Annotated in this window: 103 protein-coding genes, 2 tRNA genes and 3 pseudogenes (2 of these 108 running past the window's edge); 48 read left to right on the top strand and 60 right to left on the bottom strand. The window is 69.2% G+C overall.

Translation table 11 applies throughout. From position 1 onward, the window contains the following. The 3 genes in view from AB0G47_RS25765 to rpmG are tightly spaced (at most 5 nt apart) and all read right to left on the bottom strand, a layout consistent with a single transcriptional unit that may run on beyond the window. A protein-coding gene (locus tag AB0G47_RS25765; protein WP_360774288.1) for a GTP-binding protein crosses the window boundary here: on the bottom strand, positions 1 to 1,053 show its 5' portion. Its footprint begins 84 nt before the window's first position; only the first 1,053 of its 1,137 coding nucleotides appear in the window; the start codon lies at positions 1,051 to 1,053; its stop codon lies off the left edge, out of view. Continuing rightward, positions 1,050 to 1,316 (bottom strand): type B 50S ribosomal protein L31, encoded by a 267-nt coding sequence (locus AB0G47_RS25760; RefSeq protein ID WP_360774285.1) that lies wholly within the window; start codon positions 1,314 to 1,316, stop codon positions 1,050 to 1,052. The genes AB0G47_RS25765 and AB0G47_RS25760 overlap by 4 nt, the downstream gene beginning before the upstream one ends. Positions 1,317 to 1,321: 5 nt before the next feature. Further along, positions 1,322 to 1,486, bottom strand: a complete 165-nt coding sequence (rpmG, locus tag AB0G47_RS25755) for a 50S ribosomal protein L33 (RefSeq protein WP_003999141.1) — start codon at positions 1,484 to 1,486, stop codon at positions 1,322 to 1,324. An 83-nt stretch (positions 1,487 to 1,569) separates the two neighbouring features. On the opposite strand from rpmG, the gene rpmB reads away from it, so the two are divergent. From rpmB to AB0G47_RS25740, 3 genes are all read left to right on the top strand, one after another. Then, entirely contained in the window at positions 1,570 to 1,806 is a 237-nt protein-coding gene (gene rpmB, locus AB0G47_RS25750; RefSeq protein ID WP_135330562.1) for a 50S ribosomal protein L28, read from the top strand. Further along, positions 1,806 to 2,111, top strand: coding sequence for a 30S ribosomal protein S14 (gene rpsN, locus AB0G47_RS25745; protein ID WP_360774281.1), 306 nt, complete (start codon positions 1,806 to 1,808; stop codon positions 2,109 to 2,111). The genes rpmB and rpsN overlap by 1 nt, the downstream gene beginning before the upstream one ends. A gap of 76 nt (positions 2,112 to 2,187) precedes the next feature. Beyond that, on the top strand, positions 2,188 to 2,679 hold the full coding sequence (locus AB0G47_RS25740) for a hypothetical protein (RefSeq protein ID WP_360774278.1): 492 nt from the start codon (positions 2,188 to 2,190) through the stop codon (positions 2,677 to 2,679). A gap of 122 nt (positions 2,680 to 2,801) precedes the next feature. On the opposite strand, the gene AB0G47_RS25735 is transcribed toward AB0G47_RS25740, so the two are convergent. Beyond that, positions 2,802 to 4,997, bottom strand: a complete 2,196-nt coding sequence (locus AB0G47_RS25735) for an FUSC family protein (RefSeq protein WP_360774276.1) — start codon at positions 4,995 to 4,997, stop codon at positions 2,802 to 2,804. 742 nt (positions 4,998 to 5,739) lie between these two features. Continuing rightward, positions 5,740 to 6,912, bottom strand: a complete 1,173-nt coding sequence (locus tag AB0G47_RS25730) for a DUF2786 domain-containing protein (protein ID WP_360774273.1) — start codon at positions 6,910 to 6,912, stop codon at positions 5,740 to 5,742. Positions 6,913 to 6,995: 83 nt separating this feature from the next. Here AB0G47_RS25730 and AB0G47_RS25725 point away from each other — a divergent pair, with 83 nt between their 5' ends. Next, positions 6,996 to 7,772, top strand: coding sequence for an ABC transporter ATP-binding protein (locus AB0G47_RS25725; RefSeq protein WP_360774270.1), 777 nt, complete (start codon positions 6,996 to 6,998; stop codon positions 7,770 to 7,772). Continuing rightward, positions 7,769 to 9,925: an ABC transporter permease gene (locus AB0G47_RS25720; protein ID WP_360774267.1), complete on the top strand. Its 2,157-nt coding sequence runs from the start codon at positions 7,769 to 7,771 to the stop codon at positions 9,923 to 9,925. Before AB0G47_RS25725 ends, AB0G47_RS25720 begins: the two co-directional genes overlap by 4 nt. A gap of 525 nt (positions 9,926 to 10,450) precedes the next feature. On the opposite strand, the gene AB0G47_RS25715 is transcribed toward AB0G47_RS25720, so the two are convergent. Continuing rightward, a complete protein-coding gene (locus tag AB0G47_RS25715) occupies positions 10,451 to 11,290 on the bottom strand; it encodes a nitrilase-related carbon-nitrogen hydrolase (RefSeq protein WP_360774264.1) in 840 nt (279 codons plus the stop codon). 239 nt (positions 11,291 to 11,529) lie between these two features. Here AB0G47_RS25715 and AB0G47_RS25710 point away from each other — a divergent pair, with 239 nt between their 5' ends. Continuing rightward, complete coding sequence (locus AB0G47_RS25710) at positions 11,530 to 13,245, top strand: bifunctional 3'-5' exonuclease/DNA polymerase (RefSeq protein WP_360774262.1); 1,716 nt, start codon at positions 11,530 to 11,532, stop codon at positions 13,243 to 13,245. Positions 13,246 to 13,302: 57 nt separating this feature from the next. On the opposite strand, the gene AB0G47_RS25705 is transcribed toward AB0G47_RS25710, so the two are convergent. From AB0G47_RS25705 to AB0G47_RS25695, 3 genes are all read right to left on the bottom strand, one after another. Beyond that, entirely contained in the window at positions 13,303 to 16,341 is a 3,039-nt protein-coding gene (locus tag AB0G47_RS25705) for a BTAD domain-containing putative transcriptional regulator (protein WP_360774259.1), read from the bottom strand. 485 nt (positions 16,342 to 16,826) lie between these two features. Continuing rightward, the gene (locus AB0G47_RS25700; RefSeq protein ID WP_360774534.1) at positions 16,827 to 17,180 is read right to left on the bottom strand and encodes a hypothetical protein; all 354 of its coding nucleotides are present in this window, start codon (positions 17,178 to 17,180) and stop codon (positions 16,827 to 16,829) included. A gap of 152 nt (positions 17,181 to 17,332) precedes the next feature. Beyond that, positions 17,333 to 18,772, bottom strand: a complete 1,440-nt coding sequence (locus AB0G47_RS25695; RefSeq protein ID WP_360774256.1) for a PLP-dependent aminotransferase family protein — start codon at positions 18,770 to 18,772, stop codon at positions 17,333 to 17,335. A gap of 187 nt (positions 18,773 to 18,959) precedes the next feature. On the opposite strand from AB0G47_RS25695, the gene AB0G47_RS25690 reads away from it, so the two are divergent. Together AB0G47_RS25690 and AB0G47_RS25685 are read left to right on the top strand one after the other, a co-directional pair. Further along, complete coding sequence (locus AB0G47_RS25690) at positions 18,960 to 19,805, top strand: alpha/beta fold hydrolase (RefSeq protein ID WP_360774254.1); 846 nt, start codon at positions 18,960 to 18,962, stop codon at positions 19,803 to 19,805. A 76-nt stretch (positions 19,806 to 19,881) separates the two neighbouring features. Next, positions 19,882 to 20,376 (top strand): hypothetical protein, encoded by a 495-nt coding sequence (locus tag AB0G47_RS25685; RefSeq protein WP_360774251.1) that lies wholly within the window; start codon positions 19,882 to 19,884, stop codon positions 20,374 to 20,376. Between the two features lie 6 nt (positions 20,377 to 20,382). Here AB0G47_RS25685 and AB0G47_RS25680 read toward each other — a convergent pair whose 3' ends face one another. Continuing rightward, a complete protein-coding gene (locus AB0G47_RS25680) occupies positions 20,383 to 21,048 on the bottom strand; it encodes a DUF1326 domain-containing protein (protein WP_360774248.1) in 666 nt (221 codons plus the stop codon). A 169-nt stretch (positions 21,049 to 21,217) separates the two neighbouring features. On the opposite strand from AB0G47_RS25680, the gene AB0G47_RS25675 reads away from it, so the two are divergent. Continuing rightward, positions 21,218 to 21,991 (top strand): DUF2182 domain-containing protein, encoded by a 774-nt coding sequence (locus tag AB0G47_RS25675; protein WP_360774245.1) that lies wholly within the window; start codon positions 21,218 to 21,220, stop codon positions 21,989 to 21,991. 7 nt (positions 21,992 to 21,998) lie between these two features. Here AB0G47_RS25675 and AB0G47_RS25670 read toward each other — a convergent pair whose 3' ends face one another. Continuing rightward, positions 21,999 to 22,592 (bottom strand): TetR/AcrR family transcriptional regulator, encoded by a 594-nt coding sequence (locus tag AB0G47_RS25670; RefSeq protein WP_360774242.1) that lies wholly within the window; start codon positions 22,590 to 22,592, stop codon positions 21,999 to 22,001. Positions 22,593 to 22,681: 89 nt separating this feature from the next. Here AB0G47_RS25670 and AB0G47_RS25665 point away from each other — a divergent pair, with 89 nt between their 5' ends. After that, complete coding sequence (locus tag AB0G47_RS25665; protein ID WP_360774239.1) at positions 22,682 to 23,260, top strand: hypothetical protein; 579 nt, start codon at positions 22,682 to 22,684, stop codon at positions 23,258 to 23,260. A 63-nt stretch (positions 23,261 to 23,323) separates the two neighbouring features. Here AB0G47_RS25665 and AB0G47_RS25660 read toward each other — a convergent pair. The 11 genes from AB0G47_RS25660 to bldG all read right to left on the bottom strand — a co-directional run bounded on the left by AB0G47_RS25660 (position 23,324) and on the right by bldG (position 39,620). Beyond that, positions 23,324 to 23,397, bottom strand: a tRNA-Thr gene (locus AB0G47_RS25660). 107 nt (positions 23,398 to 23,504) lie between these two features. Continuing rightward, positions 23,505 to 25,049 (bottom strand): alpha/beta hydrolase, encoded by a 1,545-nt coding sequence (locus AB0G47_RS25655; protein WP_360774236.1) that lies wholly within the window; start codon positions 25,047 to 25,049, stop codon positions 23,505 to 23,507. Between the two features lie 121 nt (positions 25,050 to 25,170). Then, positions 25,171 to 26,376, bottom strand: coding sequence for a DNA polymerase III subunit delta' (locus AB0G47_RS25650; RefSeq protein ID WP_360774233.1), 1,206 nt, complete (start codon positions 26,374 to 26,376; stop codon positions 25,171 to 25,173). 102 nt (positions 26,377 to 26,478) lie between these two features. Further along, complete coding sequence (gene tmk / locus AB0G47_RS25645) at positions 26,479 to 29,490, bottom strand: dTMP kinase (RefSeq protein ID WP_360774230.1); 3,012 nt, start codon at positions 29,488 to 29,490, stop codon at positions 26,479 to 26,481. Positions 29,491 to 29,691: 201 nt separating this feature from the next. After that, positions 29,692 to 32,532, bottom strand: coding sequence for a type I DNA topoisomerase (topA, locus tag AB0G47_RS25640; protein ID WP_360774227.1), 2,841 nt, complete (start codon positions 32,530 to 32,532; stop codon positions 29,692 to 29,694). 315 nt (positions 32,533 to 32,847) lie between these two features. Then, complete coding sequence (locus AB0G47_RS25635) at positions 32,848 to 33,045, bottom strand: hypothetical protein (RefSeq protein WP_135334443.1); 198 nt, start codon at positions 33,043 to 33,045, stop codon at positions 32,848 to 32,850. A gap of 399 nt (positions 33,046 to 33,444) precedes the next feature. Next, positions 33,445 to 34,971, bottom strand: a complete 1,527-nt coding sequence (locus tag AB0G47_RS25630) for a class I SAM-dependent methyltransferase (RefSeq protein WP_360774224.1) — start codon at positions 34,969 to 34,971, stop codon at positions 33,445 to 33,447. Between the two features lie 226 nt (positions 34,972 to 35,197). Then, positions 35,198 to 35,779, bottom strand: coding sequence for a small secreted protein (locus AB0G47_RS25625; RefSeq protein ID WP_360774221.1), 582 nt, complete (start codon positions 35,777 to 35,779; stop codon positions 35,198 to 35,200). 187 nt (positions 35,780 to 35,966) lie between these two features. After that, complete coding sequence (locus AB0G47_RS25620) at positions 35,967 to 38,372, bottom strand: sodium-translocating pyrophosphatase (protein ID WP_360774218.1); 2,406 nt, start codon at positions 38,370 to 38,372, stop codon at positions 35,967 to 35,969. 363 nt (positions 38,373 to 38,735) lie between these two features. Continuing rightward, positions 38,736 to 39,164 (bottom strand): ATP-binding protein, encoded by a 429-nt coding sequence (locus AB0G47_RS25615; protein ID WP_266863894.1) that lies wholly within the window; start codon positions 39,162 to 39,164, stop codon positions 38,736 to 38,738. A gap of 114 nt (positions 39,165 to 39,278) precedes the next feature. After that, on the bottom strand, positions 39,279 to 39,620 hold the full coding sequence (gene bldG / locus AB0G47_RS25610; RefSeq protein WP_003975386.1) for an anti-sigma factor antagonist BldG: 342 nt from the start codon (positions 39,618 to 39,620) through the stop codon (positions 39,279 to 39,281). 80 nt (positions 39,621 to 39,700) lie between these two features. Between bldG and AB0G47_RS25605 the strand changes: the two genes are divergently transcribed. Continuing rightward, positions 39,701 to 42,154: a DEAD/DEAH box helicase gene (locus tag AB0G47_RS25605; protein ID WP_360774215.1), complete on the top strand. Its 2,454-nt coding sequence runs from the start codon at positions 39,701 to 39,703 to the stop codon at positions 42,152 to 42,154. A gap of 120 nt (positions 42,155 to 42,274) precedes the next feature. Here AB0G47_RS25605 and AB0G47_RS25600 read toward each other — a convergent pair. The 7 genes and pseudogenes from AB0G47_RS25600 to ssd all read right to left on the bottom strand — a co-directional run. Next, a pseudogene (locus AB0G47_RS25600) lies at positions 42,275 to 42,568 on the bottom strand (Rv3654c family TadE-like protein); the annotation flags it as partial. Between the two features lie 152 nt (positions 42,569 to 42,720). Next, complete coding sequence (locus AB0G47_RS25595) at positions 42,721 to 43,140, bottom strand: TadE family type IV pilus minor pilin (protein WP_360774212.1); 420 nt, start codon at positions 43,138 to 43,140, stop codon at positions 42,721 to 42,723. Continuing rightward, entirely contained in the window at positions 43,127 to 43,339 is a 213-nt protein-coding gene (locus AB0G47_RS25590; RefSeq protein ID WP_360774531.1) for a DUF4244 domain-containing protein, read from the bottom strand. The genes AB0G47_RS25595 and AB0G47_RS25590 overlap by 14 nt, the downstream gene beginning before the upstream one ends. Positions 43,340 to 43,387: 48 nt before the next feature. Beyond that, the gene (locus AB0G47_RS25585; RefSeq protein ID WP_360774209.1) at positions 43,388 to 44,161 is read right to left on the bottom strand and encodes a type II secretion system F family protein; all 774 of its coding nucleotides are present in this window, start codon (positions 44,159 to 44,161) and stop codon (positions 43,388 to 43,390) included. Continuing rightward, a complete protein-coding gene (locus AB0G47_RS25580; RefSeq protein ID WP_360774529.1) occupies positions 44,158 to 45,030 on the bottom strand; it encodes a type II secretion system F family protein in 873 nt (290 codons plus the stop codon). Before AB0G47_RS25580 ends, AB0G47_RS25585 begins: the two co-directional genes overlap by 4 nt. Before the next feature lie 5 nt (positions 45,031 to 45,035). Beyond that, positions 45,036 to 46,196: a TadA family conjugal transfer-associated ATPase gene (locus AB0G47_RS25575; RefSeq protein WP_360774207.1), complete on the bottom strand. Its 1,161-nt coding sequence runs from the start codon at positions 46,194 to 46,196 to the stop codon at positions 45,036 to 45,038. Further along, positions 46,193 to 47,335, bottom strand: coding sequence for a septum site-determining protein Ssd (gene ssd / locus AB0G47_RS25570; RefSeq protein ID WP_266863906.1), 1,143 nt, complete (start codon positions 47,333 to 47,335; stop codon positions 46,193 to 46,195). The genes AB0G47_RS25575 and ssd overlap by 4 nt, the downstream gene beginning before the upstream one ends. A gap of 520 nt (positions 47,336 to 47,855) precedes the next feature. Here ssd and AB0G47_RS25565 point away from each other — a divergent pair. After that, on the top strand, positions 47,856 to 48,695 hold the full coding sequence (locus tag AB0G47_RS25565; protein WP_360774203.1) for an HAD-IB family hydrolase: 840 nt from the start codon (positions 47,856 to 47,858) through the stop codon (positions 48,693 to 48,695). Between the two features lie 307 nt (positions 48,696 to 49,002). On the opposite strand, the gene AB0G47_RS25560 is transcribed toward AB0G47_RS25565, so the two are convergent. Next, complete coding sequence (locus tag AB0G47_RS25560; protein WP_360774201.1) at positions 49,003 to 49,818, bottom strand: oxidoreductase; 816 nt, start codon at positions 49,816 to 49,818, stop codon at positions 49,003 to 49,005. A gap of 101 nt (positions 49,819 to 49,919) precedes the next feature. On the opposite strand from AB0G47_RS25560, the gene AB0G47_RS25555 reads away from it, so the two are divergent. After that, entirely contained in the window at positions 49,920 to 50,900 is a 981-nt protein-coding gene (locus AB0G47_RS25555) for an ATP-binding protein (RefSeq protein WP_360774198.1), read from the top strand. 41 nt (positions 50,901 to 50,941) lie between these two features. Here AB0G47_RS25555 and AB0G47_RS25550 read toward each other — a convergent pair whose 3' ends face one another. Beyond that, positions 50,942 to 52,222, bottom strand: coding sequence for a hypothetical protein (locus AB0G47_RS25550; RefSeq protein WP_360774195.1), 1,281 nt, complete (start codon positions 52,220 to 52,222; stop codon positions 50,942 to 50,944). A 398-nt stretch (positions 52,223 to 52,620) separates the two neighbouring features. Here AB0G47_RS25550 and AB0G47_RS25545 point away from each other — a divergent pair, with 398 nt between their 5' ends. The 6 genes from AB0G47_RS25545 to AB0G47_RS25520 all read left to right on the top strand — a co-directional run bounded on the left by AB0G47_RS25545 (position 52,621) and on the right by AB0G47_RS25520 (position 60,723). Beyond that, positions 52,621 to 54,975 carry a SulP family inorganic anion transporter gene (locus AB0G47_RS25545; protein WP_360774192.1) on the top strand — a complete coding sequence of 785 codons (2,355 nt, stop codon included), beginning with the start codon at positions 52,621 to 52,623 and terminating at the stop codon, positions 54,973 to 54,975. 49 nt (positions 54,976 to 55,024) lie between these two features. Next, a complete protein-coding gene (gene acs, locus AB0G47_RS25540; protein ID WP_360774189.1) occupies positions 55,025 to 57,028 on the top strand; it encodes an acetate--CoA ligase in 2,004 nt (667 codons plus the stop codon). A 227-nt stretch (positions 57,029 to 57,255) separates the two neighbouring features. Then, complete coding sequence (gene nhaA / locus AB0G47_RS25535; RefSeq protein ID WP_360774187.1) at positions 57,256 to 58,653, top strand: Na+/H+ antiporter NhaA; 1,398 nt, start codon at positions 57,256 to 57,258, stop codon at positions 58,651 to 58,653. Positions 58,654 to 58,773: 120 nt separating this feature from the next. Continuing rightward, positions 58,774 to 59,271 (top strand): phage holin family protein, encoded by a 498-nt coding sequence (locus AB0G47_RS25530; RefSeq protein WP_360774184.1) that lies wholly within the window; start codon positions 58,774 to 58,776, stop codon positions 59,269 to 59,271. Next, positions 59,268 to 60,218 (top strand): alpha/beta hydrolase, encoded by a 951-nt coding sequence (locus AB0G47_RS25525; RefSeq protein ID WP_360774181.1) that lies wholly within the window; start codon positions 59,268 to 59,270, stop codon positions 60,216 to 60,218. The genes AB0G47_RS25530 and AB0G47_RS25525 overlap by 4 nt, the downstream gene beginning before the upstream one ends. A 316-nt stretch (positions 60,219 to 60,534) precedes the next feature. After that, positions 60,535 to 60,723, top strand: coding sequence for a hypothetical protein (locus AB0G47_RS25520; protein WP_135333949.1), 189 nt, complete (start codon positions 60,535 to 60,537; stop codon positions 60,721 to 60,723). A gap of 45 nt (positions 60,724 to 60,768) precedes the next feature. Here AB0G47_RS25520 and AB0G47_RS25515 read toward each other — a convergent pair whose 3' ends face one another. The 3 genes from AB0G47_RS25515 to nth all read right to left on the bottom strand — a co-directional run bounded on the left by AB0G47_RS25515 (position 60,769) and on the right by nth (position 63,788). Continuing rightward, the gene (locus AB0G47_RS25515) at positions 60,769 to 61,971 is read right to left on the bottom strand and encodes a MarP family serine protease (protein ID WP_360774178.1); all 1,203 of its coding nucleotides are present in this window, start codon (positions 61,969 to 61,971) and stop codon (positions 60,769 to 60,771) included. Positions 61,972 to 62,020: 49 nt separating this feature from the next. Next, entirely contained in the window at positions 62,021 to 62,767 is a 747-nt protein-coding gene (locus AB0G47_RS25510; RefSeq protein WP_360774175.1) for a CoA pyrophosphatase, read from the bottom strand. A 106-nt stretch (positions 62,768 to 62,873) separates the two neighbouring features. Next, the gene (nth, locus tag AB0G47_RS25505) at positions 62,874 to 63,788 is read right to left on the bottom strand and encodes an endonuclease III (RefSeq protein ID WP_360774172.1); all 915 of its coding nucleotides are present in this window, start codon (positions 63,786 to 63,788) and stop codon (positions 62,874 to 62,876) included. Between the two features lie 303 nt (positions 63,789 to 64,091). Between nth and AB0G47_RS25500 the strand changes: the two genes are divergently transcribed. Continuing rightward, positions 64,092 to 64,766 (top strand): Crp/Fnr family transcriptional regulator, encoded by a 675-nt coding sequence (locus tag AB0G47_RS25500; protein ID WP_016642758.1) that lies wholly within the window; start codon positions 64,092 to 64,094, stop codon positions 64,764 to 64,766. Positions 64,767 to 64,968: 202 nt separating this feature from the next. Here AB0G47_RS25500 and AB0G47_RS25495 read toward each other — a convergent pair whose 3' ends face one another. The 4 genes from AB0G47_RS25495 to AB0G47_RS25480 form a co-directional block, all read right to left on the bottom strand. Next, the gene (locus AB0G47_RS25495; protein ID WP_360774170.1) at positions 64,969 to 65,799 is read right to left on the bottom strand and encodes an MBL fold metallo-hydrolase; all 831 of its coding nucleotides are present in this window, start codon (positions 65,797 to 65,799) and stop codon (positions 64,969 to 64,971) included. Between the two features lie 67 nt (positions 65,800 to 65,866). Further along, entirely contained in the window at positions 65,867 to 66,733 is an 867-nt protein-coding gene (locus AB0G47_RS25490) for an NUDIX hydrolase (RefSeq protein ID WP_360774167.1), read from the bottom strand. An 86-nt stretch (positions 66,734 to 66,819) separates the two neighbouring features. Continuing rightward, entirely contained in the window at positions 66,820 to 67,290 is a 471-nt protein-coding gene (locus AB0G47_RS25485) for a RidA family protein (RefSeq protein ID WP_360774164.1), read from the bottom strand. After that, a complete protein-coding gene (locus AB0G47_RS25480; protein WP_003975360.1) occupies positions 67,287 to 67,448 on the bottom strand; it encodes a DUF4177 domain-containing protein in 162 nt (53 codons plus the stop codon). The genes AB0G47_RS25485 and AB0G47_RS25480 overlap by 4 nt, the downstream gene beginning before the upstream one ends. Positions 67,449 to 67,530: 82 nt before the next feature. Between AB0G47_RS25480 and AB0G47_RS25475 the strand changes: the two genes are divergently transcribed. Continuing rightward, a complete protein-coding gene (locus AB0G47_RS25475; RefSeq protein ID WP_360774161.1) occupies positions 67,531 to 68,511 on the top strand; it encodes an ArsA-related P-loop ATPase in 981 nt (326 codons plus the stop codon). Next, entirely contained in the window at positions 68,508 to 69,953 is a 1,446-nt protein-coding gene (locus tag AB0G47_RS25470) for an ArsA family ATPase (protein ID WP_360774158.1), read from the top strand. The genes AB0G47_RS25475 and AB0G47_RS25470 overlap by 4 nt, the downstream gene beginning before the upstream one ends. Positions 69,954 to 69,998: 45 nt before the next feature. Here AB0G47_RS25470 and AB0G47_RS25465 read toward each other — a convergent pair whose 3' ends face one another. Beyond that, on the bottom strand, positions 69,999 to 70,343 hold the full coding sequence (locus tag AB0G47_RS25465; RefSeq protein ID WP_167828965.1) for a WhiB family transcriptional regulator: 345 nt from the start codon (positions 70,341 to 70,343) through the stop codon (positions 69,999 to 70,001). Between the two features lie 514 nt (positions 70,344 to 70,857). On the opposite strand from AB0G47_RS25465, the gene AB0G47_RS25460 reads away from it, so the two are divergent. Further along, entirely contained in the window at positions 70,858 to 73,119 is a 2,262-nt protein-coding gene (locus tag AB0G47_RS25460) for a transglycosylase domain-containing protein (protein ID WP_360774155.1), read from the top strand. A 159-nt stretch (positions 73,120 to 73,278) separates the two neighbouring features. Here the strand turns inward: AB0G47_RS25460 and AB0G47_RS25455 are convergent, their stop codons facing one another. Further along, positions 73,279 to 73,743 (bottom strand): GatB/YqeY domain-containing protein, encoded by a 465-nt coding sequence (locus tag AB0G47_RS25455; RefSeq protein ID WP_360774152.1) that lies wholly within the window; start codon positions 73,741 to 73,743, stop codon positions 73,279 to 73,281. Positions 73,744 to 73,765: 22 nt separating this feature from the next. Here AB0G47_RS25455 and AB0G47_RS25450 point away from each other — a divergent pair, with 22 nt between their 5' ends. The 3 genes from AB0G47_RS25450 (at position 73,766) to AB0G47_RS25440 (ending at position 76,813) form a co-directional block, all read left to right on the top strand. Then, entirely contained in the window at positions 73,766 to 75,268 is a 1,503-nt protein-coding gene (locus AB0G47_RS25450; RefSeq protein ID WP_360774149.1) for a recombinase family protein, read from the top strand. A gap of 298 nt (positions 75,269 to 75,566) precedes the next feature. Then, positions 75,567 to 76,100 carry an SLATT domain-containing protein gene (locus tag AB0G47_RS25445; RefSeq protein ID WP_360774146.1) on the top strand — a complete coding sequence of 178 codons (534 nt, stop codon included), beginning with the start codon at positions 75,567 to 75,569 and terminating at the stop codon, positions 76,098 to 76,100. A gap of 368 nt (positions 76,101 to 76,468) precedes the next feature. Then, positions 76,469 to 76,813 carry a hypothetical protein gene (locus tag AB0G47_RS25440; RefSeq protein WP_360774143.1) on the top strand — a complete coding sequence of 115 codons (345 nt, stop codon included), beginning with the start codon at positions 76,469 to 76,471 and terminating at the stop codon, positions 76,811 to 76,813. A 411-nt stretch (positions 76,814 to 77,224) separates the two neighbouring features. Here AB0G47_RS25440 and AB0G47_RS25435 read toward each other — a convergent pair whose 3' ends face one another. The 3 genes from AB0G47_RS25435 to AB0G47_RS25425 form a co-directional block, all read right to left on the bottom strand. Beyond that, positions 77,225 to 78,679, bottom strand: a complete 1,455-nt coding sequence (locus AB0G47_RS25435) for a replication initiator (RefSeq protein ID WP_360774140.1) — start codon at positions 78,677 to 78,679, stop codon at positions 77,225 to 77,227. Positions 78,680 to 78,930: 251 nt separating this feature from the next. After that, positions 78,931 to 79,122: a hypothetical protein gene (locus tag AB0G47_RS25430; protein WP_360774137.1), complete on the bottom strand. Its 192-nt coding sequence runs from the start codon at positions 79,120 to 79,122 to the stop codon at positions 78,931 to 78,933. Continuing rightward, the gene (locus AB0G47_RS25425) at positions 79,119 to 80,444 is read right to left on the bottom strand and encodes an FtsK/SpoIIIE domain-containing protein (RefSeq protein ID WP_360774134.1); all 1,326 of its coding nucleotides are present in this window, start codon (positions 80,442 to 80,444) and stop codon (positions 79,119 to 79,121) included. The genes AB0G47_RS25430 and AB0G47_RS25425 overlap by 4 nt, the downstream gene beginning before the upstream one ends. Positions 80,445 to 80,446: 2 nt before the next feature. On the opposite strand from AB0G47_RS25425, the gene AB0G47_RS25420 reads away from it, so the two are divergent. Further along, positions 80,447 to 80,572: a hypothetical protein gene (locus AB0G47_RS25420; protein WP_360774131.1), complete on the top strand. Its 126-nt coding sequence runs from the start codon at positions 80,447 to 80,449 to the stop codon at positions 80,570 to 80,572. 53 nt (positions 80,573 to 80,625) lie between these two features. Here AB0G47_RS25420 and AB0G47_RS25415 read toward each other — a convergent pair whose 3' ends face one another. Together AB0G47_RS25415 and AB0G47_RS25410 are read right to left on the bottom strand one after the other, a co-directional pair. Continuing rightward, on the bottom strand, positions 80,626 to 80,853 hold the full coding sequence (locus AB0G47_RS25415) for a hypothetical protein (protein ID WP_360774128.1): 228 nt from the start codon (positions 80,851 to 80,853) through the stop codon (positions 80,626 to 80,628). Further along, a complete protein-coding gene (locus AB0G47_RS25410; RefSeq protein WP_360774125.1) occupies positions 80,853 to 81,224 on the bottom strand; it encodes a hypothetical protein in 372 nt (123 codons plus the stop codon). The genes AB0G47_RS25415 and AB0G47_RS25410 overlap by 1 nt, the downstream gene beginning before the upstream one ends. Positions 81,225 to 81,445: 221 nt before the next feature. Between AB0G47_RS25410 and AB0G47_RS25405 the strand changes: the two genes are divergently transcribed. Further along, complete coding sequence (locus AB0G47_RS25405) at positions 81,446 to 82,189, top strand: GntR family transcriptional regulator (protein ID WP_360774122.1); 744 nt, start codon at positions 81,446 to 81,448, stop codon at positions 82,187 to 82,189. Positions 82,190 to 82,636: 447 nt separating this feature from the next. Here the strand turns inward: AB0G47_RS25405 and AB0G47_RS25400 are convergent. Continuing rightward, a protein-coding gene (locus tag AB0G47_RS25400) for an IS5 family transposase (RefSeq protein ID WP_360774119.1) occupies positions 82,637 to 83,574 on the bottom strand; the annotation gives its coding sequence in 2 pieces (ribosomal slippage) (positions 82,637 to 83,169 and positions 83,169 to 83,574; 939 coding nt in all). Between AB0G47_RS25400 and AB0G47_RS25395 the strand changes: the two genes are divergently transcribed. Both AB0G47_RS25395 and AB0G47_RS25390 read left to right on the top strand, forming a co-directional pair. Further along, positions 83,563 to 84,192: a class I SAM-dependent methyltransferase gene (locus AB0G47_RS25395; protein WP_055702157.1), complete on the top strand. Its 630-nt coding sequence runs from the start codon at positions 83,563 to 83,565 to the stop codon at positions 84,190 to 84,192. The two genes, AB0G47_RS25400 and AB0G47_RS25395, sit on opposite strands and share 12 nt — an antisense overlap. A 358-nt stretch (positions 84,193 to 84,550) precedes the next feature. Then, positions 84,551 to 84,724, top strand: a complete 174-nt coding sequence (locus AB0G47_RS25390; RefSeq protein ID WP_360774116.1) for a hypothetical protein — start codon at positions 84,551 to 84,553, stop codon at positions 84,722 to 84,724. Positions 84,725 to 84,791: 67 nt separating this feature from the next. On the opposite strand, the gene AB0G47_RS25385 is transcribed toward AB0G47_RS25390, so the two are convergent. Further along, positions 84,792 to 85,325, bottom strand: coding sequence for a hypothetical protein (locus AB0G47_RS25385; protein ID WP_360774114.1), 534 nt, complete (start codon positions 85,323 to 85,325; stop codon positions 84,792 to 84,794). 23 nt (positions 85,326 to 85,348) lie between these two features. Then, positions 85,349 to 86,257: a hypothetical protein gene (locus AB0G47_RS25380; RefSeq protein ID WP_360774111.1), complete on the bottom strand. Its 909-nt coding sequence runs from the start codon at positions 86,255 to 86,257 to the stop codon at positions 85,349 to 85,351. Between the two features lie 206 nt (positions 86,258 to 86,463). Between AB0G47_RS25380 and AB0G47_RS25375 the strand changes: the two genes are divergently transcribed. Further along, complete coding sequence (locus AB0G47_RS25375; protein WP_360774108.1) at positions 86,464 to 86,820, top strand: hypothetical protein; 357 nt, start codon at positions 86,464 to 86,466, stop codon at positions 86,818 to 86,820. 136 nt (positions 86,821 to 86,956) lie between these two features. Then, a complete protein-coding gene (locus AB0G47_RS25370) occupies positions 86,957 to 87,154 on the top strand; it encodes a hypothetical protein (RefSeq protein ID WP_360774105.1) in 198 nt (65 codons plus the stop codon). A gap of 1,165 nt (positions 87,155 to 88,319) precedes the next feature. Here the strand turns inward: AB0G47_RS25370 and AB0G47_RS25365 are convergent. Together AB0G47_RS25365 and AB0G47_RS25360 are read right to left on the bottom strand one after the other, a co-directional pair. Continuing rightward, positions 88,320 to 88,796 (bottom strand): hypothetical protein, encoded by a 477-nt coding sequence (locus tag AB0G47_RS25365; protein ID WP_360774102.1) that lies wholly within the window; start codon positions 88,794 to 88,796, stop codon positions 88,320 to 88,322. A 439-nt stretch (positions 88,797 to 89,235) separates the two neighbouring features. After that, positions 89,236 to 89,517, bottom strand: a complete 282-nt coding sequence (locus tag AB0G47_RS25360; protein WP_360774100.1) for a hypothetical protein — start codon at positions 89,515 to 89,517, stop codon at positions 89,236 to 89,238. Between the two features lie 238 nt (positions 89,518 to 89,755). Here AB0G47_RS25360 and AB0G47_RS25355 point away from each other — a divergent pair, with 238 nt between their 5' ends. From AB0G47_RS25355 to AB0G47_RS25320, 8 genes are all read left to right on the top strand, one after another. Continuing rightward, positions 89,756 to 89,896, top strand: a complete 141-nt coding sequence (locus tag AB0G47_RS25355) for a hypothetical protein (protein ID WP_360774097.1) — start codon at positions 89,756 to 89,758, stop codon at positions 89,894 to 89,896. A 334-nt stretch (positions 89,897 to 90,230) separates the two neighbouring features. Then, positions 90,231 to 91,529 carry a tetratricopeptide repeat protein gene (locus tag AB0G47_RS25350; protein WP_360774095.1) on the top strand — a complete coding sequence of 433 codons (1,299 nt, stop codon included), beginning with the start codon at positions 90,231 to 90,233 and terminating at the stop codon, positions 91,527 to 91,529. Next, on the top strand, positions 91,526 to 92,041 hold the full coding sequence (locus tag AB0G47_RS25345) for an NUDIX hydrolase (RefSeq protein WP_360774092.1): 516 nt from the start codon (positions 91,526 to 91,528) through the stop codon (positions 92,039 to 92,041). The genes AB0G47_RS25350 and AB0G47_RS25345 overlap by 4 nt, the downstream gene beginning before the upstream one ends. Before the next feature lie 145 nt (positions 92,042 to 92,186). After that, a complete protein-coding gene (locus tag AB0G47_RS25340; protein WP_360774089.1) occupies positions 92,187 to 92,378 on the top strand; it encodes a hypothetical protein in 192 nt (63 codons plus the stop codon). Between the two features lie 180 nt (positions 92,379 to 92,558). Beyond that, on the top strand, positions 92,559 to 93,485 hold the full coding sequence (locus AB0G47_RS25335; RefSeq protein WP_360774086.1) for a metallophosphoesterase: 927 nt from the start codon (positions 92,559 to 92,561) through the stop codon (positions 93,483 to 93,485). 145 nt (positions 93,486 to 93,630) lie between these two features. Beyond that, positions 93,631 to 93,704: transfer RNA gene (locus AB0G47_RS25330), tRNA-Pro, on the top strand. A 509-nt stretch (positions 93,705 to 94,213) separates the two neighbouring features. Next, complete coding sequence (locus AB0G47_RS25325) at positions 94,214 to 94,942, top strand: hypothetical protein (protein WP_360774083.1); 729 nt, start codon at positions 94,214 to 94,216, stop codon at positions 94,940 to 94,942. 85 nt (positions 94,943 to 95,027) lie between these two features. Then, on the top strand, positions 95,028 to 95,231 hold the full coding sequence (locus AB0G47_RS25320; RefSeq protein ID WP_360774080.1) for a hypothetical protein: 204 nt from the start codon (positions 95,028 to 95,030) through the stop codon (positions 95,229 to 95,231). A 407-nt stretch (positions 95,232 to 95,638) separates the two neighbouring features. Here AB0G47_RS25320 and AB0G47_RS25315 read toward each other — a convergent pair. From AB0G47_RS25315 to AB0G47_RS25305, 3 genes and pseudogenes are all read right to left on the bottom strand, one after another. Then, a pseudogene (locus AB0G47_RS25315) lies at positions 95,639 to 96,274 on the bottom strand (LacI family DNA-binding transcriptional regulator); the annotation flags it as partial. A gap of 100 nt (positions 96,275 to 96,374) precedes the next feature. Beyond that, positions 96,375 to 96,608, bottom strand: a pseudogene (locus AB0G47_RS25310) (transposase); the annotation flags it as partial. A 153-nt stretch (positions 96,609 to 96,761) separates the two neighbouring features. Beyond that, complete coding sequence (locus tag AB0G47_RS25305; RefSeq protein WP_360774077.1) at positions 96,762 to 97,946, bottom strand: restriction endonuclease; 1,185 nt, start codon at positions 97,944 to 97,946, stop codon at positions 96,762 to 96,764. Positions 97,947 to 98,567: 621 nt separating this feature from the next. Here AB0G47_RS25305 and AB0G47_RS25300 point away from each other — a divergent pair. Together AB0G47_RS25300 and AB0G47_RS25295 are read left to right on the top strand one after the other, a co-directional pair. Continuing rightward, complete coding sequence (locus AB0G47_RS25300) at positions 98,568 to 99,071, top strand: DUF4365 domain-containing protein (RefSeq protein WP_360774074.1); 504 nt, start codon at positions 98,568 to 98,570, stop codon at positions 99,069 to 99,071. Between the two features lies 1 nt (position 99,072). Then, entirely contained in the window at positions 99,073 to 100,209 is a 1,137-nt protein-coding gene (locus AB0G47_RS25295) for a hypothetical protein (protein WP_360774071.1), read from the top strand. Between the two features lie 68 nt (positions 100,210 to 100,277). Here the strand turns inward: AB0G47_RS25295 and AB0G47_RS25290 are convergent, their stop codons facing one another. The 3 genes from AB0G47_RS25290 to AB0G47_RS25280 all read right to left on the bottom strand — a co-directional run bounded on the left by AB0G47_RS25290 (position 100,278) and on the right by AB0G47_RS25280 (position 102,829). After that, positions 100,278 to 101,783, bottom strand: a complete 1,506-nt coding sequence (locus AB0G47_RS25290; RefSeq protein ID WP_360774068.1) for a LacI family DNA-binding transcriptional regulator — start codon at positions 101,781 to 101,783, stop codon at positions 100,278 to 100,280. A 30-nt stretch (positions 101,784 to 101,813) separates the two neighbouring features. Continuing rightward, positions 101,814 to 102,191 (bottom strand): helix-turn-helix domain-containing protein, encoded by a 378-nt coding sequence (locus tag AB0G47_RS25285; protein WP_360774065.1) that lies wholly within the window; start codon positions 102,189 to 102,191, stop codon positions 101,814 to 101,816. A gap of 125 nt (positions 102,192 to 102,316) precedes the next feature. After that, positions 102,317 to 102,829 carry a helix-turn-helix transcriptional regulator gene (locus AB0G47_RS25280; protein ID WP_360774062.1) on the bottom strand — a complete coding sequence of 171 codons (513 nt, stop codon included), beginning with the start codon at positions 102,827 to 102,829 and terminating at the stop codon, positions 102,317 to 102,319. A gap of 386 nt (positions 102,830 to 103,215) precedes the next feature. Between AB0G47_RS25280 and AB0G47_RS25275 the strand changes: the two genes are divergently transcribed. From AB0G47_RS25275 to AB0G47_RS25255, 5 genes are all read left to right on the top strand, one after another. Then, on the top strand, positions 103,216 to 104,136 hold the full coding sequence (locus AB0G47_RS25275) for a hypothetical protein (RefSeq protein ID WP_360774059.1): 921 nt from the start codon (positions 103,216 to 103,218) through the stop codon (positions 104,134 to 104,136). Beyond that, positions 104,133 to 104,849 carry an ATP-binding protein gene (locus tag AB0G47_RS25270; RefSeq protein WP_360774056.1) on the top strand — a complete coding sequence of 239 codons (717 nt, stop codon included), beginning with the start codon at positions 104,133 to 104,135 and terminating at the stop codon, positions 104,847 to 104,849. The genes AB0G47_RS25275 and AB0G47_RS25270 overlap by 4 nt, the downstream gene beginning before the upstream one ends. Before the next feature lie 406 nt (positions 104,850 to 105,255). After that, complete coding sequence (locus tag AB0G47_RS25265) at positions 105,256 to 106,263, top strand: DUF2637 domain-containing protein (RefSeq protein ID WP_360774054.1); 1,008 nt, start codon at positions 105,256 to 105,258, stop codon at positions 106,261 to 106,263. A 322-nt stretch (positions 106,264 to 106,585) separates the two neighbouring features. Then, positions 106,586 to 106,987, top strand: coding sequence for a plasmid mobilization relaxosome protein MobC (locus AB0G47_RS25260; protein ID WP_360774051.1), 402 nt, complete (start codon positions 106,586 to 106,588; stop codon positions 106,985 to 106,987). A 4-nt stretch (positions 106,988 to 106,991) separates the two neighbouring features. Next, on the top strand, positions 106,992 to 108,689 hold the full coding sequence (locus tag AB0G47_RS25255) for a mobilization protein (protein ID WP_360774048.1): 1,698 nt from the start codon (positions 106,992 to 106,994) through the stop codon (positions 108,687 to 108,689). A gap of 95 nt (positions 108,690 to 108,784) precedes the next feature. Here the strand turns inward: AB0G47_RS25255 and AB0G47_RS25250 are convergent, their stop codons facing one another. The 4 genes from AB0G47_RS25250 to AB0G47_RS25235 form a co-directional block, all read right to left on the bottom strand. Then, the gene (locus tag AB0G47_RS25250; RefSeq protein WP_360774045.1) at positions 108,785 to 109,363 is read right to left on the bottom strand and encodes an HAD domain-containing protein; all 579 of its coding nucleotides are present in this window, start codon (positions 109,361 to 109,363) and stop codon (positions 108,785 to 108,787) included. Positions 109,364 to 109,392: 29 nt separating this feature from the next. Continuing rightward, positions 109,393 to 110,085, bottom strand: coding sequence for a class I SAM-dependent methyltransferase (locus AB0G47_RS25245; protein WP_360774042.1), 693 nt, complete (start codon positions 110,083 to 110,085; stop codon positions 109,393 to 109,395). Next, positions 110,086 to 111,000: an aminoglycoside phosphotransferase family protein gene (locus AB0G47_RS25240; RefSeq protein WP_360774039.1), complete on the bottom strand. Its 915-nt coding sequence runs from the start codon at positions 110,998 to 111,000 to the stop codon at positions 110,086 to 110,088. Between the two features lie 73 nt (positions 111,001 to 111,073). After that, positions 111,074 to 111,823 (bottom strand): hypothetical protein, encoded by a 750-nt coding sequence (locus tag AB0G47_RS25235; protein WP_360774036.1) that lies wholly within the window; start codon positions 111,821 to 111,823, stop codon positions 111,074 to 111,076. Positions 111,824 to 112,056: 233 nt separating this feature from the next. On the opposite strand from AB0G47_RS25235, the gene AB0G47_RS25230 reads away from it, so the two are divergent. Continuing rightward, on the top strand, positions 112,057 to 113,185 hold the 5' portion of the coding sequence (locus tag AB0G47_RS25230) for a tetratricopeptide repeat protein (RefSeq protein WP_360774033.1). The gene runs 236 nt beyond the window's last position; 1,129 of the gene's 1,365 nt are visible here — the first part of the coding sequence; it begins with the start codon at positions 112,057 to 112,059; its stop codon lies off the right edge, out of view.

The raw sequence follows: 113,185 nt of genomic DNA, 5'->3' as shown, positions 1-113,185 counted from the left end.
GCAGGACTCCAGGACCTCTTCGAGCCCCTCGCGGTCCAGGCCCGGCGAGATGAAGACCAGGTGCTGGCAGCAGTCGCCGTGCTCCGGATGCCAGTCGAGCGCGGCCGCCGCGCGCCGCACCGGCGGCACCATCTCCCACGCCGCGTCCGGCAGCGAGGCCAGCCACGGCCCCGCGCTCTCCACGCACAGCGCGCCGCCGGCCGCGTCCCAGCCGAGCAGCGTGTCCGGATGGTCGGCCAGCCAGAACCGGCCGCGGCTGCGCGCCGCCGCGCAGGTCAGATCCTCCAGGGCCTGGTAGAGCCGCTCCGGGTGGAAGGGCCGGTCCCGGTGCCATACGAGCGTTGCGACCCCGTGCTCGTCGGCGTCGGTCGGCAGCAGTGCGCAGGACGGGTGCTGCGCCGCGGCGGCCGCCTCGACGTCGAAACCGGCGAGCGCGGCGCCCGCCAGGTCCCCATGACCGCTGATCGGGACCTGGCGGGCTGTCGGGTGGAGCTGGGCGAGGAGCGCGTGGTCCTCGTCATCGGCCTCGGGAGAGTCCGCGATGGCCAGGACAGGTGCGTACTCGAGCTGGCGGGCCCAGGTGTCGGCGACCGTCCGCTGGTCCGACGCGGCGGCCGCGAGCCCGGCCTCCAGGAGGTCGTCGCCGTTGCCGAGGTAGGGCAGCAGCAGGGCCGGGTCGACTGCCGTGATCACACCGCTCAGCCGCAGGCCCTCGTGCGCCGTGATCACCTCGGCCATCGCCTTGGGCTCGACGGAGTCCCACAGCTCGACGACAGCGAGCCGGGTGAGGCCCGAGTCCGCGAGCCGTTCGAGCTCCGGCACCAGGTCCTCGCGCAGCGCGCAGCACGCACAGTCGTTGACCAGCGGCGCCTCGCCGGTGGAGAGCACGCCGGTGGCGTCGCGCACCGTGCGTACGACCGTGCCGTGCACGGCCGTCTCCAGGTCGTGGTGGAGCGCGACGCTGCCCGGAACGGTGGTGAGGAGCCGGTCGACGGCCTGTTTGCGGGCGTCGGAGTGCAGGCCTCCGACGATCGCGATGTCCATGGAGCTCATCGGCCGCGCTCACCGGGGCGCCGCGCGCCGAAACGGCGTTCGAACCGCTCCACGCGGCCCGCAGTGTCCAGGACCTTGGCCGTGCCCGTGTAGAAGGGGTGGCTCGCGGACGAGACCTCGACGTCGACGACGGGGTACGTGCGGCCGTCCTCCCACTCGATGGTCTTCTCGCTCGTCGCGGTGGACCGGGTGAGGAAGGCGAAGCCGGCGGACTTGTCGCGGAAGACGACCGGGCCGTACGGCGGGTGGATGTCCTTGCGCATGGCGGTCAGCGCTCCTCTCGGAAATCGACGTGGCGCCCGACGACGGGGTCGTACTTGCGCAGGGTCATGCGGTCGGGGTCGTTGCGGCGGTTCTTGCGGGTCACGTACGTGTACCCGGTGCCGGCCGTGGACCGGAGCTTGATGACGGGGCGGAGTTCGTTGCGAGCCATGGCGCTAGTGTATGAAAATGAATGCCGTTTTCAAAACGGTTCCACCGGGGATCCCCTCCCCACGACCCGAGAGGTGCGTCACCATGTCCGCCCACTGCCAGCTGACCGGCGCGAAGCCGGGCTTCGGCAACCAGATCTCCCATTCGCACCGGCGCACGTCGCGCCGGTTCGACGTCAACGTCCAGAGCAAGCGCTACTGGCTGCCGAGCGAGGGCCGTCATGTGCGGCTGCGGCTCAGCGCCAAGGGCATCAAGACCGTCGACGCCATCGGCGTCGAGGCCGCCGTCGCCCGGATCCGTGCCCGTGGGGTGAGGGTCTGATGGCGAAGAAGAGCAAGATCGCGAAGAACGAGAAGCGCCGCGAGATCGTCGCCCGGTACGCCGCGCGCCGCGCCGAGCTGAAGGAGATCATCCGCAGGCCCGGCACCGGCGATGCCGAACGTGCCGCCGCCCAGGCGGAGTTGGCGCGTCAGCCGCGGGACGCGAGCGCCACACGCGTGCGCAATCGGGACAGCGTCGACGGGCGTCCGCGTGGATACGTGGGGAAGTTCGGGCTTTCGCGGGTGAAGTTGCGTGATCAAGCGCACGCCGGATTCCTCCCCGGGGTGCGCAAGTCGTCCTGGTAGCTTGGCGCGCGTTCATCGACCGAGTCGGCCGATCGGCCCGTTGCATCGGCCAGTCGCTAGGGGGAATTCAGTGCGCATGCGTGTCCGGAACGTACGTATCGGTGCCGCGGCGGCGGGTCTTGTCGCCGCCCTTGTCCTGACCGGTTGCAGCAGTGACGGTGACGACGGCGGGAGCAAGGGCAAGGACAAGGGCTCGGCGGGTTCGTCCGCCGGGGCCGGTGGGTCCGACACGCCGGAGGAGGGCTCCGGCGGCTCCGGCGCCAAGGACGGGAGCGTCGAGGGCAGTTGGGTCACCACCGCCGACGGGAGCCCGCTCGCGATGGTGATCGCCGACAAGAAGGCGACGCTGCTCGGTGAGGACGTGCTGTGCAGCGGCACGGCGAGCGCCGACACCATCGAGCTCAAGTGCGCCAAGGGCGACTCGGGCCGCACCAAGGGCACGGTCGAGTCGGTCAACGGCACGTCGATGTCGGTCGCGTGGGAGGGCTCCGGAACGGACCAGTTCACGAAGACCGAGGGCGGGAAGCTGCCGGAGGGGCTGCCGACGGCGGGGCTTCCGCAGTCCTGATTTCCGGTGCTTGTGGGTTCTCCGGTGCTTCTGGGTTCTCAGGTACTTGTGGATTCTCCGGTGCTTCTCGGTTCTCCGGTGCTTGTGGATTCTCCGGTGCATCCTGATTTTTCGTACGGTCGTCAGCGGGCGGCAGGGCCTTCGGGGTCCTGCCGCCCGTTGGTCTTTTCCTGTGCGTCGGAGCCGTCCACCAGCATCGGGGCCGGGCTCGTGTCCAGGGCGTCGGAGACCTCCTCCAGGGTGGTGAGGAGGAGGCCCGCGCCTCTGCGCACGACCCGGTCGGGCACGCCTTCGCCGTCCCACTCCTCCAGGGCGGTGCGGACCGCATCCCACTTCGGTACGCGGCGTTCGCGCACCGCCTTCGCGCCCTGCTCGGTCGACTTGCGCAGGGCCTTGGCCAGGCGGGCCGCCGCGGGGACGGGGGTCGCGCCGCGCTCGGGCAGATGGGCCTCCATCAGCATGGCCACGCGGCCGAGTTGGGCCAGGGCATCCTCCGCGTCGGTGGCCGCGGCTCGGGAGAGGCCCCGGTGGCGTACCGGCTCGATCTTGGCGCGGTCGGACGCCTCGTGCCAGGCGACGCGGGCGTCGCGGGCGGCGAGCAGCGCCTCGCGGACGTCGGGGCAGGACTTGCCCGCGGGGTCGGCGTAGTGGCCGACGACCGCAGCGGCGTAACGGCCGTCCGCGATCAGCCAGTCGGCGAGGCGGGTGCGCAGGCGCGGCGTCTCCCAGGCCGGGTACACGGCGTACGCGATCATCGCGAGGACGCCGCCGAGCAGGGTCAGGATGACGCGCTCCGGCACCGTCTGCGTCCACTGTTCGCCGCCCATGCCGAGCAGGAACACGACGTACGCGGCGACGCAGGCCTGGGCCGCCATCTGGCCCGTACGCATCAGCAGGTACATCATTCCGGCGCAGAGCACGGCGAGGATCGCGGAGAGTCCGGTGTCGGGGTGCGCCACCTGGACCAGGCCGGTGGCCAGGGCGACGCCGACGAGGGTGCCGCCGAAGCGGGCCACGGCGCGTGAGTACGTCTGTGAGAAGTCGGGCCGCATCACCATGACGGAGGCCATGGGGGCCCAGTAGCCGTGGCCGAAGGGGAGCCAGGTGCCCAGGAGATAGCCGGCGGCGGCCACCGCGGTGACGCGGATCGCGTGGCGGGTGACGGGGGATTCGTGGCGGAGGTCGGCCCGCATGGCGCGCAGGGCCGCGGGGATCAGGGCGGGGAGGGTGGGGCGGAGGAGGGGAGTGTGGGGTGGGGTGTGGGGTGTGGTGTGGGGTGGTTGCTGTTCGGGGGGCGCGCGGGTGCCCTCCGGGTCGGTGCGGGGGCCTTCGGGGGGCTTGCCCGCCGTTTCCACCACGTCGTGCAGCAGGGCCGCCAGGCGGGTGGCCGCTCTGCCGGCCGGGCCCGTGAGGATCGCTTCGGCGTCCGGGGTCTTGAGGGTGGCCAGGGCCGCGGGCGGGATGCGCACCGGTTCGCCGTGCCGGATCGCCCGCGCGGCGGCGTCGAGCACCGCTGCCGCCGCGCCGAGGAGTTCGCGTACGCGGTCCCGCTCTGGGCCTTCTTCCGGTACGCCGACGGCCGGGTCGGCCAGAGAGGCGAGCACGGGGCGGATGCGTTCGGCGACGCCGCGGGCGCCGTGGAGTTCGGCGGGGCGGGTGCGGGCCTGGCGCGGGGTGATGGTCGCCGCGGCGCGGGCCGCCATCAGGGGCTCCGGGTCGAAGTCGGCCAGCGGGTCGTGGCGCAGCCTGCGGGCGTAGTCGGCCTCCGCCGCGAGGGCGTCCGCTAGCGCGTCGCGCTGGGCGCCCCATCTGCGTACCGGGAAGAGGATCACCAGCGCGGCCTGGACCGCGCCGCCCACCACCATCATCGCGGCGTGGCCCGCCGCGGCGGCCACGGACGTGGGCAGGGTGACCGTCACCAGCATGATCGCGACGTTGGACGAGGCGATGAGGCCGATGGTGGGGCCCGCGGCCCAGCTGAGGCCCGCCAGGAAGGTCCACAGGGCGAGGAGGGCGAGGAAGAGGAAGGTGTGGGAGCCGGTGAGGTAGCCGAGGAAGGTGGAGACGGCGAGGCTGCTGCCGGAGGCGATGGCGAGTTCCGGGCGGGGGCGCCAGCTGCGCTGGAAGGTGGCGATGGCTGCCTGGTACGCGCCGAAGGCTGAGCTGGCGGCTACGGCCGGGCCGAAGAGGGTGAGGCTGAGCCCGATGACTACGGCGAGGCCGGCTGCGCCGCGGAGCGCGATGAGGGGTTCGAGCCGCTTCCGCTCGACGCTGAGGCCCGAGCGGGCGGTCAATTTCAGCGCTCGGAGCCAGGTCACTCTGTGATGATACGGGGCATATCGGGCGGGGGGTTTGCGGTGGGGGTGTCGTGGGGGCTGGGGGTCGGCGGGGGCGCTCGGGGGGGGCGTCTGCGGTGCGGTTCGTCTTGGGGGCTCGGGGGTCGCCAGCGGTGCGGTGCGTCTTGGCGGCTCGGGGGTCGCCTGCGGTGCGGTGCGTCCTGGGGGCTCGGGGGTCGTCCGCGGTGTGGTTCGTCCTGGGGGCTCGGGGGTCGCCTGCGGTGCGGTGCGTCCTGGGGCGGGGCCGCGCCGGTATGTCCGTACTCGCCATCTCGGTCTGGGCGTTTTGCTGCTGCGGCTGGGGAGTGCTGCTTGCCGTGCTCCGTGCGGACATACCGACACGTCCCCTCGCGTCCGCTGCGCGGTGCCGGTGCGTGGGGGCCGATGTCCGTCCCCTCGCGTCTCGTCGCGCGGTGCGGGTGCGTGGGGGTCTTGGTCCGGCCCCTCGCGTACGCGATCAGGTGCGGGTCCCCCCCCGCCTGCCCACCCTGGTCTCTCTCCTTGCCCGCTCTCAAGCTCAAACTGACTGCCGCCCCAGCCTGCTGCCGGGCAATCGGGCGGGTGGGTGGGAAGGGCTTGTTCGTGCAGGCGAGGCTGCGGGGGATGACGCCCCAGACGCAGACCGGGGTTAAGGGAGGCTGCGGGGCAATCGGGCGGGTGGGTGGGAAGGGCTTGTTCGTGCAGGCGAGGCTGCGGGGGATGACGCCCCAGAGGCAGACCGGGGTTAGGGGAGGCTGCGGGCCGGCGGGGGCAGGTGGGCCCGGTCGGCGGCTGTTGTGCCGGAGTGCCAGCCCTCCGCGTCGGTTGCGCCGCGGACCCGGGTGGTTGTCGTCTCGGGGAACATTCGCTCGGCGGTATCCGTGACGGCCACGTCTCGTGCCGCGAGGACCGGGAGGAGTTCGCCGGCCTCCGGGGACTCGTCCGCGACGTGCTCGGCAGTGGCGGCCAGGCGCGCGCCCAGGCGGTTCGCGTACGCCAGCAGGAATGCCTGCCGGAATGTTTTGGTGCGCTTTCGGCCGCCTGCCCGTTGGCCGGCCTCCGCCTTCGTCATCGCCGTGGTTCCTTGCAGGAGGAGCGATGTGTGGAGGAGTTCCACTACTTCGAGGTCCGGCTCGAAGCCGACGACCGTGGAGAAGCCGTACGCCTCGTTCCAGACCGCCCGGCAGTGGTTCGCCGTGGCCACCGCGTCAAGGAGGATCGCCTTCGCCGTCTCGTACGGCGCGTCCACACCGATGCGGCAGGCGCCGGGAGTGTTCTTGGCGTGGGTGCGGGACGCGAGCAGGGCCTCGTCGATGGTGTGCCTGGCCATCAGTTCCTGCGCCTTGGCCGTGAGCGCCTCCGCCTCCTCGGGGAAATCCGTCCCCTCAGCCTTGGCCAGCAGCGCGCGGATACGGGTGAGGATGCGGGGTTCCTCGTGGCCGGGGGGCGGCGGGGTGTGCAGAGGGGTGCCGGGGGCCGGGCCCACCGGCTCGATCGGGGGGAGGCGGAGGAGGATGCGGTAGAGGGTCAGGGTCGTGGTGGCAATGGAGAAGCGGTCCGTGGGGCGGCGGTGCGATGCCGGGTCGGCTTCCGGGGCCAGCTCGGCGAGTTGCGCTCTCCAGCGGGGCGGGAGGGTGTCTCCGTAGCGGCGGGTCTCGCCCGTGATCAGCTCGGCGGCCAGGCGGGACTGATCGGGGTCGCTGTCGGTCTGTGCGCGTCGCACCATGCGGACGACGTCCGCCGGCTGCCAGCCACGCTCCCACGCCCGCCGTACCAGTTCCTCGCCCCTGCGGCGCAGCTCCGCGTCGGCCTCGGGGGCGGCCGCCAGGAGGGAGGCGCCGGTGTCGAGGCCCGCGTCGCCGTCCGCGTACAGCGCTGCCGCGAACGCCTTGTCGATCACCTCGGTCACCGGATCCATACGCCAAGGGTATGGCTGGCCCTACCCTCACAACGCCCCCCAGTGGTCGTGCCCGGGCCGCCTCCCGGCGGTTGGCTTGGGGCATGACATCAACTGCCGTACGCCTTACGGCGGTCCGCCGCCTCTATCGCGATGTGACCGCGCTCGACGGGGTCGACCTCCAGCTGGCGAACGGGACCTTCACCGCGATCATGGGGCCCTCCGGGTCCGGCAAGTCGACGCTGCTGCAGTGCGCCGCCGGGCTCGACCGGCCGACGTCCGGGGCCGTCGAGGTGGGCGGCACCGAGCTGACCGGGCTGAGCGAGCGGCGCCTGACGCTGTTGCGGCGGGATCGCATCGGCTTCGTCTTCCAGTCCTTCAATCTGCTTCCCTCGCTGACCGCCGCGCAGAACGTGGCCCTTCCGCTGCGGCTCGCGGGGCGCAGGCCTTCGCGTACGGAGATCCTCGACGCGCTCGCCCGTGTCGGGCTCGCCGAGCGCGCCCGGCATCGGCCCGGCGAGTTGTCCGGCGGTCAGCAGCAGCGGGTCGCGCTTGCGCGTGCGCTGGTCACCCGGCCCGCCGTGCTGTTCGGGGACGAGCCGACCGGTGCGCTCGACACGACGACCAGTCGTGAAGTGCTTGTGCTGTTGCGGGGGTTGGTGGACGGGAAAGGGCAGACGGTCGTGATGGTGACCCATGATCCGGTCGCCGCTTCGTACGCGGACCGGGTCGTGTTCCTGGTGGACGGGCGCGTCGCGGATGAGGCGTTCGCTCCGGGGGTGGGGGAGGTGGCTCGGCGGATGGCTGGGCTTGAGGCCCGCGGTGGGGACAGCTTTGGGGTCGAGGGTGGCTCTCGGGCCGGGGCGGTGGCTGGGTCATGATGGTTTTTGCCTTTTTGCGTGCCCGGTGGGTCAGTCTTCTCGGGGCCTTTGTCGCCGTCGCGCTCGGCGTCTCGCTCGTCGCCGCCATGGGGCTCGGGCTCGCGTCCACGCTCAGCGCGCCCGAGCGTGAACCCGTGCGGTTCGCGGGATCGCCCGTGGTCGTCATGGGGCAGGACCTGCTGACCGTGCCGGTCGAGCGAGGCCCGGACATCGGGTACGTATCCAAGCCGCTCGCTCATCCACACCCTGTGGATATCGAACTTCTGCGCGAGCTGCGTCGGCTCGGCCCGGTGCGGACGGACGGGTCGAAGCGGGACGCCGTGGGTGTGGACGCGGCGGCCTCGGATGTGCGGGAGGTGGTCGGGAAGCGGGCCCGTGTTCTCACCGGGGGTGAGCGGCGGCTCGCCGATCCCGGGACGGCTCGGGACGCCGAGGCGCTCGTCGCCGTGAACTCCTTTCTGGGAACGGCCGGCGGGGTGTCCGCGTTCGTTTCCGTCTTCGTCACCGCGTCCACGTTCGCCTTCGTGGTGGCGCTGCGGCGGCGGGAGTTGGGGCTGCTGCGGATGGCCGGGGCCACGCCGGGGCAGGTGCGCAGGACGCTCCTCGGGGAGGCTCTCGCCGTGGGTGTCATGGCCTCCGGAGTGGGTTGTGCGCTGGGGAGTTGGGGTGCGCCGGTGCTCGCCGAGCGGCTGGTGGGGGCGGAGATCGCTCCCGAGTGGTTCGAGCTGGGCGACGCCGTGTGGCCGTACCATCTCGCCTTCTGGGTGGGCGTGTTGGTGGCCTTCTCGGGGGCATGGATCGCCTCCCGGCGGGCCGGGCGCGTGGGGCCCGTCGACGCGTTGCGCGATGCCTCGGTGGACAGCGGGGTCATGCCGTGGAGCCGGCGGATCGTGGGGGCGGCGCTGCTGGCCGCGGGGCTAGGGATGCTGGGCTGGACGCTGTGGAGCGATCCGGCCGCGCTGATGAAGCGGAAGACGTACACCACGCAGCCGATGATCCTCATCACGGCGCTGGCCGCGCTGACTCCCCTTCTCGTACGACCCGTCGTCCGCGCCGTCCCGCTGCCCGGCGCCGTCGGCCTGCTCGTCCGGGAGAACTCCGCCGCGTCGGTGCGCAGGACCGCGGCCGTCGCCGCGCCGGTGCTCGTCACCGTGGCGCTCGCCGGGTCGCTGCTCGGCTCTGCGGAGACGGCGGGGGCGGCGCGGGCCGCGGAGGCGCGGGAGCGTACCGGGGCCGATTTTGTCGTAACTGGCGATGAGTTGAAGCCTGTTGGGCGGGTGGACGGGGCTGTGGTTGCCGCCTCGTCGTCCACCGCGGTGTACGTGCGGGAGGAGGGCAGCGCGCTCATCCGGTCGGATGCGCGGGCGGTCGAGGATCCCGCGGCGTTCGCCTCGGTGTCCCGGCTGCCGGTGGTGGACGGGGACGTGCACGATCTCGACGACCGGTCGATCGTCGTCAACGAGGAGTGGGAGCGGCGGCGGGTCGGGGAGTGGGTCGATGTCTGGCTGGGGGACGGGCGGGCTGCTCGGTTGCGGATCGTGGCGGTGCTTGAGCGGGGGACGGGGGACAACGGGGCTTACGTCACTTCGGCCAATGCGGGGGCCGGAGCGGGGGTCGATCGGGTGGATGTGGGGCTGCGGGCCGGCTCGGGGGTTGGCCGGGGGGAGGTTGGCGCCGTGCTTCGGGATCGGGTCGAGGGCGTGGACGGGGGCGGGGGCGGGGGTGTGGTGCGGTCCGGTGAGCAGTGGCTCGCCGATACGTATCCGGTCACCAAGGCCCAGACGCGGCTCGGGCTGCTGACGCTGCTCGGTATCGCCCTGGTCTACACGGCGATCTCCCTCGCGGGCACGCTGCTGATGGCCACGTCCGTGCGGGGGCCGGAGCTGCGGGCGCTGCGGATGGCGGGGGCCACGGGGCGGCAGGTGCGGATGGTCGTCGCCGGGGAGACGCTGTTGGCCGTGGCGGTGGGAACGGTACTCGGCGTGGCCGTGACGCTGGTCAATCTGGGCGGCTTGAGCGCGGGTCTTGCGCGGTTGTCGGTGCCGGCGGGGGTGGTGGTGCCGTGGGGGGCGGTGGGCGTGTGCGTGGTTGGTTGCGCGGTGGTGGGTGTGGGGGTGGTGCAGGTGTGTGGCCTGGGGCGGCGTGAGGGGTGAGGGTTGTCTTGGGGGCGGGGCGGTGGTGTCTGCGGTGCTGGCCGGTGTGGGGGTGGGGGTGGTGGTCGGGGGTGCCGTTTGCGGGGCGGTTCGTCTTGGGCGCTCGGGGGTCGTCTGCGGTGCGGTCCGTTTGGGGGCGGGGCCGCGGCTCGGGTGCCGTCTGCGGGGCGGTCCGGCTGTGGGGCGGGGCCGCGCCGGTATGTCCGTACTCGCCATCTCGGTCTGAGCGTCTTGCTGCTGCGGCTTGGGAGACATGGGCAACGTGCTCCGTGCGGACATACCGACACGTCCCCTCGCGAGCGTTGCGCGCCAACGGTGCGTGGGGGCCGATGCCCGTGCCTTTGCGTACGTCGCCTACTGCGGGTGAGCGGTGTGTTTCCGCCACCTCCCCCACCCACCCCGGCGAGTCACTTCGCTGCCGTGCTGCTGCCGCCCGTTGCTGTGGGCAGGCGTTCCGCAGGGCGGAACGGGTGGGCACAGCCCTAGCTGCCGGGGACCGATGAAGCCAGGCGGAGGGGCAAGGGATCAGCTGTCGCCGCCCTCGTCGATCAGGCGGCGTACCTCCCGGTCGATCAGGCCGAGCCGCGCCTCCGCCACCAGCGGCACCGCCCGCCGGTGACGGCGGGACTCATGGACGTCGATGTCGACCGTCACCAGCGCCGGCTCCCACTTCGGCGCCTGCGCCACCACCGAGCCCCGCGGGTCCACCACCCGCGAACCACCCCAGAACGACGCCCCGTTCTCGTTCCCCACCCGGTTCACGAAGACCACCCAGCACTGCAGCATGCGCGCCGTATAGGAGAGGAGCGTGTCCCAGTACAGGCCCGTGTCCATCGCCTCGGGGTCGAGGCTGGCCGCGCTGTTCGTGGGGACGATGATCACCTCCGCCCCGTCCTGCACCGCGAGCCACGGCAGCACCGGCTGCCACGCGTCATTGCAGACGAGCGTCGCGGCGCGCCCGTGGCCACCGGGCAGGTCGTACGCGCGCAGGTGCTGGCCGGGGCTCACATGCTTGCGCTCCTCCCACGCCAGGTAGTTGGGGAGGTACAACTTCCGGTGGGTGTGGAGGAGTTGGCCGCTCGCGTAGTACACGGACGTGTTGTACGCCCGCAGGCTGGTGTGTTCGTGGATGCCGAGCATGACGTCGGGGCCGAGCGTCGACAGTTCAAGGAGGCGGGGGTCCTTCGCGTCCAGGGACGTGTCGCGGTGCAGTCCGCCCAAGTGGTAGCCGTGCAGGCTCAGCTCCGGGAAGACGACGAGATCCGCGCCCTGCGCCGCAGCCTGGCCGATCTGGTCCCGCGCCACCGCGAGGTTCTCGTCCACCTCGCCGAGGACACAGTCGGTCTGCGCAAGGGCCACTCTCATGGCTCCGAGCCTCGCAGCGCCGGACGCCCCCCGCATGTCGGGGACGCCCGGCCGTGACGCGGGGCAATCGGGACGCGGGGCAATCGGGCGGGTGGGGGGAAAGGCCTGTTCGGCAAGCCCGCAGCCGCCGGGCAATCGGGCGGGTGGGCGGGAGAGGCCTGTTCGGCCACGCCCCCGCCGCAGGGGGCGACCGCCAAGGCCCCCGGCCAGTGTCAGTGGCGGCTGGCACACTCGGCGGTGTGATCGAAAGGTGGGCCATCGCAGCCACCGAGACCGGCGGCGCCACCCTCGCCCCGCTCGGGGACGACGGCCTGCCCGCGGGCCCCGTCCAGGAGGAGCCCGACCTCGCCGGGGCCGTCCGCGACCGCCCCCACGTGACCCGCTGGGTCTGGCGCTCCACCGCCGAGATCTACCCCCGCCTGCTGGCCGCCGGCACCCGGGCCGACCGTTGCTACGACATCGAGGACGCCGAGCAGCTCCTGCTCGGTCACGAAGGCCGCCTCGGCGAGCCCCGCTCGGCAGCCGCCGCCTGGGCCCGGCTGCGCAACGCCCCCGTGCCCGCCGACCCGCCCCCCAGAGCCGCAGAGCCCGGCGCCCAGGACTCCCTCTTCGACCACTCCCCGGTGACCGCCCTCCCCTTCGAGGCCCTCCTCGAGGTGTACGCGGAACAGCAGCGAAGACACGGGGCCACCGAGCACCCCGGCCGGATGCGGCTGCTCACCGCGGCCGAGTCGGCGGGCATGCTCGTGGCCGCCGAGATGAACGTCGCGGGCCTGCCCTGGCGCGCCGACGTCCACCACGCCCTGCTCACCGAACTCCTCGGCGAGCGGTACGCGGGCGGCGGGCGGAACGCGGGAGCCACCGAGCCGCGCCGCCTTGCCGAGCTCGCCGACGAGGTCTCCGCCGCCTTCGGCCGCCGCGTACGCCCCGATCTGCCCGCCGACGTCATCAAGGCCTTCGCCCAGGCCGGCATCAAGGTCAAGTCCACCCGGCGCTGGGAGCTCGAGGAGATCGAGCACCCCGCCGTGAAGCCCCTCATCCAGTACAAGAAGCTGTACCGCATCTGGGTCGCGCACGGCTGGAGCTGGCTGCAGGACTGGGTGCGCGACGGCCGCTTCCGGCCCGAGTACACACCGGGCGGCACCGTCACCGGCCGCTGGACCACGAACGGCGGCGGCGCCCTGCAGATCCCCAAGGTCATCCGGCGCGCGGTCGTCGCCGACCCCGGCTGGCGGCTCGTCGTCGCCGACGCCGACCAGATGGAGCCGCGGGTCCTCGCCGCGATCTCGCGCGACCGGGGCCTGATGGAGGTCGCGGGCAGCGACGAGGACCTCTACACCCGTCTCTCCGACCGCGCGTTCGCCGGCGACCGCGACCACGCCAAGATCGCCCTCCTCGGCGCCGTCTACGGCCAGACCTCCGGCGACGGCCTGAAGAACCTGGCGGCGCTGCGCCGCAGATTCCCCGCCGCCGTCGCGTACGTCGACGAGGCGGCGAAGGCGGGCGAGGAGGGCAGGCTCGTACGGACCTGGCTGGGCCGGACCAGCCCCCCTGCGGCCGGCGCGGGCGACTTCGACGAGGCGGGCATCCCGCAGGGCGACGTCCCCGAACAGCCCACCCAGGAAGACGAGTTCACCCCCGGCTACGCCTCGACGAACTCCCGCGCCCGCGGCCGCTTCACCCGCAACTTCGTCGTCCAGGGCAGCGCGGCCGACTGGGCGCTCCTGATGCTGGCCGCGCTGCGCCAGGCCATCACCGCTTCCGGACTCCGCGCCGAGCTGGTCTTCTTCCAGCACGACGAGGTGATCGTGCACTGCCCCGAGCAGGAGGCCGCCGCGGTCGTCACGGCGATCCGGGAGGCCGGGGAGCTCGCGGGCCGCATCGCTTTCGGCGAGACACCGGTGCGGTTTCCGTTCACCACGGCCGTGGTGGAGTGCTACGCCGATGCGAAGTAGGTCCCGCACAGGCAAGGCAGCCAAGTCCCCGAAAGGTAGGGCCAAGTCCCATACGCATCAGCCCTGTTGAGGCATCGCCGAGCCTTGCAAGCCCTCCGCAAGCAGGCCCTTCAACTCGCCCACCACCTCGCTGCTGTCCGTGCCGTCGAGCGCCGCGAGCGCCGCCTCCCATTGCGCGTACGCCTCTTCGACGTGCCCATCGGCGTACAGCAGAAGTCCGCGCTGATGGCGGGCGAGCCCCGCCCGGTGGTCGTCGGCCCGTGCCTCCGCGCGGTCCAGGAGGTCGTCGCACTCGCGCGCCGCGTCGCACGTGCGGGACAGCTCGCGCAGGGCCCGCACCATTCCGAGGCGCACCCGGGACTCGTTGTGCCAGTCCTCGGCCTCGTCATGGATGCGCAGGCTCTCCTCGAAGTGCGTGAGCGCAGTGGCCGGTTCGCCCAGGGCCAGATAGGAGTAGCCGATGTCGCAGTGCGCCTCCTGCCGGACACCGTCATGGCCCTCCGCCTCGCCGATTTCCAGGCTGCGCCGGTGGCAGTCGATCGCCGCGCGCGCGTCGGTGTGCTCGTAGATGTTGCCGAGGTTGCTGAGGGCGAACGCCTCGCTCAGCGGGTCGTCCAGGCTCTTGGCCAGCTCCATGCTCTGCCGCAGCGCGTCCGCCGCCTCCTCGTAGCGGCCGAGCGCTTCGAGCAGCAGGCCGCGGTTGATGACGCCCCGGTGGACGCACGAGACATGGCCGAGCTCCCGCCACAGGACCAGCGCCTCGTCGATCCGCTCAAGCGCCGCGCCGCTGCGCCCCGACACGTAGTTGAGGCCCGCGAGGTCGGTGAGGGCCTGCGCCTCGCCGTCGCGGTCGCCGCTGCGCCGGGCCGCGGTCACCGCGAGCCGGGTCAGGAGGTCGGCCTCGGCGAGCCTGCCACGGCGTTTGAGGTACGAGAAGATGCAGCGGACCAGGACGGGGAGGAGGGCGGACGAGCGGCCGTAGCGGTCGGCGACCGCTATGACGTTCGCGAGCTCCGTGTCGCCCCAGGCGAAGGCCTGGTCGGTGGACATCGCCGGCACGGCACCGGCCGCCGCACCTTCTGAGCCATCCCCGAATCCCTTCGAGCCACCCCCGATTCCCTTCGCGCGCCCGGCGGACAGCCGCTCCGCCACGCCCCGCATCCGGTCGTCGCGGTCCAGGCCCTCCGGCATGATCGCAAGGAGGCTCTGCAGCGCCGACTCCGCGTACCAGTGCAGCGCCGACTCCGCCACCTCCTCGGCGGTGACCCCGCACCGGTTCTGGCGCGCCGCCTCCCTCGCGAAGTCGCGTACGAGGTCGTGCGGGGCGTACCGGCCGTACGCCGTCTCGTCGAGCAGCGCGACGTCGACGAGACGGTCGAGAGCGGCCTCGGCGCGCCGTTCCGCCACCCCCAACAGCCGGGCGAGGAGCGGCACTCCGTACGTCGGCAGGTCGAGCGCGCCGATCCGGGCGAGGGCCACCGCGGCGTCCTGATCGGCCTCGCGCTCCGAACCGCACAGCGCGTCCAGGGCGACGGCGAGCGAGCGGCGCACGCTCAGGTCGTCGTGTTCGAGGTGGTGCAGGCGTCCGTCGCTCGCGGTGAGGAGCTCGGCGAGCGCGTCCGGGGTGAGCGCGCGGCGGGCGGCGAGCCGGGCCGCGACGATGCGCAGGGCCAGCGGGAGTCGTCCGGCGAGTTCGACCAGGGGGTGCCCGGCCTCAAGACCCGCGCGCCCGGAGACGGCGCGCAGCAGCGCGGCGCTGTCCCGGCCGGAGAGCGGCTCCAGCGGGAAGCGGCCCGCGCCGTCGAGCGCGGCGAGCGGAGAGCGGCTGGTGACGATGACCGCGCAGCCGGACCCGGCGGGAAGCAGCGGCCGCACCTGCGCGGCGGTCGCCGCGTCGTCCAGGACCATCAGGGTGCGGGTGGGCGCGAGCAGCGAGCGGAGCAACGCCGATGCCGCGTCCGGGTGTTGAGGGCTGCGCTGCGGCTCCACGCCCAGGTCGCGAAGGAGCGCGGCGAGCGCCTGGTCCGGGGTGAGGGGCGTCATACCGGGCGTCGCACCGTGCAGGTTGACGTAGAGCTGCCCGTCCGGGAACCGCTCGCGCAGCCCGTGCGCCACATGCAGGGCGAGCGCGCTCTTGCCGACACCGGCCATGCCGGAGACGACGGCGACGGGGGACGTGCCCTCTTCGTCGCCGCCTCCCGCGAGCAGTCGCGAGAGGGCGTACGTCACATCGGTACGACCCGTGAAGTGCGGTGGGGAAGGCGGGAGTTGAGCGGGGGCGGGTGCCGTGACGGCCGGGGCGTCGGTCTCGGCGGGTTCGGACTCGGCGTCCTCCGGCGCGGTGGATCCCATCGGCTCCTGGAGGACCACCCGGTGTGCCTCGCGCACCGCGGCGCCCGGCTCGACGCCGAGCTCCTCGACCAGCCTGCGCCGCAGCTCCCGGTGCACGGCGAGCGCCTCCGCCTGCCGCCCGGCGCGGTGCAGGACCAGCATCAGCTGCCGGTGGAAGGCCTCCCGCAAGGGGTACTCGGCGACCAGCTCGGCAAGCTCGGGCACGAGCCCGCCACCACTGCCGAGGCCGATCTCCGCGTCGTAGCGCAGTTCGAGGGCGAGGAGCCGCGCCTCTTCGAGCCGGGGCACGAGCGCGTGGCCCGCGGCGTCCGGGGGCAGGCCGTCCAGCGGGGTGCCGCGCCACAGGGCGAGCGCGTCGGCCGCGGCGTCGGCGCAGGCGTCCCAGTCGCGCTCCGCGTGCGCCGCCCGGGCCCGCGAGACCAGCTGCTCGAATACGCGTACGTCGAGCTCGCCCTCGCCAACGCGCAGCCGGTAGCCCGGGGGCACCGCCCGCAGCCGGTCCGGGTCGTCGAGCAGCCGGCGCAGGCGCGTGACGTGGTTCTGCAGCGACGCGTGCGCGGAAGCGGGTGGGTGGCCGCCCCACAGTGCGTCCTTGAGGGCGTCCACGGAGACGACTCTGCCCGGTTCGAGGAGGAGTGCGGCAAGGAGTGCGCGCCCCTTGGCGCTCTGGACGGGCTGCGGCTCACCGTCCGCGTCGTACACGGCGGGTGCGCCAAGGAGCCCGAACCGCAACTCACTCCGCATGCCCACGCCATCTCCCGCCAACCGTTGGCCTCATGTTAGCGATCGGTTGGCGGGCCCTGATGGAATCCATGCATCGGAACCGGCCACGGCGGTGCTCGCGCGGATCGCGCAGCTCGGGGGAGTGACGCCGCCGCGGTCGGGTCCGATCACTTTCTGCGGGGAGCGGTCAACTCCCTTATTTTCCCGGCCACTTGAGGCCCTCTTGCTTCCGTGTTGCATCTAGTGATCTCGATGAGCCCGCCGCCGTCGAGCACGAGCCACAGCCGCCCGACGCCCGCGAGGGGCCGACCCCGCCTCGGATACCGGCACCATTCGCTCACCGATCGATCACCATTCGCTCACGCGTCGGGGCTTCGTCAGTCTGCGCCGGCGACCGGCCCAACACGTAACCGGCGGTACGGGGCGCCGCCCGCTGCACGGTACATCTATCCGTTGCGCGGGGCGAGGGCGGGGCGTCGGATGCGGGGCGCGGACGCCGGGCCCGGCTACCCGCCGTACGGAACGACCACCACCTGGAATTCGTCCTCGTACACGACCTTCCCCGGATCCGACGACCGGAGCATCCGGCACTCGACGCCGTGCGCGTCGAGGATCTCCAGATAGCCCGGCACCCGCTCGATGAGGTGCGTGGCGGTCGACTTGAACCAGGCCACGGCTCCCGGGGTGAACTCGGGGTCGTACACCGTCGGGTCGACCTTCGAGGGGGTCGGGTACGCGGCGTCGTACCAGTCGTTGTTGGCCCGCCGGAAGCGCTCCTGCTCCGGCGTCAGCTTCCCCTCCCGGGCAAGACCGTTGACCAGCACGAACACTCCGGGAAAGTGCCCGCGCTCATGCCGCACCGGCGACTGGAACCGTACGAACTCCGCCGTGCCCTCCGGGCGCGCTGTCTCCGCTGCCCCCGCTGTCTCCGCTGTCCCCGCCGTCTCCGCCGTCTCCGCTGTCCCCGCTGTCCCCGCTGTCTCCGCCGTCCCCGCCGTCTCGTCATCGCACATCAGCGCATCCTCGCATCGACGCCCGCACCCGGCCCCGCCCTGCGAGCAAGTTCGGCCAGTACTCCCAACGCGTCCCCGAGCACGTCCACCGGCGGCGACGCGAGCCCGATCCTGACCGCGCCGGGCGCGGACCGCTCCCCGATCGCGAAGGCAGAGCCGGGCGTCACGGCGACACCCCGCTCGGCCGCGGCGGCGACGAAGGCCTCGGCCCGCCAGTGGGAGGGCAGCTCCCACCAGCAGAAATAGGAACGGGGGTCGACATGGACCCGCCCCGAGCGAGCCCCGGACCCCGCGACCGCGACGGCACCCGCGCCCGCACCGGGGCGCACACCCACCCCGAGCCGCTCCCGCACAACCCGGTGCCGCACCGCCGCGTCGACTCGCTTGGCGGCGACCACCGAGTCCACCGTCCCGTCGCCGCACCACCGCACCGCGGCCTCCAGGTTCACCCCGCCCGCCGTCCAGGCCCCGGAGCGCAGGGTCCGCGCGAGAACGTCCAGATGGGCGGGCGGCGCGGTCAGCATGCCCACGGTGAGTCCGGGGGCGAGCCGCTTGGAGAGGCTGTCGACGAGGACGGTGCGGTCCGGGGCATACGCGGCGAGCGGCGCGGGCGCGTCCTCGGCGAGGAAGGCCCATGTCGTGTCCTCGACCGCGTACAGATCCAACTCCGCCAACACACCCGCCAGTTCGGACCGTCGCTGCGGACCTGCGGTCAGGGACAGCGGATTGTGCAGCGTCGGCTGTACGTACACCGCGCTGAGCGGCGAAGCACCCCGGTGGACAGCGGCCAGCGCGTCCGGCCGCATCCCCTCCTCGTCCACGGCGACCGGCACCAGACTCACCCCGAGCCGCTCGGCAATGGCCTTGACCAGCGGATACGTCAGCTCCTCGACACCGAGACGGCCTCCAGGGCGTACGAGGGACGAGATCGCGGCGGCGATGGCCTGCCGCCCGTTGCCGGCGAAGAGGACATGGGCGGGGTCGGGCCGCCAGCCCGCACGGGCCAGCACATCGGCGGCGGCCGCCCGCGCCTGGGGAGTGCCGTCGGCGGCGGCCGGGCGGGCCGCCTCCAGGAGGACGTCCGGCCGCAGCAGCGGGGCGATGCCGCGGGCCATCAGCTCGGACTGCCCTTGTGTGACGGGGTAGTTGAGCTCCAGGTTCACCGGAGGCGCGTCCGCCCCTCGTGGCCGCTCGGCGAGCGAGGCGGACCCGCCGGGGTGCGGGGGCGCGGCCCTCACGAAGGTGCCACGCCCGACCTCGCCCACCGCGAGCCCCCGCCGCACGAGCTCGCCGTACACGCGGATGGCGGTGGAGTTGGCGATCCGCCGCTGCCGGGCGAAGGCCCGCTGCGTGGGCAACTGATCCCCCGGCCGCAACAAGCCGCGCTCGATCTCCCCGGCCACTTCATCGGCAACGAGCCGATAGTCACTACGCGCCACCGCACATACCCCCAAGAAATCCAGCAGCCGCCGACACAGAGACCCCCAGGTGAACCCCCGGGCAATCGCGCACCCCGCGCACCCCGCGCACCCCGCGCACCTCGCGCACCCCGCGCACCCCACGCACATTGCACCGAGAGCAAAGACCCTATTGCACCGCCGAGTTGCCCCCGCCTAGCCTCCCCCCATGGCAACCGCGCACCTCAACGGCATCACCATCGGCTACGACGACGAAGGCCCCGGCGGTGCAAGCCCCAGCAGTGACCGCCCCGGCGGCAAAAGCCCAGCCGCCGAAGGGCCGCCCCCACCCCTGCTCCTCATCCACGGCCACCCTTTCGACCGCACGATGTGGACCCCCCAGCGCACCGCCTTCTCCGCGACCCACCGCGTCATCACCCCAGACCTGCGCGGCTACGGCGAGACGGACGTCGTCCCCGGCACCACCCCCTTCGCCACCTTCGCCGCCGACATCCTCGCCCTGCTCGACCACCTCGGCGTGACCCGCTGCGCACTCGGCGGTCTCTCCATGGGCGGCCAGATCGCGATGGAGTGCCTCCGCCTGTTCCCCGAGCGGATCAGCGGCCTGCTCCTTGCCGACACCTTCCCGGCCGCCGAGACGGACGAGGGCAAGGCCTGGCGCAACGCCATGGCCAACCGGCTCCTCGCCGAGGGCATGAAGCCGTACGCCGATGAAGTACTGGACAAGATGGCGGCCCCGTACAACCCGCGGGCCGCGGCCCACGTGCACCGCATGATGCTGGCCGCGCCACCGGAGGGCGCGGCGGCGGCCCTGCGGGGCAGGGCCGAACGCCCGGACTACCGCGGCCTGTTGACCGGCGTCACGGTCCCCGCCCTGATCGTCGTCGGCCGTGACGACACGTACACACCGGTGTCCGACGCCGAGGCCATGCACGACGCGATCCCCGGAGCGGAACTGTGCGTGGTGGAGTCGGCGGCCCACCTGCCGAACCTGGAGCAGCCGGAGGTCTTCAACGCGGCGGTGCGCACATGGCTCACCCGCATCAACACCTGACCCCGCCCCCTCCTCCCCCACCCATACGGACTGCCCCGCCTCGCGCCCGCCGCCCGTCGCCCCGAAGGTGGGCGGCATGAAGCGCACCCGTACCGCCTCCGCGCCCCGTACCGCCACCGCGACCCGTGTCGCCGCCGCGGCCTGCACCGCCCTGCTCGCCCTCACGGTCACCGCCTGCTCGGACGAAGACGTCGACAAGGCCAAGGACACCGTCGCGTCGGCCACGGCCAAGGCGGGCGAGGCGGTCGCGTCCGCCACGGAAGCGGCGGCCTCCGAGCTGGAGAAGGTCAAGGACGGCGTCAACGCCAAGGGCGACGTGAAGGCCGCGGACACCACAAAGACCGACGGCGACCGGACCACCGCCGAGATCACCGCCACCAACGGCACGGACAAGAAGGCGGACTACACGATCTCCGTCGACTTCCGCGACAGCGACGGCAACCTCCTCGACACGGTCGTCCTGAGCATCAACGGCGTGGACCCCGGCGGCTCCAAGTCCGGCACGGCCCGCAGCAACCGAAGCCTGTCCGGCACCCCGAAGGCCGAGATCCGCAGGGCGCTGCGCCACTGAACGGGTTCAGTCCGGCCCCGCCCAGTCGAAGGTGATGTGCTTGCTGGACTGCCCCTGGCGGCTCCAGCTGAAGCCGAAGGCGTCGGCACGGTCGGCCGTCGAGCGGCCCCAGGTCGCGACCTGGCCCGGACCGGTCTCCGATCCCGGCAGGTTGGTCGACTGCACGCGCGCGCCCTCGGGCGTCGTCGGTCCGGTGAGCGCCGTCGCACCGGCCTCGACCCGGCCCGGAACGGTGGCCCGCCATTCGCCCAGGTCGTCGTCGACCTGAATGTCGATGGGGGCGAAGTCCATGCCGCGCATCTCGGCGCCGAACATGCTGATCATTTCGGCGGGCCAGCTGCCCGCCTGACCACTGAAGATCATCTGCAATGCCTCGCGCTGCGCGTCGTCGGCCCTCTCGTCGAAGAAGACACCCGCGTACGCGTCGGAGTGTTCGCCCCACACATTGCCGACGAACGAGCCGAGCATCAGTACGTTGAGGCCGTCCAGCGGAACATCGCCGTAGTGCCCCTCACGTACATGCCAGGCCAGGATTCCCTCGCAGTCTCCGTACGTCGGCGGCTCGGCGAACGAGCACGGGCACGGCACATTGCACTTGCAGGTGTCGAACCAGTCCCCGGACGCATGCCACGCCGGAACAGTCGGAGCTGCTGACTCTGCTGCCTCAGTCATATCCGCAGTCATATCCGCCGCCTCCTCGAGGCCCGCACCTCCATTGTCCTCCCTGCCCTCACTTTGCCGCGCGGCCCGCCGCTTTCTGTGCTGACCTGGAACTGTGTTCCATGACCGGGCAGCGCTCTCCGCGCCCCTGAGGCCGGGCAATCTCCTCCCGGCCCGGGAGATGACCATCGCCTGGTCCGTCATGGTGGTGCTCGCACTGCTCGCGTGGCTGCTCACGGCCGCCCAGGCCGGTGACATGGACATGGGTATGGAGCCGGGGACCATGGGCCTCGGGCTGCCCCTGTTCGTGCTGCTGTGGGTGACCATGATGGTCGCGATGATGTTCCCGTCCGTGGCACCGGTGGCCATCACCTGGGTCCGGGCCATCGGCCGTCAGTCCTCCGGCTTCGCCCGCACGGCACGGATCGCCCAGTTCGTGGCCGGGTACCTGATCGCCTGGACAGCGTTCGGTCTCTGTGTGTACGGGATTCTCACCCTGACCGGCGACCTGGTCGACGGCCACCCCGAAGCCGGGCGCTGGATCGGCGCCGGCGCCTTCCTGCTCGCCGGACTCCACCAGTTCAGCCCGCTGAAGAACATGTGCCTGCGCCACTGCCGAAGCCCCATCGGCCAACTCGTGCGCTACGCCGGCTACCGGCCGCGCGCCCGTGACCTGCGCGTCGGCGCCCATCACGGGCTCTACTGCGTCGGCTGCTGCTGGGGACTCATGATCGTCCTCATCCCCCTCGGCACGATGAACATCGCGGCGATGGCGGGCGTGGCGGTCATCATCTTCATCGAGAAACTATGGCGCCTCGGCCCGGTGTTCAGCACCGCGATCGGCGTGCTGTTCCTGGTCCTGGCCGCACTGGCCCCGTTCCAGAGCTGGCTGCTGCCGGGTCTTGAACACCACGGCCCATCGATGGAGCCGATGACGATGACGCTCAGGGGGTGAGCGACGCTCAGGGGCTGAGCGACCGCAGAATCCTCTCCGGCAGGACGCGCGCGGCCTCGTCGAGGTCGACATCGTCGATACCGGACAGCCAGCGGCGCGCGGTCGCGACGACCGGCCCCAGGACCAGCGCCTCGATCAAGGGCACGGCCAGCGGGGCGACCTCGCCCGACTCGATGTGCTGCCGCATCCACGCGGCCATCGGCGAGAGCCTGGCCTCCTGGGCATCGCGGAGCTGCCTGGCCTGCGCCATCCCGAGCCGGTCGGCGTAGGAGGAGTGCAGGAGCCGGGACGCGTCAGGGTGCTCCTGGATGAACGTCAGGTAGACCCGCACGAGGGCGCGGATGCCGGTCCGGGCGGTCCGGGAACGCTCCACGGCCGCGGCGAGCTCACCGAGCAGCCGGCCGATCCACCGCTGCAGCAGGGCGATCATGAGGCCGTCGATGCTGCCGAAGTGGTGATAGAGGCTGCCGAGGCTGACGCCGCTGGCCTTGGTGATGGCGCTGACGGTGACGCCCTGCTCGCCGGAGTCGGCGTACACCTGGAGCGCGGCGTCCAGGAGACGGTCGGCGGTTTCCTCGCCGCGTTGTTGCTTGGGGCTCATGGTGACACCCAGCGTAAGCCACAGAATTTCTAGAACCATTTTCTAGAAATCCACTCCACAAAATCCGTCCGCTGCCCCACACTGATCCGATGCCCGAACCCATACCCCCCACGCCCCGCCCGGCCGCCGCCCCCGGCTCCACCGCCCGAGGCTGCCTGGCCGTGCTCGGCGTCGTCGGCGCGGTACTCCTCGTCATCCTGCTTCTGAACCAGGGCGACGGCGATGACAGCACCGCCGCCCCCGACCCGACGACCAGCTACGGGACCTACGACCCGTCGACCAGCACGCCGACGTACTCCAACGATCCGTACGAGACCGACGATCCATACGACGGCGCGACCGACCCCACAGCCACTGCCACGGACCCCATGGACCCCACGAGCCCCCCGAGCGAGTCCCCGACCCCGTACGACTCAGGCACCTGCCTCAACGGCACACTGCCCAACTCCGAGACCGCGCAGGAGGTCAGCGACATCGACGAGGTGTCCTGCTCCGCGTCCGACGCCCACTACCGGGTGATCGAGAGCATCCCCATGACGTCGGACCTCGGCGCCTGCAACGACAACTCCCAGACGCAGTACGCCTTCTCCTCCCGCTACACCCTCAACGGAACGACGATCAACGAGTACGTGTACTGCCTGGTCGGCATCGGCTCGTACGCCCGCTGAGCAGAGGCCCAGGCAAAAGCAAAAGCCCCAGATCACGGCGAGTGAGTTCTGGGGCTTCCACAGAGCCGCCTTCGGGATTCGAACCCGAGACCTACGCATTACGAGTGCGTTGCTCTGGCCATCTGAGCTAAGGCGGCGCGCTGCCCGCACCTATGGTGCGATCAGCAACGTCGCCAAGTCTACACAGTTTCCGGGGGTGCTCCGTACACCCCCCGCGAGAGCCCCCTGAGGGCCCCCGGCACCGCTATGAGCAGCGCTTTCCGTCCTTCGGGGCGGTGCCCTCCAGGAGGTAGGCGTTGATCGTCGAGTCGATGCAGTCGCTGCCCCGGCCGTACGCCGTGTGGCCGTCGCCCTCATAGGTGAGGAGCCTGCCGGAGGAGAGCTGGTCGGCCAGGGACTCGGCCCAGTGGTACGGGGTGGCCGGGTCGCGGGTCGTGCCGGCCACGACGATCGGGGCGGCGCCCTTCGCCTCGATGCGGTGCGGCTCACCCGCCGCCTTCACCGGCCAGTACGTACAGTTCAGCGAGGCCCAGGCGAGGCCCTTGCCGAAGACCGGGGATGCCTTCTCGAAGTCGGGGAGGGACTTCTTCACGGCTTCGGGGGACTTGAAGGCCGGGGGCAGGTCCAGGCAGTTCACGGCCGCGTTGGCGAACATGAGGTTCGCGTACGTTCCGTCGCCGTCGCGCTCGTAGTAGCTGTCCGAGAGCGAGAGGAGGCCCGCGCCGTCCTTGTCCTTCATCGCCGCGTCCAGCGCCGTGCGCAGCTGGGGCCAGGCCGCCTCGTCGTACATCGCGGCGATCACGCCCGTCGTGGCGAGCGCCTCGCCGAGCTTGCGGCCGTCGGGGTCCCCGGCAGGGATCGGCGCGCCATCCAGGTCGCCGAAGAAGGACTTCAGGCGCTTGCCGGCGTCCTGCGGGTTCTCCGTGCCCAGCGGGCAGTCCGCCAGCCGCACGCAGTCCTTGGCGAACGACTGGAACGCCGTCTCGAAGCCCGCCGTCTGGTCGCGGTTCATCCGCCGGGCCGGCAGCGACGGGTCCATCGCGCCGTCCAGGACGAGGCGGCCGACGCGGTCGGGATAGAGCCCGGCGTACGTCGCCCCCAGGAACGTGCCGTACGACGCGCCCACGTATGTCAGCTTCTCGTCGCCGAGCACCTCCCTCAGGAGGTCCATGTCGCGGGCGGCCTCGACCGTGGAGACGTGCGGGAGCATCTCGGCGGACCGCTTCTCGCAGCCCTCCGCGAACTCCTTGAAGGAGGCGGTGAGTTCGCCCGTCTCGCGTGTGTCGTCGGGAGTGATGTCCGTCTGTGTGTACGCGTCCATCTGCTTGCCGTCGAGGCAGTTGACGGGCTCACTGCGGGCCACGCCGCGCGGGTCGACCGCGACCATGTCGTAGCGGGCGCGGACCTCTTCGGGGTAACCGAGCGCCGCGTACGACTGGAGATAGCCGATCGCCGAGCCGCCGGGACCGCCCGGGTTGACCTGGAGCGAGCCTAGGCGCTTGCCGGGGCCCGTGGCCTTCTTGCGGGAGACGGCCAGTTTGATCTCCTCGCCGCCCGGCTTGTCGTAGTCCAGCGGCGCCTTCATCGTGGAGCACTCGAAGCCCGGGACGCCGCACTCGCGCCACTTCAGCTTCTGCCCGTAGAAGGGTGCGAGCCCTTTCGGAGTCGCGCGGGGCAGCGCGGCCATGGACGCGTCCGCAGTCGAGCTCCCGGCCGAGCAGCCGGAGATCAGCAGTCCGGCGGCCAGAAACACGGCGGCTGGGGTACGGAGTCCTCTGACGATGCGCATCAGGCGAGAGTAACCGTCCGCGATCACTCGGTCGCCCTCCGTGCTCGTATGGGTGACTCGGTCAACCTCCGGGCCGGAATGTCGCGTTCGCCCCTCCGGAGAGAGCCCCTCCGGGGGCCGGTCAGCCCGCGCGCAGCGCCATCGTCATCGCCTCGACCGCAAGGAGCGGGGCGACATTGCGGTCCAGGGCGGTGCGGCAGGCGCTGATCGCCTCGATGCGGCGGAGCGTGGACTCGGGTGAGGTGCCGCGCGCCATGCGCTCCAGCATGTCCTGCACCTCCGTGTTGGCGATGGCCACGCGGGAGCCGAGCTGCAGCGTAAGCACGTCTCTGTAGACACCGGTCAGGTCGATCAGGGCGAGGTCGAGGCTGTCGCGCTGGGTGCGGGTCCTGCGGCGCTTCTGCCTGTCCTCCAGGTCCTTCATCACGCCCGCCGTGCCGCGGGGCATCCGGCCGCCCTTCTCGGCGCCGAGCGCCGCCTTCAGGTCGTCCGTCTCCTTCACGTCGACCTCTTCGGCGACCTGCTTCGCGTCCTCGCCCGCCGTGTCGATCAGCTCCTGCGCGGCCTTGAGGCAGCCGCCGATCTCCTCGACCCGCAGCGGCATCTTGAGCACGGCGGCCCGGCGCTCGCGCGCCCGCGGGTCGGTCGCCAGGCGCCGGGCGCGGCCGATGTGACCCTGCGTGGCACGGGCGGCGGCCGCGGCGACATCCGGCTCGATGCCGTCACGTCGTACGAGCACGTCGGCGACGGCGTCCACAGAGGGCGTACGCAGCGTCAGGTGACGGCAGCGGGAGCGGATCGTGGGCAGCACGTCCTCCAGCGAGGGCGCGCAGAGCAGCCACACCGTGCGGGGCGCGGGCTCCTCGACGGCCTTCAGGAGGACGTTGCCCGCGCCTTCGGTGAGGCGGTCGGCGTCCTCCAGGACGATGACCTGCCAGCGGCCGCCGGCGGGCGAGAGCTGGGCCCGCCGCACGAGGTCGCGGGTCTCCTTCACGCCGATGGACAGCAGGTCCGTACGCACCACTTCCACGTCGGCGTGCGTACCGACCAGGCTCGTATGACATCCGTCGCAGAATCCGCAGCCTGGCACGCCGCCGAGCGCGCGGTCCGGGCTCGTGCACTGGAGGGCCGCGGCGAAGGCTCGGGCGGCGGTGGACCGCCCGGAGCCGGGCGGCCCGGTGAAGAGCCAGGCGTGCGTCATCTTCGACGCCTCGGGGGGCGCGGTGCCCGTGGCCACGGCGGTGACGAGGGCGTCGGCGTCCCGAGCGGCAGCCCCCAGCTGCTCGCTCACCCGCTCCTGGCCCACCAGGTCATCCCATACGGCCATGGGTCACCGCCTCCGCCTTGCACTTTTCGCTGCCGGTTTCATTGTGGGGCAGCCCACTGACAACGCCCGCCGCTCGCGGTGCGGGCACCGGCACCGCAGCGCTCAGCGCCCGTTCCGCCCGCGGTCGTCCTCGTCGTCCCGCGAACCGAGCAGCTCATCCGCCAAGGACGGCAGATCGTCCAGCGGAGTCTCCTCCGCCCAGTCGGAGCGCGGCCGCTGCCGGGGCGCGCCCTGCTCATCGACCTGGGGCAGCTCGCGGGTCCGGTCGTTCCCGCCGGCAGGCGAGGGGCGCTCGTCCCGGAAGTACCCCGGCGGCACCTTGTCCTCCCGGACGGACGGCAGCACGGCCGTCTCGTCCACGGCCCCCGCGGGGGCCGGCGGCTGCGGCAGCACCTCGGTGTCCTCAGCCCCGGAGGGCTGCGGGGTCACGACAGGCGTGGGCACGGTCGTCTCGTTGTCCGGAGCCGGAGCCGGGGCGGGGGTGGGAGCAGGAGCCGCAGCAGCGGAAGCCGCCGCCCGCGCGGAAGCCGCCTCAGCCTGAGCCGCGCCCAGCCTGCGCGCCTCCTCGGCCCGCAGCAGCGCCTCCTCGGCCTTGCGCTGCTTCTCGATCCGCCGCGCCTCGGCCTCGGCCCGAAGCCGCGCCTCTTCCTCCGCCTCCCGGCGGCGGCGCGCCTCCTCGGCCGCGCGCACCTTCTCCTCGGCGAGCAGCCGCGCCTGCTCCTCCTCGGCCCGGCGCTTCGCCTCCTCGGCGCGCTGCCTGGCCTCCTCCGCCTGCCGCTCGGCCTCCAGGCGCTGCGCCTCCTCCAGCTCGCGGCGCGCGCGCTCCTCCTCCTCGGCACGGAGCTTGGCGATCTGCTCCTGGCGCTCGCGCTCGATCCGCTCCTCCTCGGCCTTCCGCGCGGCCTCTTCCTCGGCCTTGCGGCGCGCCTCTTCCTCGGCGGCCCTGCGGGCCTCCTCCTGCGCCTTCACCTCGGCCTCGGAGAGCGGAAGGACGAGGTCGAGCCGGTGCCGGATCACGGTGGTGACGGCCTCCGGCTCCTGCGCCGCGTCGACCACCAGGTAGCGCCCCGGGTCGGCGGCGGCGAGCGTCAGGAAACCGGACCGCACGCGCGCGTGGAACTCGGCGGGCTCCGACTCGAGTCGGTCGGGCGCCTCCGTGAACCGCTCGCGGGCGGCCTCGGGGGACACGTCGAGCAGGCACGTCAGATGCGGTACGAGTCCGCCCGTGGCCCACCGGTTGATCCGGGCGACCTCGGTCGGCGACAGGTCGCGGCCCGCGCCCTGGTAGGCGACGGACGAGTCGATGTACCGGTCGGAGATGACCACGGCGCCACGCTCAAGGGCGGGCCGTACGACGGTGTCGACGTGCTCGGCGCGGTCGGCCGCGTACAGCAGCGCCTCGGCCCGGTGCGAAAGACCGGCCGACGACACGTCCAGGAGGATCGACCGCAGCCGCTTCCCCACCGGGGTGGCCCCCGGCTCGCGCGTCACCACGACCTCGTGGCCCTTGGCCCGGATCCACTCGGCGAGCGCCTCGGCCTGCGTCGACTTGCCCGCGCCGTCGCCGCCCTCCAGGGCGATGAAGAAGCCCGTGCCTGCGGGCGTCTGCAGCGGGTCGTCGCCGCCGCGCAGCGCGTCGCGCAGGTCGTGCCGCAGCGGTACTCCCTGCCGGTCGTCGACCTTGGCGAGCACCAGCGCGGCCACCGGCAGGAGCAGCGCGCCCACCAGCATCAGCGTGAAGGCGGCGCCTCCGTGGTCGAAGACGAACTTGCCGTTGACGAAGCGGTGCGGGCCGATCGCGGCGGCGACCACGGGGGCCACAAGGGCGCCGAGCGCCACGAAGAGACGTACGACCGCCTGGAGATGCTCGGTCGTGCGGGCCCGCCGGTAGTCCTCGACCTCCTGGTCGAGCAGCGCGTGCCCGGTGTTGGCGGCGATGCCCGCGGCCACACCGGTGAGCGCGAGGAGCAGCAGCACGGTCGTCAGGTCGGGCACCAGGCCCGCGGCGAGCAGTGCGACGCCGGTGACGGCGATGGCGAGCGCGAGCAGCCTGCGCCGCGAAAGCGAGGGCAGCACGGAGGGTGCCGTACGGATGCCGACGGCGGTGCCGCCGGTCAGCGCGAGGACGATCAGGCCGTACGTGACGGGCCCGCCCTCCAGGTCCTTGGCATGCAGCACGGCGACGGCCACGGCGGCCGCGATGGCCCCGGCGATCGCGGCGCAGGCGGCGACGAGCAGCGGGATCGCGCCGGTGCGGCCCTTGTCGGTGCCGGCGCCGGTACGCGGCCTGCGGAGCCCTTCGAGGGGGCTACGCGCGCGTGGCGTCTGCGTGGCGGGAAGTTCGAGGAAGTAGACGATCGACAGCGAGGCCGCGAAGAGCCCGGCGGCGACGAACGAGGCGAGCCCCGCCTGGTGCACCTCGAACCACTCGAGACCGGTACCCAGCAGGTTGCCGACCAGCGTGACGGTGACGAGCGCGGCGGCCGCGATGGGCAGCGCCACGAACCCCGTACGCAGCGACAGGCGCCGCAGCGCGTCCATGTGGTCCGGCAGCGGCCGTACCGTCGCGCCCTCCAGCGGCGGCGCGGGCAGCAGCGCGGGCGCCGCGCTTTCGCGGCACACCGTCCAGAAGCGCTCGGCGACGCCGATCACAAAGGCGGTGACGAGCAGCACCGCGAGTGCGTTTTCCGCAGTCCAGTCGATCCACAGCGGCGCGACGATCAGCAGCGCGGCCCGCAGACCGTCCGCCACGACCATCGTCCAGCGCCGGTCCAGCGGCCCGTCGGGCGAGGTGAGCGAGCTGAGCGGTCCGAGCAGCACCGCTCCGAAGAGCAGCGTTGCGAGAATGCGTGCTCCGAAGACAGCGGTTACGGCGAACGCGACCCCTCGGTACCCGCCCCCGAAGGCCGCCTCGGAGATCGCCGCCTGCAGGGCGAGGACCACCAGGACGAGGAGCGCGAGTGCGTCGCCGACACCGCCGACGAGCTGTGCGCTCCACAGCCGCTTCAGCTGCGGTGTGCGCAGCAAGGCGCGGACGGCACGCTCTCGGGAATCTGCGACCAGGGCGTCGTCGGGGGCCGGGTTCCCGGCCGTTGGCTGCTCGGCACGCGTCATCCGTCCAGCCTATCTGGACGCACGGCTTCCCCGAGGCGCCACCCGAACATGCGACCGCTTCTCACCGCCCCCGCTGTGGGAAGGCGTTCCGCACGGCGAGTGGGGTCTCCCCTGCTCGAGCGAAGCCGAGAGCTTGGGGAAGGGTGGGCACAACGCCCCACTGCCGGGCACCGACAAACCAGGCGCCCGGCAAGGGAAACGTCAGTCCTCCGAAGCAGCAGCCTTACTAGAAGCCGCAGCCTTCTTCGCAGCAGCCGTAGCCGTCGTCTTCTTGGCCGCAGTCTTCTTAGCCGCAGTCTTAGAAGCCGTCGTCTTCTTGGCAGCCGTCTTCTTGGCAGCAGCCTTCTTCGCCGGAGCCTTCTTCGCCGCCTTCTTGGCGGTCTTCTTCGCCGGCCCCTTCGCCCGCTTCTCCGCGAGCAGCTCATAGCCCCGCTCAGGAGTGATGTCCTCCACGGAGTCCGCCGCCCGCAGCGTCGCGTTCGTCTCGCCATCAGTGACGTACGCCCCGAAGCGCCCGTCCTTGACGACGACCGGCTTCCCGCTCACCGGGTCCTCGCCGAGCTCCTTCAGCGGCGGCTTGGCCGCGGCCCGCCCCCGCTGCTTGGGCTGCGCGTAGATCGCGAGCGCCTCTTCCAACGTGATGCTGAAGAGCTGCTCCTCGGTCTCGATGGACCGCGAGTCCGTGCCCTTCTTCAGGTACGGCCCGTAGCGCCCGTTCTGCGCGGTGATCTCGACGCCCTCGGCGTCGGCACCCACCACACGCGGCAGGGACATCAGCTTCAGCGCGTCCTCAAGGGTCACCGTGTCGAGCGACATGGACTTGAAGAGCGAGGCCGTCCGCGGCTTCACCGCGTTCTTGCCGGTCTTCGGGGTGCCCTCGGGGAGCACCTCGGTGACGTACGGGCCGTAGCGCCCGTCCTTGGCGACGATCTCGTGACCCGACGTCGGGTCGGTGCCCAGCGCGAAGTCACCGCTCGGCTTGGCGAGCAGCTCCTCGGCGTACTCGACCGTCAGCTCGTCCGGCGGCAGGTCGTCGGGCACGTCGGCGCGCTGGTGGCCCTCCGCGTCCTTCTCGCCCCGCTCGATGTACGGGCCGTAGCGGCCGACCCGCAGCACGATGCCCTCGCCGACGGGGAAGGAGGAGATCTCCCTGGCGTCGATCGCGCCCAGGTCGGTCACCAGCTCCTTGAGCCCGCCGAGGTGGTCGCCGTCGCCGTTGCCGGCGCTGGAGGCGGCCCCCGCGTCGTCACCCTCGCCGAAGTAGAACCGCTTCAGCCACGGCACGGCCTGCGCCTCGCCCCGCGCGATGCGGTCGAGGTCGTCCTCCATGCGTGCGGTGAAGTCGTAGTCGACGAGCCGCCCGAAGTGCTTCTCCAGCAGGTTGACCACGGCGAAGCTCAGGAAGGAGGGCACCAGGGCCGTCCCCTTCTTGAACACGTACCCGCGGTCGAGAATGGTCCCGATGATCGACGCGTACGTCGACGGGCGACCGATCTCGCGCTCTTCCAGCTCCTTGACCAGCGACGCCTCGGTGTAGCGGGCCGGGGGCTTCGTCGCGTGGCCGTCGACCGAGATCTCCTCGGCGGAGAGCGCGTCGCCCTCGCTGACCTGCGGCAGCCTGCGCTCGCGGTCGTCCAGCTCGGCGTTCGGGTCGTCCGCGCCTTCGACGTACGCCTTGAGGAAGCCGTGGAAGGTGATGGTCTTGCCGGACGCGCTGAACTCGGCGTCGCGGCCGTCGGCTGCGGTGCCGCCGATCTTCACCGTGACGGAGTTTCCGGTCGCGTCCTTCATCTGGGAGGCGACGGTCCGCTTCCAGATCAGCTCGTAGAGCCGGAACTGGTCACCGGTCAGGCCGGTCTCGGCGGGCGTGCGGAAACGATCACCCGAGGGACGAATCGCCTCGTGCGCCTCCTGCGCGTTCTTGACCTTCCCGGCGTACGTGCGGGGCTTGTCCGGCAGGTAGTCGGCGCCGTACAGCTGCGTGACCTGGGCGCGAGCGGCGCCGATCGCCGTGTCGGAGAGCGTCGTGGAGTCCGTACGCATGTAGGTGATGAAGCCGTTCTCGTACAGCTTCTGGGCCACCTGCATGGTCGCCTTCGCGCCGAAGCCGAGCTTGCGCGAGGCCTCCTGCTGCATCGTCGTCGTACGGAACGGCGCGTACGGAGAGCGGCGATAGGGCTTGGACTCGACGGAGCGGACCGAGAACCGGGTGTTCTCCAGGGCCGCGGCGAGCGCGCGGGCGTTCGTCTCGTCCAGGTGCAGCGTGTCGGACTTGAGCTGCCCGACCGAGTTGAAGTCGCGGCCCTGCGCGATGCGCTTGCCGTCGACCGTGGTGAGGCGGGCGACCAGCTGCGAGGGGTCGGACGCGTCACCGGTGCGGCCGGTGCCGAAGGTGCCGGTCAGGTCCCAGTACTCGGCGGAGCGGAAGGCGATGCGCTCGCGCTCACGCTCGACGACGAGGCGGGTCGCCACGGACTGGACGCGGCCGGCCGACAGGCGCGGCATGACCTTCTTCCACAGGACCGGCGAGACCTCGTAGCCGTAGAGACGGTCGAGGATGCGGCGGGTCTCCTGGGCGTCGACCATGCGCTTGTTGAGCTCGCGCGGGTTGGCGACGGCCTCGCGGATCGCGTCCTTGGTGATCTCGTGGAAGACCATCCGGTGGACCGGGACCTTGGGCTTCAGGACTTCCTGAAGGTGCCACGCAATAGCTTCGCCCTCGCGGTCCTCATCGGTGGCGAGGAAGAGTTCGTCGGAGTCCTTCAGCAGGTCTTTGAGCTTCTTGACCTGCGCCTTCTTGTCGGAGTTCACGACATAGATCGGCTGGAAGTCATGCTCGACGTCCACGCCGAGGCGGCGCACCTCGCCGGTGTACTTCTCGGGGACCTCCGCGGCGCCGTTGGGGAGGTCGCGGATGTGCCCGACGCTTGCCTCGACTACGTAGCCGGGGCCGAGGTAACCCTTGATCGTCTTCGCCTTGGCAGGCGACTCGACGATGACGAGTCGGCGGCCGCCCTTTGCGGTCTCGCTGGTCGGGGACAACTTCGCTCTTCTCTCCGGTCGGTACTCGGTGGCCCTACCAGTACTCGGTGGCCGTACTGGCCGGCCTCGCTCGGTGCGCTTGAGTTGCGCCGTCGCTGCGGAGTGTGACGGTACATCCCGCCCCCGTGTCAAACGGGAAAAGCCCGCAACGGCCACTCGAACGGTAACCCGACTACCGCCTTTCCTGCCGCCCGGAGTGGCGACCTGCCCTTTGACCACCGGCGGCGGGCCTACGGCCCGGTCCCGCCGCACATCCGCCGACATCGTCCGCGCGGCCACGGCCGCCTACCGTCACAGCGGGGTGAGGCATCACACTCACAGCCGGGTGAAGCACCACACTCCGAGCACCAGTGCACCCGCTCCGGCGAGCGCGGCGAGCGTCGCCGATGCGACAGGGTTCACACCGTGGGCGACGGGTGCGCGGTGTGCCACGCGTGCCCCGGTCCAGAGCAGCAGCCCGGCTCCGAACAGCGCGAACACCGTGCCCGCGAAGATCGCTGGCCCACTCTCCATGGCATTTCCTCCCCGTACCGACTTCCCGGCTTGGGAAACTGGCACGCCCGGGAAGCCGGGGCGCGAACCCCGGGTTAACGGCGGGCGCCCGGCGAGCGTCACCGTCGGCGCTCACCGCTCCGTACACGCCTTCGGGACCCGCCGGTAGACCGACGGCGCCCAACTCGACCGGAACTCGTCGCCACGGAGCCTGTTCGCGCCGTACGCACCTTCTTGTGGACCACTGTGCGACGCCGTGCCCCGCGGCACCGGTACCGACCCGATGCGGTCCCTGTTTTCCGGCGCTCTTCGGCACGCAAACCGACCCGATGGCCCAGCCGCGGGCGCGTTCGCGTACGGGACCTGCCGTACCGCCATCGCCCACAGACGGCTACCCGCCTGGACGCATGGCGACAGGCCCTACGCCCCGGCCGGCTCCAGGAAGCCCTGCTCCACAAGCAGCCGGATCTGCGCGGGCGTGCGGTCCCGCAGCAATACGGGGTCCTCCCCGACCAGTTGGGCGATCGCGTCGAGGATCCGCCCGGCGCTCAGTGACCCGTCGCACACCCCGGCGAACCCCGCCCCCACCGTGTCCACCTTGGTGGCGCGCCGCATCCCGCGGTGCTGGCGCAGCACGACATGCTCCGGGTCCTCGGCGCCCGGAAGCCCGACCTGCTCCTGCACGACCTCGTCGGCGAGCTTGAAGTGCCCGGCGAGCAGCGCGGCGTCGTCGTGCGCCCGCAGGAAGTCCTGGCGCGCGAAGTGCGCCCGCACCGTCTCGCCGAGGGGCTGCTCGACGGGGTGCGGCCACTCCTCAACGGTCACCGACGGCTCGGTGGCCCCTGATCCGGCACCGGTCTTGCGCAGGGTGATCCAGCCGAACCCGACCGCGCGCGTCTTACGGGCGTCGAACTCGTCGAGCCACGCGTCGTACCGCGCCGCGTACTCCTCCGGATCCGTCCGGTGATCCCCCGCGTCCCGCAGCCACAGCTCGGCGTACTGCGTGATGTCCTGCACCTCGCGCTGCACGATCCACGCGTCGCATCCACGCGGCACCCAGGAGCGGAGCCGCTCGGTCCACTCTTCGCCGTCCACGTGCTGCCAGTTGGCCAGGAAGTGCGCGTACCCCCCTTCGTTCAGTCTTTCCCCCGCCTGCTGAACGAGCGACCGGCACAGATCGTCCCCGCTCATCCCGCCGTCGCGGTAGGTGAGCCGAGCCCCGGGCGAGATCACGAAGGGCGGATTGGACACGATGAGGTCGTACGTCTCCTCGCCCACCGGCTCGAAGAGCGAGCCCTCGAGCACGGTGGCGGCGGGGGCCCCGGACAGCGCGAGGGTGAGCCGGGTGATGTGCAGCGCCCGGGGGTTGAGGTCCGTCGCGGTCACCCGCGTCGCGTGCTGGGCCGCGTGCAGCGCCTGGATCCCGGAGCCGGTGCCGAGGTCGAGCGCGCTCTCCACCGGCGTACGCACGGTGAGCCCCGCGAGCGTCGTGGACGCCCCGCCGACCCCGAGCACGACGCCCTCGTCATGGCTGCCGATGCCGCCGGCACCGCCGACCGCGCACCCGAGGTCCGAGACGATGAACCAGTCCTCGCCGTCAGGACCGCCGTACGGCCGCACGTCCACGGTCGCCGCGAGGCCGCCGTCCGCCTCGGCCAGCCAACCGCTCTCCAGGAGAGCGTCGACCGGCAGAACCGCCGCCACGCGCGCGTGCGGCACGGTCCGCTGCAACAGGAAGAGCCGTACGAGCGTCTCCAGCGCCCCGTCACCACGCGTGGCCCGCAGCGCGGGCACGGTCTCACTGCGCGCGAGCGCGGCATAGGCGGGCGCCCCAAGGAGTTCGAGCAGCCCATCAGCGGTGAAGTCGACCGCCAGCAGGGCTTCCCGCAACTGAGCGGCAACATCGAGACGATCGGACGAGGGCAGGGGGGCGCTAGCAATACTCACCCCCTCATTGTGACCCGCATCCGCCTCTCCCCGCTGTGCACAGTCGGCCGCCCTCGCTGTGGGCAGGCGTTCCGCACGGCGAGTGGGGTCTCCCCTGCTCGAGCGAAGCCGAGAGCTTGGGGAAGGGTGGGCACAGCCCACAGCCGCCGGGCACCGACACAACGCAACGCTGCCCCGGCGCCGGGGGAAACCCAGCTCCGGGGCAGCACAGCAAAGAAGGGGGTCCCTAGGACGCGGAAGGCGTAGCGGAAGCCGACTTGCAGCTGTCCTGCTTGCTCATCGCCTTCCCCACCTCACCCTCCTGCAACTTCTCCAACGCCTGGTTCCCACTCTTGCTCAGCTTGTCCAACTCACCCGCGACGGACTTCAGCCCATCCGCAAAGTCCGCCTGGTTCTTGGTGTCGAGCCCGTCGACCTTCTTCTTCAGATCGCCGTACGACTTGGAGATCGCGTTCAGCTCCTTGACCGCGTCATCGGTCTTCTTCTGACCCCCGTCGACCGGCGGGGCACCCGCGTCCTTCACCGCGGCGCCCATCGCCTTGTAGGCGTCGGACATGTCCTGGAACGCCTTGGAGTCGGTCTTCTGGACGTCCTCCGGCGAGCTGTTGTCCGAGGTCTCCTTCTGGATCGCGGCATTGGCGTCAGCGATCTTCTTCGACTGCGGCTGCACCGAGTCGCAGACGTCCTTGGCCCAGGCGTCCAGCTCCTCGTTCCCGTCGTCGCTGCAGCCCGACAGCGCCAGTACCAGTACCGCACCGCCGGACAGTGCGGCAGCAAGCTTCTTGTTCACCGGATTGGTCCCTTCCATGGCTCTCGGCCCCGGAACTTACACGCCAACTGGGCTACAACCGCATGCCAGAGGTCCGTTACGCCCGCTATTAAAGCCATTTGCACCACACAAACAAGGCGAGAGAAGGCTCACCACACACACGACGGGCGGACGCCGCGTCAAAACGCGCCGTCCGCCCGCATGTTGGGCAGAGTCTGACCCGGTGTTACGAAACCACGGCGGGGTCGGCCGAATTCGCCACCCGCTCCTCGCCGCCGTCCTCGTCGCCCACGGCGATGCCGCGGCGCTTGGAGATGTACACCGCGCCGATGATGACCAGGATGGCAAGCACCGCGATCAGTGCCCGCAACCCGGCGCTGGCGTCGTCCCCGTAACTGAACTGGACGACCGCGGGCGCAATCAGCAGCGCCACCAGGTTCATCACCTTCAGCAAGGGGTTGATCGCCGGACCCGCGGTGTCCTTGAACGGGTCGCCGATGGTGTCACCGATGACCGTCGCGGCATGGGCCTCGCTGCCCTTGCCGCCGTGGTGACCGTCCTCGACGAGCTTCTTCGCGTTGTCCCACGCGCCGCCGGAGTTGGCGAGGAAGACCGCCATCAGCGTGCCCGTGCCGATCGCGCCGGCCAGGAACGAGCCGAGTGCGCCGACGCCGAGCGAGAAGCCGACCGCGATCGGCGTGAGCACGGCGAGCAGACCTGGCGTGGCCAGCTCGCGCAGCGCGTCCTTGGTGCAGATGTCGACGACGCGCCCGTACTCCGGTTCCTCGCTGTAGTCCATGATCCCGGGGTGCTCGCGGAACTGCCGCCGCACCTCGTAGACCACCGAACCGGCCGACCGCGACACGGCGTTGATCGCGAGCCCCGAGAAGAGGAAGACGACCGCGGCGCCGAGGATCAGGCCGACCAGGTTGTTGGGCTGCGAGATGTCCATCACCAGGTTCATCGGAGCGCCGTCGCCGAGTTTCTCGCCGACGTCCTTGGCCGATTCCGCGATGGCGTCGCGGTACGACCCGAAGAGCGCCGCGGCCGCGAGTACGGCCGTGGCGATGGCGATGCCCTTGGTGATGGCCTTCGTGGTGTTGCCGACGGCGTCCAGGTCGGTGAGCACCTGCGCGCCCGCGCCCTCGACGTCACCGGACATCTCGGCGATGCCCTGCGCGTTGTCGGAGACTGGCCCGAAGGTGTCCATGGCGACGATGACACCGACGGTGGTCAGCAGCCCGGTACCCGCGAGGGCCACCGCGAAGAGGGCGAGCATGATCGACGTACCGCCGAGCAGGAACGCCCCGTACACACCGAGCCCGATCAACAGCGCGGTGTAGACGGCCGATTCGAGGCCGAGCGAGATTCCGGCCAGGACGACGGTGGCAGGACCGGTGAGCGAGGTCTTGCCGATGTCCTTCACAGGACGCCGGTTTGTCTCCGTGAAGTAGCCGGTGAGCTGCTGGATCAGCGCGGCCATGACGATGCCGATCGCGACGGCGACGACCGCGAGGACCCGCGGATCGCCGTCATGACCGGCGATCGCCTTGTCCGTGACGCCGTCCAGATCGGCGTACGACGACGGCAGGTAGACAAAGACCGCCACCGCGACGAGCACCAGCGAGATGACCGCGGAGATGAAGAATCCGCGGTTGATGGCGGTCATGCCGCTGCGGTCGGAGCGCCGTGGCGCCACCGCGAAGATCCCGATCATCGCCGTCACGACACCGATCGCCGGGACGATCAGCGGGAAGGCGAGTCCGGAGTCACCGAACGCGACCTTCCCGAGGATCAGCGCGGCGACCAGGGTCACGGCGTACGACTCGAAGAGGTCGGCGGCCATGCCCGCACAGTCGCCGACGTTGTCGCCCACGTTGTCGGCGATGGTCGCGGCATTCCTCGGGTCGTCCTCCGGAATGCCCTGCTCGACCTTGCCGACCAGGTCGGCGCCGACGTCGGCGGCCTTGGTGAAGATGCCGCCGCCGACACGCATGAACATCGCGATCAGCGCCGCCCCGAGGCCGAAGCCTTCGAGGACCTTCGGCGCGTCGGCGGCATAGACGAGCACCACACAGGAGGCGCCCAGAAGACCGAGCCCCACCGTGAACATGCCGACGACGCCGCCCGTGCGGAAAGCGATCTTCATGGCCTTGTGCGATACGGCGGTGAGATCCTTTTCGGGTTCACCTTCCGCTGGAGTGGCCTCTCGGGCGGCGGCCGCCACACGGACATTGCTGCGTACGGCGAGCCACATGCCGATATAGCCGGTGGTCGCCGAGAACGCCGCACCGATCAAGAAGAAGATCGATCGGCCGGCACGCTGATTCCAGTCGTCCGCGGGCAGCAGCATGAGCAGGAAGAACACCACGACGGCGAATACGCCGAGAGTGCGCAACTGCCGGCCCAGATAGGCATTGGCGCCCTCCTGGATCGCTTTCGCGATCTTCTTCATGCTGTCGGTGCCCTCGTCGGCCGCGAGCACCTGGCGTACGAGCACCCAGGCGACCACGAGAGCCGCGATCGCGACGGCCGCGATGACCATCACGATGAGGCGGTTGTCGTCGGTCAGTACTGCGGCTGCGAAGGTTGAGGGGTGGTCAAACTGATGAGGGGTAGAAAGCCCCGCCATTCGTCCTCCTTGACGCTGGGGCTGAGCTCAAGATGTGGACGGATTGTAGGGAGCGGAACCTGATCAAAACAGAGCGCCGCAAACGGAATTGGCGCGAGATTGCTCCCCAGCAAATGATCGCGACCGCGGATTGCCCCCGAAAGCGGTAATGCCCCAAAACCGTTGACGGGGGTCGCTGGACCGATACGCCATTCGGCGCAAAGCCCTCGGCAAGTGACCCGGGCAATCGCCCGGAGAAATGATCAAAGTATTGATCGGGACGGTGATCAAGCATTGATCAAAAAGAAAGGCCCTGCTCGCCGGGTCGGGAGCAGGACCTTGAGGGACCGCGGCACCCCGCCGCGCGGGGCCGACCGCGTGGCGTCAGGTCAGTGTCGCCGGAGTCGTGGGCCAGGTCATCCGAATGAGTCCACCGGACTCGCCCGCGGTGACCTCCACGTCGTCCACGAGCCCGCTGATGACGGCAAGACCCATCTCGTCCTCACCCTCGAGTTCGTCGGATTCGCCACCTGAGCCGGGCACCCGGTCACCGGGAGCCGAACGGGGGGCTTCGTCGCCCACCTCAATGGAGAACTGCTTCTCGTCCTCGATCAGCGCGACCCGCACCGGCGCGTCGACGCCGTTGCTCTGATGGAGACCGACGGCGCGTGTGCAGGCCTCGCCGACGGCGAGCCTGACCTCGTCGAGGACCGCCTCGTCCACCCCGGCCCTGCGCGCGACGGCCGCCGCCACGAGGCGGGCGGTCCTGACGTGCTCGGGCAGCGCGCTGAAGCGGAGCTCAACGGTGGCCATGCAATCCCCCTCGGACGTACGCGCGTGCGGTCAGAGGGCCGGGCCGAGGGCCCGGTCCCCTGCTTGTACTGCCATCCCGGGGCCGGCCGACGGCCGGCCCGGGACATCCGACACTCAGTCGGTGGCCGCGACCGCTTCCTCGACCGAGGTGTGAATGGGGAACACCTTGGTCAGGCCGGTGATGCGGAAGATCTTGAGAATGCGCTCCTGGTTGCAGACCAGGCGCAGCGAGCCCTCATGGGCACGCACCCGCTTCAGGCCGCCGACCAGCACGCCGAGTCCGGTGGAGTCGAGGAAGTCCACGCCCTCCATGTCGACGACCAGATGGAAACTGCCGTCGTTCACCAACTCGACCAACTGCTCGCGCAGCTTGGGCGCGGTATATACATCGATTTCGCCACCGACCTCGACGACCGTACGATCGCCGACGGTACGGGTCGACAGGGACAGGTCCACGGATCCTCCAGCACCTTGCTATCGAGCGGTCATCCCTCGGGACACCTCGGCAGAGCCCCCAGGACGGATCGCCAGCCGCGATGGCATTCAATCACTTACCGGCAGGCGTGCACGACGCCTTGGGACCATTGTCCATCCCGCCAGTGACAGACTCGGTGCCGATGGCCAACTTTTCCCCTCCCGGCGAACCCTCCACGGGCGCCCCGGAACGCACGTCTCCACGGACGGTCCTGGACCGGCTCACCGCGGGACCGAGCCGTGCTTCGCGCGTCACTCATACGGAGCACTTGCCCCCGCGCGAGGCCCGCTATGCCGTCTGGCCCGATCGCATCCGTCCCGAGGTCATCTCCGCCGTCCAGGCGGCGGGCATCGAGCACCCCTGGGCCCACCAGGCACAAGCCGCCGAGCACGCCCTGGACGGCGCGTCGGTCATCGTCGCCACCGGCACCGCGTCGGGAAAGTCACTGGCCTATCTCACCCCCGTCCTCTCGGCACTCCTCGACGGCTCGGAGGCGCCCAACGGCCGCGGCTCGACCGCCCTGTATCTCGCCCCCACCAAGGCCCTGGCCGCCGACCAGCGCCGCGCCGTCCGCGAGCTCGCGGCCCCCCTCGGCAACGCGATCCGCCCCGCGGTCTACGACGGCGACACCCCCGTCGAAGAACGCGAATGGGTGCGTCAGTACGCCAACTACGTCCTGACCAACCCCGACATGCTGCACCGCGGGATACTCCCGTCCCACCCCCGCTGGTCCGCCTTCCTGCGCGCCCTGCGCTATGTCGTGATCGACGAGTGCCACACCTACCGTGGCGTCTTCGGCTCGCACGTCGCCCAGGTCCTGCGCCGCCTCCGCCGGCTGTGTGCCCGCTACGGCTCCGATCCCGTCTTCCTCCTGGCCTCCGCCACCTCGGCCGAGCCCGCCGTCGCCGCCGAGCGCCTCACCGGACTGCCCGTGAAAGAGGTCGCCGACGACGCCTCGCCCCGCGGCGATCTCGTCTTCGCCCTCTGGGAACCCCCGCTCACCGAGCTGCACGGCGAGAAGGGCGCACCCGTCCGCCGCACCGCCACCGCCGAGACGGCCGACCTGCTGACCGACCTCACCGTCCAGGGCGTCCGCTCGGTCGCCTTCGTACGCTCCCGGCGCGGCGCCGAACTGATCTCGGTCATCGCCCAGGAACGCCTCGCCGAGGTCGACCGCTCCCTCGCCCGCCGTGTCGCCGCCTACCGGGGCGGCTATCTCCCCGAGGAACGCCGGGCCCTCGAGCGGGCGCTGCACTCCGGCGAACTCCTCGGCCTCGCGGCCACCACCGCCCTCGAACTCGGCGTGGACGTATCGGGGTTGGACGCCGTCGTCATCGCCGGCTATCCCGGGACGCGCGCCTCGCTCTGGCAGCAGGCGGGGCGTGCCGGACGCTCCGGGCAGGGCGCGCTCGCCGTCCTCGTCGCCCGCGACGACCCTCTGGACACCTATCTCGTCCACCACCCCGAGGCTCTGTTCCAGCAGCCCGTGGAGTCCACCGTCCTCGACCCCGACAATCCGTACGTCCTCGCACCCCACCTCTGCGCGGCGGCCGCGGAACTGCCCTTGGTCGACGAGGACTTGGCCCTCTTCGGCCCCGCCGCCGAGGAGCTCCTCCCGCAACTGGAGGCCGCGAAGCTGCTGCGCCGCCGCACCAAGGCCTGGCACTGGACCCGCCGGGAGCGGGCCGCCGACCTCACCGACATCCGCGGCGGGGGCGGCAGTCCCCTCCAGATCGTCGAGGAGGGCACCGGCCGGCTGCTCGGCACCGTCGACGCCTCCGCCGCGCACACCGCCGTACACGAGGGCGCGGTCCACCTCCACCAGGGCCGTACGTATCTTGTGCGGCACCTCGATCTGGAGGACTCGGTGGCCCTGGTCGAGCAGGCCGAACCGCCGTACTCCACGACCGCCCGCGACACCACCGCCATCGCCATCCTGGAGACGGACGTCGAGATCCCCTGGGGCGAGGGCCGCCTCTGCTACGGCTCCGTCGAAGTCACCAACCAGGTCGTCTCCTTCCTGCGCCGCAAGCTGATCACGGGCGAGGTCCTCGGCGAGACCAAGCTGGACCTGCCGCCCCGCACCCTGCGCACCAAGGCGGTGTGGTGGACGGTCACCGAGGACCAGCTGGACGCCGCCCGGATCAATCCGGAGATCCTCGGCGGCGCCCTGCACGCCGCCGAGCACGCCTCCATCGGCATGCTGCCGCTCTTCGCGACGTGCGACCGCTGGGACATCGGCGGGGTCTCCGTGCCGCTGCACCCGGACACGCTCCTGCCGACCGTCTTCGTGTACGACGGCCATCCCGGCGGCGCTGGCTTCGCCGAGCGGGCCTTCCACACGGCCCGCGAGTGGCTGACGGCCACCCGGCAGGCCATCGGCTCCTGCGAGTGCGAAGCGGGCTGCCCGTCCTGCATCCAGTCCCCCAAATGCGGCAACGGCAACGACCCCCTCCACAAGCGCGGCGCGGTCCGCCTCCTCTCGACCCTCCTCAGGGACGCGCCGGCTGCCTGACAGCTGGGTCGCGCGCGGCGGCGCAAGGTTCGCGACAGGATCGGGCCCGGGCGCGTCGGCTGTGGGTGACTCCGGATCGGGCGCCTCCGGGGCTACCCCCAGGGCAGGTGCCTCCGGCGTCGGCGCGACCGGCCCCGCAGGCCCCGCCCGCGATCTGACCTCCGTCACGAACGGCCCGAAGTCCGCCGCCGCGGTGACGTCCGAGACCTCGCCCTGCACCACGCACCGCACGATGCGCGTCCCCTGCGCCTCGGCCACCCGCCCGGCCCGCGCGCACGCCCCGGAGCGCCCCTCCATCCAGTGGTCCGCCGCCGCGAGCGCCGCCAAGTCGGCCGCGCCGCCCGCCCGATGACGGGCGACGATCACCTGTCCCATCGCCAGAACCGCGCCGCTGATCACACACAACACAGCCATCACGACGACGACCCAGACGGTGGCGGCGCCACGATCCGACGAAGCGGTGGCGGCGCCACCGTCCGGCGGGGCCGTGGCGGCACCCCGGTCCGAAGCGGCGGCCGCGGTGCCGGCCGGCCGCCGGGAAGCGCCCGTGCCGAGCTCGCCGCTCCTCACGTCCCCACCCCCACCGTCTCCTCCGCCAACGCCACCGCCTCCGAACGCAGCCGCAACCCGAGCCCCAGCGCTTCCGGCCCCGGCGAGTTGGCCACGACCGCCACGCGGACCAGGTCGCCGTCCCGTCGCACCGCCACCGACGCACCGCGCGGCGCCGCCTGGCGTGCCGCCGCCACGGCCGCGCTCTCGGGGTCCTGCCGGGCCATCGCGCGAGCCCCGGCCCGCGCCGCGTCCACGCACTGGATCTGCGCGGAGGCGGCCAGCAGCGCCCAGACCAGCGCCATCGTGAACAGCACCAGCGTCGGTAGCACCACGGCAGCCTCAGCGGTCACGAACCCCGCGTCTCGGCCCCGATCCCGCACCCGAAGCGGGCGCCGCACCTTCCGCCCGCCAGGAGCCCTCTCAGAACTGGACATCGAGGGCCTTCTCCACGACCGCCTGCAGCGCCGCCCTGACCTGCCCGCTCGTCACCACCTTGTAGAGCAGCCCGGCGAACCCCACCGCCGCGATCAACCCCATCGCGTACTCCGAAGTGACCATCCCCGAGTCCCCACGCACCGCGCGCACCGAACGCACCCCGCGTCGCAACACCCGCGCACACACCTGTCCCCACATCTCAACCCCCATGAAAGTTCCGTCAGTTCGGTATATTTCGCCTGCCGCTCAGCCCCTCAGCAGGCCCTCCGCAAGGCCGATCACCACCGGCAGCACCCCCACCGCGACGAACGCGGGCAGGAAGCACAGTCCCACCGGCGCCGTCATCAGCACACCCGCTCTGCGCGCCGCCGCCATCGCCGTACGCCCCCGTTCCGCCCGGCAGTCCGCGGCAAGGCGCGCCACCGGTTCCGCCGCCGGAGCCCCTGACTCGCCCGCCCGTTCCAGCAGGCCGGCCAGCGCCCCCGCGCCCGGTATCGCGGCCAACATCCGCCAGGCATCGGCTGGTTCGCTCCCGAGCCGCACCTCCGCCGCCCCGCGTGCCAGGCGTTCACCGACCGGCCCTTTCAGCGCCTCCCCCACGGCTTGCGCAGCCACCACGGGCCCCGCGCCCGCCGCGACACAGGCCGCCAACAGATCCGCCGCCAAGGGCAGTTGCCGAGAGGCCTCCGCGACGTCGAACTCCGGGACGACATCACCCCGCCCGCACCACCACCGCAACACCCCGTACCCCGCGCCCAACCCCAGCAGGGCCCCCGCAACACCGCCGGCCAGCACCCACCCGGCACTCACCGCACCGGCTGCCACGAGCCATCTCCGCAGCGCTTCCTGCCCCCAGGGCCAAGTCCGCGCCGGACCACTGGGGGCAGGCACCCCCAGCACCACCCCCGTCCGGCACCGCACCGCCCGCTCCCGTCGCGCCGCCAGCACCGCCGACGCCAGCCACAGGACGGCCACGGCTCCCCACACGGCCACCCCCAGCTTGTGGACAACCACGTTCATCGCTCCTCCGCCCCTCGTACGATCCGCAGTGCCCACCAGACGCCAGCGCCCTCCAACGCCCCGCCCACCACCAGGCACCCGAGCCCCGCCCCCGTGTGCAGCAGTACCTGCAGCGGTGCCGCGCCGAGTGCGCTGCCCATGAGCAGCCCGAGCACCGGCAACCCGGCGAGCATCACCGCCGTGGACCGGGCTCCCGCCAACTGGGCTCGCAGATCGGCACGTTGGTCGCGCTCCGACCGCAGCGCACCCTCCAGCCGTTCGAGCCCCGCCGCGAGCCCGGCGCCTCGGTCCACCGCCACCCGCCAGCACGCCGCGAGCCCCAGCAGCCCCTGCGCCCCCGGCTCCCGCGCCGCCGCCTCGAGCGCCCCCGGCACGTCACCGCCGAACCGCGCCGCCGCGAGCACCGCGGCCCGCGCCTCCCCCAGCCCGGCACCGCCCCCGGCATCGGCATCCGGACCACCGACCGCGGCTTTCAACGCCTCGCCCGGCTGCCGTCCCGCCCGCACCTCGCCCGCGAGCGTTCCGCACAGCGCGATCACCTCGGCGGCCCGCCGCTCCCCCGCGATCCGCGCGTCCCGGGCCCGCCGCACCCGCCGTATCAACGGCACTCCACCGGCGCCCACGACCAGCGGCACCACGGACTCCCCGAGGAGCGCGACCACCGCCCCGCCCGCCAGGCACCACCACTCGTGCCGCACCCGCCCGCTCGCCGCGGCCGCCGCCCGCCACCACGCCGAACCGTCCGGCACCGCAGAACCGCAACCGAGCACCACCCTCGCCCGCCGCAGCGCCCGATCGCGCCCGGCCAACAACCAGGCCGCGCCTCCCGCGCACAGCGCCGCCGCCCAGACCGGCACCGCCACTCCCATCGTGCTCACTTCGCACCCCCGAGGAGCCCGTCAAGCCGCTCCCAGCCGCGCTCCCGGACGAAGGAGCCCTCGCCCCACCGCAGCGCCGGCACCGTCATCACGAAGCCCGACGGGTCCCGCTCCAGGACATGCACCTCGGCGATCCGCCGCCGCCCTGTCCGGTCCCGTACGAGATGGAGAACCACGGACAGCGCGGCCGCCAACTGGCTGTGCAGCGCCGCCCGGTCGAGCCCCGCCGCCGTCCCCAGCGCCTCAAGCCGAGCGGGCACGTCCCCCGCCGCGTTGGCATGCACCGTGCCGCAGCCGCCTTCATGGCCCGTATTCAGCGCGGCCAGCAGATGGACCACTTCGGCGCCCCGCACCTCGCCCACGACGAGCCGGTCGGGCCGCATCCGCAGAGCCTGCCGCACCAGGTCGTCCAGGCCCACCTGTCCCGTGCCCTCCTGGTTCGCGGGCCTGGCCTCCAGGCGCACCACATGCGGGTGGTCGGGGCGCAGCTCCGCCGAGTCCTCGGCGAGCACGATCCGCTCCCCCGGCCCGACCAGGCCGAGCAGCGCGCTCAGCAGCGTCGTCTTGCCGGAGCCCGTCCCGCCACTGATCAGGTACGAGAGCCTCGCGTCGAGCAGCGCCCGCAACACCCGGTCCCCGCCCGGCGGCACCGTGCCCGCCGCGACCAGTTCCGCGAGGGTGAAGGCCTTGGGGCGTACGACGCGCAAGGAGAGGCAGGTCGAGCCGACGGCGACCGGTGGCAGCACCGCGTGGAGGCGGGTGCCGTCCGGAAGCCGTGCGTCCACCCAGGGCCTCGCGTCGTCGAGCCGCCGCCCCGCCACGGCCGCGAGCCGCTGTGCGAGCCGGCGCACCGCCGCCGCGTCCTCGAAGGACACGGTGGTCAGCTCCAGGCCGCCGCCCCTGTCCACCCACACCCGGTCGGGAGCGGACACCAGCACATCGGTCACCGAGGCGTCCGCGAGCAAGGACTCCAGTGGCCCGGCGCCCACCAGCTCCGAGCGCAACTGCGCGGCCGCACCGAGGACTTCAGCGTCGCCGAGCACCCTGCCCTGCGCCCGGAGTGCCTCGGCGACCCGGGCCGGGGTCGGCTCGGTGCCGCTCTCGGCGAGCCACTGGCGCACTCCGTCCAGCATCCTGGCCCCGACGACGGCGCTCATGAGCCGCCTCCGGTGGCATCGACGGGGACCCTCTCCCAGAAGGCCGTACAGAAGCGCGCGAGCGGCCCCCGTGCGACGCCTCCTGGTGGCATGCCCCCGGCCTGCGCCGCCAACAGTCCGGCTTCTCTGGGAAGTTCACCCACCAGTGGCAGCCCGATCAGCCTGGCGACCTCTTCCGCGTCGAAGCAGCCGAGGCCGCCGAAGCCGCCCGCACCCGCCGGACCGCCGGCGCCACCGCCGACCACCACTCTCAGGTCCCGCAGCACCATCCCCACCGCCGACGCGACCCGTCGCGCCCCTGCCACCGCGCGCAGCTCCGCCGGGACCACCAGGAGCCCGAGGTCCACCTGGGCCAGCGCCTCGGCCACTCCTTCGTCCACCCGGCGCGGCAGGTCCACGACCACCACCCCGCCCCGCCGGCGGGCCGCCGCGATCACCGCCCTCATGGCATCCGGCGGGATGACCACCGCATCGCCCCGGTCCCAGCTGAGGACGCGCAGCGAGTGCAGCTCGGGCAGCGACTCTTCGAGGGCGCCACCGCCGACGCGTCCCCTGGACTGGGCGAAGGCGGGCCAGCGCAGCCCGTCGGCCGATTCGCCGCCCAGGAGCACGTCGAGCCCGCCGCCGAGCGGGTCGGCGTCGACGAGCATCGTGCGCCGCCCCGCGCGGGCCGCCGTGACCGCCAGCGCGCAGGCCAGTGTCGACGCGCCGGCGCCACCACTCCCGCCGATCACCCCGACGGTGAGCGCGGGCCGCCCTACGCCCTCGGCCACGTCGGCGATGCGGTCCACCAGCCAGCGCTCGCCGTCGGGCAGGACAAGGACATGGTCGGCGCCGATCTCCACCGCGCGCTGCCAGACCCCGGAATCGTCCTGATCCCTGCCGACGAGCACGACCCCGCGCCTGCGCGCGGCTCCCCGCACCCGGTCCACCGCGTCGTCCCCGACCAGCACGAGCGGGGCGGCGTCCCAGCCGCCTCTGCGCTCCGGCACCCCGTGCTGCACCTCGGGTCGCGCGCCCGCCGCGGCGCACAGCCGCAACAGGTCGTCCAGCAGGTCCACATCTTCCGTGACGATCAGCGGTCCGCTCTGCCGTCCGTCGGACTGCGGCGGCCTGTCGTCTGTAATCACTCCAGCCACGATCTCCTGCCCCCTCTCACTCCAAGCCCCGTGAATGCCGCGTTCCACATCGGCGAAGAACCGGCCAAAGCAATCCGGCCATGAACTTCGCGTGCAGAACGAGCGGAATCAGCGTGCAGCGATCCAGGAAATCGTGTGGATCTTGGTCAATTACTGTGGACAAGACGTGGGCTGTGAATATCCCCTTCACCCATACCGGTGACATCCCGAGGACTTCCGCAGAGCAGCCTGACGGCTACGCACAGTGACGGATCTTGGGCAAGCGAAAGGGCCGCCGAATCGGCGGCCCAGACGCGTCACGTGATCGGATCGGAGTCGTACGAGGCCCGTAAAACCCATCCGGACATGCGACGACCCCCGCCGGGGGGGAGAGCGGGGGTCGTCCCCACGGTCCGACTCGGGGGGGGAGGAGCCAGACCGGGTTAGCACGGTCGCGAACGATCCGTGACTTCCATGGTGTACCCGAGAGCCTTCTCAGGCAAACCCACGCGCCTCACCTTACGCCGAATGGTGGGCGCCTATGCTCGGGCTCGTGGAAAACCACTCCTTGCCTCGCACAGCGGCCTTCTTTGACCTGGACAAGACGGTCATTGCGAAGTCGAGCACTCTCACCTTCAGCAAGTCGTTCTACCAAGGCGGCCTGATCAACCGCAGGGCGGTACTCCGGACCGCCTATGCGCAGTTCGTCTTCCTCGCCGGCGGCGCCGATCACGACCAGATGGAGCGGATGCGCGAGTACCTGTCCGCGCTCTGCCGCGGATGGAACGTGCAGCAGGTCAAGGAGATCGTCGCCGAGACGCTTCACGACCTGATCGACCCGATCATCTACGACGAGGCAGCGTCCCTCATCGAGGAGCACCACACCGCGGGCCGCGACGTCGTCATCGTCTCCACATCGGGCGCCGAGGTCGTCGAGCCGATCGGGGAGCTCCTGGGCGCGGACCGGGTGGTCGCCACCCGAATGGTCGTGGGCGACGACGGATGTTTCACGGGCGAGGTGGAGTACTACGCCTACGGCCCCACCAAGGCGGCCGCCATCAAGGAGCTCGCGGTCTCCGAGGGGTACGACCTCGACCGCTGCCACGCCTACAGCGACTCGGTGACCGACATCCCGATGCTGGAGTCCGTCGGGCATCCGCACGCGGTCAACCCCGATCGCGCGCTGCGCCGCGAGGCCGTCTCGCGCGGGTGGCCGATTCTCGACTTCCACCGTCCGGTGCGGCTCAAGGAGCGGCGGCCGAAGCCGTCCCGTCCGGCGCTCGTGGCGGTGGCCGCAGTGAGCGCCGCGGCTGCCACCGCGGGCCTCGTCTGGTTCGCCAGCAGGCGCCGGACACCCCGCGCCCGATTCACCCTTATTTGAACCTAAAAGTAAAGAAGTAGGTCCAGGACTTCCGCTTACCCCAGGACAGGAGTACAAAGGAGTCAACGGCCCGCGAGACCAAGGACATCCGAGAGGATTACCTTTAAACGCAACCAAGGCCCCACGGACCGAAGCATGGACATCGAGCACCCACGCGACGTCGACCCGTCGATTACGGGCCAGCCGCACCAGGTGACGGGCAATGTTCCCGACCTGATGGGCAACCTTCGAGGACGCTTGGTAACACGGTGAACATGCCAGCGGCGGTGCGAGAACTCGTACCGCCGCAACCCTGTTCAGGGTCCTTTTACGCCGCGCCGCGCTGCAGCGCCTCGCAGACCGCCGTCGACTCCCTGACCCCCAGTTCGACCGCACGCCCACAGTGGGCGATCCAGGCGGCCATCCCCTCCGGGGTACCGGACGCATAGCCGTCGAGCGCCGCCACGTACGCCGCCCGTCCCTGTTCCGCGTGCCCTGCCTCGGCGGGGCAGATGGACTTCGGGTCCAGGCCGCTGCCCACCAGGACGATGCGCTCGGCCGCGCGCGCGACCAGGCCATTGTGCGAGCCGAAGGGCCGCAGGCTGAGCAGCTCCCCGTGCACCACGGCCGCCGTCACCAGGGCCGGTGCGGAACTTCCCGCGATGATCAGCTGCGAGAGCCCCTCCAGGCGCCCCGCCACTTCCTCGGCGTCCGGCACGTTCAGCTCGACCAAGGGCTCGTCGACCGGCTCGCCCGCGAGGCGCGGCCGCCCCGCCGACTCATCGGCCTCCGCCGCCGCGACCAGGTGCAGCCGCGCCAGGACCCGCATCGGCGACTGCCGCCAGATGGACAGGAGTTGACCCGCCTCCGCGGTCAGCCGCAGGGCCGCGCCGACCGTGCGCGCCTCGTCGTCGCCGCTGAAGTCGCTGCGCCGGCGGACCTCTTCGAGCGCCCACTCGGCGCCGGAGAGCGCCGCGGAGCCGCGCGCGCCGCGCAGGGCCGCCTCGGACGTGACCTCGTTGCTGCGGCGCCGCATGATCCGGTGGCCGTAGACCCGGTCCACGGCCTTGCGCACGGAGTCCACGGAGTCGCCCACTCCGGGCAGGGCCACCAGGGCTGCGAGCGGATCAGCTGTCGTACTCATGAGTACGACCCTACGCACACCACGCGCCTGCCCCACGAAGGAGTGGTCTTCTTCACGCCGAATGGATACGTCAGGTGATCATCAGGCTACCCTTGGTGAACATGAAGATCGCTTTCGTAGGGAAGGGCGGCAGCGGCAAGACGACGCTGTCCTCGCTCTTCATCCGCCACCTCGCCGCCACCGGCGCACCGGTCCTCGCGGTGGACGCCGACATCAACCAGCACCTGGGTCCCGCACTCGGCCTCGACGACACGGTCGCCGCCGAACTGCCCGCCATGGGGGCGCGCCTTCCGCTCATCAAGGACTATCTGCGCGGCTCCAACCCGCGGATCGCCTCCGCCGAGACAATGATCAAGACCACGCCTCCCGGCGAGGGCTCGCGGTTGCTTCGGGTGCGCGAGGACAACCCGGTGTACGACGCGTGTGCCCGGACGGTGGAACTCGACGACGCCGCCGTGCGTTTGATGGTCACAGGGCCGTTCACCGAAGCCGACCTCGGTGTCGCCTGCTACCACTCCAAGACGGGGGCGGTGGAGCTGTGTCTGAACCACCTGGTCGACGGGCGCGACGAGTACGCGGTCGTCGACATGACCGCCGGTTCGGACTCCTTCGCCTCCGGCATGTTCACGCGCTTCGACATGACGTTCCTGGTGGCCGAGCCGACCCGGAAGGGCGTCTCCGTCTATCACCAGTACAAGGAATACGCACGGGACTTCGGGGTCGCACTCCGGGTCGTCGGCAACAAGGTGCAGGGCCAGGACGACATCGACTTCCTGCGTGAGCAGGTGGGCGACGACCTCCTGGTGACGGTCGGGCACTCGGACTGGGTCCGTGCCATGGAGAAGGGCAGGCCGCCCCGGTTCGAGCGCCTGGAGGCGACCAACCGCCTTGCCCTGCAAGCACTTCAGTCCGCCGCCGACGCCTCGTACGAGCGCCGGGACTGGGAGCGCTACACGCGCCAGATGGTGCACTTCCACCTGAAGAACGCGCAGAGCTGGGGCAACGAACGGACGGGGGCCGATCTGGCGGGCCAGGTCGACCCCGACTTCGTGCTGCGCGAGCGGCTGGCCGCCACGGCCTGAGCACCCCGGTGGGCGTCACCGCTTGAACTGACCTGTGGGCGCTACGGCTTGACCGCCGGGGCGCCCGGGACGCCCTTCGGGGCCGGGGCGGGCTGGGCCGAGAGGTACGACGCCCAGCCGCCCTTCGGGGCCGTGGCGACCGGCAGCTTGGTGAGGCGCTCCAGGGTCTGCGGATCCTGGGCGTCGAGCCAGTCGGCGAGCTGCCGGAAGGAGACACAGCGCACTTCGGGCTTGGTGCAGACCGACTCGATCGTCTCCTCGATGGCGCGCATATACGTGCCGCCGTTCCAGGACTCGAAGTGGTTGCCGATGATCAGCGGGGCGCGGTTGCCCTTGTAGGCGCGGTCGAAGCCCTGGAGAAGGCCGTCGCGCATCTGGTCGCCCCAGTACTCGTGCTTGTCCGGGTCGCCCTGGGACGTCGTACCGGACTGGTTCACCATGAAGTTGTAGTCCATGGTGAGCGTCTCGAACTTGCGGCCGGGGACCGGGACCAGCTGCATCGACAGGTCCCAGAGGCCTTCCTTCTTCTTGGGCCAGAGCTGGTTGTTGACGCCGCTGGTGTCATAGCGGAAGCCGAGGTCGCGGGCCGCCCGCATGAAGTTCTTCTGGCCTTCGAGGCAGGGCGTGCGGGCGCCGATCAGTTCCTTGTCGTAGTCGAAGGGCAGCGGCTGAGCGCCCTTCATGCCCGTGTTGGTCTTCCAGGCCTTGACGAAGGACTTGGCCTGGCCGATCTCGGACTTCCAGTCGGCGACCGACCACTGGCCCACGCCGCGGCTCGGACCGCAGAAGTGGCCGTTGAAGTGGGTGCCGACCTCGTTGCCCTCGAGCCAGGCGCCGCGGAGCTGGGCCACGGTGTCCTTGATTCCCTTGCGGTCGTTGAAGCCGATGTCCGAGCTGCCGGACAGGTGCTGCGGCGGCTTGTAGAGCTTGCGCTTCTCCTCGGGGAGCATGTACACGCCGCTGAGGAAGTACGTCATCGTCGCGTTGTTCCGCTTGGCGACCTTGCGGAAGTGCGAGAACAGCTTCTGGCCGTCCTCGCCCGCGCCGTCCCACGAGAAGACCACGAACTGGGGCGGCTTCCGGCCCGGCTTGAGACGTGCGGGTCTCGGCAGGTGCGGCTGCTGACCGGTGAAGGCGGTGGAGCCGTCGCCGATCATGCGGACCGCGCTCTTGGGTGCCGGGGCGGGAGCCGCCTTTCCGGGGCCCTGTGCGCCCTTCTTGGCGCCGGCGTCGCCGCCCGCGCAACCGGCCAGTGCCGCGACGCATGCCACGAGGGCGGTGATGCCCGCGGCGATCCGCTGGATCCTCTGGGTGGCGGCCATCTTCCGCCCACCTTCTTCCTTCACGTCGGCTTCGAGTCAGGGCAGGGGTCTGCGGAGAGCACCGCAGGGGTCGCTGCGGCATCACCACAAGGGGCATCGCAGGCATTAAGCCGTAATTGCCATGAAATGCGTGCGACGTCGCCAACGTCGCACGAGGGCACGGGAGACGCGTTACGACAAGCCGACAAATAGCTCTATTCACTCGCCAGGGTGATTCAATGCCCCATTTGACCCATTTATCCAACCAGGGCCTTTACTCTCCATTACGATTCGTTTACCGAGAGTTGAGATATCCCGCCGCTGCAACGCCGTGACCCACGGCCGCGACCCCGCCCTCCGGAGACCGCCGGAGGACCCCTTGTCCCGCGACCGCGCCGCCCCGGAGGAGACGGGAAGCCATGACCGCTTTTGTCCCCACCCACGCCACCGACTCGACTCACGCCTCACACGACCACGAGCCCCACGGCCCGCCGTCCGGCAAGAACAGCCGGTTCCGCAAGTTCCGCATCTCCGGCGCCGACCTCTCCGCGTCGATCGCCGTCTTCCTGATCGCCCTGCCGCTCTCCCTCGGCATCGCGCTCGCCACCGGAGCACCGCTCCAGGCAGGGCTCGTCGCCGCCGCCGTCGGCGGACTCGTCGCCGGACGGCTCGGCGGATCACCGCTCCAGGTGAGCGGCCCCGCCGCCGGCCTCACGGTCGTCACCGCCGACCTCATCCAGCGCTATGGATGGCGCACCACCTGCGCCATCACCGTCCTCGCCGGATGCGCCCAACTCGGCCTCGGCTGCCTGCGCGTGGCCCGCTCCGCGCTCGCCGTCAGCCCCGCCATCGTGCACGGCATGCTCGCCGGCATCGGTGTCGCCATCGCCGTCGCCCAGCTGCACATCGTGCTCGGCGGCACCCCGCAGAGCTCCGTGCCGGACAACCTCCATGCGCTGCCCGCCCAGTTGGCCGATCTGCACCTGGCCGACCTGTCGATCAGCCTTCTGACACTGGCGGTCCTGCTGGCCTGGCCGCGGATCCCCGGACGCCCGGGGAGAGTTCTGCGCGTCGTGCCGGCCCCGCTCGTCGCCGTCGCGGGGGCGACCGTCTGCGCCTGCGTCGCCGGACTCAGCCTCTCCAAGGTCGACCTGCCGTCGTGGCGCAGTCACGCGCTGGCCGGGCTCCCGGAAGGCCCCGTGCTCGGGATCGTCGCCGCCGTGCTCACCGTCACGCTGGTGTGCGGGGTGCAGTCGCTGCTCGGGGCGGTCGCCGTGGACAAGCTCACTTCCCGGCGGGCCGCGGGGCAGTCCCGCGTCGGCCGCTCCGATCTCGACCGGGAGCTGCTCGGGCAGGGCGCCGCCAATGTCGTCTCCGGCGCGCTCGGCGGGCTGCCGGTCGCAGGAGTCGCGGTGCGCAGCGTGGCCAATGTGCGAGCGGGCGCCGCCAGCAGGAACTCCACGATGCTGCACGGCGTTTGGGTAGTAGTAGCCGCCCTGCTGCTCGTCCCCGTCCTGGAGCTGATCCCGCTCGCCGCGCTCGCCGCCCTGGTGATGGCCGTCGGCATCCAGATGGTGAGCCTGAACCACATCCGCACCATCACCCGCCACCGCGAGATCCTCGTCTACGCGATCACGACACTCGGCGTGGTCTTCCTGGGCGTGCTCGAAGGCGTGGCCCTCGGCGTCGCCGTCGCCGTGACCGTCGCGCTGCACCGCCTCGCCCGAACCCGGATCACGCACGCCGAGGAGGACGGCGTCCACCACGTCCGTGTGCGCGGGCAGTTGACGTTCCTCGCGGTGCCGAGGCTCAGCAGGGCGCTGCATCTAGTGCCCCAAGGGGCGGCCACCGTCGTCGAGTTGGACGGCTCCTTCATGGACCATGCCGCGTACGAGGCGCTGCAGTGCTGGCAGGACGCGCACACCGCGCAGGGCGGCAGAGTCGAGGTGACCGGGCGCGCGGGGACGCGGATCGCCGAGCCCGCGAGCACGTCGCACTCCTGCTGCCGCCCCTGGACGGCCTGGCGCAACCACCACTGCGACCGCCCCGAGGAGACACCGGGCGACGGGCGGCCCCGGCCCAGCGGGCATCAACTGGCGCGCGGCATCAGCGCGTTCCAGCGGAACACGGCCCCGCATGTGCGGGGCGAGCTGGCCCGTCTCGCGCGCGAGGGGCAGCGCCCCTCGCAGCTCTTCCTGACCTGTGCCGACTCCCGGCTCGTCACATCGATGATCACGTCGAGCGGCCCCGGCGACCTCTTCGTCGTACGCAATGTCGGCAATCTGGTGCCGCTGCCGGGTGCCGAGAGCGGGGACGACTCGGTGGCCGCGGCGATCGAGTACGCCGTGGACGTGCTGAAGGTGCGGTCCATCACCGTGTGCGGGCACTCCGGGTGCGGGGCGATGCAGGCCCTGCTCAACACGCCGCCCGGCGGCGCCCAGACACCCCTGCGGCGGTGGCTGCGGCACGGGATGCCGAGCCTTGAGCGCATGGCGGCGTACGAGGCCGACAAGACCTGGGCCCGGCTTGCGGGGCGGGCGCCCGCGGACGCGGTCGAGCAGCTCTGTCTGACCAATGTGGTGCAGCAGTTGGAGCATCTGCGCGGCCATGAGGCGGTGGCCCGGCGGATGGCCGAGGGCGCGCTCGAACTGCACGGGATGTACTTCCACGTAGGTGAGGCGCAGGCCTATCTGCTGACCGAGGGTCAGGACGAGGTCTTCGACCAGGTGACACCGGCCCAGGAGGATGAGTCATCCGCCCGAGTACAGGTCTAAACCAATTTTCGGCAGGCCCTTGTCACCAGGGGTATACGTCTGATGAGCTGTGGCTTGGGACACAACGGACACCCTGGGAATGGGAGATGTCGTGAGCAACGAAAGCCTGGCCAACCTTCTTAAAGAAGAGCGAAGGTTCGCGCCGCCGGCCGACCTGGCGGCCAACGCCAATGTCACCGCGGAGGCGTATGAACAGGCCAAGGCTGACAGGCTCGGCTTCTGGGCCGAGCAGGCCCGCCGGCTGACCTGGGCCACCGAACCGACCGAGACGCTGGACTGGTCGAACCCGCCGTTCGCGAAGTGGTTCGCCGACGGCAAGCTCAACGTCGCGTACAACTGCGTGGACCGCCATGTGGAGGCCGGCAACGGCGACCGTGTGGCGATCCACTTCGAGGGTGAGCCCGGCGACAGCCGGGCCATCACCTACGCCGAGCTGAAGGACGAGGTCAGCCGCGCCGCGAACGCGCTGACCGAGCTGGGCGTCCGGCAGGGCGACCGGGTCGCCGTCTATCTGCCGATGATTCCCGAGGCCGTCGTGGCGATGCTGGCCTGCGCCCGCATCGGCGCCGCGCACTCCGTGGTCTTCGGCGGCTTCTCCGCCGACGCCATCGCCACACGCGTGAAGGACGCCGACGCCAAGGTCGTCATCACCTCCGACGGCGGGTACCGCAGGGGCAAGCCCGCCGCGCTCAAGCCCGCCGTCGACGACGCCGTCTCGCGCGAGGGAAGCTCCGTCGAGCACGTCCTCGTCGTACGCCGTACCGGCCAGGATGTGGCGTGGACCGAGGGCCGCGACGTGTGGTGGCACGAGCTCACCGAGCGGCAGTCCGCCGAGCACACCCCGGAGGCCTTCGACGCGGAGAACCCGCTCTTCATCCTCTACACGTCGGGTACGACGGGTAAGCCGAAGGGCATCCTGCACACGTCCGGCGGTTATCTGACGCAGGCCGCGTACACCCACCACGCCGTCTTCGACCTCAAGCCGGAGACCGACGTCTACTGGTGCACGGCCGACATCGGCTGGGTGACCGGCCACTCGTACATCACGTACGGGCCGCTGGCCAACGGCGCGACGCAGGTCATGTACGAGGGGACGCCCGACACCCCGCACCAGGGGCGCTTCTGGGAGATCGTGCAGAAGTACGGGGTGACCATCCTCTACACGGCGCCGACGGCGATTCGTACGTTCATGAAGTGGGGCGACGACATCCCCGCGAAGTTCGACCTGTCCTCACTGCGCGTCCTCGGCTCGGTCGGTGAGCCGATCAACCCCGAGGCGTGGATCTGGTACCGGAAGAACATCGGCGCCGACACGTGCCCGATCGTGGACACCTGGTGGCAGACCGAGACCGGCGCGATGATGATCTCGCCGCTGCCGGGCGTCACCGAGACCAAGCCGGGCAGCGCCCAGCGCGCGCTGCCGGGCATCTCCGCCACCGTCGTCGACGACGAGGCTCAGGAGGTGCCGAATGGCGGCGGTGGATATCTCGTCCTGACCGAGCCGTGGCCCTCGATGCTGCGCACCATCTGGGGCGACGACCAGCGGTTCATCGACACCTACTGGTCGCGCTTCGAAGGCAAGTACTTCGCCGGAGACGGTGCCAAGAAGGACGACGACGGCGACATCTGGCTCCTCGGGCGGGTCGATGACGTGATGCTCGTTTCCGGGCACAACATCTCCACCACCGAGGTCGAGTCGGCGCTCGTCTCGCACCCCTCCGTCGCCGAGGCTGCGGTCGTCGGCGCGGCGGACGAGACGACGGGTCAGGCCATCGTGGCCTTCGTGATCCTGCGGGGTTCCGCCGACGCGGAGGCCGAGGGGCTCGTCGCGGATCTGCGGGGCCACGTGGGCGCGACGCTCGGCCCGATCGCCAAGCCGAAGCGGATCCTGCCGGTGGCCGAGCTGCCGAAGACGCGGTCCGGGAAGATCATGCGGCGGCTGCTGCGTGATGTCGCGGAGAACCGGGAGCTGGGTGACGTCACCACGCTGACCGACTCCTCGGTCATGGACCTGATCCAGACGAAGCTGCCGGCTGCGCCGAGCGAGGACTGAGAGTTCCCCGCGCCCCTTCGGGTCGCTGAGCATACGTACGCAAGAAGGGCATCCGGCACCGCGCCGGGTGCCCTTCTTGCGCCTAAAGTGATGATCGCCGGATACGTCCGGACGCATGTTAGGTAAGCTAAGGATCGCGTCAACATCGCGACAAGAAACACCTAGGTGCGCCGGGAAGTCTGGTCGGCATGTGATTCGTCCTGCCTACCGACCGGAGGTCGACCCCCGTGGCCGCGCCCGCACCCAGCAACAACCGCAAGGTACTCGGACGGCTCTCGCTGCCCGAGCGGAACTTCGTCGCGAACGCGCTGCGTGCCGAGACCGTCGGTGGTGTCCTCCTCCTCGTCGCCGCCGTCACCGCGCTGATCTGGGCCAACACGGCCACAGGGTCGTACAAGTCGGTGAGCGGCTTCCACATGGGTCCGGCCTCGCTCGGCCTCGACCTCTCCATCCAGCACTGGGCCGCCGACGGGCTGCTCGCCGTCTTCTTCTTCGTCGCCGGCATCGAACTCAAGCGCGAGCTGGTCGCCGGCGATCTGCGCGACCCCAAGGCCGCCGCCCTGCCCGTCGTCGCGGCGCTCTGCGGCATGGCCGTGCCCGCCCTCGTGTACGTCCTGACCAACACCGTCGGCGGTGGCTCGATGGACGGCTGGGCCGTGCCGACCGCCACCGACATCGCCTTCGCGCTCGCGGTCCTCGCGGTCATCGGCACGTCCCTGCCGTCCGCGCTGCGTGCCTTCCTGCTCACGCTCGCCGTCGTCGACGACCTCTTCGCGATCCTGATCATCGCGGTCTTCTTCACCAGCGACATCGACTTCGCGGCGCTCGGCGGCGCGGTCGTCGGCCTCGCGGTCTTCTGGGTGCTGCTGCGCAAGGGTGTGCGCGGCTGGTACATCTACGTTCCGCTGGCCCTGGTCATCTGGGGCCTGATGTACAACAGCGGCATCCACGCCACCATCGCCGGTGTCGCGATGGGCCTGATGCTGCGCTGCACCCGCCGCGACGACGAGGAGCACTCGCCGGGCGAGCACATCGAGCACCTGGTGCGCCCGCTCTCCGCGGGCCTCGCCGTGCCGCTGTTCGCGCTGTTCAGCGCCGGTGTGGCGGTGTCGGGCGGTGCGCTCGGGGACGTATTCACCAAGCCGGAGACGCTCGGTGTGGTGCTCGGTCTCGTGGTCGGCAAGGCGGTCGGCATCTTCGGCGGCACCTGGCTCGCGGCGCGCTTCACCAAGGCCGAGCTCAACGACGAACTGGCCTGGCCGGACGTCTTCGCGGTCGCCTCGCTCGCCGGGATCGGCTTCACCGTCTCGCTCCTGATCGGCGAACTCGCCTTCACCGAGGACCCGCTGCTCACCGACGAGATCAAGGCCGCCGTCCTGATGGGCTCGCTCATCGCGGCCGTGCTCTCCGCGATCCTGCTCAAAGTCCGCAACGCCAAGTACCACGCGATGGTGGCCGACGAGGAGCGCGACGACGACCTCGACGGCATCCCCGACATCTACGAGCAGGACAAGCCGGAGTACCACCTGCGGATGGCCGCGATCTACGAGAAGAAGGCCGCCGAACACCGCAGGCTTGCCGAAGTGTCGGGCGGGGCACGCGCCGATGACGAGGGTCCGGCATGATCTGAGCAGACTTATCTGCGCAGACTTAGCAGAATTGCTGCGCAGACCTAGCTGAGCAGTCGTATCTGAACAGACGTATCCGAGCAGGCTTATGCACGCTTACGGAAGAGGGAGTACGCGATGAGCGCACCCGACGGGCCCGTCGGCACCGAGCGCAGCCTCGGTCAGCTGGTCTCCACCGCGACCAGCGAGATGTCGGCGCTGGTGCACGACGAGATCGCGCTGGCCAAGGCGCAGCTGCGGCAGGACGTCAAGCGGGGTGCGGTCGGCGGTGCCGCGTTCGCCGCGGCGGGCGCGGTGCTGATCTTCTCGCTGCCGATGCTGAGCTTCGCCCTCGCGTACGGCATCGAGACCTGGAGCGGCTGGAATCTGGCGATCTGCTTCGTGCTGTCCTTCGCGGCGAACGTGCTGGTCGCGGGGCTCCTCGCGCTCATCGGCGTCATCTTCGCGAAGAAGGCCAAGAAGGGCAGGGGCCCGCAGAAGGCGGCCGCTTCGGCCAAGGAGACGGCTGCCGTGCTGGGGAACGTCAAGCCGCACCCCCGCGCGGTGAGCCCCGCGGGTGCCGTCGTCGACCGTGTCGGTGAGAAGGCCCCGGCTGTGGCACGCTCGTCTTCATGACGGACCCCGCCCCTCTTTCGGCCCAGCCGCCCTCGCTCGTACGCATCGAAGTCCCGGGCGGGAGAAAGGTGGCCCACCGGGATGTCGCCGCCAACGGCGCGCGCTTCCACATCGCCGAGATGGGCGAGGGGCCGCTGGTGCTGCTTCTGCACGGCTTCCCGCAGTTCTGGTGGACCTGGCGGCACCAGATGGTGGCGCTCGCCGACGCGGGGTTCCGTGCGGTCGCGATGGACCTGCGGGGCGTGGGCGGCAGCGACCGTACGCCGCGCGGCTACGACCCGGCGAACCTCGCGCTCGACATCACGGGCGTCGTCCGGTCCCTCGGCGAGCCGGACGCCGCGCTCGTCGGGCACGACCTGGGCGGATATCTGGCGTGGACGGCGGCCGTGATGCGGCCCAAGCTGGTGCGCCGCCTGGCCGTCTCCTCGATGCCGCATCCGCGGCGCTGGCGCTCGGCGATGCTGTCGGACCGCAAGCAGACCGCCGCCGGGTCGTACGTCTGGGGCTTCCAGCGGCCGTGGCTGCCGGAGCGTCAACTCGTCGCGGACGACGCGGCCCTGGTGGGGCGTCTGGTGCGGGACTGGTCGGGGCCGCGGCTGCCGGACGACGCGACGGTGGAGACGTACCAGCGGGCCATGACCATCCCCTCGACGGCGCACTGCTCGATCGAGCCGTACCGCTGGATGGTGCGCTCGATGGCCCGCCCCGACGGCATCCAGTTCAACCGCCGCATGAAGCGGCCGGTGCAGGTTCCCACGCTGCATCTGCACGGGTCGCTCGACCCCGTGATGCGTACGAGGAGCGCGGCGGGCTCCGGCGAATACGTCGAAGCGCCGTACCGCTGGCGACTGTTCGACGGCCTAGGGCACTTTCCGCACGAGGAGGACCCGGTGGCCTTCTCGACGGAGCTGGTGAACTGGCTGAAGGATCCCGAGCCGGATCGGTAGTCGGCGCCGCCAACTGCCGTGCCGGGCACGGCACCCGCAATCGGCTGGGGAGCTCCGCGCTCGGCTGGGGGTCCGGGGGTTATCCCCCGGGAAAACACAGCCCGCACGAGGAGGACCCGGTGGCCCTCTCGACGGAGCTGGTGAACTGGCTGAAGGATCCCGAGCCGGATCGGTGAGGGTTTCGGGCCCCTGAATCGACCCCTGAATCGCCGGTGGGCGAACGCCTGTACTACGAACGGCCACTTGCCCCCCGCATAGGCCAATTGGGGCCCCTGGGCGCGGTTACCGACCTTGAGGCACGGGCACACGTCGGGGTATGGGCTGGACGCACGACTACAGTGACGCAGCACGCAACCGCCGCTCGGCCACAGCGCTGAACAGCCATGAGGGGGGCGGCCCGCACGATCCGGGCCACGAAGGCCCTGCTCAGGGCATCGGCATTCCACGCATCTTGCGCCGCAGGGCCCGCTGGGTCTCGGCGCGGCTGCGTCATACGCGCGACTGATCCCCCGGGCGCCCCGGCGATTCCCGCCGTGACGCCCCCGCTCGGCTAGAGCGCGCAGCCCTCGCTGTCGACCTCCTGGTTGGCGGTGCGGCCGGCCTCGATGTCCTCGCGGACCTCGTCTGCCGTGAGCGCGTAGCCGGTGTCCGGGTCGTCGAGGGACTTCGCGAACACCACGCCGTACACCTTGCCGTCCGGCGTGAGCAGCGGGCCGCCGGAGTTGCCCTGGCGGACGGTCGCGTAGAGCGAGTACACATCGCGGCGCACGGTGCCCCGGTGGTAGATGTCCGGGCCGTTGGCCGTGATGCGGCCGCGCACGCGCGCGGGGCGCACGTCGTAGGGACCGTTCTCCGGGAAGCCCGCGACGATCGCGTTGTCACCGCTGACCGCGTCCTTCGACGTGAACTGCAGCGCGGGCGCCTGGAGGGTCGGCACGTCGAGTACGGCGATGTCGCGCTCCCAGTCGTAGAGCACGACCTTCGCGTCGTACGTCCGGCCGTCTCCGCCTATCTGCACCGTCGGCTCGTCCACGCCGCCCACCACATGCGCGTTCGTCATCACGCGGCGGTCGGAGAAGACGAAGCCGGTGCCTTCGAGGACCTTGCCGCAGCCGCGGGCCTCGCCCTGCACCTTCACGATGGACTGCTTGGCCTTCGTCGCGACCGCGCTCTTGGCGAGCCTGGGGTCGGGGGCCTGCACCTCGGTGATGGGCTCGTTCGAAAACGGGCTGAAGACCTGCGGGAAGCCGTTGCGCGCGAGGACGGATGAGAAGTCCGCGAACCAGGTGTCGGCCTGGTTGGGCAAGGCGCGCGAGACGCCGAGCAGGATCTTGGAGTTACGGACCTCCTTGCCGAGCGTCGGCAGCGTCGTACCCGCGAGGGCGGAGCCGATCAGCCAGGCGACGAGGAGCATCGCCACCACGTTGACCAGGGCGCCGCCCGTCGCGTCCAGGGCGCGGGCGGGCTGCCAGGTGATGTATCTGCGCAGCTTGTTGCCCAGGTGCGTGGTGAAGGCCTGGCCGATCGAGGCGCAGACGATCACGATGACGACGGCGACGACGGCGGCCGTCGTGCCCACCGCCTGCTTGTCGTCCGTGAAGGCGCCCCAGATGACGGGCAGCAGGTACACCGCGACGAGGCCGCCGCCCAGGAAACCGATCACCGACAGGATGCCGACGACGAATCCCTGGCGATAGCCGACCACCGCGAACCACACGGCGGCGACCACCAACAGGATGTCCAGCACGTTCACCGATTCAATCCTCGCCTCGCATCGCGGTCGCCACGTCCCCGCAACCTTGTCATGCGCGCCAGTCGAGCGGGACCTGCTTCGTACGGTCCCAGGGGCGCTCCCAGCCCGCGAAGTGCAGGATCTTGTCGATCACCCCGGCCGTAAAGCCCCAGACCAGAGCGGATTCGACGAGGAAGGCGGGGCCTTCGTGGCCGCGCGGGTGGACGGCCGTCGCGCGGTTGTCGGGATCCGTGAGATCGGCCACGGGGACCGTGAAGACACGGGCCGTCTCGGCCGGATCGACCACGCCTACGGGACTGGGTGAACGCCACCATCCCAGTACGGGCGTGACGACGAAATCGCTCACCGGGATGAAGAGGCGGGGCAGCACGCCGAAGAGTTGGACGCCCCTGGGGTCGAGCCCGGTCTCCTCCTCGGCCTCGCGCAGGGCGGCCCTCAGAGGGCCGTCCGTCAGCGGATCGCCGTCCTCGGGGTCGAGGGAGCCGCCCGGGAAGGAAGGCTGGCCGGCGTGCGAGCGCAGGCTTCCGGAGCGCTCCATCAGGAGCAGCTCGGGACCTTGGGCGCCCTCTCCGAAGAGGATCAGTACGGCGGACTGGCGTCCGGCGCCGCTCTCCGGGGGCAGGAAGCGGCTGAGCTGGGTCGGCTTGACGGTCTTCGCGGCGCGGACGACGGGGGCCAGCCAGGCGGGGAGGCCTTCGGTGCTGAGGCGCACGTGGCCGTTGGGGCTGTCTGTGCGGCCGTGCTCGTCGGGGGTGCCGGTGTGGCCGTGCCCCTGGAAGCCGTTCCCGTTCGTCATGTGCGCATCGCTCGTGTCGGTTGTCTCGCCTGTATCGCTCGCGTGCGTCATCGGCACCCCCGTCCAACTGTGGACAACGCCTGTGGCCCCTCGGTTGGTTCCTCGCTCATGCGGCGCCCAGTGGCGGCGCCGCCTTTCCCGGGTAGTCCGGCGGGGGCTTGAGACGCTGGCCCGGCAGGCCGCCCATCTCGTACTTGAGGAGCTTCTTCGCCTTCTCCGGGTCGGTCTCGCCCTCCCCGTACGACGGGCAGAGGCCGGCGATGGGGCAGGCGCCGCAGGCGGGCTTGCGGGCGTGGCAGATGCGGCGGCCGTGGAAGATCACCCGGTGCGAGAGCATCGTCCACTCGCTCTTCGGGAAGAGGTCGGCGATGGCGGCCTCGACCTTCTCCGGGTCGGTCTCCTCGGTCCACTTCCACCGGCGGACGAGGCGCCCGAAGTGGGTGTCCACGGTGATTCCGGGGACTCCGAAGGCGTTGCCGAGCACCACGAACGCCGTTTTGCGGCCTACGCCGGGCAGCTTGACCAGGTCCTCTATGCGGCCGGGGACCTCGCCGCCGTGGTTGTCCCGGAGGGCCGCGGCGAGGCCCATGATCGACTTCGTCTTCGCCCGGAAGAACCCGGTCGGCCTGATCAGTTCCTCGACCTCTTCGGGGTTGGCCGCGGCCAGGTCCTCCGGGGTCGGGTACGCGGCGAAGAGGCGCGGGGTCGTCTGGTTCACCCTCAGGTCGGTGGTCTGCGCGGAGAGGACCGTGGCCACCAGGAGCTCGAAGGGGTTTTCGAAGTCCAGCTCGGGGTGCGCGTACGAGTACACCTCGGCGAGCTCGCGGTTGATGCGGCGGGCGCGGCGGACGAGGGCGGTACGGGACTCGGGCTTGGTTTGTTTGGCGGGGGTGGTTTGTTTGGCGGGCTTGGCCTTCTTGGTGGGGGTGGGCTTCACCGCGGTGGTGGGCTTCTTCGCCGTCGTCTTCTTTGCTGCCGCCGCCGTCGTCTTCTTTGCTGCAGGCTTCCTCACCGGTGGCATCCTTGTCCCTTTTGTCGCATTCTCTGGTTCAGAGGAAGCCTGTTCGCCCACAGCGGAATCACGGCGTGCGGTCACCCTTCCAGCCCCCCTTGGCCTGTGCTCTCACCGGCTTTTTGGACACCCGGCCAGCCTAGAGCCCGGCACTGACATCCGCCCCTGACCCCATGGATGGGCCCCCAATTGGCCCCCTCCTGCATGGCATGCGACACCAGTACGGCATCCTTGTGACAGATCACACTGTTTGGACCGTCCGGCAAAATGGGGAGCACGGTCCCCTGATGCAGGTCGACAAGGAGAGAACTCGTGGACGACGTTCTGCGGCGCGCCCCGCTCTTCGCGGCGCTCGATGACGAGCAGGCCGCGGAGCTCCGCGCCTCCATGAGTGAGGTGACGCTCGCGCGCGGGGATGCTCTGTTCCATGAGGGCGACCCCGGAGACCGCCTTTATGTGGTCACCGAGGGCAAGGTGAAGCTCCACCGGACCTCACCCGACGGGCGCGAGAACATGCTCGCGGTGCTCGGTCCCGGCGAGCTCATCGGAGAGCTCTCGCTGTTCGACCCGGGTCCGCGTACGGCAACCGCCTCCGCCCTCACCGAGGTCAAGCTGCTCGGCCTGGGGCACGGCGACCTCCAGCCGTGGCTGAACGCGCGGCCCGAGGTGGCCGCCGCGCTGCTGCGTGCCGTCGCCCGGCGCCTGCGCAAGACCAACGACCAGATGTCCGACCTGGTCTTCTCCGACGTGCCCGGGCGTGTGGCCCGCGCGCTCCTCGACCTGTCGCGCCGCTTCGGTGTGCAGTCCGAGGAGGGCATCCACGTCGTGCACGACCTCACGCAGGAAGAGCTGGCCCAGCTGGTCGGCGCCTCCCGCGAGACGGTCAACAAGGCGCTCGCGGACTTCGCCGGGCGCGGGTGGCTGCGGCTTGAGGCTCGCGCGGTGATCTTGCTGGATGTGGAGCGGTTGGCGAAGCGGTCTCGCTGACGCCGGTGCGCTGACGCTGTGTCTTACGTGGATGGGGTTCCGTCTCTTTTGAGGCTGGGCCCCATCTGTGCTTGCCGCACAGGCTTTTCCCGCCCACCCGCCCGATTGCCCCGCAGGGTGATCGGGCGGGTGGAGAGGTTGGGCAGGGCAAACCGCCGCTGGCGGTGTTCGTGGGGCGGCGCCGCGGCCCTGAACCGGGCCGTCAGATCAGGCCGTGCTCCCGCAGGTAGTCCAGCTGGGCACGGACCGAGAGTTCCGCCGCCGGCCACAGGGAGCGGTCGACGTCCGCGTACACGTGGGAGACGACGTCCGCGGGGGCCACGTGGCCGTTCTCGACGGCCGTCTCCACCTGGGCCAGGCGGGTCGCGCGGTGCGCGAGGTAGAACTCGACGGCGCCCTGCGCGTCCTCCAGAACCGGTCCGTGGCCCGGCAGGACCGTGTGCACGCCGTCGTCGACCGTCAGGGACCTGAGGCGGCGCAGCGAGTCCAGATAGTCCCCCAGGCGGCCGTCAGGATGCGCCACGACCGTCGTACCGCGGCCCAGGACCGTATCCCCCGTCAGGACGGACTGATCGGCCGGGAGATGGAAGCACAGGGAGTCCGCGGTGTGGCCCGGCGTCGGCACGACGCGCAGCTCCAGGCCGCCCGTCGTGATCACGTCACCCGCGGCGAGGCCTTCGTCGCCGAGACGCAGCGCCGGGTCGAGGGCCCGCACGTTGCTGCCGGTCAGCTCGGCGAAGCGGGCGGCGCCCTCCGCGTGGTCGGGGTGGCCGTGGGTGAGGAGGGTCAGGGCCACGCGCTGACCGGCCTTCTCGGCGGTGGCAATGACGTTCTGGAGGTGCGCGTCGTCCAGGGGGCCCGGGTCGATGACGACAGCGAGCCCGGAGTCCGGCTCCGCGACGATCCAGGTGTTGGTGCCGTCGAGGGTCATCGCGGACGCGTTGGGCGCGAGCACGTTGACGGCGCGGGCCGTTGCGCGACCGCTGAGAACTCCACCCCGGGGCTGTCCGGGAAGGGCGGCGGCTTCGGTCATGCGGGGTTACTCCCGTTCGGGTGGGGTGGAGTGACGCTGCGGGTGGGAGAGGGGCGGGCACCGAGGTTCACTCGGGCTCGCCCGTAGAGATGTGTTTGGTGAACTCCTCGTGACCTGGCCAGGTCAGGGTCAACTCGCCGTTCTCCAGGCGCGCTTGGGCCAGGACCGGGGTCAGGTCCCGCTCCGGGGCGGCGGCCAGGGCGTCCGCCGCGGACCCGTACCGGCTCAGCTGGCGCAGGGTCGCGATGGTCGGTGGCATCATCAGGAGCTCGCCGTTGTCGTACCCCTCCGTAGCCTTCCCGGGAGCGATCCACACCGTACGGTCCGCCTCCGTAGAGGCGTTGCGCGTGCGCTGCCCCTCCGGAAGCACCGCCACGAAGAAGAACGTGTCGTACCGCTTCGGCTCGAACTCCGGAGTGATCCACCGCGCCCAGGCACCAAGCAGGTCACTACGGAGGACAAGACCCCGGCGGTCCAGGAACTCCGCGAAGGACAGCTCGCGGGCCACCAGCGCCTCGCGGTCGGCCTCCCAGTCCTCACCCGTCGTGTCGCCGACGACGGTCGAGGGGCTCGGCCCGGCCAGCAGCACGCCCGCCTCCTCGTACGTCTCGCGGACGGCGGCGCACACGATCGCCTGGGCGCCCGGCTCGTCCACGCCGAGCCGCGCCGCCCACGACGCGAGGGAGGGGCCCGCCCAGCGGACCAGGTGGTCGTCGTCGCGCGGGTCCACTCCGCCGCCCGGATACGCGTACGCGCCTCCGGCGAAGGCCATGGAGGCGCGTCTGCGCAGCATGTGTACGGCGGGGCCCGCCGCGGAGTCCCTCAGGAGCATGACCGTGGCGGCCCGGCGCGGAGTCGCCGGCGTCAGTTCGCCGCTGCTCAGCGCCCGGATGCGGTCGGGCCACTCCGGGGGATACCACTGCCCATTAGCCATGGGCGGAGGCTATCCCCTGGCGGGCTGATGTTCGAGAGGCAACTATCGGGCGCTCCAGGAGACCAAAAACCGCCCCCGCGCAGCCCTCACGCCTCGGTCAGTTCCACCTGGATCTCGACCTCGACCGGCGCGTCCAGCGGCAGGACCGCCACGCCCACGGCGCTGCGGGCGTGCACGCCCTTGTCGCCGAGGACCTCGCCGAGCAGCTCGCTCGAGCCGTTGATCACGCCGGGCTGGCCCGTGAAGTCGGGGGCCGAGGCGACGAAGCCGACGACCTTCACGACGCGTGCGACCCGGTCCAGGTCGCCGATGAGGGACTTCACCGCGGCGAGCGCGTTCAGGGCGCAGGTGCGGGCCAGGTCCTTGGCCTCCTCCGGGGTCACCTCGGCGCCGACCTTGCCGGTCACCGGAAGCTTGCCCTCCACCATCGGGAGCTGCCCCGAGGTGTACACGTACACACCGGACTGTACGGCCGGCTGGTAGGTCGCCAGCGGCGGCACCACCTCCGGCAGGGTCAGTCCGAGCTCGGCGAGGCGAGCGTCCACGACGCCGCTCATGCCTGCTTCTCCCGCTTCAGGTAGGCCACGAGCTGCTCAGGGTTGTTCGGCCCGGGCACGACCTGGACGAGCTCCCAGCCGTCCTCGCCCCAGGTGTCCAGAATCTGCTTCGTGGCATGGACGAGCAGCGGCACGGTTGCGTATTCCCACTTGGTCATATGGCCGACTCTAGCCGCTGTGAGGCGCTGCTCACGGTGGCCTCCTGCGTAGCCCGGACGGGGACTGGTTAGGCTCACAAGTGTGAGCAGGCTCCAGGTCGTCAGCGGCAAGGGTGGTACCGGCAAGACCACGGTGGCCGCCGCCCTAGCGCTCGCCCTCGCGACGAAGGGCAAGCGCACCCTTCTCGTGGAGGTCGAGGGCAGACAGGGCATCGCGCAGCTCTTCGAGACCGAAGCGTTGCCCTATGAGGAGCGGAAGATCGCCGTCGCTCCGGGGGGCGGGGAGGTGTACGCCCTCGCCATCGACCCCGAGCTCGCGCTCCTCGACTACCTCCAGATGTTCTACAAGCTGGGGGGCGCCGGACGCGCGCTCAAGAAGCTCGGCGCCATCGACTTCGCCACCACCATCGCACCGGGCCTGCGGGACGTCCTGCTGACGGGCAAGGCCTGCGAGGCCGTACGCCGCAAGGAGAAGAGCGGGCGTTTCACGTACGACTGTGTGGTGATGGACGCCCCACCGACCGGGCGCATCACGCGCTTCCTGAACGTGAACGACGAGGTGGCGGGGCTCGCCAAGATCGGGCCGATACACAACCAGGCGCAGGCCGTGATGCGGGTCCTCAAGTCCCCTGAGACGGCGGTGCACTTGGTGACGCTGCTCGAGGAGATGCCGGTCCAGGAGACCGCCGACGGGATCGCCGAGCTGCGGGCGGCGAAGCTCGCCGTGGGGCGGGTGATCGTGAACATGGTGCGGCCCGCCCTGCTCGACGAGGCCTCGCTCGAACTGGGCCTTGGGCAGACCCCGCGGGCGGCCATCGCCAAGTCCCTGTCGGCCGCGGGCCTCGGCGGCGCCCGGCGCGGCGGCAACGCGGAGCGGCTGGTCGACCCGCTCCTGGAGCAGGCCGCCGAGTACGCCGAGCGGTACGCCCTGGAGCGCGACCAGCGGGCCGTGCTCGGCGATCTCGGCCTGCCCTCGCACGAACTCCCGCTGCTTGCAGGGGGGATGGACCTGGCGGGGCTCTACGACCTCGCGACGGAACTGCGGAAGCAAGGGATCGCATGACGACGCCCGACCCGGCACGCACCCCTGACCCGGCACGCACCGACCCGGTACGCCCTCTCGACCCGGCCCGCAGCCTCGACGTGGACAGGCTGCTCGACGACCCGAAGACCCGCATCGTCGTGTGCTGCGGCTCCGGAGGCGTCGGCAAGACGACCACGGCGGCCGCGCTCGGTCTGCGTGCCGCGGAACGGGGCCGCAAGGTCGTGGTCCTCACCATCGACCCGGCGCGCAGGCTCGCGCAGTCCATGGGGATCGACTCGCTCGACAATGTGCCGCGGCGGGTCAAGTCCATCGAGAGCTCCTCCGGCGCGGGCGAGTTGCACGCGATGATGCTCGACATGAAGCGCACCTTCGACGAGATCGTCGAGGCGCACGCGGACAAGGAGCGGGCGAGCGCGATCCTCAACAACCCCTTCTACCAGTCGCTTTCGGCGGGCTTCGCGGGCACGCAGGAGTACATGGCGATGGAGAAGCTGGGGCAGCTGCGCTCCCGCGACGAGTGGGATCTGATCGTCGTCGACACCCCGCCCTCGCGCTCGGCCCTCGACTTCCTTGACGCCCCGAAGCGCCTCGGTTCGTTCCTGGACGGGAAGCTGATCCGGCTGCTCATGGCTCCCGCGAAGGTGGGCGGCCGGGCCGGGATGAAGTTCCTGAACGTGGGCATGTCGATGATGACGGGGGCCCTGGGCAAGCTGCTCGGCGGTCAACTGCTGCGTGACGTGCAGACGTTCGTGGCCGCGATGGACACCATGTTCGGCGGTTTCCGCACCCGCGCGGACGCCACGTACCGGCTGCTGCAGGCGCCCGGCACGGCATTCCTCGTGGTGGCGTCGCCGGAGCGGGACGCGCTGCGTGAGGCGGCGTACTTCGTGGAGCGGCTGGCCGCCGACGACATGCCGCTCGCCGGTCTCGTGCTGAACCGGGTGCACAGCAGCGGCGCCGCCCGGCTCACGGCCGAGCGGGCGCTTGCCGCCGCGGAAGATCTCGCGCTTGCCGCCGCGGAAAATCTTGATGAGAGCCGCATTGTGGATCAGGGGGACGGGAAGGTTGGAGGGCGTACCTCCTACGAGGCTCTCGCCGACTCCCCCGAGACTCCCGAGACCTCCGAGACTCCCAAGACATCCGAAAGCCCTGAGAATCCCGCACCTTCTGAACTTCATGAGCCGTCGGCCGAGCCGCTGCCGGCCCCTCGGTCGGCCACGTCGGCCACGGAGCCGTCCGTCGAGCAGCTGACCGCCGGTCTGCTGCGGCTGCACGCCGAACGTATGCAGTTGCTCGCGCGCGAACAGCGCACACGCGACCGTTTCACCGCGCTCCACCCCGAGGTGGCCGTGGCCGAAGTGACCGCTCTGCCGGGTGATGTGCATGACCTGGCAGGCCTTCGGGCCATCGGTGACCGGCTCGCGGCCGGTGCTGATGGTGATCCGGCCGGAGCTGCCTGAGCGGCGGGTCTATCCCACCGCCGCGGTGGTCTGTCCCACCGCGGCCTATCCCACCGCCGCGTAGCTCTCGTACGTCTCGTCGTCCTCCAAGTCCACGGGCAGCAGGCCCGCGCCACGCTCGTACTCGGAGCGCGCCGTCTCAAGCAGCCGGCGCCATGAGGTGACGGTGGGACGCCTGCGCAACAGTGCGCGGCGCTCCCGCTCGGTCATACCACCCCACACGCCGAACTCGACGCGGTTGTCCAGCGCGTCGGCCAGGCACTCGGTCCGCACCGGGCAGCCGGTGCACACCGCCTTGGCCCTGTTCTGCGCTGCTCCTTGAACGAACAGTTCATCTGGATCGGTAGTGCGGCAGGCCGCCTGCGCACTCCAGTCGGTTACCCAGCCCATACCGGCGCCGTCCTCTCCCGAATCGAGGCTCCCCCACGGCGGCAGCGGCATATTCACCGCCGCCAGTTGAGGACGTTACGGAAGGTGGCGACAGCGCAACACCCCCTTCGGGCCCAATCTTGAATGGCCCGAACGGACTATGCGTAAGCGGCAGATCACCCGACGGAGTGAGCTGGCGACATGCGTGAGGAACCCGGCATAAGCGGGCATTTCAGTTGAGTCACAACGGGCACCGGATGGCGCATAAGGCGAATTCGGACACTCCCTCAAGCTCTCCAGGAGCCGGAGGTGCCCCCTCGTCAGATTCGGGGATGACGGCGGGGTTGTTGCTGAACCGCACTGCTGTGACAGTTGAGAGCAGCTTAGGCCAAGGCATTGAGGCCTGTCCGGCGAATCAGAACGTGGGCACGAGAGCGGGCGGCTGCTGCTCTCCGATGTCACGATCCGGCACTCGAACATCCCGAGGAACACCCGCTCCCTCGGAACGCCGTTGACTACGGATTAGGCTGCCCTCATGGGAAAGAAGCGCTCCGGCGGTGGTCTGTCACCAACTCAGCAGGCCGCGAAGTTCCTAGGTGTCAGCGTCCTCGCGGGAGCGGTGCTGGCCGGGATCGCCCTGCCCGCGGCCGGTGCGCTCGGCCTCGCGGCCAAGGGTTCGGTCGAGGGGTTCGACGAGATCCCCGCCAACTTGAAGCAGCCGCCGCTGAGTCAGCGCACCACGATCCTGGACGCCAAGGGCGGTGCGATCGCGACGGTCTACTCACGTGACCGCACCGTGGTGCCGCTCAAGGAGATCTCGCCGTACATGCAGAAGGCGATCGTCGCGATCGAGGACGCCCGCTTCTACGAACACGGCGCGGTCGACGCGAAGGGCATCCTGCGCGCGCTGAACCAGAACGCGCAGAGCGGCGGCGTCGCCCAGGGCGCGTCCACGCTCACCCAGCAGTACGTGAAGAACGTCTTCGTGGAGGAGGCCGGTGACGACCCGACGAAGGTCGCCGAGGCCACCCAGCAGACGCTCGGGCGCAAGATCCGCGAGTTGAAGTACGCGATCCAGGTCGAGGACAAGCTCGGCAAGAAGCGCATCCTCAGCAACTACCTGAACATCACCTACTTCGGGCAGCAGGCGTACGGCGTCGAGGCCGCGTCCCGGCGGTACTTCTCCAAGCCGGCCAAGGACCTGAAGATCCAGGAAGCCGCGCTGCTCGCCGGCATCGTGCAGTCCCCCAGCCGGTACGACCCGGTCAACGACGCACAGGAAGCCACCAAGCGCCGCAACGTCGTCATCCAGCGGATGGCGGAGACGCACGACATCACGCAGACGGAGGCCGAGGCGGCGAAGAAGAAGCCGCTCGGCCTGAAGGTGAGCAAGCCGAAGAACGGCTGCATCACGGCGGTCAGCGGCGCCGGGTTCTTCTGTGACTACGTACGCGAGGTCTTCCACTCCGACCCGGCCTTCGGCAAGACCAAGGAGGACCGGGCCAAGATCTGGAACCAGGGCGGTCTGCGGATCAAGACGACGCTCGACCCGCAGGCGCAGGAATCCGTGCAGGCCTCGATAAAGGATCACGTCAACCAGACCGACGACGTGGCGACGGCGGCCACCATCGTCGAGCCGGGCACCGGCAAGATCCTGGGCATGGGCCAGTCGCGGCCCTACGGCATCAACCTCAAGGCCAACGAGACCTCGATGAATCTGTCCGTGGACCAGAACATGCGGGGCGGCGCGGGTTACCAGCCGGGTTCGACTTTCAAACCCATCGTCGCGGCAGCCGCCCTGGAGGGCGGCATGCCTCCTACGAAGAGCTACGGCTCGCCGTACGAGATGCCGTATCCGGAGCGTGTCTCGGCATGCGACGGCAAGGAGTGGGTGAACTCCGGCGGCGCGAAGCTCACCAATGAGAACGAGACCGAGGTCGGCCCCTACGCCATGAAGGAAGCGACCGCGAAGTCGGTCAACACCTACTTCGTGGAGATGATCGGCGACATCGGGATCTGCCCGGTGACGAAGATGGCCAAGAAGATGGGCGTCGAGCGGGCCGACGGCAAGAAGATGGACCAGGCGCCGTCGATCGCACTCGGCACCCAGGAGATGTCACCACTGACGATGGCGAGCGCGTACGCGACGTTCGCCGCGCGCGGCAAGTACTGCACGCCCATCGCCATCGAGTCGATCTCCGCTCCGGGCGGCAAGTCGCTGCCGGTGCCGAAGTCGTCGTGCTCGCGTGCGATGTCGCAGAAGACCGCCGACACGATCAACACGCTCCTGAAGGGCGTGGTCGAGGACGGCACGGGCCAGCAGGCGGGCCTCGGCTCCCGCCCGAGCGCGGGCAAGACCGGTACGACCGACTTCCGCTACGCCGCCTGGTTCGTCGGCTACACGCCGAACATGTCGGGCGCGGTCTGGGTCGGCGACCCGCAGCACAAGCGGCAGATGGTCGACATCACCATCGGCGGGGTCCCGTACGGCAAGGTCTTCGGTGGCGAGGTGCCGGGCCCGATCTGGCGCGACGCGATGAGCGGCGCCCTCGCGGGCAAGCCCGCACCGGGCTTCAACACCGTCCACATCCCGGACGGCAACAAAGACAGGGACAAGGACAAGCCCCACGACGACCCCAAGCCGGGCGGCGGCGGTGGAAACGACGGCGGAGGCAACGGTGACGGCGGCGGTGGCGGCGATCCCTGGCCGGACATCTCCCTCCCGCCGGACGTCATCGGCGGCGGCGGAAACGGCGGGAACGGCAACGGGGGCGGGATCGGCGGCTGGGGCCGCTAGCTCCTCCCTTTAGTACTCAGTACGTACGCGAATGAGGGCGCCCCCTGACTTCAGGGGGCGCCCTCATTCGCGTACGCGATTCACCGAGTGGCTGCTCAGCAGTCTTTACTGACGTCTTTACTGACGTCTTTGCTGAAGCCTTTACTGAACCGTCCGTGCTCAGCCGGCGAGCAGCTTCTTGACCGCGGCGGCGACGCGGCCGCCCTCGGCCAGGCCCGCGACCTTCGGGTTCACGATCTTCATGACCTGGCCCATGGCGCGCGGCCCCTCGGCGCCGGCGGCCTTCGCCTCCTCAACGGCCTGGGCGACGATCGCCTGGAGCTCGTCCTCGGAGAGCTGCTTCGGCAGGTACTCGGCGAGGATCTCGCCCTCCGCCTTCTCCTTCGCGGCCTGCTCGGCGCGGCCGCCGTCGGCGAAGGCCTCGGCGGCCTCGCGGCGCTTCTTCGCCTCGCGGGCGATCACCTTCTGCACCTCGTCGTCGGAGAGCTCGCGGGCCGTCTTGCCCGAGACCTCCTCCTTCGTGATCGCCGTCAGGGTCAGCCGGAGCGTCGAGGAGCGCAGCTCGTCACGCCCCCTGATCGCGGCGGTGAGGTCTTCCTGGAGCTTCGACTTGAGCGTGGTCATGGTTCCTTCATAGTGTTTTGGCATGGACCCGGTCAACGAGATATCGCAGGTCACAAGCGACTCGGCTCGACTACGCAAGTTGGCCCGGATTACCGAAACACAGCAGGCCAAGCGCGGGCGGACCGACTGGACTGGGGAACCGGCAGCGATCTATTGCCGGATCTCCCACGTGAACGATGACGACCAAACGGGCGTCGACCGACAAGAGCGTATCTGCCGTGACATCGCGGAACGGCTAGGTGTCACGGTCGCCCACGACATGATCTATGTGGACAACAACAGGTCTGCGTGGCAGCGGAACCGGAAGCGCAAAGGGTGGGACGAGCTCTTAGAGGCCGCGCGATCCGGCCGCGTCCGCCACATCCTCGCGTACCACCCGGACCGGCTCATGCGTCAGCCTCACGACCTCGAAGAGCTGTTGCAGATCTCGGACGTACAGAACATCACGCTGCACGGTCAGGCCAACCGTCGAGAGCTCTCCGACCCCGATGACCGGTTCTTCCTCCGCATCGAAGTGGCCCACGCTTGCCGATCCAGCGATGACACCTCCCGTCGCCTCAAAGACGCATTGGTCGAACGCGCCAGGGATGGCAAGCCGCACACAGGCAAGCGCCGGTACGGCTACGACAAGAGCGGGACGACCGTCATTGATGCCGAGGCCAAGATCGTGCGCGAGATCTTCCGGCGCTTCCTGAGCGGGGAGTCGACCACCGCACTGGCCGGCGACCTCAACCAGCGGAACGAGCGCACGGCGCTTGGAGGCGAATGGAACCCCTCGAACGTCGAGGCAATTCTGTCGAGCCACCATGTCGCAGGCCTTCGTGTCTACCGCGGCGAGGTCATCGGTAAGGGCAGTTGGCCCGCGATCATCAAGCGCGGAAGGTGGGACGAGGCCCAAGCCCGAAGGGGCTACCGTGCCGCCGCGAGCGAGGGTAAGTACGCCCCAAAGCACCCGTACATCCTTCGAGGTCTGGTCACATGCAAGGCATGCGGTAACCACATGGGTGGTAGCGGCGGAAACTACATGTGTAACCGCAAGGCCCGCACGGACTCCCGGCGTTGCTACCGCGCGGTGAGCGGCGCACCGCTCCAGCGCTTCGTGACGGACGCGGCAGTCAAGCTCCTCGAACGCCTCAGCGTGACGGGGGAGGAAGAGGCCGCCGTTCTATCGGAGGACGATCAAGCGTCAATCGAAGCGGACCGCGAAGAGCTCGCCGAACTCCGGGACATGTGGGACAAGCGTGAGCTGCGGACCCGCGAGTACCGGAGCATGAAGAAGACGATTGAGGATCGCGTCGCCAAGATCGAGCAGAAGCTAGTGGTGCGACCCACGGCCGAGACATTGCGGGGACTGACGGGCCCGAACGCGCGGCTGAACTGGACGCGCTTAGAGGAAGCCAAGGAGTACGACCGCATGAATGCGGTACTGCGCTTCATCTTCCACGCTGTGATCATCGATGAAGGCTCGTCCAAGGGGCCGCAGTTCGACTTTGGGCGCGTAGATATCGATCCAAATCCGCTCTAGCCTCGCGCTTTCATGAAGTGGGCCCTCCGACGGGTGGTCAGGTAAGCGAAGTACCCCGGCTGACCAGTGCGTTCCCGCCCCTGCAACCAGCACCACCCCGACCGGAGCCGTGGAACCCGGCGTCCACCCGACGCGACAGCCGGGCCATCAACGTGCCCACCACCGACCCGAACAACCGGAACGGCCCGCCGAAGAAACCGACGGACCGTCACGAAAGATCGAAATTAGTGACTCAATTGGGTTTATGCCTGACTTACCTCAAGTGGTGTACCGCCTCGCGTCGACCTACGCTGGATGTATGAGTGAGGCACCACTGGATTTTCAGAAGCGCGCACGTCAGCACACCACTGGATGCAATGAGCGGGCGCGTGAGCATCAGCTGTCACACCATCATTATCGAGTTTTTTCCGCAGTGCTTAATGGGTTGGGCGCTGTCTCGGGCGCACTGGCTGGAGGGACACTTTTGGCTGCTGCGAAAACCGGCACCTGGTGGGCCTACGTCGCAGGGGCGCTTAGTGCGATTGGCGCTGCTGCCATTGCTCTAGACGCACAGCTCGGCCTCAAGGGGCAGGCAGAAGCTCATCGGCTGGCTGCCATCCGCTTTGGCGCCCTGCGAACTTCGTACTATGACATCCGGCTGCTTTCGCTTAACGAAGAGGAGGGTGTCGCCAAAGTGGATGAACTTACCGAGCGTAAAGCAGAGGTTGAGGAAACATCACCATTGGTTGAACCGCGGGCACGTAAGAAGCGAGCAAGGCAAAAGATCGAGGCAGAGCAGAGAAAGGAGAAAGCGGAGCGGGAGGAGGCGGCAAGAAAGGCGGGGGCACTGTAGCAGCGAAGGCGGCACCGTTGGCCGGGGAACCCGCCCAAGCCAGCACCCCTCATCGTTACTAGTGTCGTACATTGATTCCTAAGTAAGATGCTGACGGAGAGCGCCAAGCGCAGGAACTGGTTGGGGTCATGGATGCGGCAACAGCGGCGCTTCTAGGTAGCCTGGTGGGAGCCTCGTCATCCTTCTTGACGGCCCTTGCCGCAAGCCGAACACAGCGTGAGATTGCGCGCATCTCGGCACGCGCCGAACATCGGAAGCTTCGACGGGAACCGCGGGCGAAAGCATTCCAACAATTCGTTGCATGTACGGTCGAAGTCCAGAGATCCATCCCATCGTGGCTAGAGATTCAAACCCCAACCCTGTTGTACATGAATAGGGTCAGCCACGAGCAGAACGAGCAGGCTCAATCTGCAATCGAAAAACTCAGGCTTACCTGGGAAGAAATTGCGCTGCTCGGCCCTCCCGCTGCGTCAAGGTCAGCGAGGGAGATCGAAAAGATCACCGAAAAGATCCGAATGAACATCGGCGTGCTTGCGTCGCATTCCTCTCAGCCCAATGAACGGCTCGCCGAGGATGCAATGAGGGAGTTTATGCGCAAACTCTACCGCGAACTAGGTGAATACGAGCAAGCCATCTCACGGCAGCTCGATACTTTCATTTCTGCTGCTCAAAATGCTTTGGATGACGACGGAACAACCCGCCAAAAGCGCTAGCCGTCTAGTACATGGCCACGCATATGAATTTCCACGGCGAACGAAATGGCGCTGCGCTGGTCTGGTCGTCCGGTAGCCACCTCAGTCCGCGAGCAAGTGCGGCTACCGGTCTTGATTGGGTGATGTTGGGGTTGTTCACCTGACGGTAGCGGGTCCGGTCCGGTAGCCCTGGGCTGTGAGGTATGCGCAGGGCGGCGGGTTGACCGACGCCGGGAGGGCCGCGCGGGAACGTCTCCGGCTTCAGGCCGTGGAATCTAGGGGACTCGCTATGGCGGGTCCCCTTCGCCTTCTCGTTGGTCCTCAGGTGAAGGGCGAAGCAGCTCCGCGAGTCGCCTCGCGCTCTCTGCGGTGATCTCTCTTGGGAACCGGGAGCAGACCCGCTCCAGGTGGTACGCGCGCTCAGCCTCACGGTCAGGCCGCGACGCCAACGGAAGCGCTCCCCCCGGCACACCGTTCCTCGTAAAGAATCGCCCTCAGTTGAGCACGGTCCTCCGCAATGCCTGCCGCGATCTCCGCCTGTGCAGCGGTGTGACCGGAGCCGACATAGCGCCAGGCCGAAACCGTGATGACATCCGGGGCCCCGGCAATCGGCTCCTGCCCGAGGCCGCCCTTATGCGAAGTGCGCGCGTCACGTAGCTCCCCGTACGTCGTGGAGTAACGGCGGGATTTCGTGAGGGCATGCCCGCGGTAGCCAAGCGTGTGAGCCCAGCTTCTGAGCCGAAGATGGTCGAGCTCGGGGAGTCTGCCGAGCCGCCAGCAGGTGCCCATGAGCGCCCGCGTATGCGCAGACACGGGAAGCAGTGCAATCTCTTCGGACGAAGTAACCGGACGATCGCAGCCGCCCGCATCCCCGACGCTCTTAGACACGTACTTGGCGACGTAGGCAGCAACGGCTTGATCAGTCACTGGTCCGTCATCGAAGGCTCGACGTATGGCATGTACGTCGAGTTGAGCGCCCCAGCGGAAGGTGTGCTCGCCGAGTCCGAACACATAAGGCATCAGTACCTCTGCCGCAGCCGCTGCGGAACGCACAGCCGCCGAGAGCAGTCTTGCTGTGGTCCAGGCAGGCGGAGGCGAATCAGGCCCGTTCGGACCGTCCAGGCGGACGACGGCATGGAAGTGGACAGCGCCTCGCTGTTGATACTCGGCGACCTTGGCGAAGCTCAGCCGCAGATGCTCGCCGACGCGTGACTGAGGGATGCCTCCCGCGCCGGCCAGGTGCCGACGGATCATTCGAGTGGTCCGATTCCACAGCTCCCCCGCATGCGCGTGCCACAGCACGTGGGCGGAGTAGTCGTAGCAGTCGGGACAGAGCGGCTGACCTACTGCCGGATCGTCACGTGAATGCCTGAGGCCACAGCCGACGGCCCGCCCGTGCTCGCACTGCCCGCCGCCGCGTCGAGCGCGACACAGTTCGCCGCCGTGAGTGACGCGATGGACCGAGCCGAAAGAAGGGGCGGTCAGCGTGACGAACAGCCGCGGATGCTCAGCAACCGAGGACGGAGTGCCCTTACCACCCAGAAGGCCAGAGCGGACCAGCTGGAACGTGTCTCCGGAGTGGAGGTACGAGCACGGCGGGCAGCGGGAGGCGCGGCGATTGCGGCACCGAACGGCTAGCCGTCCTCCCGGCTCGGGGGCAGTGTCGTAACAGCTCAGCACCTCGCCAGTGGTCGCGCGGGCGGTTGTGGTGTGGCCTGCGAGATAGATCGGGTGGGCGCATCCACCCGTGGACTTGATCTGTTCGAGCCAGCGCCAGAAGCCCGGTTCGTTGGCCAGCCGTACCAAGTCCTGTTCGGTTTCGGAGAGTCTTCGCAGGCGCTCCGCTCGGTCGAGGGCGGAGCGCCGCGCCGTAGTGACGTCCTGCATGCAGGGGCGGTGACCTTTCCGTGGGGACAGCCGTGCGGACTGCCGCGCGTGAATAGCGGAGGGGATGGAGGCGCACCGTGCTCCTTGACAGAGGTGATCGCGTGAGGGTCAAGACCGCCCCGAGCACGTGCCCACGACGACGCCCAAGAGAGCGATCACGATGAGGAGCTTGAGGAATCGGTACATAGAGGGACCTCCCTTCGGACTGCGCAGCCGAGAAGCGAGTAGTCGTGCGCGACGGAGCGACCCGATCACGCAGCGAATCGCGAGAACACCCAGTTCACGAGCTCAGAGATCATGAAGACCGCCGGCGTCTGCCCGAGGTAGAGCCCGAACAGGCCGATCAGGACCGCAACCCACCACGGGACCTCACGCGATCGGACGAGCAGCACCGTGACGAGCCCAAAGAAGAGGACCATCGGCAGCGCCTGTTCTTCAGTCATGTGGCGCCACCCCCTGCCTGCATAGCCGCGGTGAGAGCCGGCAGTTCGGGCGTGCGGTGAGCATTTTTGGCTGCGTAATGGCGGATCTCATCGGGGGTCAGCAGCGTGGAGCGGGCACGTACCCAGTAGCCGCCGGCTGTCGTCACAGCGACGCCCTGTTCGTCCTCAGAGATCGATTGGGCAACCACGATGGCGTCTGGTGACAGATCCCCGAGAGCCATCTCAGCCGACGATTCGTCATTCACGCGATGGCAGATCCGCCCACCCAGTTGGGCACGCAGCGCAGTAACCCCGGGACCTAGTTCGGAGCCGAACCGCTGTGCCGCGACGACGACGTGAATGCCGAGGGCGGCACCGAGCTGCGCCAACCGCAGCAGAGCAGTTGAGCACTCCACGGCTTCCTTGCGTCCGATCAGTGAGCCACCGGACAGGTAGAGCTCTGCGACTTCGTCGACCAAGAGGACGATGGGCCGCGGGCGTGCGTCGTGATCGAGTTCCCAGACAGAGCGGACGCCAGCCGCCCGGCACCCGGCCATGCGATCCTCAGCCTCCGCGATCAGGCCATGCAACAGCCCGATGGCGTCGCGTCGGTTTGTAGCGAGCGCGGAAAGCCGCTTCGCGAAGAGCGAGAACTCCATTCCGCCCTTGCAGTCGATCCCCACCACGGCGACCGCCTGCGACCCCAACTGGCTGACAAGGGCGCCCAAGAGTGTGGACTTTCCCGACTGCGTCGCCCCGATCACCAGCCAATGCGGGACCTTGCGGAAGTCGATGACCCACGCAGAACCGTCCCCGAGTCGACCGACCACCGCAGCCATGAACCGCGGTGCGGGGAACATGCGCCGCTCGGGATCACCTGCAAGTGGGTCCCTCGCTGTAGCGATGATGAGCACCTCACCACGCTTCGGCGAGATCACCCGCACCGCGTGGACGCGCCATGCGTGGGCGAAGGATTCCGTCGCGGCGATGAACTGCGCTGGAGTCTGTCCCGGATGCAGGTCCACACGCACCGAGAGCCCGGAGAACATCACTTTCGGCACGCCAAGGCGTGGTGGTATCGGTCGCAACGCCGTTCCCCTGACCATCGCGTCGCGTCCGATCACGGTGTAGCGCGGCCGGCGGACAACGGCCAGGTCTGTGTTCTGACACAGGCGTCGCCAGGTGTAGCGCATCCGGCAGACCGTGACCGGGAAACCGACGAGGTACCACCGCAGCGGAACGGCACTCAGTCGACGGCTGAGCCTCGGTTCCCAGTACCTCTGAGTCAGCAGGCCCGTGCACAGCAGGGCGGATGCGATCCACACGATCAAGGTTGCCGTCACTGGTGATCACCTCCCCGCTCAGTGGGAGCAAGGGCACGCCGGACCTCACGCGCATGGTGGGCCGCCGACTCGGCATGGCGCTCGGCAAGTGCCAACAGGTCGTGAACGATGGCGCCGCCCTGGAGTGAGTTCAGCAGCGCGTCGCAGCCCCCAAGAATGCGTAGATCCCGCATCAGGGCTCTCACCGCGTTGTCGTCTCGGTTCGCCACCAGTCGTCACCGCCCTTCGTACGAGCGACGAGGAACCGCGCGATGTCGGTGGCTTCCTGGCAGTCATCAGCGAGGCGCTTCATGGCCAGGTGGCGCGTTGCATCGTCCATCGACGTTGTGTCGAGAACATGAGCGATCGTGGCCAGGTTGGTCAGCCGCTCATGTAACGCCAGCCAGTCCCAATCCAGGTCGGGCGCCATTACGCCTCGCCCCCAGCCGCCTTAGTGCGTCCGGCGGGAGCACTGGCGGGAGCCGACCCGCCGTTGGGCACGACCGCTGAGGCTCTGAACGATGTTCCTTTGCGACCGTCGATCTCCCACGCCACGGCCACCAGATCGGCCACCGTCACCCGTATTCCCTCAGCGATACCCATGGGCTCGCCGGGCACGGCCACCTCAATCACGTCTGCGCGCCTGTTGCCTTGCTGCCGGACCGAGACGCCGACGACGTAGATCGAGTTGCCGTCACGGTCCTTGCGTATCTCTCCGGTCTCCTGGTTGACCCGCGGCTCGGGTGGAACCACGCACATCAGCGTTCCGAGTCTCCGGACATCCACGGGGATGTTCTGCATAGGCGCTCATACCTCTCTGCCCGATCTTGACGAGGTTGCGAGATTTGCACTTGCGACTCGTCCTGATGAGTAGCGAGCATGGCCCAGCTTGACGTGATTTAGCAAGCACTTAAGCTGACGAGTGTGGGGCGAAGTCCCTTAGAGTGCAGCCCAAGCAGCCGCACAGCACACCTCCGCAGGGGAGCAACAACATGCCAGGGGACATCGTTCGGCCAGGAGCCATGTACAAGCAGCTGGCCGAGCGCATTGCTGGCGCAATCGCCGATGGTGAGCATGAGCCGGGCAGCATGCTGCCGAGCGAAAGTCAGCTCATGGCCCTCTACGGTGTCTCTCGGCCCACCGTCCGCTCAGCCATCGCCGAACTTCGCTCTATGGGCCTGGTCGACAGCCAGCACGGCCTGGGTTCCTTCGTGCGGACCCACACCGAGCCCAGCGCTGTGCTGGACCGGAGCCTGACCCGTAAGGGCAAGCGTGTTTTCGTCGGCTGGACTCCCGATCGGGTGGAACTACCGTCCGTCACCCGAGGCCAGGCAACTGACTTCGTAGGCACGCTCCTTGAGCGCGACGAGGAAGCCGTCTTCATCGCTGAGCACTTGATCGCTGACCCCATCACAGGAACCCGCGCAGTACTTCGCGTCTTCATCCCGTTCGACGTGGCCGAGCAAGTCCCCACTCTCGCTAAGCGGCCAGACGCCGATCCTTCAAAGATCTACGCCGCATTGGCCGCAGCGGGACACGACCTGATGTGGACCGAGCACGTCACCGCGCGGAGTGCGTTGCCAAGCGAACGGACCGCCCTCGCAATGGCCACCTCCGACACTGCCCCGGTTCTGATCACCTACCGGGTGGCCGCGACCGCCGACGGCCAGCCGCTCGTACTCGAAGAGCTGTGCACCAGCGCGGGACAAGCCCAACTCTCGTACCGCATCACCGCGGAGGACGAGACCGCTCGCCGCCGGGACTGACCGGTCTAACTCTTCTCTACTTACTCAAGGGCGCGCCTTCGGCGCGCCGGCGGCCAGGCCGCCCTGGCAGGGCTGCGGCGTGGCCGCCGGTCCCTGCCAGACGCCCGCCGCCGTCACCCGAGGAGGACCTGAGCACGAGATGCCCCGCCAGCCAAAACCAGCGGGGCATCTCCAACACCATGCTCAGCGAGTACACGAGTCCGCATGCTGTCGCGCCCTGAACTTCGCAGGGGACACACCGGGTGCGTACTCATTGAGGCGACAGCCCGAGCACGTCACCCACTGGTGGCCCTTCTCGTCCTCTTCCACGCGCACCCTGCCACGTCCAAGCGTCCGAAGCTGTCGCCCAACCGCCTTGCGTCGCATCCGGCCCCCTCGTGTCACTTGCCAGTCTCGCCATGGTGCAAGGCTCGAACCCTCTCGCGCTAGAGCCTGTCTGACAAATGATCACCTGGCCGTTTCGCGGAGCCAGAGAATCAGGGAGGCTAGGACGACTCCCGCGCGGTAGCGGTCCGCGAGCTTGTCGAACCTGGTTGCGATCGCACGGAACTGCTTGAGGCGAGCGAAGCATCGTTCGACCACGTTGCGGTCGCGATAGATCTCCCTGTCAAAGGCGGGTGGCCGGCCACCGAAGCGCCCCCTGCGTCGACCGTTGGCCACCTGGTCGCGGCGCTCGGGGATCGTGGCGGCGATGCCCCGACGCCTCAGCAGATGACGGATGGCCCTGCTGGAGTAGGCCTTGTCACCCAGCACACGGTCCGGTGTCGTGCGCGGGCGGCCCGTGCCGACGCGCGGGGTGCGGACCCCGTCGAGGACATCGGCGAACGCGGTGGCGTCGTTGACGTTTCCGGGTGTGAGCACGATCGACAGCGGCAGTCCCCGGCCGTCGACGGCGAGATGGACCTTGGTGGTCAGCCCGCCCCGGGACCGACCGAGTGCCTGATGCGCCTGCGAGCGGCCCGGATCTTCCAGTTCGTCCCTGTCTGCGTCCCCCTTTTACGGGCGCCCGCGGCGTGCTGGTGGGCCCGGTTGATCGTGGAGTCAACGGCGACGATCCACTCCACCCGGCCCCCCGCGTCATCATGGACCTGGACATGCTCCAGCAGCTTCGCCCACGTGCCATCGGCCTCCCAGCGGGCGAACCGCTCGTAGACGGTCTGCCACGGCCCATACCGCTCGGGCAGGTCGCGCCAAGGAGCCCCGGTCCGTAGCCGCCACAGCACGCCGTGGACCACCTGCCGGTGATCACGCCACGGACGGCCCCGTCCGTCCACCTGGGGCAAAAGGGGCTCTATCCGCCCCCATGCCGCATCCGTCAACTCACCTCGACCTGCCACAAGATCAATTATCAGACCGGCTATAGAGTCCTGCCCGTGGTGAATCATCAGGACGAGACCAGGACGGCCTACGACGGAGTCGTCGAGCTGTACGCATCGCTGTTCGCAAACCGGCTGGAGACACAGCCTTTCTCCCGGACCATGATCGGCACCTTCGCCGAACTGGTGCGCGCGACGGGCAACCCGCGGGCAGCGGACGTCGGGTGCGGTCCCGGACATCTGACAGCCATGCTGCACGAACTGGGCCTGGACGCCTTCGGACTCGACCTCGCCCCCGGCATGATCGACCACGCCCGGCAGGCCCATCCGGCGCTGCGCTTCCAGGAGGCGCGGATGGAATCCCTGCCGATCGAGGACGCCGCGCTCGGCGGCGTACTGGCCCACTACTCGATGATCCACACCCCTCCGGGAGAACTGCCGGAGCTGCTCGCCGAGCAGGCACGCGTCCTGGCGCCGGATGGCCTGCTCCTGGTCTCCTTCTTCGGGACCGACGAACAAGAACCGGTCCGCTTCGACCACAAGGTGGCACCTGCCTACAGCTGGCCGGCGGATCGCCTCGCCGAACTGCTGGCCGACGCCGGGCTCGTTCCCTTCGCCCGGTTGCTCCACGATCCAGCCTCCGAAAGGGGCTTCCTCGACGCCCATCTGCTGGCCCGCCGTTCGTAGGCCCTGCCCGGTAATCCCCGCCGGACGGTCGGCGCACCTCCCGATTGCCAACTCAGCCGAACCTCGCTGATTGGACGGGAATTGTCAGACAGGCTCTAGGGGCGGTCGGCGGAGCTCCGGAGAGCTGAGGGTGGGGCGCGTTGCGGGTTGACACCGATGGAGCCCCTCACGCCATGGGTGGGATCGAGCGTCGCGGGGGTGGCTGCCGGTCGGCACCGCTGTCCTGATGCCCAAGGACAGCACGAACCTGGGAGGGCTCCAAGATCGTTCAGTCGTGGAGTGCTCCATCTTGACGCCCTCCCAGAACCGCGCTGGGCGGAGCCCATCAGGACAACGGCACCGACCTAGGGAGCACACCATGAGCGGCCTCACGATGACCTGCCCGAGCCACCAGGGCGACGACTGCTGGGCCTGCCAGGGCAAGGGCTACGTGACCTTCATCGGTGAGAACGTCGACCGCGCCGCCGACACGCTGGCCCAAATCGATCGGTGGGCCGCCCGCCGCGAGTCTGCGCGCAACGAGGAGGGCTGATCTCCAAGGCCCCGGCTCAGGTCGGGGCCCAAAGCCGCTCCACCGACCGTGTGGGGCAGCGCAGGTTCTATTTAATCTTCGGTGGCAGAAGGGAGATTTTGGAGTGCGCTAGCCACAGCCTCTTGAGGCTCATGAGAACGGTCAGAATCAGATGCAAGAATACAGTAACCAGGATCCCCGTCCAGGCCCAATGTACTGCCTTTTCAGGATCACTGACTGAGCTACACGTAACCAGAAGGACAATCAAGAGTAGCCCAACTAGAACAGCCCAGCTTACGTTGGTGAACAGCTCTTTCACATTCTTTGTAGTGTCGTGTTCACCCAGATCATCGTCACGCTGCAAACGAAGACTTAGAGTGAACACGTTCGTCAGTAGCCCAAAGAGGAGGCCAGTGAAGATACCAACTCCCCCAATGAACTTAGAGACGTCATATAGCCCGAATCTGCCACAGTGCCGCAATAGCGAGGCAAGGACGCCCAGGAGCAAGGGGAAGACGATAAACGCTATATAGTCGGAGCCCCTCTTCTTTCCCGTTTGCGCATTCGTGTACGTCCGAAAGTGGGCTTTCGCGATGTCGCGGGTATCCCACTTTTCACTCACGACGCCCCCTCGGGTTCAGGCTCTCACTGCTGCCACGTCCTACGATCGACGTGCATGTAGTCCAGTGAAGCACCTACCTCTGACAGTACTGCTGACCTGTAGTTTTGATCCGTGGGGGTGCCGCCAGAACCGTCCTCGATCTCATACATGAACCGCGGCAGATCGTGATCGACCACGATCGTTCGCGCCTGACCGTCAGACTCTATCTGCATCCGCACTTCATCGGCATCGGGAACCCTAACGGAGAATACGGTGTCGGAATCCAGCCGTTTCTCCATCGCCTGCCTGATCCATGGGGCCGGAAGGAATCTCCTGCGTGCGGCTTTTACGCGATGCTCCTGAATACGGCTCCCTACTGCCCCATCTGAGTCCTGCTGATGGACTACGTATGTTATTTCCTTGAGGCTCGCCCTATCGATGAACTCATTCCAGGCATTCGTATCCTGAAAATGGTTAATTTCAATTACATACCGTTGACTGGTGAACTTTTCACGAAACCAATCTTTGAAAGAGGAGCAGAGGCCCCCAAAAGCCGAGGTGTGACCGACGAATTCCGTGGCCCACAGAGCACACTCACCCACGCTCGGTATTATCAGGGCCTGTCGAACCGGGTAAGAGGCCGCATCACTCTTTTGGATTTCGTAGGAGTCACTTCCAGTGTCGGTGGCAACCACCTTCCCCGTCACTCCATAGTGACCCGATTCCACTGTGAACCATATCGTTCGAAAGTCAGTCTCCGAATCCTTTAGGCGAAGATATCTTTCACTCTTGTCGATTCGCTTCCCCTTCCCCTTGAGTTCCGAATCCAGGAACTCTGAATATAGGGGCAAGAGATCCCGCTGGTTCGGACCGAATGCCGCCAGAGGCAAGTACTCGCCGGAGCGGAACTTGCGGATCTTGACCTCGTAGAGTGAGAACGCGTGTCGAGCCATGCGGCGGATTTCTTCCTGCTATTGCGGAATGTTACTGTCAGGATACTGGGAGCAATGGACGGTGCAAGCTGTAAGGAACAGTTGTGGCCGGTGCGATTGGCAGCCCGTCGCCAGATGAGGTCTTCATCGCAGGTCAGAACCCTAATGGGTGATCGATTCAGCAGCCTTGTAGGCAGGAGACAGCCCAGCCCAGGCAGACTTGAGGGATGACGCGCCCTCAAGACGATGTCCACGGCGAGCCCATAAGCCCTGCGCTTCTCTTCGATGACGACGGACGCATGGACGTCATCCATGACCTGTCGGTCACCAGCGAGCTTCTGGACACTGCGAGTGAGGTGCACGAAGCCTTCGACGGCTTGGGGCGCCCAATGCAGGCCACAGGCCCAACAGGCAAGGTGACGTTTCGCCTGGCATCCTGCGGGCCGGAGGAGGCCAAGATCCGGGCACGTGTTCAGTACTACTACTCGACATACGCGAGCCGACATCCGACCAGGGTTCCGCCCCAGGAGGCAGACCTATCCGCGTTCGTGCTCGCCGTAGCCAATGATGAGGTCCTCGAATAGCGGCAGTACTTCACGTCCGCGGACTATTCGTGGACGAAGGATCGCTGAGCTCGCGGCCAGAAGTTCGTGACCTGTGCATACCTCTGCGGCTGAAGGGCCCTCCGGAGCCGTGTCCGCATCCGTCTATCGTCGCCGCATGGACACCAGCAACCAGGGCGAGCCCCTGTCGGAGGACGAGCTGCGGCTCTTCGTCGAGTACCTGCATCGATTCTGCAAGCACGACGTAGACCTCTTCGCACTGCTGGAGGCCGGCGATCCAGAGGCGCCGGCCTTCGTGACCATCACGCGTGATCCAGTTGCCGGTGTCGAGCGCTCCGCCTACCGACGCCCGTGAGGATCGAGTCGAATACTTGTCGAAGGTGGGCGGCTCGCAGCCGTTGCCCACCAAGACGGTGCAGGTCAACTGCGCTATCTGGCCAGATCAGTTAGCGCCTTCTAGCTCCTCACTGCTCACATAGAGGAGGACTGATCCCCGATCAGTCCTGGCAACTCATGCGAGCTGGTACACGGGGCGGAACGCTCACACTGGACCACATCGACCAACCATGGTTCCGATGCCATTTCACTGGGACGCCGCCATGGGAGGCCATCCGTCCCGTCTTGGAGGAGTGGACACACTCCGTTGAGGCGCCTGAGCCGGATCGCCCGAGGGTGGAAAGAGCTCTGGAGGCTGTGGAAGCACTCCAGCTCGTACCCACCGACGGTGGCGATCCCGTCAACGACTTCCTGATCCACATCAGGGGGACACAGGCAAGCTTCCGGTACTGAGCCGAACCGTGCAGGTCAGAGCGCTTCCTTGTTCTCCCTGGCCGTCTCTCCAGACCTATGCACTGGAGGCAAGACGCTCCAGGGTGTCGCCCCGCCCATCGAGACTCCACCGACCGCGTGGGTATCCGCGGGTCACGAACTCCGACCGCAGATCGGCCCGTTCAGACCGAAGCCCGCCGCAACGCCGACGCGACTTGCCTGAACCCCAATGGGGTGCCTCTGAGCCTCACCACCCCCCGCCCGCGATCATCCGTGTAGGCCGACGCCCACAGATCCTCCCGCCGCACCCCCACAGCGGCGAGCGCCGCGTTGAACTCGCCAGCTGCGTCGCGCGCTTCGGCCCAACCGTGGATGTACTCAACATCGCGAATCCACACAGATTCCTCATCCCCATCCCCATGCGTCTCCCCCGTAGAAGCGTCGTCCGCCATCGAGTTACGCCTCCCTAGACACCGAGCCAGCCATCTCGCAGTTCTGTTGCAGACGCAAATTGTAGCTCTGGTGCGGCACATGTGAAGGGAGATGCGCACGTTTCTGTTGCATATTCCTCTCCCAACTGACGTGCAGATTTGCGGAGTTGCCGACTCCGCTCCACAGCCCCCGCAGCGTTCACCTCCGCTTCGCGAACGAGCAACCGAGCCCACCGAGAAGACGTACGGCCCCCTCCCACCTAAGGGAGAGGGCCGCGTCATCGAAGCGCAATCGGGGGCGCCACCCGACAGCACCACGACCTACCGCAGGTACGACTTGTGCACGTACCCGAACGTCAAGCGGGGGAGGCCGCCCGCGCTGCGCTCCTTGAGCACTACACCGACCCAGTTCGGGTTGTACGAGTGCGCGAAGGTGACCTTGATGAACACGCGGTCACCGCGGTACAGCAGTCCCTTGATGTAGCCGTTGTACCCAGGCTGCGAGCGCAGCCGGAGTCCGTTGACCGCGACCGACTTCGTCGAGCCGGCCCTGACAACCTCCTTGACCGACCCTGCCGCGACTGCCTGCTTGGACTGACTCGCGCTGGACTGCGTAACAGCGGACGCCGAGGCCCCCACCCCCACGAACCCAACGACCATCGCGACGGCGGCGGCCAGCAGCAAAGCCAGCCTCTTACTTGAAGCACGAACCCTTCTCATGCATGTCCTCTCAACTCGCTTGATGACAAGGGCGGTTGAGCCTGCAACCCGCCACTCGCCCTGACGAGCAATGAGCATGCATGTATGCAATCGCAAACGTCAAGTGGTTGAGGTGGATTCACCGTTGGCGATCTGAGCACTTCAGCCAGGGATGTCACGACCAACAGGATCATCACCAGTCGTTCGCTAGCGAGAAGAGCGCTTGTTGCGATGCGGCACCCCGCTCCGCTGGACATGCGAATGCCCCAGCTCTCCTGAAGGGAGATCCGGAGCATTGGGTGTGAGCGGGCAGAGACGGCGGGTCGACGCGGTACGGCCCGGCTCTCGCACGGGGAGGGCCGGGCCGTATACGGCGAGCGGAGAGCTACCCGCCGCACATCCCTTGGCCGAGGAGCGCCTATCGCGGCGGTCGACCATGCCGCCGCGCTCACCTCACAAGCCAAGGGGCTGAAGGGGCGAAGGCCGCCGGCGTCTCTTGTCTCGGTGGCCCCCGCCCCGGTCTAGGTAGCCGTCTGCCTCATGCCGTCACCCGCTGAACTTGCGCCTGCCCCGACCCGTCGGTGAGCCCGCCCGGAGGCTCCATAACCGCGTAGTCCGTGAAAGTCCGGCGATAACGCAGGTGCCCGGTCTCCTGGGTGTGCAGGCGCTGCCACTCCTCGACGGGCGCCGGATCGCTGTGGCTCCCAGACGTCGCGCCACAGTCGACTTGATCACCCGATACGCACCCCGCCTCGTACTCCGGTGCGGCGTAGAGGTCCTGCACCAGCGTGTACGGCACGTAGTGGAAAGTCCGCCTCACAGCGAACCTCCGTGACTACTACGAGCGTTGGCTGCCGCTACACGATCGCTGAGTTGGTCCGACGAGGTGACGCGCTGGACATGCTCGGGCTTCACATCCCACTCGCACCCGCCATGTACAGGGCGAAGCTGGAGGTAGGAGCCGAGGTGATCCATCACGATGCCTACGCGGTTGTGGACCGTGTCCCGGACGGTCTCACCGATGGCGGGGGCACTCATCACGCCGCCACCTCCACACCGTGGATCAGGCGGGGACCGATATCAACGCCGTGCACCGCGAACCACAGCTCCCGCCGCAGCGCCCGTTGTTGCCTCTCCTCCTGCCGCCGCTCATGCGCGACGAGGTATGGGCGAACGAGTCCGACGTCTTCGCCCCGTAGCACCAGGACGGACGCACTGAACGGACGAGAACAAGGTGTGCCTTGTCGGTCCGTTGTGCGTGCTTGGTCGAGCCCCCGATGGCGACCGGGTGCGGGTAGTAGGAGACTCAGCAGTCTTTCGATGAGGCGGGCGATAACGTGATTCACGTCGACCTGCTTCCTTCAGGTTGGCCACGCCCCGGGGCCGTCAGCGCGGTCGCCGGGGTCTGACCTTTCAGCCTTCCGACGGGAATGCCTCAGAAGTAGCCCAAGGTGGATACCCACGGTGGGTAGCATCACTGCGTATCGACTCGCACCGGCCAGTTGCCTTGTCCTTCTCTCCGGAGCGTCGCTCATGCCCAGCTACGAACCGCCGCGTGATCTTCCGGACCGCGTCCTCAACGACCCCGAGATGATCCGGGCCTGTGCCGCACGGGATTTCGCCTCGGTCTTCCAACTCGCGAAGCGCCGCGGGGGGATCTACCCGGCACTCATCGCCCGTAGGTGTGACCTCACGCCAAGTCGCGTGGGCGAAATCCTCAGCAGCCGGCGAATCATCAAAGACATGAGCGTGATCGAGCGCATCGCCGACGGCCTGCGAATCCCCGGTCACATGCTGGGGCTCGCCCCGCGCGCGTGGGAGACAGGCAGCATGGCGCGGGAACCTGTCGCCCCCGCCCTACAAGCAGCAGATCCCGGTTCAGCATCCACGGGTTCGCCCGACATGGCCGCGATGGATTCCTTCCGGTCGGCGGATCGTCAGTTAGGCGGCGGCCACCTTTACGGATCCGTTCTGCTCTATCTGCACAACGACATCGCACCCCGCCTCTTCGGCGGTAAGCAGACGCCCGATGCCCCGCAGATGTTCCAAGCTGCCGCAGCTCTGACGGAGATGGCCGGATGGATGGCGCATGACTCCGGTCGCAATGATCAGGCGCGTGAACACTTCGCCAAGGCGCTGCCATTCGCAAGAGCTGGCGAAGACCGGGCACTTGGCGCCAACATCATGGCCAGCATGAGCCACCTGGCCCTACAGACAGGCCGGCTTGATGAGGCCGTCTCTCTTGCCCGAGCAGGTCGAGATCACATTGCCGTTGGGGCAGGCGTGCCCAGGCTGTCAGCGAGACTGCACGCGATGGAAGCGCGAGCCTTGGCGCAGCTCGGCGAGGCAGATGCCACACGTGGCGCGTTGGCGCTGGCAGAACGGGAGTTGTTCACACCCCCCAGCAAACCGCCGTCCTACTGGATCAGTTCGTTCGACGCTGCCGCACTAGCCAGCGAGCGGGCGCTTTCGCTCCAAGATCTCGGCAGACTCTCCGCAGCCGTGGATGCCGCCGAGGAAGCCGTCAGCCTCCGCACAGGGGACCGAGCTCGCAGCCGCGTTTTCGGGCAGATCACCTTGGCCATGATCCGGACCCAGCAGGGCGAGCTAGAAGCCGCCTGCGATGTCGGCCATGAGCTACTCAAGGCCTGCGGCACGCTCGGTTCCATGCGGATCACACAGCAGCTAGACGAGCTCGCGCGAGCGCTCGCCCCGTACCGCGACGAGGAAGCCGTAGCCGATTTCCTAGACTGCCTGGCAGCGGTGAACCAGCAACGCGCGCTACTCCTGGCAGGGATCAGCGCGCCGCACGCCGGAGGAGCGATCACGTGACCACGCGGCCCAAGCCAGGGACAGCCGAGTGGGATGAGTATCTGGCGGAAGGGAATGCGAAACAGGCCCGCAAGCGGGTAGCAGCGGACGTGCTCTTTCGCGACGAGTCCGGGCGCGTGCTCCTGGTGAAGCCGACGTACAAGGAGGCGTGGGATCTCCCTGGCGGGATGGCAGAGACCAATGAACCCCCGCAGGCTGCGGCCCACCGCGAACTCCGCGAGGAGCTTGGGCTCACTGTCCGCCTTCGGGGATTGCTCTGCGTCGACTGGGTCGCCCCGCATGGGCCCTGGGATGATCAACTGGCCTTCATCTTCGACGGCGGCACCCTCACGCCGGATGTGAGCGCCAGCCTCCACCCACAAGATCATGAGCTCTCGGCCTGTGAGTTCTTCGCTCCTGAGAAGGCCCTGAGCCTGCTCCCGCCTCGCACGCGCCGACGTGCCGCTCAGGCATTGCGTGCGCTCGACGAGCAGCAGCCCCGATACCTGGAGAACGGCCAGTCAGGCCACTAAAACGCCTGGTCAGCGACTCATGGCGCTCTCGTTCGCGCCGAGCTCGGGCATCACCCCTTCGGCCCGCTCGGGGTGCCTGCGGCCATCCTGCGGTGCGGTACTGGACAAGAAGGCAGCAGGTCGAACACCGAACCGAGGAGCCACCATGGCTGACAAGCGGCATGAGCGTTCCGCAAAGGACCGTGACAACCAGCGCGAGACTGACGAGCCCGCTGTCACTGTCTCCATGGGGGACAGCTACATCTCGGGCGAGGGCGGCCGCTGGGTGGCTCACGCGGCAAAGGAGCGGAAGGCAGGAGAGACGACCGCCGGGGAAGATCAGGACAAGAAGCAGTAGCCGGCACGGCGACCGGTCTCGACAGCACCGTCAGGCATCGATCGGCGCAGGGTCAGAATCAGCCCCCCGCGAGATGCTATACGAAGAGCCCTTGACCGTGGTCATGCGGTGATTGTCGCAGGTGTGTACGGCCCGACGCCCGCTGATTTACCGGGGCTTCGGGTCTGACACGATGGAAGTATGCGCGCGCGATACGCAGTACCCCTGGGCATCACGGCGACGGCCGCGGCCGGCCTCGCCTACTCGGTGGGCTTCGAGGCCCGTTCCTTCCGGCTGCGGCGGGTGACCGTCCCCGTACTGCCGACGGGGATGCGCCCCTTGCGGGTCCTCCAGGTCTCGGACATCCACATGGTGTCCGGGCAGCGCAAGAAGCAGCGCTGGCTGCGCTCGCTGGCAGGGCTCCGCCCCGACTTCGTGATCAACACGGGCGACAACCTCTCCGACCCCGACGGCGTCCCGGAGACACTGGACGCGCTCGGCCCGCTGATGCGGTTCCCCGGGGCGTACGTCTTCGGCTCGAACGACTACTACGGCCCGAAGCTGCGCAACCCCGGCCGCTACCTCATCGAGAAGGTGCAGGGCAAGCACGGCCTGAACGGCAACGCGCCCGCCGTCGGCGTGATCCACAACCCGTGGGAAGACCTGCGCGACGGCTTCGACGCGGCGGGCTGGGTGAACCTGACGAACACGCGGGGCGCGCTGAAGATCGAGGGCTACGAGATCGGCCTCACCGGCCTGGACGACCCGCACATCAAACGCGACCGGTACACGCGCGTGGCGGGCGGTCCGGACGCCGGGGCCGACTTCTCGATGGGCATCGTGCACGCCCCGTACCTGCGCACCCTGGACTCCTTCACGGCGGACGGCTACCCGCTGATCCTGGCGGGCCACACCCACGGCGGCCAGCTCTGCATCCCCTTCTACGGGGCACTGGTAACCAACTGCGACCTGGACACGGACCGCGTGAAGGGCCTCTCGACGCACGAGGCGCAGGGCCGCAGGTCATACCTCCACGTCTCCGCAGGCTGCGGCGCCAACCGCTACACCCCGATGCGCTTCGCCTGCCCACCGGAGGCAACACTCATGACCCTGACGCCGAGGCCCTGAGAGCTCTGCGGGGCCAGGCCCGCGAGGCCCTGAGAGCTCCACGGGGCCGGGCCCGGAAAACCGGATTTCGTCTCCGGCCGCCGGTCCGCTAAAGTAATCGATGTCGCCACGGCCTGCAGCAATGCGGGACGCGGAGCAACGACATCGGGGTGTAGCGCAGCTTGGCAGCGCGCTTCGTTCGGGACGAAGAGGTCGTGGGTTCAAATCCCGCCACCCCGACAGAGAAGTACCAGGTCAGGGGCCTGATCCGCATGGCGGGTCAGGCCCCTGCTGTGTCTCCAGTGATCGTTTGGGAGAAATCTGGGAGAAGATCTTGGTCGAGGTCTCCCAGGAGATACTCGCCTAGCAGGAACAACACGTCTCGGCTGCGCTGACCCGCTCCTGCGCGTTCGCGAACGGCCAGTCGTCAGATCGATCACAGAGGGCCTTCCGGGACGCAGCGCCGAGCGGCCGATCGCATCAGTGGACGTGCCCAGGCGAGGCACACAAACGGATGCCGTCATGCCCCAGGTCGCCCGAGAGTGAAAGCCTGTCGTTCGCACCCCGTCCGGCGCTATGCTCCCACCAGGCGACCACGCTCGCTGTTACGTCGGACCTGGGTTCCTCCCGCAAGTCACCCGGGGTTGAGGGCGCAAAGTGCCATCGGGCACGCGTGATGCAGAACTGTTCGTTCCTCCTATGGGGCGCAGTGGGCGGGAGCACTGGCACGCGCCCATCAGGAGCCGGACATGACGCTCGACAAGAACATCACCAAACTCGCCCACCAGATCCGGCGCGAGACCGAAAATGTCATCCCCTTCCAGCAGGCATGGTTGACCGCCGCAGGTCAGTTCGGCGCACTCCCCGTCCACACCATGGCGCCCCAGGAGCGGATCCCGCTCCGTGCCGAATACACCGGGGAGAGTGACGCCGCCGCCCAATCCGCGATCGCCCATGACACCCATGGGTTGGGCCTGGACCACTGCTCGGACGAACAGCGTGCCTTCAGGGCCCTGCTGGCACTCGCGCTCTTCAATGGCAACGTGTACACGGGGCCGACGGCCAGATGGAACTACGCGGTAGTCGCCGCGTACGACCCCGTGATGTCGCCCCGCCGCGACCAGTTGGTGATGGTGGCGGAACGTGCCCCTGAGAACGTGGCCACGCGGCTGTTGCCTGTCGAAGTCGATGGCTCACGTGGCATTCCGGGGCTACGACACGAAGTGAGCTACACGTGCCACGGGCAGCGCTCTTTGTGCCTGCGCCATCTGCCCACCGGTGCAATGCTGACGATCACCGGTGACCCGGACGCATGCCGACGCGGCAGCAAGCGCAGCTTCGTTCCCCGACACCGCTACCCCACGATCGACCACAAAGTCACCGAGCACGAGCGCCGCGCACTGGCCGCGGTCCCCCCCGATATCGCACGACGCCACGACCCTGCTGGCTGGTCTCGTCCCGCGCTACAACCTGGTTGACCGGCGAGGACGTTGGGCGACCAGTCTGTCCTGGGACCCTCTGGAGCGGTCCGGCTCCGAGCACAGGAGGGAACCTGATGTGAGGATGGACGGCGCCGTGCGCCAGCTCTGGGGCTCTGGGGATTCGTGGGCCCTCCGCTGGAATGGATTTCCAGAGCCCCATGACCTGGCTATTGCTCTGACCCACCGGGAAGTCGGGATCAAGGGCGCCAGGTTGACCCGCCACGGCGACGCCTTTCGCGTGACGCTGGGCACCGCCTCGCTTGAGCTGTCGGACGAGAAGGGCTGACTCTGTGCCATTTCTTACCGACCACGCTGAGTCCGCAGCCATGCTGGTGACCGCTGTCGTCCTTGGAGTTCTCCGCTTCACGTTCCCGAGGGACTCCCGCCATCGCCTGGAGTTGTGGAAGGCAGTCCTTGAACACCGGCGCCATCGGTGGCAGGTGACAGAGCGCCGCCGTGCAGCCAGAAAGCGTCGAGAACCCGTTCATCCTGAACAGGCAGCGGAAACTACGGAGTTCGGCACCGTGCCGACAACGGGTTCTTGATCCTTCGGTCACGTCCGAGCGCACCCCCCCCCTCGGGAGCCGCATCCGTACGAATGAGCACGGCAGCAGACTCTCTGGTCTACTGCCTGTGGCCCAGCACCCTACCCGCCATCTCCTGACGGGTCCCCGGTGCTCGTACCCGTCAAGCTCATACCCGCGCGACGAGCAGACGATCCAGCACCGCTACGGGAGATCGCGAGGACATCGCTCGGCGAGCGTCGAGCGCTGCTTCCCACTGCTCGGTCAGCCCGCACATGAGGCGTCGGCGCATGCCAGGTGTGACGTGGGCGTAGCGGGCCGAGACAGAGCCGTCGATGTGGCCCATGCGTTCGTCCATGAGGACCTTCTCGGTGCCGAGGTCCTCCATCATCGTCCGGTGCGTGTGGCGAAGCCCGTGCGGCGTGAGGCCCTTGGCAACCGGAAGCCAGCAGGCGTCCGCCCGAGCGGCTGTACCTCGGCCTCGGGCCGGGACACCAGGCCACGGCTCGCCGAGGATCGGCACCGGGCGGGCCTCCTGTGGCGCCTTCTTCGGGTACCAGCCGGAGACCGCCGGGGTGAACAGCCAGGTGGCGAAGCCGTTCCGACGCCAGTGGGCCGCGTGCTCCAACGTGGTGCCTCCGCGTACGAACCCGAGCTCCGCGATGGCGAGTTCGACGCGAATGCGGGTGTCCTCGCGTACACGCCCGGGGTGGTTGAGGACGTTCGAGACCGTGCCGGCGGAGACTCCGGCGCGGCGTGCGACGTCGACGAGCTTGGCGCCCTGGTGGCCGGACATCCGGGCGGCGGTCATCCGCGCCAGCACGAGGCGGGTCGGGGTCCACTCCAGGGGCTCGAGGCGATGAACTGCTGAAATGCCTGGGGACGCCGGCCGGCAGGTCGAGCACGTCTGCCATACGACGGACCGTCTTCCTGCCCGGCGTGGCCAGTAGTCCGCTCATGTAGAGCCTGCCCCAACGGCGCTGGTCGCTTCGGGGCAGGTGACCGAAGATCCGCCCGCTGAACGAGGAGATTCGTCGTTCGTCAGCACCTCTGCGATGACCAGGTAGGTTCCGCGCGGACTGGCCTCCGACACTCCGGCTCCTCTCACTGCCTCCACTGCCCGCTGCCAAGAGCGCCACGAGGCGTGCAGGGCGTCGTCGGACAGAGGTGCCCACCTGTCCGAGCACACTTGCTGAAACGCCCGATATTTCAGCCTCCCGCCCCTCGCTCCTGATGGCTTCCGGCTACAGGACACGATGACGGCCTGGCAGCCGAGACGATCAGGCCAGCCCTCACCGCAACCTGAACTCTGCTACGAGGTGTGGGCGACTCGCGAGCAGAAGTTCCAGGTGACTGTCAGGCCACATTTCAATATGTGGAGATTCGCTATTCTCATTGTGCTTCTCAACCCATGCGACTGCGTCAGCGGTAAACCGGCCACTCGTGGCGAACACGAGAGCATGAACCGATGGCGGCTCCCAAAGCCTCATCTGGGCAGTGGCTTCAGAAATATCGGCGACGGCGACGGACTTGCTCTGCCAATGCTTCGCTTGAATGATGACCCTCTGATTCTTGGTGCCACTAAGGGTATCAACGGCGACGCGTTGCACCGAAATGTCGCGACCACGATCAGGCGCGTTCGTACGCATAAGCCACTGAGGGTTCGTGTAATCGTTGGCATCGGCGACAAGGTTAAAAAGTAGCCGCTCAAAGTCGTCGGCAGAGATCGCACTCCACTTCAACTTAGTCGTGACCGGCCCAGTTGGCTTAGCCGCTACGAGCGACGCCAGGTTATCGACGTGTACGGGGAGAGGCTCTAGCTCTGAGTAAAGGCTCTCCTGGATCTCCTTCAGGACTGAAGGCCAATCCATACTGGCAATATCGTGAAGATCCTGACCTTGGCCCCAGGAAACGTGTCTACGCAAGTAGTCCCACCGGGCCTTCCGGGGCACTGAGCTACCAGCCAGCCGCTCGACTTCAGTGAAAGCCAGAACAAAACTGCGCCAGCCGTCATCACTTATCGGCTGATTATCGGTCGGGATGCGACCCTTCAACTCCGCCAACAGGCTGTTAATCTGACCTACCAATTGCAGCACACGTTCGCGAACAAGTTCACGTCGTGACTGATTAAGGAGAAATCGGTACTCGTCAATCTCAGTGCCCGGCTGGTCGATACTTTCTTCCACAGACACGAAAGCATCAGCGAAGCCAATTTCTTGGGCGTCGAGCCGATTCTGCGCAATGGTGTTGAGGCTGTCCGGTACGGACGTGATTTGGTAGTCGCCAATTGGCGGGAGCCCGGTAAGGATTTGCTCATAGGCGCGGCTGAGATCCTGATAGCGGCGACCATCAGGACCACCACCGGCGAATACGATCCCGTCGGGCACCATCTGGCGCAGCTCTGTCCAAACAGTTTCGAGCCTACGAAGGTTGGCATCTACGGCATCGAACTGTTCGAGTGTCTGCTCCAGATCCACCCTGAGCCCCTCTCCGACCTGGCTATGTCACACACAAGGGTGCCGTGCACTGCTGCCAAGCGCTACCAACTCACACAACATGCAGCCTGTCCCCTCGCCAACACGGGCGGGTATGTCCGTTCCTCGGGCTCTGGCTCATCCGTCAGCCAGCCCCCTGCCGTTGCAATCTGCGTGTCTATAACTGCGTGACAACGACCGTGCACGGTGACACACGTCAACGCACATTCAGGCACTGTGCGCGCAGGTCAGCGCCATGCGCTTCCCTGGTCCGCTAGCCACCAAGATTGCTTCGGGACGAAGAGGTCGTGGGTTCAAATCCCGCCACCCCGACAGCTGAAACGCCAGGTCAAGGGCCTGATCCTCTCTGAGGGTCAGGCCCTTCCTGCATCTCCGGAGATCGTTTGGGAGAAATCTGGGAGAAGATCTTGGTGGGCTTCTCCCGGACGGCCCTGCATCTCGAAGCCAGCACCCAGCAGCCGTCGCGCAGCTGAACCTGTGCACTCGCCAATCGGGATCCCCAGCGCCTGGCAGCCGGGACGCCCAGAGATGGGCCGTGGATGCGGTATTCCCTCACCTTCCGATCCCACTTATCCTCACGATCACGCAACCGGGGGGGTGGGCATGGCTGCTGAGGCAACGAGCTGGCAGAAGGAACAAGTCAGCCGCGCGTACGTGCATGCCTTAGCAACGCAAGGCGGGTACACGATCTGCGACTGGAACGTAGACAAAGACGGGGTCGACGTCACACTCCGCTCGCGCGGCCTCATGGTCGATATCCAGCTCAAGTGCACACAGAACCCACGCACCATCAGAAGCGGCTACAGCTTCGACCTGGACATCGAGACCTACGACAAGTTGCGTGACCCTGAGCGCTCAGCACCTGGTCACCTTGCGCTGCTCATAGTCCCGCCCGACATCGGCCGCTGGGTGGTGCACCAGCCGGATTCGATAGTCCTTGCTTGCCACGGCTACTGGTCCTCCCTCTACGGGATGGGACACGCCCCTGGTGGATCAACTACTGCGATCAACCTTCCTGAGCACCAAGAGCTCACCGTGAAGGCCATGGGGACCATGTTCGGTGCTGCGCGACGCATGACCAACAGCGCCGGTCTGGGGTTGAGCTGACATGGCGGACAACACCCCAGACTTCGGCCCCGAAGAGATTCGCAGCTACCTCAAGGTCACCGGCTGGGCGCCTGTATCGGGCGGGGACGTAGCCGAACTCTGGAGGCTCCCAGGGCCGGCGGACGAAGTCGTCCTCGTCCCCATGAAGCCCGGCGCACCAGACTTCACCAAGAGGGCAAGGATCCTCATCCAGGACCTGGCGAGAGTCGGGAGCGAAGACGTTCAGACAGTCCACGACGCCATCGCAACGGTCTATAACGACGTCACTGACCTCCGGGCCTCCCACCCGTCGATGAGAGATGGATCGATCCCACTTGAGTCCGGGTATGAACTCTTCGTCTCCGCAAAACGCCTCCGTGTGGCCTCTGCTGCGGCGACCATCCGACGCCAAGGGCACTTCCGGAACTTCCCGACTCGAGCACGTGATCAGGCACGGGAAGTTCGCCTAGGCCAGACTCGTCGCGGCTCTTACATCGTGCCCATCATCAGCCAGGCGCGCTCCCCCGAGGACGTCTACTCACCACGCCAGGGTCACATCGACGTTCAGATCGAGGAGACTCTCTTTGACCGCCGGGTGACAGCCACGATGTCTCGCGCGCTCGGCGTACTGGAGGACATGGCGGGCGCCGAACACGCACCCACCGCAAGCGAGATCAACGACTCCATCGGTGAAGGCGTCTCCTACGAGCTGTGTCAGGCTCTCGCCAAGGTCGTGAACACAGAGTCCGTCAACGCGCTCGACGTGGCTTTCAATTGGTCCCGTGTGGCTGCGCCACCTCCAGGCACGCCAGCTCATGTTGAGTTCAACAGCGATGCGATCGAGATCGTCGACCTGGTATCCGAACAGCTCAAGACCAAGGTCTACACGCGAGAGCACCTGATCTACGGCGTGGTCACAGACCTCAGTCGCCACCCCGATGACGACACCGGCCGAGTCGGGGTCCAAACGCTCATCCAGCGCCGCAGCCGCACGGTATGGATGGACCTTGCCGACAGGGACTATCACGCAGCCGTGCACTGTCACGACGCCGGAATCCCCGTCCGCGTGAGCGGCACGCTGACCAGTCCACCCGGCGGGCTCGCCCGCATGATTGTCACTGCCTTCGGCCCCGACCCGTCGCTGGGAGCAGACGACTAGTAGCCCAAAGTTGGCGAGGGTGGGACTGTCTGAACGACAGTCCCGCCTCTCGCACGCCGCCCTTCGGTCTATCCCTTCGACCGCAGGAGACAATCAAGAACTCGGACTGGTGAGGTCGAACACAGGGCACGACGCGCATCGAGTGCGGCCTCCCACTGCTCGGTCAAGCCAAGCATGAGGCGCCGGCGCATGCCGAGCGTGACGTGGGCGTAGCGCGCGGAGACAGAGCCATCGATGTGGCCCATGCGTTCGTCCATAAGCACCTTCTCGGTGCCCAGATCCTCCATCATCGTCCGGTGAGTGTGGCGAAGCCCGTGCGGCGTGAGGCCCTTGGCGATCGGGAGCCAGCAGGCGTCAGCCCGTGCGGCTGCTCCTCGGCCTCGGGCCGGGATGCCGGGCCACGGCTCGCCGAGGATCGGCACAGGGCGGGCCTCCTGGGGTGCCTTCTTCGGGTACCAGCCGGAGGCCGCTGGGGTGAACAGCCAGGTGGCGAAGCCGTTTCGACGCCAGTGAGCAGCGTGCTCCGACGTGGTGTCTCCCCGCACGAACCCGAGTCCCGCGATGGCGAGTTCGACGCGTACGCGGGTGTCTTCTCGTACACGGTCGGGGTGGTTGAGGACGTTCGAGACCGTGCCCGTGGAGACTCCGGCGCGGCGCGCGACATCGATGAGCTTCGCGCCCTGGTGGCCGCCGGTGCGCGCCGCACCCTGGCCGCGGAAGACGTACGCCCTGCCGTGACAGGCGCAAGGGGTCGGCTTCGTACGGGCGATGTGATTGAGGACCAGGGCGGACAGCCAGTCCGGCGAGTCGATGTCGCGGTAGCTGTCGTCCTTGGGCGGGCAGCGGACCAGTTCACCGGTGTCGAGTTCGTACAGCTGCCATTCGACGCGGAAGGCATTGGGGCGTACGAACTCCGTTTCCAGGCCGACGATTTCGCCCCAGCGCTTGCCCGTGTAGCCCTTGAGGACCGTGGCGACGAACTCGTCGTCGCGGCCGGAGAGCAGGGCCGCCCGCTCGGCGGTGAGCAGGATGCCGAGCGCATCGGTGACGACCTTCTCCGGGCCGCGGTCGCGGGAGCGGCCGGCACGCTTGCCTCGGCCTCGGCGCCGGGCGGCTGGATTGGACGTCAGCAGGCCCTCGTCGATCGCGTCCTCGAAGATCAGATGGAGCGTGGAGCGCCAGGTCTTGACGCTGGAGGCCGCGTACGCAGCCCGCTCCTTCTTCTCCCAGGCGTCAACATCCGTGCGCAGGATGCCGGCCAGCGCCCTGTCCTCGAAATCGGGGAGCAGATGCTCCTCGATGTGGCGCTTGTAGTTCTGCATCGTCGAGGCAGCCAGGTCTTGAGCGGCGTACCAGCGGCTCGCGTACTCGCCGAAGGTCTCTTGGCCGAGGCCCGGGTCGCGCCACTGACCACGGCGAACAGTCACCTCTTCTGCGTCTGCGGCCTGCTTGGCCTCGCGCTTGGTGGCGAACTTGACTACGGCGCCCATGGAATCGGCGACTGTGCCGTACTTGCCAGCCTCGATCTTGTATCGGCCACGCCAGTAGCCGTCGCGCTTTTCCGCGTACCCCACAGTTTTCCTCCCTTCTGTCGTGTGGGTGCGTTAAGCAGCGGTTCCGTACTGGGACTTGGTCATCCTGCGTGGCGGCCGGGCCTTGAGGCGGACCGTGGGCACAGCCGTCTCGCGCCGTTGCCGAGCGGGAGGCTTCGGAGAAGATGCCGCGACGACGCCAGGGCGCCGCGGATTCCGCGCCGGACGCTCTTCGTGCATGCGGACGATCTCGGCAAGGTGCTCGTCCGAGAAGCGGTACGCGCGGCCAACGCGCGTGAACGGGATGAGTCGGCGGCGGGCGCGGTCCTTGACCCACCAGGCGGAGCAGCCGAGTACGGCTGCGACTTCCTCGGGGGCGTAGAGGCGAGGCAGGCCGACCTCGACGTGCGGAGTCGGTGCGGCGGCAGGGGTTATCGCGGGTTGGCGCAACGGGTGGGTCCTCTTCTGGCGGGCATGGGCGCGGCAACGCCGACCCGCCGGTCGATCGCTAGGGATGAGGGTGAGTTGCCCGTACTGGGGGTCTGCGGGTCCAGGACGGGAGTGGGCACCGGAGGCTATGTCTCGTCGGCAGAGTGGGCGTCGCCGTCACCAGGCGGAGGACCATGCAACTTCAGCATGGTCTTGCTGGCCTCCTCCGCCATGGCGGACTGGACCATGAGGTCGGCTTCCTCGCGGATGTCGGGGTGCTCGGCGAGGTAGGCGTCGAGTGCGTCGCGTGCCTCCGTGAAGGCCATGTTGGCTCTCTGGGTCGCGCGGAACGCGTCCACAACCTCGTCGATGAGCTCCATGGCGCGGGCTTTGGCCGCCAGCTGAGGTGGGCCGACGAGGTTGCGCAGGTCGATGCCGAAGACCTCGGCGAAGCCGATGGCGTCGTCGAGGTTGATGCGGCGCTTCCCGTTTTCGATCCGCCAGACAGCGGACGGGTTCATCTCGAAGCCAGCCTCGTTGAGCCGGTCGGACAGGGCGTTGGTGCTCCATCCACGCGCCTCGCGCTCCACTCTGATGCGGGTTGCGACGTTCGCCTCGCCGCTGAGCAGGACGCCCTCGGACGGTTCGTCCTCCGTCACCGGCGCCTCCTTCCGTTCGTAGCGATGCACTGCGGTTTGCAGCACAGCCTAAACAGTAGCATCGCCACTGCGAGATGCAAAACACTTCTGCGATCTGCAATCCGTATGGCATAGTGGTGGCATCCCACCCCACCGAGCTCAGGAGTCCGCACGCCCGCACGTCACATGAAAGAAGCCCCCGGCGATGCCGGGGGCTCAAGCGCAAACCTCTCAACCGCCATCCCTAGCGATCAACCTGCGGAGACCGGGATTGCCGTCCCATATGGCCCGCAAGCAGAGGAGCTGATGCCCAGTATGGCCGATGCCCAACTGAGAACGCCATCCCCACACGTCACCTGCTACCCGGTACCCGCCGCGCCATCGGCGGCGAAGGCGGGGCGATAGACATGGCGCGGATACGCACCATCAAGCCAGAAGCCTTCATCTCCGAGTCGCTGGCCGAGGTCCCGATCTCCGCAGAACGGACCTTCTTCGGGCTGCTCACTCAGGCCGACGACCACGGTCGCTTCCGCGACCAAGCCGCCGTCATCACCGGCGCCTTGTGGGCACTGCGCCCCGAGCACGGCCCGCTGGCGGTCGAGGACGACCTCACCCAGCTCACCGGGGCTGGACTGATCTGCCGCTACGAAGGCGACGACGGCAAGAACTACCTGCACATCGTCACCTGGGCCAAGCACCAGAAGATCAACCGGCCCAGCGGTAGCCGTTGTCCGGCCTGCCCGCACCACGAGGGCGGACGGCCCGCGCAGCGCGCTGGGAGCCATCACACAGGACTCGCGGAGCCTTCGGTGCGCCCTCCCGGAGTCCTCCCTGAGGACTCGCGCACTCCGCAGGAGCCTTCGGTGACGAACGGCGAACCCGCAGCTCAGAAGGGTTTCGGTGACGCATCACGGAGGATTCCGGGAGAGCTCACGGATGACTCGGTGAACCCTCAGGGTCCGGATCTAGGACCTAGGATCCTGGATCTAGGATCACCTCCGGTTGGAGGCGCGAGCGCCCCCGCACCCGAGTCCGTCTCGACCAAGGCGCTCATCGCCGAGTACGCCGCCGCATGCGCCAACCGACCGCCCAGCGGTTTCCTGGGGCATCTCGGCAAGGAGACCGCCCGGCTGCTCGCCGAAGGCATCGACGCGGCGTACGTGCGCGCCGGTCTTGAGCGGCTGCGCTCCAAGGGCCTGCACCCCAGCGTTCTGCCAAGCCTGGTCAACGAGGCCATGAACCCGCCCGCGCCGAGCGGCACGTCCGCAGGGCACCGGCCGTGGACCAACCCGGTCGACGCGCAGGCCGCGTACGGGGGTGAGCTGTGACCACGACGACCGCTGCACGCGAGCCGCGCCGACTCGGCGGCGCCGTGGCCAAGCTGGAGGCGATCCTGGCCGCCCGCAACATCGACCCCACCACCGTGGTCAACGCCGCGCCGTCGCCGGAACCAGTGACCGCACTGGAGCTGGCCGCCGCCCGCATCCCGCGCCGCTACCGCGACGCCCTGGCCGACCACGCCCACGTATCGGCCTGGGTCGAGGAGATCGCGTCTGCCGGACGACCAGGGCCGGGCGGCGCACCGGGCATCGCATACGGTCCCTCGCTGCTGATCGCGGGTCCGACCGGCACCGGCAAGACCTACCAGGCGTACGGTGCCATCCGCTCGCTGCTCGGCGCCGGGGTCCGGCTGCGCTGGGAGGCCATCACCACCGCCGAACTGCACGCCACCCTGCGCCCACGCCAGGGCCACGACGGTGAACGCCGCTTCCAGGAACTGGCCCGCAGCCCGCTGCTGCTCCTCGACGACCTCGGCGCCGCCAAGGCAACGGAGTGGACCGAGGAGCTGGCCTACCGGCTCATCGACCACCGGTACGTCCACGAGCTGCCCACCCTCATCACCACCAACCTCCCCATCGCCGACCTGCGCACCGCCGTCGGCGACCGCGTCGCCTCCCGCCTCGCCGAGATGACCCGCCGCGTCATCCTCGACGGCCCCGACCGCAGGCGCAGCACAGGCACCGGCCCGCACGGGTATTAACAGGCCCTTGCGCCCCCGCGCCGTCTGCCCCGCCTCGTCGACAGCAACCTGGCCACCAAGGTCGACGGCGTCACCGGAGGGGCAGGGGCAGGCAGCAGACCCGCTACTGCGCCTCCTCCCGCCCCCTCGCCGCCGTCGGCTGAGCCCTGACCGGCCCACGAGGAGCGATCACGCCCGCGTGTACGCCCCTCCGTGAACGCCCGTCACTCCCACCCCACAAGCCCGCTTCCCCCTGGAGCCCTCCGCCTTGCACTCCCCTGCCCCGAGCGCCCCGGCAGCCGTACGCGGCAGCCGCAGCGTCCGCGCCGGCATCGCCCTGCTCCCGCTCTCCCCCGGCCGCCGAGGACGAGGCCCTCGCCAACGTGATGATGCTCGCCGAGCACCCGCACCGGCTGAGGGTCCTCGCGTGAACCGCAAGGGACGCATCACCCTTGTCATCGGCCTGGTGGCCGTCGTCCTCATGGCCTTCCGCGTCTCGTGGAACGCGCTGTCCGACGTGGCCCGCACCATCGGCGCCGACTCCACCGCCGCGCTGCTCTACCCGATCGTGGTCGACGGGCTGATGGCCCTCGCGCTCATCGCCACGCTCGTACTGACCGGTCCCGGCCGGAAGTTCGCGCTGCGGGTCCTGGCGGCCTACACGATCGCCAGCCTCCTGCTGAACTACGTGCACGGCCTCATTCCAGCCCTGCACACCACGTCGATTCAGCAGGGCCGACTGACCGACTGGGACCCCGCGAACTGGGCCCTCGTGCTGCTGGCGACCTCGCTCCCGGTCGGGTCGATCTACTTCGGGTCGGACCTCGTGGCGAAGGTGCTGCACCACAACCCCGAGTCGGCCAACACTGCCGAAATGGCCTCTGACCAGTCGGCTGGTCAGCAAGCCAGCGAACAGGCTGCGCGGTCGGCATCTGACCAGGCCGAATCTGCCCCCGAGCAGCTGACCGAGTCGACCCCTCTGAAGGTCGCCGAGGCGCCCGTGACGAGGCCGACCGAGACCGACGAGTCGGCCCCCGCCCCTGCTGCCCGACCGTCCCGGTCGGCTGCTGTAGCGGAGTCGACCGGAGCCGCCCCGCGTCGGGCGACCGGTCGGCTCCCCGCCGCCAAGTCGACCACCGATCGCACCCGCACCCGCACCGACGCCGAAGTCCTCGACCAGGCCCGACTCCTGACCGCCGCCTGGAGCGAAGACCAGCTGACCGCCGAGCGTCTGCGCAACGAACTACGGATCGGCCAGAAACGAGCCCGCGTCCTGCGTGACCAACTGCAGGCCGAGCGCGCCGCCCAGGCCGAGCCCATCGCGTACGACGGCTTCGCGGCCGAGCCGCTCGACGGACTCGACGGACTCGACGGACTCGACGACGCCGCCTCCCAGCAGCAGGGCGAACCCAACGCGCCTGGCGACGCCGCCTGATTCCCCACGTTCACCTCAGTCTCGCGGCCCACCCCGCACCCCTCGGGAGGCAGCGCGGGGACACCGAAGCCAGACGCAACGAGGTCCTCAACACCATCACCCCACGGAGATCCGCCCCATGCACGACCCGCACCACGAACCCCTCGCAGCTCAGCAGCCGACGACCACCACCCCCGTCACACACGCAGCAAGTTGTCGGGTAAGGAGTCCTTACCCGGCCTCCACCCCAGAGGGGGCGGAACCGTCCGGTGCCGAGGCGGCACCGGAGTCGGCCGGCCCGGGGGAGCCGACCGAGGGAGGGGCCATCGAGCCGTCGCCAAACGTGCCGCAGCAGCCTGCGCCGCGTCGCCGTCTGCGTGACAAGCAACTGCGCGAGCGCCGCGTCCACCCCCGCTACAACGACGACGAGTTCGACCTCGTGAAGAACGCCGCCGCCCTGAGCCGCATGCAGCCCGGCGGCTATGTGGCCGAGTGCTCGCTGGCCGCCGCCCGCTCCGACGACCCCACCGCCGCGGTCGCCGACTACCGCGCCATGGTCAAGGCACTGATGGCCGCCAACGGACAGCTCGGCCAGATCGGCAACAACCTCAACCAGCTCACCTGGCACCTCAACCAGGACCGTGCCTGGCCCCACCACGACACCGTCCTGCGGCTTCTGAAGCGGGTCGAGGCGTCGATCGCCGACGTGGACGCCGCCGTCGCTCAGGTCACAGAGGGGCGGTGACCCGGTGATACCCAAGATCATCCTTGGCAGGGGTCCGGAGGCCATCCGCCGCACGATCGGCTACCTCTTCGGCAAAGGCCGGGCCAACGAGCACACCGACCCACACCTGGTGGCGTCCTGGAACGGCTTCGCCCCCGACCCCGGCCGCAGCCCCCACCGCGACCCGAAGGACGCGATGGCACAGCTTGTCGCACAACTCGACCAGCCCGTGCAGATGCTGGGTGACAAGGCGCCCAAGGACACCGTGTGGCACTGCCCCGTCCGTGCCGCGCCCGAGGACCCGATCCTCACCGACGCCCAGTGGGCGGACATCGCTCGCCGGATGGTGGCCGCCGCCAGCATCGCTCCCGACGGGGACGAGGAAGCCTGCCGCTGGGTGGCCGTCCGCCACGCCGATGACCACATCCACATCGCCGCCACCCTCGTACGCCAGGACGGCCGACGCCCCGAGCGCGGCTACGACCAGCGTGCCGTTCAGCGCGAGGCCCGCAAGATCGAAATCGACTACGGGCTCCGGCGATTGAAGCCGGGCGACGGCACCGCCGCCAAGCGCCCCACCAGCAAGGAGCACTTCAAGGCCAAGCGTCTGGGCCAAGAGGCCGCCACCCGCGATGTCCTGCGCCTGAGAGTCCGCCGTGCCGTCGCTGCCGCGTCCGACGAGGCCGAGTTCTTCGCCCTGCTGGAGGCAACGGGCGTGACCGTGCGCTTCAAGCTCGTCCCTTCCGGCGACGCCCTCGGCTGCAACTTCGCCCTGCCCGGCGACACCAACGACAAGGGCGAGCCGGTGTTCTACGCGGGCTCCACACTCGCCCCCGACCTGTCCCTGCCAAAGATCCGCAAAAGCCTCGCCACCACCAGCACCGAAACGGTCACCGTCCGGCCAGGTGACCCATGGCACCAGGCCACCGCCGCTACCGAACGCATCCCTCACCACCTCATCCACGGCGATGACCCGACCGCCCAGGGGCAGCTGGTCGCGCTAGGCGCCGTGCTGGACCTACTGCCGATCAGCGCACCGGCCGCGGTGAAGGCGGAGCTCCACCAAGCCGCCGTCGCCTTCGAGCGCGCCACCCGCTCCCGCATCGCAGCCGACCTCGACAGCACCCGCGTGCTGCGCCGCAGCGTCCAGGCGATCTGGCGTGATCGGCCCTCGGACGGCGACGGGTCCGGGTTCGCGATGCTCCTGGACACCGTGCTCACCGCGGTGGCGTTCGCGATGCACTGGCACCGCGCCCACCAGCACGCCCAACAGGAAGCGGCAGCCGAACAGGCCCTCGTCCACCTGCAGATCACGTACGGACAGGTCGCCGAGCCGGTCCTTGCGGGCCTCGCGCAACGCACTCCCAGCCTCCAGACCAAGCACCGTTTCGCCCAACATCTCCATCAGGCGGTCCCCGAGCACGCCGAGCGCATCCTCAACGACGCAGCCTGGGACGCGCTCGCCACCGTGCTCGCCGAAGCAGAGGCCGCCGGTCACAACGCGACCGCGGTCCTCGATCAGGCACTCGGCCAGCGCACCCTGGACGATGCCAACAACCCCGCCCGAGCACTGACCTGGCGCATTCGCCGCCTCGGCCAGCGTCACGCCCCTGGCCCCCGTGCACAGGCAGCCAAGACCCGCAGCGCCACAAAGCGCGCCGCTGCCCCGATCCACCCTGTAGCAGCCACGCCGCCGCAGGCACCACCAGCACGGCGGCGCTGATCGGGCCGGTGTGGACGGCTTGGATAGTCAGTAGCTCCAGCGCCTCCTCCCAGCGGAACCGATCCACCTCTGTCCTGGACCGCGCAACCTCGGTGCTACGCGGCTTCGACTCCGTGAGGAGCATCGAGTACGCCAGTGCGCGATAACGGCAGCCGCGCTGCCCACGCCGTGACCTGAGCCAGGTGTTCGGGCTGCAGTCCGACATGCTGGTGAGGCTGGATGAGGAGGGTCGCCGGGCCTCGGGCCGTGCGCTCTGCGGCCCAGACGTGATCGAGGCGGGTGAAGTCGTCGTCGATCCAGATGGCGGGTGCGTCGCCGAGCCAGGTCTCGACGTAGTCGCGTTTCCAGAGGTAGCCGTTGGGGTGGCTGGTGGTGATCCGTGGGCGCGGGAGATCGACGTACGGCAAGGGTGGGAGGTCGAGGAGCGGACCGATCAAGGTGGTGGCGTCGCGGCGCCAACTGGTGCACCAGACCGGGCTGACCGTTCCGGTTCGGAACACATCCATGAGCAGGCGGCCGTGGTCGGGGTCGAGCCATATGGCGACGGGGTCGTCGGCGCTTCGGCCAGTGGGGACGACGTCGTGGCGGGCATAGGTAGTGGGGGCGATGCCGTCTGCGTCGGGGAAGGGTATGAGGACGCCGTCGATGTCGAGGAGCAGGTAGGGCTGGCGCATCGGTTCCTCCAAGGGAGCTGGAGCGAGAGTCAGAGCTTGCGGGCAGTGATCAGCAAGGTGGTGGGCCAACGGCCTTGGCGGGCGTCGTGAAACTCCTGAGCCGAGGAGAGCCATAGGCCCGCGCGGTCGAGGTGCGTCTCCCAACGACTGCAGTCGAAGTCCCAGCGAACGATGGGCAGTCGGGAGCGGTCGGGGAGGGTGACGAAGTCGCGTCGGGGTCGGTCGTCGATCGACGGGGGCCTGCCGTGTCGTTGCGGATGGGGCACGGAAAAGGCGAAGGTGCGACCGGGTTTGAGGTGCTGGGCGATGGCTGGGAGCAGGACCTGCGGGGCGACGAGTCCAACGGCGCCGAAGACGGAGTAGATCGCGTCGAATTGCTCGTCAGTTGCCTGTAGGTAGTGCAGGACGTGGCCGGCGACGAAGTCGAGGTTACGCAGCCGGCCGTAGTGCGAGCGGGCCCGGCGGACCTGCAGGCCGACCAGGTCGACGCCGGTGACCCGGGCGGCGTGACGGGTGGCGAGATGGGCGGCGTTGTGGCCAGGACCGCAGCCGAGTTCGAGCACTCTCTTGCGGTGCGGACCCAAGTTGAGAATCTCAGCGCCAGGGCCCCTGTCTCGCCGCGTAAGCCACTCCATCCGCGCGGGCACACTCAATGGCTCGGCAGGGCCAGCCGAGGTGCGCTGCAGAGCGTGGACGTACCAAGGTGAAGCCTGGGCGAGCATCTAGACCTCCAGGAGCTGGAGGGCATCGGTGAGGTGGCGGCGGACGGTCTTGACATAGATGGGGTCGGTGGCCGGGTCGTTGATCCAGCGGATGGACTGCTCCATGAACCACTCCACCGCCCACATGCGGTGCCAGCCCAACGCCCATTTCTCGGCGGCGATCCCGCCGCGCTCGGCCAGGGCATCAGGGGTGCCGCCTTCGGTGACGTAGGTCTCCAGGAAGACACGCAGACGTACGGGATCGGGGTCGTCGAGGGTGCCGTGCCAACTGGCTAGGTCGAGCAGTCCAGGACCGGTGAAGGCACGGGCAAAATCTAGGAGGCGCCAGCCGCGCTGGCCGATATGGAGGCTGGTGGGGTGGAACTCGGAGTGCACCCAGCCGAACGGCGCCGTCGTCGAGCCGGCTGAGCGTGCCTCGGCTGCCTGGGCGATCCGGTCGAGTGCGTTCTCGATGTCACCCGTGTCGTGCCACCGCTCGGCCTTGCGGAGCTGGTCGAGGTGATCGAGCGCCCGGCTGGGTAGCACGCGCAGGCCCTCCCGGTCGAGGACGGGAAGGGCTGCGCCAGTGCGAGTGCGGTGCAGGACCACAGCTGCGGCGGCGCCGTCGAGGTCGTCGGCGTCGCGGATCGGGGTGCCGAGGTCTTCGAGCAGCATCCCCAGCCAACCGTCCAGCACCGCGGAGGCGTGGACCTTCGGTACCGGGACGCCGAGCGTGTGGGCCAGGCGGAGAGCTTGGTCCTCGCTGTCGAAGGGCTTCTTGGCGTACTTGAAGATGGCGGTGGCTCCATCGGCGAACATCAGGCGTTCGACGCCGGACATCGACCACACGCGCACCTCCTCGCGTGCTACGGCGGCGGTCTGTCCGGCGGCAGTCAGCACGCTGTCCAGGAGTTCGGCATTGAGGTTTGCGTCCATGAAGGGCTCCAGTGCGATGGGAGGCGTCCGGGGCGGGCGAAGGTGCCGGCCCACCCCGGAGCCGGGTCGGGGATTACGCGGCAGGAGCCGCGCGGTGGGCGTAGACCTGCTTGATCCATCCGGCCTTGAAGGCCGCGAGGTCGTCGCGGAAGGTCGCCATCGAGGCACCGTAGGGCGCTACGACGCCACCGGACTGGTCCGGCACTGACTGGCAGCCGTGCACAAGCCGTCCGCCGAGGGCGGCGTGGGCCTTGATCGACTCGATGCGGCGGTGCTCGTTGAACCAGCCGCCGTGGTACACCTCGTCGAGCAGACCGCCCATCTCCTCGTTCAGGTCGAACACGACGGAGGTGGCGGCGGGGAAGAACCAGCAGGGGCCGACGTTGGAGATGTGCCCGTCCAGCTCCACCTTGTTCAGCGCCATCAGGATGGCTGCCTCACGCAGCATCCGCAGATGCTCGGGAGTGATCTGCGGCAAGCCGAGGGCGGCGAGGTGCTCGTCGCGGAAGAGGTACGCGTACACCTCGTACGCGATACTCAGCACACGGGCCGCGTCCGAAGTGGACTGGCCGTGCTGCTTGATGAAGTCGAGCGCGAGCTGCTCGACCGCGCTCTCGGTCGTCTCATCAACGGCCAAGAGCTGGGACTTGACCAGCGCCCAGTCGGCGACGAGCCAGGTGTTGGACTCGAAGCGGAAGAAGTACTCGGCCGGGTCGATGGTGAGGCGCCGGCCCTCGACCTGGATGCCAGGCAGGCGGCTCCAGCGCGCGTCGAACGCCTCGGGCAGTTCGACCGTGATGGCCGTGGTGTCGATGGTGGTCACCGTGTCTCCGTCTCTGATGGGCTGGGGGCAGGACATAGGAATGCCCGAACCCCCAGCGGGTGTACGGAACTTCGGGGTGCCGCCCGGACCAAGGGGGAGCCTGGATCACGGTCGGAGTCTGGAAACCGTGCCGGGCGGCTGCGATTAAGTGAACCGGCCGTCACGCACCGTGGGTACGGTGAAGGGCAGGCGAAGCGGTATACGCGGTTTACAGCTCCGGGTCGGAGGCGGTCGTGGCAACGCAGAGAGCACCCAACTCCCGCCTGCGCGAGGTCATCGACGCGATCGGCTGCACGTACGAGGCCGTGGCGAAGGACGTACGGCGCGTCGCCGCCGAGAACGGCGAGGTCATCCAGACCAACAAGTCGGCCATCTCTCACTGGGTGAACGGCATCCGCCAGCCCAGTGGAAGGACTAGCCAGTACCTTGCCGAAGCGCTGTCCCGCCGAGCAGGCCGCATCATCACACTGGCCGAGCTCGGCTGGGGCACTCCTGACCGCAACGAGCAGGACGAAGCAGAGGAAGCCGACCCGGTCCTGGCTGTGACCAACCTGGGCCGCGCCGACGTCGAGCGTCACCACTTCCTCGCGATCGCTGCCTTCACCACCGCCGGCGTCGCCATGCCGCTGGCCTACGACCACGAAGCCACCGCCCGCATGCTCCGCGCCCGCACCGGCACCACGCTGGTCGGCGCGGAGGATGTGGACGTCGTACGCCAGATCACCACCGCGTTCAGCGCAGCCGACGAACGCCTCGGCGGTGGCCACGGCCTGACCACCGTCACCGCCTACCTCGCCGACACGGCCGCCCCCATGCTCCGCGGTCGCTTCACCACCGCGCCCTTACGCCGGGCAGCCTTCGGTGCGGTCGCCGAACTCGCCTACCTGGCAGGCTGGAAGCACCACGACCTAGGCCAGGAAGGCGCCGCTCAGCGTTACTACCAAGTCGGCTACCAGCTCGCCTGCGAAGCCGACCCGCACGGCCACGCCTCCTGGATGATGCGCAGCCTCGCCCACCAAGCCCTCAGCCTCAAACAGCCCCACCACTGCATCGATCTTGCTGAAGCCGCCCTCATCGGAGGCATCGGCCATATCGACGGCCAGACCGAGGCCCTGCTCCACATCACCCACGCCCGCGCCTACGCCGCCATCGGAGAGAAGCCTGCCGCAGCCCGAGCCCTGCTTGCCGCCGAAGACGCTCTCCTGCGCGACGACGGCCCCCAGCCCAGTTACTCCCGCGTCAGTGGCCCAGCCGCGGGCACCGTGGCCAGCCACACGGCCAGGACACTCACCGACTTGGCCGACCACGTTGGCACGGAACAGCAGCACCGAGACGCACTGATCCGCTGGGATCCCGTGAAGT

Source organism: Streptomyces sp. NPDC021622, assembly GCF_040640795.1.
Classification (GTDB): domain Bacteria; phylum Actinomycetota; class Actinomycetes; order Streptomycetales; family Streptomycetaceae; genus Streptomyces.
Note: the sequence above shows the minus strand (reverse complement) of the source record. Positions and strands in the feature narration are given on the sequence as shown.

Bases quoted from the DNA above. Each gene is read 5' to 3' on its own strand.
- AB0G47_RS25605 (WP_360774215.1), top strand. From the start codon at position 39,701: ATGGCATTCAATCACTTACCGGCAGGCGTGCACGACGCCTTGGGACCA.
- AB0G47_RS25585 (WP_360774209.1), bottom strand. From the start codon at position 44,161: ATGAACGTGGTTGTCCACAAGCTGGGGGTGGCCGTGTGGGGAGCCGTG.
- AB0G47_RS25440 (WP_360774143.1), top strand. From the start codon at position 76,469: ATGAATAGGGTCAGCCACGAGCAGAACGAGCAGGCTCAATCTGCAATC.
- AB0G47_RS25565 (WP_360774203.1), top strand. From the start codon at position 47,856: ATGCTCGGGCTCGTGGAAAACCACTCCTTGCCTCGCACAGCGGCCTTC.
- AB0G47_RS25730 (WP_360774273.1), bottom strand. From the start codon at position 6,912: ATGGATCCGGTGACCGAGGTGATCGACAAGGCGTTCGCGGCAGCGCTG.
- AB0G47_RS25545 (WP_360774192.1), top strand. From the start codon at position 52,621: ATGACCGCTTTTGTCCCCACCCACGCCACCGACTCGACTCACGCCTCA.
- AB0G47_RS25580 (WP_360774529.1), bottom strand. From the start codon at position 45,030: ATGGGAGTGGCGGTGCCGGTCTGGGCGGCGGCGCTGTGCGCGGGAGGC.
- rpsN (WP_360774281.1), top strand. From the start codon at position 1,806: ATGGCGAAGAAGAGCAAGATCGCGAAGAACGAGAAGCGCCGCGAGATC.
- AB0G47_RS25460 (WP_360774155.1), top strand. From the start codon at position 70,858: ATGGGAAAGAAGCGCTCCGGCGGTGGTCTGTCACCAACTCAGCAGGCC.
- AB0G47_RS25410 (WP_360774125.1), bottom strand. From the start codon at position 81,224: ATGCAGAACATCCCCGTGGATGTCCGGAGACTCGGAACGCTGATGTGC.
- AB0G47_RS25740 (WP_360774278.1), top strand. From the start codon at position 2,188: ATGCGTGTCCGGAACGTACGTATCGGTGCCGCGGCGGCGGGTCTTGTC.
- AB0G47_RS25715 (WP_360774264.1), bottom strand. From the start codon at position 11,290: ATGAGAGTGGCCCTTGCGCAGACCGACTGTGTCCTCGGCGAGGTGGAC.
- AB0G47_RS25690 (WP_360774254.1), top strand. From the start codon at position 18,960: ATGGCAACCGCGCACCTCAACGGCATCACCATCGGCTACGACGACGAA.
- AB0G47_RS25455 (WP_360774152.1), bottom strand. From the start codon at position 73,743: ATGACCACGCTCAAGTCGAAGCTCCAGGAAGACCTCACCGCCGCGATC.
- nth (WP_360774172.1), bottom strand. From the start codon at position 63,788: ATGCCACCGGTGAGGAAGCCTGCAGCAAAGAAGACGACGGCGGCGGCA.
- AB0G47_RS25275 (WP_360774059.1), top strand. From the start codon at position 103,216: ATGGCGCGGATACGCACCATCAAGCCAGAAGCCTTCATCTCCGAGTCG.
- AB0G47_RS25635 (WP_135334443.1), bottom strand. From the start codon at position 33,045: ATGGAGAGTGGGCCAGCGATCTTCGCGGGCACGGTGTTCGCGCTGTTC.
- AB0G47_RS25295 (WP_360774071.1), top strand. From the start codon at position 99,073: ATGGCGGACAACACCCCAGACTTCGGCCCCGAAGAGATTCGCAGCTAC.
- AB0G47_RS25550 (WP_360774195.1), bottom strand. From the start codon at position 52,222: ATGGCCGCCACCCAGAGGATCCAGCGGATCGCCGCGGGCATCACCGCC.
- AB0G47_RS25705 (WP_360774259.1), bottom strand. From the start codon at position 16,341: ATGCGGAGTGAGTTGCGGTTCGGGCTCCTTGGCGCACCCGCCGTGTAC.
- AB0G47_RS25650 (WP_360774233.1), bottom strand. From the start codon at position 26,376: ATGGCCGTATGGGATGACCTGGTGGGCCAGGAGCGGGTGAGCGAGCAG.
- rpmB (WP_135330562.1), top strand. From the start codon at position 1,570: ATGTCCGCCCACTGCCAGCTGACCGGCGCGAAGCCGGGCTTCGGCAAC.
- AB0G47_RS25240 (WP_360774039.1), bottom strand. From the start codon at position 111,000: ATGGACGCAAACCTCAATGCCGAACTCCTGGACAGCGTGCTGACTGCC.
- AB0G47_RS25510 (WP_360774175.1), bottom strand. From the start codon at position 62,767: ATGACGAACGGGAACGGCTTCCAGGGGCACGGCCACACCGGCACCCCC.
- AB0G47_RS25675 (WP_360774245.1), top strand. From the start codon at position 21,218: ATGACCATCGCCTGGTCCGTCATGGTGGTGCTCGCACTGCTCGCGTGG.
- AB0G47_RS25340 (WP_360774089.1), top strand. From the start codon at position 92,187: ATGGCTGACAAGCGGCATGAGCGTTCCGCAAAGGACCGTGACAACCAG.
- AB0G47_RS25335 (WP_360774086.1), top strand. From the start codon at position 92,559: ATGCGCGCGCGATACGCAGTACCCCTGGGCATCACGGCGACGGCCGCG.
- AB0G47_RS25555 (WP_360774198.1), top strand. From the start codon at position 49,920: ATGAAGATCGCTTTCGTAGGGAAGGGCGGCAGCGGCAAGACGACGCTG.
- AB0G47_RS25300 (WP_360774074.1), top strand. From the start codon at position 98,568: ATGGCTGCTGAGGCAACGAGCTGGCAGAAGGAACAAGTCAGCCGCGCG.
- AB0G47_RS25620 (WP_360774218.1), bottom strand. From the start codon at position 38,372: ATGGCGGGGCTTTCTACCCCTCATCAGTTTGACCACCCCTCAACCTTC.
- AB0G47_RS25595 (WP_360774212.1), bottom strand. From the start codon at position 43,140: ATGTCCAGTTCTGAGAGGGCTCCTGGCGGGCGGAAGGTGCGGCGCCCG.
- AB0G47_RS25245 (WP_360774042.1), bottom strand. From the start codon at position 110,085: ATGCTCGCCCAGGCTTCACCTTGGTACGTCCACGCTCTGCAGCGCACC.
- AB0G47_RS25720 (WP_360774267.1), top strand. From the start codon at position 7,769: ATGATGGTTTTTGCCTTTTTGCGTGCCCGGTGGGTCAGTCTTCTCGGG.
- AB0G47_RS25470 (WP_360774158.1), top strand. From the start codon at position 68,508: ATGACGACGCCCGACCCGGCACGCACCCCTGACCCGGCACGCACCGAC.
- AB0G47_RS25725 (WP_360774270.1), top strand. From the start codon at position 6,996: ATGACATCAACTGCCGTACGCCTTACGGCGGTCCGCCGCCTCTATCGC.
- AB0G47_RS25625 (WP_360774221.1), bottom strand. From the start codon at position 35,779: ATGGAAGGGACCAATCCGGTGAACAAGAAGCTTGCTGCCGCACTGTCC.
- AB0G47_RS25320 (WP_360774080.1), top strand. From the start codon at position 95,028: ATGGACGGCGCCGTGCGCCAGCTCTGGGGCTCTGGGGATTCGTGGGCC.
- AB0G47_RS25405 (WP_360774122.1), top strand. From the start codon at position 81,446: ATGTACAAGCAGCTGGCCGAGCGCATTGCTGGCGCAATCGCCGATGGT.
- AB0G47_RS25390 (WP_360774116.1), top strand. From the start codon at position 84,551: ATGAGCGGCCTCACGATGACCTGCCCGAGCCACCAGGGCGACGACTGC.
- AB0G47_RS25590 (WP_360774531.1), bottom strand. From the start codon at position 43,339: ATGTGGGGACAGGTGTGTGCGCGGGTGTTGCGACGCGGGGTGCGTTCG.
- AB0G47_RS25655 (WP_360774236.1), bottom strand. From the start codon at position 25,049: ATGCGCATCGTCAGAGGACTCCGTACCCCAGCCGCCGTGTTTCTGGCC.
- AB0G47_RS25575 (WP_360774207.1), bottom strand. From the start codon at position 46,196: ATGAGCGCCGTCGTCGGGGCCAGGATGCTGGACGGAGTGCGCCAGTGG.
- AB0G47_RS25680 (WP_360774248.1), bottom strand. From the start codon at position 21,048: ATGACTGAGGCAGCAGAGTCAGCAGCTCCGACTGTTCCGGCGTGGCAT.
- AB0G47_RS25495 (WP_360774170.1), bottom strand. From the start codon at position 65,799: ATGACCGAAGCCGCCGCCCTTCCCGGACAGCCCCGGGGTGGAGTTCTC.
- AB0G47_RS25530 (WP_360774184.1), top strand. From the start codon at position 58,774: ATGAGCGCACCCGACGGGCCCGTCGGCACCGAGCGCAGCCTCGGTCAG.
- AB0G47_RS25445 (WP_360774146.1), top strand. From the start codon at position 75,567: ATGAGTGAGGCACCACTGGATTTTCAGAAGCGCGCACGTCAGCACACC.
- rpmG (WP_003999141.1), bottom strand. From the start codon at position 1,486: ATGGCTCGCAACGAACTCCGCCCCGTCATCAAGCTCCGGTCCACGGCC.
- AB0G47_RS25465 (WP_167828965.1), bottom strand. From the start codon at position 70,343: ATGGGCTGGGTAACCGACTGGAGTGCGCAGGCGGCCTGCCGCACTACC.
- AB0G47_RS25430 (WP_360774137.1), bottom strand. From the start codon at position 79,122: ATGACTGAAGAACAGGCGCTGCCGATGGTCCTCTTCTTTGGGCTCGTC.
- AB0G47_RS25520 (WP_135333949.1), top strand. From the start codon at position 60,535: ATGGGCTGGACGCACGACTACAGTGACGCAGCACGCAACCGCCGCTCG.
- AB0G47_RS25760 (WP_360774285.1), bottom strand. From the start codon at position 1,316: ATGCGCAAGGACATCCACCCGCCGTACGGCCCGGTCGTCTTCCGCGAC.
- AB0G47_RS25685 (WP_360774251.1), top strand. From the start codon at position 19,882: ATGAAGCGCACCCGTACCGCCTCCGCGCCCCGTACCGCCACCGCGACC.
- AB0G47_RS25670 (WP_360774242.1), bottom strand. From the start codon at position 22,592: ATGAGCCCCAAGCAACAACGCGGCGAGGAAACCGCCGACCGTCTCCTG.
- AB0G47_RS25435 (WP_360774140.1), bottom strand. From the start codon at position 78,679: ATGCAGGACGTCACTACGGCGCGGCGCTCCGCCCTCGACCGAGCGGAG.
- tmk (WP_360774230.1), bottom strand. From the start codon at position 29,490: ATGACGCGTGCCGAGCAGCCAACGGCCGGGAACCCGGCCCCCGACGAC.
- AB0G47_RS25250 (WP_360774045.1), bottom strand. From the start codon at position 109,363: ATGCGCCAGCCCTACCTGCTCCTCGACATCGACGGCGTCCTCATACCC.
- AB0G47_RS25480 (WP_003975360.1), bottom strand. From the start codon at position 67,448: ATGACCAAGTGGGAATACGCAACCGTGCCGCTGCTCGTCCATGCCACG.
- AB0G47_RS25450 (WP_360774149.1), top strand. From the start codon at position 73,766: ATGGACCCGGTCAACGAGATATCGCAGGTCACAAGCGACTCGGCTCGA.
- AB0G47_RS25560 (WP_360774201.1), bottom strand. From the start codon at position 49,818: ATGAGTACGACAGCTGATCCGCTCGCAGCCCTGGTGGCCCTGCCCGGA.
- AB0G47_RS25415 (WP_360774128.1), bottom strand. From the start codon at position 80,853: ATGGCGCCCGACCTGGATTGGGACTGGCTGGCGTTACATGAGCGGCTG.
- AB0G47_RS25485 (WP_360774164.1), bottom strand. From the start codon at position 67,290: ATGAGCGGCGTCGTGGACGCTCGCCTCGCCGAGCTCGGACTGACCCTG.
- AB0G47_RS25350 (WP_360774095.1), top strand. From the start codon at position 90,231: ATGCCCAGCTACGAACCGCCGCGTGATCTTCCGGACCGCGTCCTCAAC.
- AB0G47_RS25615 (WP_266863894.1), bottom strand. From the start codon at position 39,164: ATGGCCACCGTTGAGCTCCGCTTCAGCGCGCTGCCCGAGCACGTCAGG.
- AB0G47_RS25490 (WP_360774167.1), bottom strand. From the start codon at position 66,733: ATGGCTAATGGGCAGTGGTATCCCCCGGAGTGGCCCGACCGCATCCGG.
- AB0G47_RS25365 (WP_360774102.1), bottom strand. From the start codon at position 88,796: ATGCTCATTGCTCGTCAGGGCGAGTGGCGGGTTGCAGGCTCAACCGCC.
- AB0G47_RS25375 (WP_360774108.1), top strand. From the start codon at position 86,464: ATGACGCGCCCTCAAGACGATGTCCACGGCGAGCCCATAAGCCCTGCG.
- AB0G47_RS25665 (WP_360774239.1), top strand. From the start codon at position 22,682: ATGCCCGAACCCATACCCCCCACGCCCCGCCCGGCCGCCGCCCCCGGC.
- AB0G47_RS25370 (WP_360774105.1), top strand. From the start codon at position 86,957: ATGGACACCAGCAACCAGGGCGAGCCCCTGTCGGAGGACGAGCTGCGG.
- AB0G47_RS25525 (WP_360774181.1), top strand. From the start codon at position 59,268: ATGACGGACCCCGCCCCTCTTTCGGCCCAGCCGCCCTCGCTCGTACGC.
- AB0G47_RS25325 (WP_360774083.1), top strand. From the start codon at position 94,214: ATGACGCTCGACAAGAACATCACCAAACTCGCCCACCAGATCCGGCGC.
- AB0G47_RS25380 (WP_360774111.1), bottom strand. From the start codon at position 86,257: ATGGCTCGACACGCGTTCTCACTCTACGAGGTCAAGATCCGCAAGTTC.